The organism is Pasteurella sp. XG20 (assembly GCF_018968665.1).
Taxonomy (GTDB): Bacteria; Pseudomonadota; Gammaproteobacteria; order Enterobacterales; family Pasteurellaceae; genus Pasteurella; species Pasteurella multocida.
The window spans coordinates 230685-346027 of the sequence record NZ_CP076656.1; the positions used below are offsets into that span (position 1 = coordinate 230685).

Genomic DNA, 115343 nt, shown 5'->3' on the forward strand with positions numbered 1-115343 from the left:
AGCCGGCTCTGTAACATTATCGCCGTTTGCTATTGCGGCTGCATTACGAATTAGCTTAGATCAATAAAAGGAAGGCATTATGTGGAAATGGTTACATCCTTATGCAAAATCAGAAACACAGTATCACTTGTGCGGTAAATTTTTACCCTTAACGGCGTTACTGAGCGCACTTTTATTAGGCGTGGGCGTCGTGTGGGGACTGGCATTTGCCCCAGCAGATTATCAACAAGGCAATAGTTTTCGGATCATGTATGTGCATGTACCCACCGCAATTTGGTCGATGGGTGTGTATGGTTCGATGGCGATTGCGGCTTTTATTGCGTTAGTGTGGCAAATCAAACAGGCGCACTTAGCCATGATAGCGATGGCACCGATTGGTGCATTGTTTACTTTTTTAGCTTTGGTTACTGGTGCTGTGTGGGGTAAACCAATGTGGGGCACTTGGTGGGTATGGGATGCCCGTTTGACCTCAGAATTGATTTTATTTTTCTTGTATTTAGGGGTGATGGCACTTTATTCAGCCTTTCAAGATCGTGCTATTGGCGCAAAAGCAGCAGGTGTCCTGTGTTTAGTGGGGGTGATTAATTTACCGATCATTCATTTTTCAGTAGAGTGGTGGAATACCCTACATCAAGGGGCGAGCATTACGAAATTTGAGAAGCCTTCAATTGCGACCCCCATGTTAATTCCACTGATTCTCTGTATTTTTGGTTTTATGATGTTATACGTTTGGTTGACGCTAATCCGCTATCGTAGTGCGCTGCTGAAAGAAGACCATAAGCGTCCTTGGGTACAAGAATTAGCCACAAAACTCAAATAGGCTGGGGGAGAGTTAATATGTTTTTTGCAACTTGGCAGGATTTTTTCAATATGGGTGGCTACGGTTTTTATGTGTGGCTAGCCTATGGCATCAGCTTGTTAGCGATTGTTGTATTAATTGTACAAAGTGTGAAGGAGAGAAAAGCGATTTTGCGTGATGTACTGCGTGAACAGCAACGCCAAGCACGTTTACAAAAGAATAAAACAAGAGGTGCGCTATGACTCCAAGACGTAAGTCAAGAATGACTGTGATTTTATTTATATTACTTGGGATTTCCATTGCTTCTGCCTTAGTGCTCTATGCATTACGCCAAAATATTGATTTATTTTATACCCCAACAGAAGTGGTGTATGGTAAGAATGAAGACGCAACTCAGAAACCTAGCGTAGGACAACGTATTCGTGTGGGGGGCATGGTTGTGGCTGGTACAGTAGAACGTGATCCAAAGAGCTTGAAAGTCAAATTTGATCTCAATGATATTGGACCTTCCATCAGTGTGGAATATGAAGGCATTCTGCCTGATTTATTCCGAGAAGGACAAGGGATCGTGGCACAAGGCGTATTAAAAACACCAACTTTACTGGAAGCTACAGAAGTATTAGCTAAACATGATGAAAATTATGTGCCACCAGAATTAGATGCACAAATGCAAAAAGTACATAAACCTATGGGGGTCGCTGATTTGAAAGGGGAAAGCGAGCGAGATCGTCAAGAAAAAGCTTACCAGAAAACATCGATGCAAGAAGGTCAAAAATGATCGCTGAATTAGGAAATTATGCTTTAGCGTTAAGTCTTGCCATCGCGATGCTAGTGGCAATTTTTGCCTTGTGGGGCGCAGAAAAAAATCATATACAACTGATGTCGTTAGCGCGCCCCATGACTTATGGGCTCTTTATCAGTTTAACGGTGGCTTTTGTTGCGTTGTTTTACTTGTTTGCGGTGAATGATTTTTCCGTGCAATACATCGTCAATAACTCAAACACGAATTTGCCTTTACATTACCGTTTATCCGCGGTTTGGGGCTCTCACGAAGGGTCTTTATTATTGTGGATTTGGTTGCTGACGTTATGGGGGGCTGCGGTGGCTTGGTTTAGCAAACAACTCCCTCAAGAAGCCGTCGCTCGTGTATTGGGGATCATGGGGATCATTAGTATTGGTTTCCTGATTTTTGTATTATTCACTTCAAATCCATTTGACCGCACGTTTCCTGATTTTCCGGTTGATGGGAAAGAACTCAATCCCTTATTACAAGATGTAGGGTTGATTTTTCATCCTCCGTTACTTTATATGGGTTATGTTGGTTTTTCGGTCGCCTTTGCCTTTGCAATTGCCTCGTTAATGACCGGAAAACTGGATACCGCTTGGGCAAGATGGTCACGTCCTTGGACAATGGCAGCTTGGGTTTTCTTAACCTTAGGGATCGTGTTAGGTTCTTGGTGGGCGTATTATGAACTCGGTTGGGGCGGTTGGTGGTTCTGGGACCCAGTAGAAAATGCCTCACTCATGCCTTGGATTGCCGGCACTGCATTGTTGCATTCATTAGCAGTCACAGAAAAACGTGGCTCTTTTAAAGCTTGGACAGTGTTATTAGCGATTTTGGCTTTCTCCCTTTGCTTGCTTGGCACATTCTTAGTGCGTTCGGGTATTTTGGTTTCCGTGCATGCGTTTGCCTCCGATCCTACTCGTGGACTGTATATTCTAGCGTATCTCGTTGTGGTCATTGGCGGATCCTTAGTCCTGTATGCGTATAAAGGCAGCCAAATTCGCTCACGTGAAAATGCCGAACGCTATTCGCGTGAAACTGCATTGTTACTCAATAATATTCTTTTAATGAGTGCACTTTCTGTTGTGTTGCTTGGTACGCTCTTACCACTGGTGCATAAACAATTGGGGTTGGGTACTATTTCAGTCGGCGCGCCGTTTTTTGATCAAATGTTTTTAATCATCATGGTGCCTTTCTCACTTTTATTGGGTGTCGGACCGTTAATAAAATGGCGTCGTGATGAATTTTCAGCGATTCGTAAACCGGTTATCCTGAGCTTAATTGTTATGTTAGTCGCCGGTTTCGCCTTGCCTTATCTCTTACAGGATCAATTGACGGTGAGTGCAGTATTGGGCACGATGATGGCGGTATTTATCGTGTTGTTAAGTGTGTATGAGTTGCAACAACGCGCCACACATCGTTCAGCTTTTTGGTCTGGATTAACGAAACTTTCTCGTTCTCATTGGGGCATGGTGTTGGCACACTTAGGTGTGGCAATGTCTGTGTGGGGGATTGCTTTTAGTCAGAACTACAGTATTGAGCGTGATGTACGTATGAATGTGGGAGATAGCGTACAAATTGCGGATTATCAATTTACTTTCCAAGGCATTACAGAGGCAAATGGACCGAATTATTTGGGGGGCAAAGCACAAGTCGATATTCGTCGTAATGGACAAGTAGAAGCCATCTTATTTGCCGAAAAACGTTTCTATACGGTGAGTAAAATGACCATGACTGAAGCTGCGATTGACTGGGGATTTACGCGTGATATTTACGTCGCATTGGGGGAAAACTTAGGACAAGATGCTTGGGCATTACGTTTATATTATAAGCCGTTTATCCGCTGGATTTGGTTCGGTGGTGTCTTTATGGCATTAGGTGGATTACTCTGTATGTTTGATCGTCGTTATCGTTTTGGGAAGTTATTTACTAAGGGGCAGGCATGAACAAAAAATTGTATTTTCCCTTAATTTTATTCTTAATTTTAGTTTTTGCGTTTGCTGTTCAGCTCCTGCGTAACGCGCAAGGTGATGATCCTAAAGCATTAGAATCAGCCTTAATTGGTAAACCTGTTCCGCTGAGAACATTACAGGATTTGTTTGAAGAGAAGCAATATGGCATTGAAATTTTTCAGCAAGGTAAACCGATTTTATTAAATGTTTGGGCAACGTGGTGCCCAACCTGCTATGCCGAGCATCAATATTTAAATAAGTTGGCACAACAAGGTGTGACAATTATTGGTATTGATTATAAGGATAAGTCAGCACAGGCGATAAAATGGCTAAAAGATCTGGGTAATCCTTATCAGATTGTTTTAAAAGATGAAAAAGGCTCAAATGGTTTAGATTTAGGGGTCTATGGCGCACCAGAAACCTTTGTCATTGACGGACAAGGTATCATTCATTATCGTCATGCGGGGGATTTAAATCAGAAAGTGTGGGATGAGAAAATCCAGCCGATTTATCAAAAGTTGGTGGAGAGAAAATAATGAAAAAATTGACCGCACTTTTTTTGTTATGTTTGAGTTTCTCGAGCCTTGCTGCGATTGAAGGAGTGCAGTTTTCTTCCACGCAACAAGAAAAAGATTATCATGCGTTGACACAAGAATTACGTTGCCCACAATGTCAAAACAATAATATTGCCGATTCGAATGCGACGATTGCAGTCGATATGCGGCATAAAGTCTTGGAATTGTTACAAGAAGGCAAATCGAAACAAGATGTTGTCAATTTTATGGTTGAACGCTATGGGCATTTTGTGACTTATGATCCCCCGTTAACCGTTGCCACGGTCTCACTTTGGGTCATTCCCGCGTTATTCGTTATCTTGGGTTTTCGGCTTTTATTTCGTCGCCATACTAAGCAAGTCGTGACCGCGCAGGCGAGTGAACCTCGTTTGAGTGATGAACAAAAACAGCGTTTACAACGTTTATTACAAGAGAAGAAAGAATGAGTTTTTGGTTAAGTGTGATGTTATTCACGTTATTTATCGCCTTCATTTGTTTTTATCCGTTACTTAAATCCAGTACGAACTCGTCTTTAACAAGACAGACCGTGAAACGTGATGAATTAAACAAGGCGTTATATTTTCAACGTTTAGCCGAGATTGAGCGTGATGAAGCACAGGGCTTATTAGAAAATGCCACGCAAGTCAAAACGGAATTGCAACAAACGCTATTAGAAGATATTCCAGAATCGGTACAACAACATGAGAATGAACAGAAAACCTATGGCAAAATCTGGTTTGTGTCGGGTTTGTTGGCATTAAGTATTTTATCGCTGAGTGCTTATTTAAGTGTTGGCGCATGGCAAGCTGAAGCTATGTTGGAAAAAACCTACCAAAAATTACCGCACTTTCACGAACGCTTGAAAGAGGAACAACATCATCCTTTGAATGAGTCAGAATTACAGCAATTTTCTACCGCACTTCGTTTGCATTTACAAAAGCAGCCAAGTGATGCGAAAAGTTGGTGGTTACTGGGGCAAATTGCGATGAATACGAATAAAGGGCAATTAGCACTCGATAGCTATGCTAGAGCGCATCAACTTGAACCTGACAACATTGAATATAAATTATCTTATGCACGAATTCTGATGTTTTCAGAAGATACATCGGATAAAACTAAAGGGGATATGCTGTTAAAAGAAGTCATTCGGAAAGATCATAGTAATCTTGAAGCATTAGGCTTATTGGCGTTTCGTTATTTTGAAACAGAAGACTATAAAATGGCGGCTGTCACTTGGTCGATGATGCTACGTCTTTTACCTGAAGATGATCCACGAGTGACATTAATTGAACGGAGTATTCATTCTGCTCTGGCATCGCAAGAAGCACAAGAAGAGGCAAAGCGTAAGCCAGAGTGAGTAAGCGGTCACGAAAATGTCGCGTTATGTGCTGATAAAGTCGATAGTGAGTACTTTCTTTGTTGAAACGGGAGAGGGTGCTATTTATTTTACATTGATTTTAAAATGTGTATAATTAGTCCTCAATTTTAGATGGGGAGTGAAATTACGTTGTCAATCGTAGGCTTTCATCATGTTGCTATCATTGCGTCTGATTATTTAAAATCGAAAGATTTTTATACGACCATTTTAGGTACAGAAATTATTCACGAAACTTATCGATCTGAACGAAATAGCTATAAATTGGATTTACGTTGTCGCGATGGTAGTCAGATTGAATTGTTTTCTTTTCCAGATTCTCCTACGCGTTTAACTTATCCTGAAGCTTGTGGTTTACGTCACTTAGCTTTCCGAGTAGAACAACTTGATCGTTTTATTGATTTTCTACGTGATAAACATATCGAATGTGAACCCGTTAGGGTTGATCCGATAACAGGTAAGCGTTTTACGTTTCTACGGGATCCTGATGATTTGCCTTTAGAACTCTATGAAATGTAAGAGATGAAAATATGCGTTTTAATGTATCGTTCTTATTAAGTCTGTTATTACCAACGTTGGCTTTTGCTGAGTCTTGGTCTATTCGTATTTCTGAGGACGAGGTGAGTCGGACTTATGGTTATCATGACACAGTAGAGAGCGAACACACAATGCCTCTATTGGAAAGCTCTCCTAAGAGCGAGAAAAATACAAAAGTAACTTATGTGAATCGTGATTTTACTCGTCAATTAAATCCTTCTGCAGATGAGCAAGATGCGAAAGCATTAGGAAGCAGTATTGAGTTTGAAGTATTTCAAATTAATGAAACGAAATCTTCGCATACTATTTTTGAGTCTGGTGCAGGCATTTGCCAAGGTTTCCACTCAAGACTAGGTGTGGAAGTGACTGATGCAACAACATATTATGTGATCCCTGTGAATAAAGAGGAATATTACACCAATATTGCAACAGCCACCGTGTTGTCTAATGAAGATTCAAAAAATATGCAGTATGTACCTGTTTTTTATATTCAAAATCCTGAATTAGCGAAAAAAGTGCAGGATGAAGAAAATAAGAAAGGGAAAAATTTAGCAAGTAAAAATATTGAAAATAGAAAAACGATTTTATCCCATGTGATATGTCGTAAAGTCATTTAGGCATAGTTTATTAAGGAAAATCTATGAAAAAATTAATCTTATTATTACCAGCTTTATTTCTTGTGGGTTGTGTCGCACAAAAAAATGTGGAAAGTGCACAAATGGATTTAAAAACATTAGAAGAATATAACCAACGCGTGAAAAGCGGAAATACAGTTGACCCATCGCAAAAGCAGGCGTATTCAAAAGAAGTTGAGCATCAAGCTAACTTAAGTGATACTCAGCCAAAAGTCGTAGAACGTCGTTCTAGATTACACCCAGTGCCGTTGCTTTTCTTACCAACAGTAAGTTATCAATATAGCCGTCATTATATTAAAACAAACTAAACAAAATACGTTTAGTTGACAAGAAAAGATCACCTGATAAAGAGGTGGTCTTTTTTTATAGCTTTAAAATTTCTTTCACAAAGGGAATCGTTAATTTACGTTGGGCTTGTAATGATGCTTTATCTAATTTACTTAGTGCTTCAAATAACGTTTTCATATCGCGCTCTAAGCGTTTCAAAAGAAAATTAGCTACTTCATCGGGGAGTTCGATACCACGTTGATGTGCATTTTTTTGCAAGACATGGATTTTTTGTTGATCATTTAAGGGGACCAGCTGATAGCTTTCTCCCCAGCGTAAACGTGAAGCTAAGTCAGGTAAGCTTACAGGTAATGCAGTTGGGGATTGATTTGCACTGATCACAAGCAGGGTATTTTCAACAGATTTTATGCGATTAAATAAATCAAAAATCGCTAATTCCCATTCAGTATTGCCTATAATCGCCTGCAAATTATCTAAACAAACCAATTGTTGTTGTTCTAAGTTTTCGAGTACCGCCGGTGAGAAATATTGGGATTTTTCTAAGGGCACATAGATAGCGGGGCGCTGTAAAAGGAAAAAATGATGAGTAATGCCTTTTAAGAGGTGACTTTTACCACTGCTTTGCTCGCCCCAAATATAAAAAAATTGTTGTGTTAGACAAGTAAAATTTTTGCGTAGCGAATTGAGCAACAATAAGTTATTGTCGGGATAGAAATTATCCAGCGTTTCATCATCGAGTTGATGAATAGGCAAAGGTAATTGGAAATTTTCTAACAAAAAGCAACCTACAAAATCGAAAAAAGGAGAATAAGGATAAACGAAAAATGAAGGGTTAAGCAAGACTTAACCCTTAATTTTCTCTTATCGATTTTCTTCTATTGGGGTGTTTTTGGCTTTGGGTAAGATTAAGTTGAGTAAAATCGCGACAACGGCGCATAAACTAATCCCTTTTAAGGAGACTTCTCCAAAGTTCACAAACATACCACCGATGCCAAATGTCATCACAACGGAAATAATACACAGATTACGCGCTTCTGTTACATCCACTTTACCACGGATCAGTGTACTCATACCGACTACGGCGATAGAGCCAAACACTAACATCATAATGCCACCCATGACAATAGTTGGAATGGTAGAGAGGAAAGCCCCGACTTTACCACAGAAGGAAATCGCAATTGCCCAAACGGCTGCCCATGTCATGATTTTAGGGTTAAAGTTGCGCGTAAGCATGACAGCACCAGTGACTTCAGCATAAGTTGTATTAGGTGGTCCTCCTAAGAATGAGGCGGCACTCGTTGCAATACCATCCCCTAATAAAGTGCGATGTAATCCTGGTTTTTGTAGGAAGTCTTTCCCTGTCACCGAACTGATTGCCATGATCCCACCGACATGCTCAACTGCTGGGGCGATAGCAATCGGCAATAAATAAAGAATAGCTTCTAATTTAAATTCAGGGGTAGTAATTTCTGGCACACTAAACCAAGGTGCATCAATGACAGGTTGGAAATTAATTAAGCCTAAGAATAAGCAGAGGATATAGCCGACGACAATACCAAACATGATAGGAATTAATTTCATCATGCCTTTAGCAAACACCGCAACACCTAACGTTGTCAGTAATGTTGCCATCGAAACGAATACGGCATCGTTATATTGATAAGTGCTGTTTTTACCTAATGCCATGTCCACGGCAACAGGGGCAAGTCCCATACCGATGATGATAATAACGGGACCAACAACTACTGGCGGAAAGACTTTTTGTAAAGCACCAGCACCTTTAATTTTGACTAACGTACTGAGGGCAAAATAAACCAGCCCAGTAAACACCAGACCCCCCATAGTGGTAGCAATGCCCCATGTTGCCACGCCATATTGAATTGGTGCAATAAAAGCAAAGGAAGAGGCTAAGAAAATTGGGACTTGGCGTCCAGTACAAAGCTGGAATAAGAGTGTCCCAATCCCTGCGGTCAATAAGGCAGTATTGGCATTTAAACCTGTAATCAGGGGAACAAGGACTAAAGCACCGAAGGCAACAAAAAGCATTTGTAGCCCAACGAAGGCTTGTTTTGCGTGATTTTGTTCTAGAAGAACAGGGGGATTTTGATTTGTCATGTTAAGTTTCAACTCTCTGTCTGAATTAACTTTTCATTTTATAGTGTTCAAGCTGTTAAGATTGTAAGCGCTATAAATTGAACGGAAAAAGCGGCATAAGATGCCGCTTGTGTTGGGATTATTTAGTGCCAAAAATTTTATCACCGGCATCACCAAGACCTGGAATAATATAGCCTTGTTCATTTAAGTGACTATCCACTGATGCGGTATATAATTCGATATCAGGGTGCGCAGCTTCTAATGCTTTAATGCCTTCAGGCGCGGCGACTAACACGAGCACTTTAATGTGTTTACAGCCTTTCGCTTTTAGAAGATCGATTGTCGCAATCATAGAGCCGCCGGTGGCAAGCATTGGGTCAACCACAATAGCTAAGCGTTCTTCTAAATCACTGGCGAGTTTTTGGAAATAGGGAACAGGTTCAAGGGTTTCTTCATCACGATACATCCCCACGACGCTAATACGGGCGCTTGGCACATGTTCTAAAACCCCGTCCATCATCCCTAATCCTGCTCGTAAAATAGGAACAACAGTGACTTTTTTCCCTTTAATTTGATCAATTTCGACGGGACCGCACCAACCATCAATGATCACTTTTTCTGTTTCTAAGTCAGCGGTAGCCTCGTATGTTAATAAACTGCCTACTTCTGTTGCTAATTCGCGGAATTTTTTCGTATTAATCTCAGCTGAACGCATTAGACCTAATTTATGTTTGACCAGCGGATGCTGTACTTGGACTAATTTCATGGTAGGCTCCTTTTGGGTGGGTGAAAAATAAAATCATTAAATTTTAAAACATAATCTAAAAAATTGATAGTTAGAGACTTGGCTAATTTTATATTTTTTAAGCATAAAAAAACGGTCTGAAAACAGACCGCACTTTTTTTAAACAATTTATTCTTCCATCGCATACCCTTGTGGGGGCAATTGTTTGCCATCAAGGAAGGCATGTTCACCGATCAACGTTAAACGCTCCTCTACAAACCATTTGACGACTAAAGGATAAATGCGTAACTCTTGCGCTTTGACACGTTGCTCTATGTCTTCAATACGGTCTTCAGCAAAGATAGGCACTTTCGCTTGTAAAATGACGGCACCTGCATCCACCTCTTCATTCACAAAATGGACTGAGGTACCATGTTCGCGCTCACCTGCATCGAGGGCTTGCTGATAAGTATTGAGACCCGGGTATTTAGGGAGAAGCGAAGGATGAATATTGAGAATTTTGCCAGCAAAACGTTGAGTAAACGCAGGACTTAAAATTTTCATATAGCCTGCGAGTACGATCAAATCGGCTTGGACAGATTCAATATAATGACCAATTTGTTCATCCATAGCACGGTTATTAGCAAAATCTTTGCGTAAAAACACTTTACTTGGAATGGACGCGCTTTGAGCTCGCTCTAAGGCATAAGCCTCCGCTTGATTACTGATGACAGCAACGATTTTACCTGCAATCTGTCCGCTATGACAGGCATCGATTAATGCCTGTAAATTACTGCCATGTCCTGACACTAAAACAACAATTTTTTTCATTAGCGAATAATCACTTGTTCTTCGCCATCAGTGGCGTGTTCAATTTGACCAATGACCCAAGCTTTTTCACCTGTTTGTTTTAATAAGCCAAGTGCCGTATCCACATCTTCTTGTGGTAATGCAATAATCATGCCCACGCCACAGTTGAAGGTACGATACATTTCATGGGTGTCAATATTGCCTTTTTCTTGTAACCATTTGAAGACAGGTTGCCATTCCCAGCTGCTTTCATCGATGACAGCTTTAACATTTTTTGGAAGGACGCGTGGAATATTTTCCCAGAAACCACCGCCAGTTAAATGACAAATTGCATGGACATCGGCGTGTTTAATTAATTGTAGAATAGATTTGACATAAATTTTAGTTGGTGCAAGCACTTGATCCGCAAGTGGTTTACCTGCGAGTTGTTCTTCTGCTGGATTGATGCCTGCTACCTCAATGACCTTACGAATTAAAGAATAACCATTTGAATGTGGACCACTTGATCCTAAGGCGATTAATACGTCACCTACGCGGACTTTACTGCCATCAATGATCTCTGACTTTTCGACGACACCGACACAAAATCCTGCTAAGTCATAATCACCAGCATGATACATTCCCGGCATTTCAGCGGTTTCTCCCCCTACCAATGCACAGCTAGATTGTTCACAACCGTTAGCAATGCCTTTAATCACACTGGCAGCAACATCTACATCTAATTTACCGGTAGCATAATAATCTAAAAAGAATAACGGTTCTGCGCCTTGCACTACAAGGTCATTAACACACATCGCGACCAAATCAATACCAATACTATCATGACGATTTAAATCAATCGCTAAACGCAGTTTGGTTCCCACACCATCTGTGCCAGAAACTAAAATCGGTTCTTTGTATTTTGTTGGTATCGCACATAAAGCACCAAAACCGCCTAAGCCACCGATGACTTCAGGGCGGGTTGTGCGTTTGACATCGGCTTTGATTTTTTCGACTAAAGCATTACCGGCATTGATATCAACGCCAGCATCTTTGTAACTTAATGATTGTTTGCTCACAATGATTTCCTATAAGTTAGAGAAAATAAATTTAAATCTGCTAAATTGTAGCATGCCTAAGCAAACGTTTGCGATAGTTGTTTAAGAATTTTTACGCGTCAGGTTGTTTTGTCTTTTGCACAATAAAAAGCGATAAAAAGGCTTTTGCTCCTTTGTTTCTCTCGTTAGAATAGTGGGCATCGTATCAATGTGTACTTTTTTATCTCGCAAAGCACTCGCAGGTAGTGTCAAAGGAGTCAGTAATGAAGAAATGGGGATTTATGATGATCAGCATGTTTGGCTTAGTTGCTTGTAACGCGCCTGTGCCTGTCGAGAAACCACAACCACCAGAAATTGTATTGACTTTGCCTACACTCATTGAGTCTGGTTTTGTCAGACTAGAACAAAATCCTAATCAATTTATTGATGCGCAGCGTGTGAAAAAAGATCCTTTAAATCCAAACCAAGTGCATTTTGATGTTGTAGAGAATTTTGAAAAAGCCGTTTATGCTTATCCTGAGCAGCCCGAACGTTATGCGAAATCATTGCGACAAGTGTATTTTGTCAATTGTGAAAGTCATGGTTTAGCCTTAGTCAGCGCGACCTATCATGCAGATTTTTGGGGAAAAGGCGAGGCGTCACCGACCCAAATACAGCATCTTTCTTTAGCAAAACATTATATGCACTCGCCACACAAGATTCTCGGACAAGTCATTTGTAAAGGGATTTATCGAAATTAATAGGCATTCACGGAGAATTAATGAAACAGTGTCCCCTTGATGAGGGGACATTTTTTATTGCTTTTAGTTATATTATTTTATCCCCTCTCTTTTCTTTTTTATGTAGCATTGTTATCAAATAACTCTAAATAGGTATCTTTTTCGTTTCTCACCAAAATTGTTACCTAAACGCCTTTTTTTATTTGGGTTTTAAGGCTTTTTTCTACTTATTTAGAGGTATTTTATATGCTACACATTTCCATTTTTGATTGCTTTCTGAATGAAATTTTGATCAAGCGCAAAAAAGTGCGAAATACCTCAGCAAAAAGTATGGTTATTTGCTATTTTTCGACATTAAGGAACTCTCTTTTTATCAGCTAGCTAGTTGTTTTTAATGATAAAAATTATCATTTAGGATGATGAGCAGGTCTGGTCGTTTTTTTATTCATTTTATATAGGCAAAGTGATTTAAAGTTTAAATCTATGAATGGAGTGATTATCGTGAACACATTGAAAAAACGCTTATTCGTTGCAACGACAATGATCTGGGGACTCTCAGTGACATTGCCCGTTCTAGCGGAATATAAACCGATTGAACAACCGGTTGAGCCAGCAAATCCAAGTTTAAAAATTGAATCGCGTAACGATTTGTTCAAAGAAAAATATCCAAAGCAATATCAAACTTGGGCGGATACCTCAAAATCGACGGATCTTGATTCGGTTAACTATGAAGATCCTCGCGTGATTGTACTATGGGCAGGCTATGCGTTTGCCAAAGATTATAAAAAGCCACGTGGACATTTCTACGCGGTAACCGATGTGAGAGAAATTTTACGTACGGCAGCGCCTATGACGCCTGATGCCGGTCCAATGCCAATGGCATGTTGGTCTTGTAAAAGTCCCGATGTGCCTCGCTTAATTGCTGAGCGCGGTGAAGCGGGTTATTTTGGGGCAACATGGGCAAGTGGTGGTTCAGAAGTCGTGAACCCGATTGGCTGTGCAGATTGTCATGACACTACCTCAAAAGACTTTGCGGAAGGCAAACCTGCCTTGCGTATTGCGCGTCCTTACGTGTTACGTGCCTTAGAAAAAATTGATCATAAATTTGATACCTCAGACCGGACAGATCAGCGTGCTGCATTGTGTGCAAACTGTCATGTGGAATACTATTTCGCGGGTGATTTAAAACAAGTGACGTTCCCATGGGATAACGGTATCACCGTGGACGCCATGGAGAAATATTACGATAACATCGGTTTTGTGGATTGGACACATGCTGTTTCGAAAGCACCAATGTTAAAAGCACAACACCCTGATTATGAAACCTGGATGCTCGGTGTGCATGGTAAAAATGGAGTGACTTGTATTGACTGCCATATGCCAAAAGTACAGGGCGCAGACGGTAAAGTCTATACTGACCATCAAATCGGTAACCCTTTCAATGCCTTTGAACACACTTGTGCAAACTGCCATGACCAAAGCAAAGAAAAATTACAAGCAATGGTCAAATCACGTAAAACCGAAATTAAAGATGTGATGTTACGTCTTGAAGATCAATTGGTTGCCGCACACTTTGAAGCGAAAGCAGCTTGGGAAGCCGGCGCGACCAAAGAAGAAATGAAAGAGGCATTGCAAGATATCCGTCATGCGCAATGGCGTTGGGATTATGCAGCAGCAGGACATGGCGGACATATTCATGCACCAGATGTGTTGTTGAAAGTGATTGGGACAGGCTTGGATAAATCCTCTGATGCCAGAACTAAATTAGTGCGTGTCTTAGCCAAACATGGCATTACCGATCCTGTGCAATTACCAGATATTTCAACGGCAGAAAATGCGTGGAAAGCGACAGGCGTAGATATTGAAAAAGAACGTAAGGCAAAAGCCGAATTCCTCAAAACTGTTGTTCCTCAATGGGATAAAGAAGCCCGTGAAAAAGGCTTACTTCCTGCGGAGAAATAAACAGAAACTTTGTCAAAAATGACCGCACTTTGAGGTTATGACGATCAGTGCGGTGCGTTTAACACTACATTTTGAGGTAATAAACATGCGCTTACATTCCCTAATCAAACAAGGAATCGCTATCACGGCAGGATTGATTGCGTTTAGTGTGGCGACTTTCGCGCAGGCAGAGAAAGCCAACAGTAACGAAGTCAGTCAATTAATGTATGAGCCACAATTGGAACATCAACGTGATCCGAACCAATATTGTGCGAAATGCCATAAATTAGAAGCTAATGATAGCCAATCTGGTGGGGTGTTCCATTTTGGAAAATTCCACGGAACTCATTTATCGGAAAAAAATCCGAATACCGGTAAACCGATTACCTGCGTGAACTGTCATGGCAATCTTTCTGAAGATCACCGCCGTGGTGTGAAAGATGTGATGCGTTTCCATGGCAATATTTTCAGCGATGAAAAACCAATGTTCACCGTAGAGGAACAAAATCAGGTTTGCTTTGCGTGTCACCAACCGAAAAAATTACGCGAAACACTTTGGGCGCATGATGTACATGCCATGAAGTTACCTTGTGCAAGTTGCCATACTTTGCATCCCGCACAAGATAAAATGTCAGGTATTGCGAAGAAAGACCAAGTGAAACTTTGCGTGGATTGTCACGGTGAACAACAAAAACGTAAGGCAAATTTACAACCACCGCATATTTATGCTCCGCAACAAAAGGATAAACAATGACAGCTTGCTCACGCCGAAACTTTGTTTCCGGCATGGGAGCGTTAATCCTCATGACGGGAACATCAATAAAATCAGTGGGACAGAACGCAAGCGAGGCGAAAAAAACAATTCGTTATGCGATGTTACACGATGAAACCGCTTGTATCGGTTGTACTGCTTGTATGGATGCGTGTCGTGAAACCAACCAGGTCCCAGAAGGGGTTTCTCGTTTGGAGATTATCCGTAGTGAGCCTTATGGTGAGTTTCCAAACGCAGAATATGAATTTTTCCGCCATTCTTGTCAGCATTGTCACAATGCACCTTGTGTGCATGTTTGTCCAACAGGGGCGTCTTTTGTTGACAAGGAAACAGGTATTGTCGATGTGCACAAAGATCTTTGTGTCGGTTGCCAATATTGTATTGCTGTCTGTCCATATCGTGTTCGATTTATTCACCCCGTGTATAAATCAGCCGATAAATGTAACTTCTGTCGCGATACCAATTTAGCTAACGGCAAATTACCGGCTTGTGTGGAATCTTGCCCAACCAATGCGTTGACCTTTGGGGATCTGAATGATCCTGACAGTGCCATTTCACAAAAAGTCAAATCGCAGCAAGTGTATCGGACGAAGGTGGAATTAGGCACCGATCCACAGCTGTATCATGTACCAGCTAAAAGAGGGGAGCTAAGACGATGAACAGTCCATTTCATTTCCCGTCTTTAGTATGGGATCATACCATCGCCGTTTATTTGTTCTTATTGGGGATCTCTGCCGGTGCAACCATGTTAGCCGTTTTGTTAAAACGCGCAGGGCTAGCTGGCGCAGAACCGTCAAACAATCATGTGATACGTTGTACGGCATTTTTGGCGCCATTAAGTCTGATTATTGGCTTGGTGATTTTGATTTTCCATTTAACTAAGCCATGGACCTTTTGGTACTTGATGTTTAATTACAGTACCACCTCTATTATGTCGATGGGGGTTATGTTATTCCAAGTATATATGGCATTTTTACTGGTCTGGCTAGCGATTATTTTCCATCAGCTTGTGGCAACTTTAATTGAGCAATATGCCAAACCGTTACGATTTGTGAATAAATTGATTGCCTTTGCTGCCAAATTCACCGGGTTAATTGAAATTATTTTGATAATTCTCTCTGTGTTATTGGGCGCCTATACGGGCTTCTTATTATCGGCTTTGATTAGCTACCCAATGTTGAATAACCCAGTGTTACCAATTTTATTCTTGGCATCAGGGACATCGTCAGGTATTGCGGCATTAATTTTCTGTACCTTGCTCTTTACTAAAGAAGACCCCCATTCACCTGCGTTAGGCTTCTTGCATAAGTTTGAATTGCCGGTAGTGTTGATGGAAATCTTTTTACTTGCCGCCTTCTTTATTGGCTTGTATTTAGGGGGCGGTCAAAAAACGGTGGCATTTGAGACCGCACTTTTAGGTGGATTCTGGGCAAATGTCTTCTGGATTGGGGTAGTTGGTATTGGTTTAATCTTGCCATTACTCCTCAATGGCATAGCCACTCCGCAGTTAAAACACCGCAAAGGCTTTATGCTACTGGTGGCTTGCTTAGGCTTAATTGGCGTGTTATGTTTGCGTTTCTTTATCCTCTATGCAGGACAAATGACGCTAGCATAAATGCTTCATTTTATGAGAAGGCGAACCTAAGTTCGCCTTTTTGATACAACTTTTCAGATTTGTTTATATTCACTATGATCCCAGAACTTGGTTTTTTGGCTTTACTGATCGCTTCTTTGTGTGCGTTCTTGCTTGCGCTAGTGCCACAAGTCGGTATTTTTTTGCGTAAGCCGTATATGATTGGTACTGCGTGGAATTTGAGTTATCTCTTTGGGATATTTACCTGTATAGCGTTATTCTGCCTTGCCTATGCCTTTGCGCTCGATGATTTTTCTGTGCAATATGTGGCACATCATTCTAATTCACAACTGCCAATTTTCTTTAAAGTGTCTGCTACTTGGGGTGGACATGAAGGGTCGATGCTATTTTGGTTGTTTGCTTTAGCACTCTGGTTGATGCTCTTTGCGTTTTCCAGTCGTCATAAAGATCCGATTATTTGTGCGCGAGCACTTTCAGTGCTTGGGCTCATTTGTTTTGGTTTTTGTCTCTTTATTTTATTTTTATCAAATCCATTTGAACGCAGTTTTCCACAAGCATTTGAAGGGCGTGATTTAAATCCGATGTTGCAAGATGTGGGGCTGATTTTTCACCCGCCTTTATTGTATTTGGGCTATGTGGGCTTTGCAGTCAATTTTGCTATTACTATTTCTGCTTTAGTGAGTGGGCATTTAGATGCCGCCGTGGCTCGCATGATGCGCCCTTGGGTTTTGCTATCTTGGTTATTTTTAACTTTAGGGATTGTGTTAGGGTCTTGGTGGGCGTATTACGAACTAGGCTGGGGCGGCTGGTGGTTTTGGGATCCGGTCGAAAACGCCTCATTGATGCCTTGGTTATTAGGTTTGGCACTATTACATAGTCTATCTATCACAGAACAGCGTGGCATTTTTAGTTACTGGACGCTGCTATTTTCACTTTTGGTATTCTCTTTCAGTTTACTGGGTACCTTCATCGTGCGCTCGGGCGTCTTAACTTCTGTGCACGCGTTTGCAGTAGATGGTGATCGGGGAATTGCCTTACTGATTTTATTCTTTTTGTTGACTGTGAGTGCATTCACTTTATTTGCATTAAAGGTTAACTTGCCACAAAGTGCGGTACGTTTCCGTTTAATTTCGAAGGAAAATGCCCTGTTGCTTCTCAATATTTTATTGACGATTGCCACGGTCAGTGTCTTTTTAGGCACTTTTTATCCGATTGTCTTTACCGCATTACAATGGGGATCTATTTCAGTCGGCGCGCCGTATTTTAATACAATTTTTCTGCCACTGTTTGTGATGGCAATGCTTGCTATGATTTTGGTGTTGTCTTTACGTTGGAAAACACTGAATAAAAAACCGTTTATTCAACGTACGTTATTGTTATTTCCCGCGCTTATATTGGCTTATGGATTAATCCGTTATTATGTAGATCATAACCAAGGGTTGCCTTTCAATTTCAGCGCTTATGGCTTGTTAAGCCTGTCGATTTGGTTAATTCTGGCGACGTTATGGCTCCCATGGACGCAGCTGAAACTGAAACAGCTTGCCATGGTGATCGCGCATTTAGGTGTAGCGATAACGGCAATTGGGGCGATCATGAGTAGCTATTACAGCAGTGAGATTGGCGTGCGCTTGGCACCGCAACAACGCCAAAAACTCGGTGATTACGAGTTTCACTATCAGGGTTTTCAGCATGTGTTAGGTCCGAATTACACCAGTGAAAAAGCCCATTTTGTGGTGACAAAGCAAAACCAAGCTTATGCTGAGATTTACCCAGAACGCCGTTATTATGATGTGCGTACTATGAACATGAGCGAAGTTGGGATTGATTGGGGGTGGCTTGGTGATGTCTATATTGTAATGGGCGATAAATTGGGACAAGGCGAATTTACTTTCCGCTTGCAATACAAACCTTTTATCCGTTGGTTATGGTTTGGCGGGCTTTTAATGGCACTGGGCGCTTTGCTTGCCATATTTTCCTTGTGCAATAGCAATGAACCAAAACCACGTCGTCAGTCAGATTGAATGAACAGGTGAGAGTATGAGTATGCTACATCAGCAAAAAAGAAAAAATCACTTTGTATTTTTACCGCTTGTGATCCTGTTAGCCGTATGTGCTTTATTATTCATCGGATTACAGCAGGATCCGCAGAAAATCGCTTCTGCCTTAATTGGTAAGCCTGTACCGACGTTTTCGCAAGCCGATCTTTTGCGCACAGAAAGACGTGTGACTCAGCAGGATTTACCTCAACAGACCTTTTTACTCAATGTGTGGGGCAGTTGGTGTGCGTATTGTAAAAAAGAGCATCCTTTTTTAATGCAATTAGCCAAATCGATGCCGATTGTGGGCTTAAATTACCGTGATAACCCTCAAAATGCGTTGGCAATGTTGAATCAACTAGGTAATCCTTTTCAGCTTGTCATCAATGACAGTCGCGGGGAATTAGCACTGAATTTAGGGGTAGATGGCGCCCCTGAAACCTATTTGATCGATCAATACGGTGTGATTCGTTATCGTTATTCAGGTCCATTAACGCCAGAGGTGTGGCAAGAAATGTTTATCCCAGAATGGCAAAAATTGGAGGCTGAAAATGCCAAAGTGCGGTAAGTTTTTACTGAGTTTTGTCTTTGTGATCAGTGTCTTTGCGCGGGCGGATATGGTGGATACTTACTCATTTAACAGCCCTGAAGAACGGGTTCGTGCAGTGGCGTTAGCAAAGGCGCTGCGTTGTCCACAATGCCAAAATCAAAACTTGGTCGAATCCAATTCGCCAATTGCTTATGATTTGCGCATTGAGGTGTACAACATGGTGAACGAAGGAAAAAGCAATCAACAAATTATCGACGCGATGACGGCACGTTTTGGTAATTTTGTGTTATATAAGCCCCCGTTTCAGTGGACAACCCTGTTGTTGTGGCTTTCGCCAATCTTTTTAACTGTGTTAGCGTTTGGTCTCATGTGGCGCTATGCTAAAAAGCGTGAAAAACCGCAGCACACTACCGCGTTAGAGCCGGCACAACAAGCGAAATTAGCGCAATTACTTAAACAAACGGAGCACACAGGAAACAAAAAATGATGGGATGGGGATTAGCACTCTTTGGGTTATTGATTGCGGTGTTCCTGATGTTGCCTTTGGCAAAATGGCAAGCATGGCAGACACACTATCGCCAACAACAAAATGTGGCACTTTATCGTGCACAAGTAGCAAGACAATCTGATCCCGAATTGGCGAAAGAGTTAGGACAGCGCTTACTAGAAGATGAAAAATTTTTCCAAAATAGACCGCACTTTGAGCAACAGTCAGGTGAAAAAAGTGAGCGCTTTTCGTTTAAATTTCATCTGTTTTTAATTGTCTTATTGTTGACTGTTCCAACGCTGTATTATTTTTCTTTACCACGTTATGCAGCTGTTGAGGCTGGTGAACAGGCTTTTTTAGCGCAACAAATGCAGTTAATGGAACAAGCCATCTCACAGCAACATGAAGATAAAATCACGCAACTTCAGCAAAAATTACGTCAAGATCCTAATCATGCAGAAAATTGGTTATTGCTTGGGCAAGCTTATCTGGACAATGCCGAAGTAGAGCACGCCTTAATTGCCTATGGCAATGCCCAACAATTATTAGGCGACAAACCGGCTATTCTTGGTGCGATAGCAACGGCGTATTATTATCAAGCTGGACAAAAAATGACAGCTAAAGTGGATGCACTATTAACGCAAGCCTTAACGGCTGATCCTTTTGAAACCGCGAGCTTGTCTTTGATTGCCACAGATGCTTTTGTACAAGGAAATTATCAGAAAGCCGCACAAACCTGGCAAAAAATGTTAGACTCCGACCGACCGAATGTCGAACGTCGCCTACTGATTCAGCGAATACAAATGGCGCAATTTAGACAGCAATCCAATTAAATAACTTGAAATCAGGTGGGGGAACCATGCCTGATTTTATTTAACCGCAATACGGTGATCAAACAAGCTTATGAACAACTATTCTGATGTAATTATTCTCGGTGCGGGTGCAGCGGGATTATTTTGTGCAAGCCAAGCCGCCAAGTTAGGCAAACAAGTCACCTTACTCGATAACGGCAAAAAAATTGGACGAAAAATTTTGATGTCAGGTGGTGGATTTTGTAATTTCACGAATTTAGAAGTGACGCCACAACATTATCTTTCGCAGAATCCTCATTTTGTTAAATCGGCTTTAGCTCGATATACCCAGTGGGATTTTATTGCCATGGTGGCAAGCTATGGTATTGCCTATCATGAAAAAGAATTAGGTCAACTCTTCACCGATGAAGGCGCCGAAAAAATCGTGGACATGCTGGCGACAGAATGTGCCAACTATCAGGTAAATATTCAGTTACGCCAACAAGTGAGCGACATCCGCCAACTGAACCAAGCAGATGCTGAACAAGGAAGAAAAAGGCGTTTTGCATTACTTGCTAATGGAACAACTTGGTATTGCGATGCTTTAGTGATTGCGACAGGAGGGCTGTCCATGCCGGGCTTAGGGGCAACACCTTTTGGCTATCAAGTGGCAGAGCAATTTGGGATTAAGGTTTTGCCACCAAGAGCCAGCCTAGTGCCTTTTACTTGGCGTGAAGCAGATAAAGCGTATACCACCCTCTCTGGCGTGGCGTTACCGATAGTTGTTACGGCAAACTGTGGCAAATCCTTTAGCAATCAAATGTTGTTTACTCACCGTGGTATTTCTGGTCCTGCTATTTTGCAAATTTCTAACTATTGGCAACCGAACGAATCCGTGGAGATTAATTTATTGCCTCATCAAGATATTGCGGAATTTTTGCAGCAATTACGTACCACTTCACCTAAATTACAGCTTAAAAATGCATTAGCAAGAGTCTTGCCTAAAAAATTAGTCGAAGTTTGGAGCGAACAACAACTCATTCAAGACGAGCCGATTGCACAACTCAGCAAAGTCCGTTTACAGCAATTAAGCGATTTGATCCATCATTGGCAATTTTTACCGAATGGGACGGAAGGTTATCGTACTGCGGAAGTCACTATGGGTGGGGTGGATACCCGTGCTGTTTCGTCGAAAACCATGGAAGCACAAAGCGCAAAAGGCTTGTATTTTATTGGTGAAGTGCTCGATGTCACTGGCTGGTTAGGCGGTTATAATTTTCAATGGGCATGGAGTTCGGCTTATGCTTGTGCTATGGCATTAGTTGACGACAACTGATTTTACCTCTTCATAAACTGAGTAAAGCGCCTTTTACGCAAGAAAATATTTCACGTTGTCATTTTTTTTGTGTTAGGTAAAACCTATCGAAATAGGTATCCTTATAGGTTAATCTTGCTATTTTTCAGCTTATACAATGTGTTGAAATATTATTTTTCAAGCTAAATTCACTCATATAAAAAATAGCGAAACGTGTTATGCAATGACATTGTTACGAGTAATACTGATAAGTACAACGAAATAACACCTGATGTGATGAAATGTGATAGCTGCGGAGAAAATTTGTTTAGAAAAAGAGAGAAATCTGCTTTTTCAGTGATGTCTATTTTTATTTCTTTTCCTTTCCTTGATATTTAATGTTATAGTGCATTCATTGCAATATTTTCTTTCTTTAAAATAACATTATCATGAATAATGATATTTGTTTTCACTTGGTCCTGCAAAATAAGTATTTATTTTTGTAATCTATATTCTCTGTTATATAGCTTGCCCATTTTTATTTCCAAATAGGTTAAATGTATTCTTGATTATTTATATTATAGCAAGCACATTGTTTACTTTATTTTGTATAAACAATGACAGCTAATAGGATAACGGAGTACATTTCCTACTAACCACCATGCAATCCGTATGAAAAGGAGTGATAGGTAAAACCGTCGCTATTGCGCGCAAATGAACGCTATGTGAATAACTGTCTGAGCTTTGATAGGATAGTGCTGTTTTACTTGTTTACACATAATAGGTTTTATTTATTACGTTGTTTGTTATTTCCTTTTTAATTACTTTTCTCTATCAAAATAATAGATTGCGAGTGTTTTTTTTCTAAATATAATGGAGCCCACAAGGTACTCAGCTAGTGATATTTACTCGCTAATGGAGTATCCCGTTCATAAATTCAGAATCTTCGATTTCTATTATTTGAGAGGAATTTTATTATGTCTAAATGCCCATTTGACCATGGTTCAAAAACCTTAACGAATGCAGCTGGTGCACCTATTGTTGAAAACGACAACACCATGTCTGCGGGTCCTAAAGGTCCATTACTTTTACAAGATGTTTGGTTCCAAGAGAAATTAGCACACTTTGCACGTGAGCGTATTCCTGAGCGTGTTGTTCATGCAAAAGGTTCAGCAGCGTACGGTACATTCACTGTGACACACGATATCAGCAAATACACCAAAGCGGATTTATTCAATGGTATCGGTAAACAAACACAAGTCTTATTACGTTTCTCAACAGTAGCGGGTGAGCGCGGTGCGGCAGACGCTGAGCGTGATGTGCGTGGTTTCGCATTAAAATTCTACACTGAACAAGGTAACTGGGACTTAGTGGGTAACAATACACCAGTCTTCTTTATCCGTGATCCATTGAAATTCCCAGATTTCATTCATACTCAAAAACGTAATCCACAAACTAACTTGCGTGATGCAAACGCGGCATGGGATTTCTGGTCACGTCACCCTGAATCATTACACCAAATCATGATTCTTTTCAGTGATCGTGGTATTCCAACTGACTTACGTCATATGAACGGTTACGGTAGCCATACATATAGCTTTATTAACGCACAAAATGAGCGTTTCTGGGTGAAATTCCACTTCAAAACACAACAAGGTCACAAATTCTATACTAATGAAGAAGCGGCTAAAGTGGTGGGTGAAAACCGTGAGTCAAGCCAACAAGATTTATACGAAGCGATTGAGCGTGGCGAATTCCCACGTTGGAATGTTCAAGTGCAAATCATGCCAGAAGCAGATGCACACAAACATAACTATGCGTTTGACTTAACTAAAGTATGGCCACACAAAGATTATCCGATGATCGAAGTGGGTGTATTAGAGTTAAACCAAAACCCAATTAACTACTTCGCAGAAGTGGAACAAGCTGCGTTTGCACCTTCTAACATCGTACCGGGAATTGGTTTCTCACCAGACCGTATGTTACAAGGTCGTCTTTTCTCATATCAAGACGCACAACGTTACCGTTTAGGGGTTAACCATCACCAGATCCCAGTGAACGCACCAAAATGCCCATACCACACGACACACCGTGATGGCGCAATGCGTGTGGATAACAATGGTGGTACACACCCTAACTATGCACCGAACCGTTTTGATACTTATGTGCCGACTCACCAACAAGAGCCTGCATTAGAATTAGAGCGTTCAGCTGCACACTTTAACTTCCGTGAGTATGATGAAGATTACTACACACAACCAGCGGCACTTTACAACTTATTCGATGCGGATCAAAAAGCACGTGTGGCAGCCAACTTCGCAGCCGGTTTATCTGGTGTGACAGACTGTGCAATCGTTGAAAGACAATTAGCCTTGTTTGATAAAGTGAGCAAAGAATTAGCAGATGCAATTCGTGCAAACTTAGCAAAATAATACCTTCTGAACTTTATGAATATTAGGCTTGGGGTAACCCAAGCCTTTTTCGTTTTATACATTGTCTCCACATAGTTGACTCAATTTGTTGAATTTGTGCTACTGTCAAAATCTCGCTAAAATAGACCGCACTTTCTGCCTGAATTTATGCTTTTCAAGGATACTTTTTATGTCTCAACCCCGTTTTGTTCACCTTCGCGTTCACAGCGATTTTTCCATGATTAATGGGATTGCCAAAGTCAAGCCGTTAATTAAAGCCTGTGTCGATAATCATATGGTGGCAATGGGCTTAACAGACTTTACTAACTTTTGTGGTTTAGTGCGCTTTTATGGCGAGGCATTATCTGCTGGTGTGAAACCCATTATTGGAGCAGATGTGCTGGTGAGAAGTGAACTTTGTGGTGATGAACCTTTTGAGCTGACATTACTGGCTAAGAACAATATAGGCTATCACAATATTACTTTGCTGCTCTCTAAAGCCTATGAGCGAGGTTATCAAGATCTCCCTTATCTAGACCAAGCCTGGCTCGCTGAACACCGTGAAGGGATTATTGTACTGTCAGGGGGACACAATGGTGATGTTGGTAAAAAATTACTAAAAGGTCATGCGGCTGAGATTGAAAGTGCGGTCGCTTTTTATCAAGATTTTTTCCCCGATCACTTTTATTTGAGTTTGAGCCGCACAGGACGTTATGAAGAAGAACGCTATGTGAGTTTGGCTTTGACATTGGCAGAAGAAAAAGGCTTGCCCGTTGTTGCCACTAATGATGTGTTATTTTTGCATGAAGACGATTTTGAAGCCCATGAAATTCGCGTCGCCATTCATGACAGTTACACCCTTGATGATCCTAAACGTCCTAAACTTTATACCAATCAGCAATATTTTCGCTCTGAGCAAGAAATGTGTGATCTTTTTGCAGATGTGCCTTCTGCATTAGAAAATACCTTACTGATCGCGCAACGTTGTAATGTGACGATTCGTCTTGGAGAGTATTTTTTACCACAATTTCCAACGGGCGATCTGTCCACAGAAGATTTTTTGGTAAAAAAATCGAAAGAAGGTTTGGAAGAGCGCCTTAAATTTCTTTTTCCCGATGAAAAAGTGCGTCAAGCACGTCGCCCCGAATACGATGAACGTTTACAAGTAGAATTAGACGTGATTAACCAAATGGGTTTTCCTGGCTATTTCTTGATCGTGATGGAGTTTATTCAGTGGTCGAAAGATAACGATATTCCTGTCGGTCCAGGACGTGGTTCCGGGGCAGGATCGTTAGTGGCGTATGCATTAAAAATTACCGATCTTGATCCGCTAGAATTTGATTTGCTTTTTGAGCGTTTCTTGAACCCAGAACGGGTCTCCATGCCTGACTTTGACGTGGATTTTTGTATGGATGGTCGCGATCGCGTGATTGATCATGTGGCAGAAACCTATGGTCGTGGTGCAGTATCTCAGATTATCACTTTCGGTACCATGGCAGCAAAAGCGGTGATCCGAGATGTGGGGCGTGTACTTGGTCATCCTTATGGTTTTGTGGATCGCATCTCAAAATTAATTCCGCCTGATCCCGGCATGACCTTGGCAAAAGCATTTGCCGCGGAGCCACAATTACAAGCAGTATACGACTCCGATGAGGAAGTCAAAGCCTTGATTGATATGGCGCGCAAGCTTGAAGGAGTCACCCGTAATGCAGGTAAGCACGCAGGAGGCGTGGTAATTTCCCCAGGGTTAATCACTGATTTCTCGCCGCTTTATTGTGACTCTGAAGGTAAACATCCAGTCACCCATTTTGATAAAAATGATGTGGAGTATGCCGGTCTGGTGAAGTTTGACTTTTTAGGTTTACGCACACTGACCATTATCAAATGGGCATTAGACATGATTAATACGCGTCTTGCCAAAGAAGGCAAACCGCCTGTAGATATTGCCACAATCCCGTTAGATGATCCTGCTTCTTTTGAATTATTAAAACGTTCAGAAACCACCGCCGTATTCCAGCTCGAATCGCGTGGTATGAAGGATTTGATCAAACGTCTTCAGCCTGACTGTTTTGAGGACATTATCGCGTTAGTAGCATTGTTCCGTCCTGGTCCGTTAGAGTCAGGCATGGTACAAAACTTTATTGATCGTAAGCATGGCAATGAAGTGGTAGCGTATCCCGATCCAGAATATCAACACGACAGTTTAAAACCGATTTTAGAACCGACTTATGGCGTAATTGTATATCAAGAACAGGTCATGCAGATTGCCCAAGAATTGGCTGGATATACTCTCGGTGGGGCGGACTTATTACGTCGTGCGATGGGGAAGAAAAAGCCAGAAGAAATGGCAGCACAACGTGAAATTTTTGAGAAAGGCGCGATTCAAAAAGGGGTGGATGGCGAGTTAGCCATGAAAATCTTTGACTTGGTGGAGAAATTCGCGGGTTATGGCTTTAATAAATCCCACTCTGCGGCTTATGCTTTAGTGTCTTATCAAACCCTGTGGTTGAAAACCCATTATCCTGCCGAGTTTATGGCGGCGGTAATGACATCAGAGATGGATAACACCGATAAAATTGTCGGCTTATACGATGAATGTTTACGTATGGGGTTAAAAGTCGCTCCGCCAGATATTAACACCGGTAAGCATCATTTCAGCGTGAATGAACATGGTGAAATTGTGTATGGTATTGGTGCGATTAAAGGGGTGGGAGAAGGACCCATTGAAGCGTTAATTTCAGCTCGTGAGCAAGGCGGCATTTTCAAAGATTTATTTGATTTATGTGCCCGAGTCGATTTGAAAAAGATCAATCGTCGTACTTTTGAAAGTCTGATTTTATCTGGTGCGTTTGATAAATTAGGTCCACACCGTGCCGCGTTATCGAAAAATCTTGAAGATGCGTTAAAAGCCTCCGATCAGCACGCGAAAGATGCGGCAATGGGGCAAGCGGATATGTTTGGTGTGCTGACTGAAAGTCATGAAGACGTGGAAAAAGCGTATGCCAGTACGCCTCGTTGGAGCGAGAAAGTGATTTTGGAAGGGGAACGTGAAACCCTTGGGTTATATTTAAGTAGCCATCCTATTAGTCCGTATTTGAAAGAGTTAGCGCATTACAGTGCTACGCGGTTAAAAGATTTAGTACCGAATTCTCGTGGACAAATGAGTACGGTCAGTGGTTTACTTGTCTCATCTCGTTTTGCTGTAACCAAGAAAGGCAATCGGCTTGGCATCGCTACACTAGATGATCGTTCAGGGCGATTAGATATCACATTATTTGGTGAAGCCTTGGATAAATATGCAGACAAATTACAAAAAGATACGGTGATTATTGTATCAGGGCAAGTCAGTTTTGATGAGTTTTCGGGTGGATTAAAAATGTCAGTTCGCGAACTGATGAGCTTAGATGAAGCGCGTAGTCGCTATGCGAAAAGTTTGGCGATATGTTTATCTGAGGAAAACATGAAACCGACATTTATTCGTGAATTGAAAGCGTTATTAACACCTTATAGTGGCGGAACCTTACCTATCTATGTTTATTATGCGAGTACAGCGGGGCAATGTCGTGTCAAAATGGGAGTACAGTGGTCTGTGAATCCGACCGATCAATTATTTACGGAACTGGCTGAAAAATTAGGTGAAAATGCAGTGGAGTTAGAGTTTCAATCATGAAAAAGTGGATCGTTAGTGTTATTTTTCTGGTTTTTTCGTTAGGGACGTTCGCAGCGACTAATGCAATGCAGTTAGTGAATGATGCCAAAAAGCAAATTAATGTGACAGTTGGTTATGATCCGGCTTATCGGAAAATGGCTTTCCCCATGGGGGATGTGCCGTTACACACTGGGGTGTGTACGGATGTCGTGATTCGGGCGTATCGTCATCAGCAGATTGATTTGCAAAAATTGGTCAATCAAGACATGAAAAAAGCGTGGTCAAATTATCCAAAACTTTGGGGATTAAAAAGCACGGATACCAATATTGACCATCGTCGTGTTCCAAATTTAGAAACTTTTTTTCAACGCCATGCGAAATCATTATCCCTTACGGATATCACAAGTTTTAAGGCAGGAGACATTGTGACTTGGCGTTTACCGCGTAATTTACCGCATATTGGCATTATTTCGGATAAGAAAACTTCGGCAGGGATTCCTCTGGTTATTCATAATATTGGTGCGGGTACGCAGGAAGAAGATATTTTATTTAAATATAAAATGATTGGGCATTATCGTTATTAGATAAAAAAGGGCTTGTAATAAGCCCTTTTAAATGAGTTATGAACAGACTACTTTAATAGCCAATCCACCCTGCGAGGTTTCACGGTATTTAGCATTCATATCTTTGCCTGTTTCATACATAGTTTCAATGACCTTGTCTAAAGTGACTCGTGGACTGGTTGTTCGACGCAATGCCATTCGACTGGCATTAATGGCTTTAACCGCGGCGATAGCGTTACGTTCAATACAAGGGACCTGTACCTGTCCTCCCACTGGATCGCAAGTCAGACCAAGATTATGTTCCATGGCAATTTCTGCCGCAATACATACTTGTTCAGGACTACCACCCAGAATTTCAGTCAAGCCAGCCGCCGCCATAGAACAAGCTACACCAACTTCGCCTTGGCAGCCTACTTCAGCACCTGAAATTGACGCATTCATTTTGTACAGTGAACCAATAAAGCTACAAGTTAATAAATAACGTTCGATGATGTCAGGTATGCTATCTGCGATGAAGTGTTCGTAATAAGCAAATACAGCAGGCACAATACCACAAGCCCCGTTGGTTGGCGCAGTTACCACACGTCCGCCTGCAGCATTTTCTTCATTGACAGCAAGCGCATACATATTCACCCAATCCACAATGCTCATTGGATCATTGGATAAGCTACTATTCGCTTGTAACATTCGATATAAGCTTGCCGCGCGACGAGGTACTTTTAATGGACCCTGTAATAAACCTTCTGTATTGATACCGTGTTGGATACAGGCTTTCATGGTTTGCCAGACCTGTTGTAAATGTTGGCTTAATGCGGTTTTTCCATGTAATGCGATTTCATTTTTCATCACAACACTAGACAACGGGAGACCATTGTCATCGCAGTGTTTTAGCATATCTGCTGCATTCTGGTAAGGAAATGGCACACTGATTTCAGTATGCATAGCATGTTCAAAATGTTCTTCATCCACAATAAACCCGCCTCCGATAGAGTAGTAGGTTTGCTGATAAAGTTCCGTATTATCTTGTGTTAGTGCGGTAATGGTCATCCCATTTTCATGTCGTGGGAGGAAGGTTTGATGAAAGATTAAGTCATCATTAAAATTAAAGGTGACCTCTTTCGTATTTTGCGCGATGGGCAAACGGGCAGTCTGTTTTAGGGTAGAAATAAATTGAGGGATCAACTCGATATCCACATCATGGGGTAAATAGCCGGCTAATCCCATAATAATGGCAATGTCGGTATTATGTCCACGTCCTGTCATGGAAAGTGAACCGTACACCTCCACACGCAGTTTACTCACTTGTGCTAGCTGATGACGACTCACAAGATCATCAATAAATTGTTTGCCCGCTTTCATGGGACCGACAGTATGGGAACTCGAGGGACCGATACCAATTTTAAACATATCAAAAACACTAATCATACATTTCTACTTTTCTTTAGCGTAAAAGGGAGGCTATTCTACACGGATTTTGCCGAATTAAAATAAGCCATAAACAACCGCTGAGATGGCGAACATACCCATGATGGTAACGAAGAGATTCGAAAAGCGTCCTTGGTAACGTTGCATCGCGGGAATTTTACGGATCGCATACATCGGCATGATAAATAAAATTGCAGCAATAATCGGTCCGCCGAAGGATTCTATTAAGCCAAGAATACTTGGATTAATAATGGCGACAATCCACAGGGTTAGCAAGAAGAAAAGTGCGGTGAAATAATTTAATTTTTGACACTTAATCTCTTTTTTGCCAGACATTTTGATAATTAACCCTTCTAGTCCTTCTTTTGCACCGAGATAGTGACCAAAGAAAGAGCTAGTAATTGCCAAGAAGGCAACGAAAGGTCCAAGGTAAGAAATATAAGGATTATCAAATTTGTTGGCGAGGAAGGATAAGATACTGATATTTTGTGTTTTTGCTTGTGCTAATTCAGCAGGAGTTAAACTTAATACACAGCTAAAAACGAAGAACATCACAAACACCAGCAAAATACTTGAGGTCATTTTTAAAGTGCGGTTAGTATGCGTTTCTGTGTTTGTGAGATCACCATATTCACGTTGTTGAGATTGGGCAAAAGATGAAATAGCCGGTGAGTGGTTAAACGAAAAAACCAATACAGGGATCGTAATCCATAAGGTGCTGAATAGGGCTTGTGTACTCGGAAATTCTGTTAACATTGAGGTATTCCATTCCGGAATAAGATAGAGTGATAAGGCGAGCAGAATACAGACTAATGGATAGACTAAAAACTCGGTAATTTTTAGCATGATCTTCTCGTTCATTAACATAACAGAAATTAAGCCGGCAATGAGGATGAAAGCCAATAAGGCGCGATTAGGTGAGCTCATATGCAGTTGATGTACAATAAATGAATCGACTGTGTTAGTTATTCCGTTACCATAAATCAGCAGAATAGGAAAAATCGCGAAGAAATAAAGTAAAGTAATGAATTTTCCTGCAGTTTGCCCAAAATGTTCTTCCACGACTTCAGTAATATCACTGCCGCTTTTGGCAGAAGATAGGACAAAACGGTGAGTCCGCGGTGTGCTAAGTAAGTCATGGGACCTACTAGGAGTGTCATGCATACTAAGGGCCAAAACCCACCTTTTCCTGCATTAATGGGTAAAAATAAGACACCCGCACCCACAGCGGTACCGAATAAATTTAATGCCCAGACAAGATCAAACTTGCTCCAACTGACACAAGATTTTGTTGTCATAAAACGCTCCATGTTATTGAAAAAACAAATAGCGCCAAAGCGCTAGAATAAGAGGAGATTTATAGTAGAGAGATTGTGGGGAAAACTCAATGTGAAATTAAATTAAATGTTGAGTTTGTGACTTAGATTGTTATTTTATGCTATTTTTGTCGAAAAAATAGCATAAAGTTAACTATTGATTAACATTTTGTAGCATAAAATTTAGGCAAAAGAAAAGCGTGAGGAGATGAGCTCACGCTTGTATGACCGCTGTCAGTGGACAGATTTTATGCACATTTTTGATAGCCCAGTGTACCGTCGTCAATTGCTTGAGTGGGTACACCTATAATTTCTGCGATTTTTTCGCCTTCTTTGAAAAAGACAAAGCCCCCACATTCCATTTTGGTCCAAATTTCATCTTTTGTGAGTGGGAAGGTCGTAATAATGGTGACACGATCTCCTTCTTTCGCATAATCATTAAAATCAATGACACCGTCATCATCAATGCGCTGCGCTTTACCAAAAGGTGCTTTTCGGGTGAGGTAATGGAGGTGAGTTGTGCAATGTGCAATCATCCATTCGCCGTTGGATAAAATAAAGTTAAATGTGCCTGTTTGACAAAGGGAATGCGTAATATCTTGCATCGCAGTGAATAATTCATCTTCACTGGGTTTTTGTGCAAAGCGTGTTTTGAGTTCACTCATCATATAACAAAATGCCGCTTCAGAATCAGTGCTACCAATCGGCTGATAAAGCGAATGGGTCAGATCAGGATAAACGGTTAAGTTGCCGTTGTGGGCAAAGACCCAGTTTTGCCCCCATAACTCACGGATAAACGGGTGAGTATTTTCAATATTCACTTCACCTTGTGTGGCTTTACGAATATGGGCGATGACATTGAGTGATTTAATATGATACTGCTTAACACAATCAGCAATGGGAGAAGAATGGGCGGCTTGGTTATCGCGGAAGACTCGAATCCCTTTCCCTTCAAAAAATGCGATACCAAATCCATCACAATGACAATCCGTTAAACCCGCGCGACGACGAAATCCTTCAAAAGAAAAAACAATATCCGTTGGCGTATTACAATTCATTCCTAGTAATTGACACATAAAAACACGACGTTAAATAACCTTATAAAATATGCCGATTTAACACTATAATGTAGAAATTTTCAACATAAAAAACAAAATCTTATTAGATAAAAAAGTTATAAGTCATGCCATATTAATCACTGATTTTATTGTCACATTGACCTTTTCTTATCCCTGTTGCAACAGCGTACACATCACAGTCATTAGCAAACGCAATTTTTCCGTCAAATCGTGCTTGGATGATGTTTTTGGTTTGTGCTTTGACGTGTTCAGTACGGCGCATGAGATGGCTTAATAATAAGCTTTTTATGTTGCCTTGTTGGGCAATTCGAGCAATTTCGGAAGGGCGCATATGGAGTTTATTTGCAACATTATCTTGGCTCGTTTCGGGCACCGCATTATGTGCAATAAAGAGATCTGCCTCTTGCACCAAGCGATCTAAGCTGTTGCTTTGATTACTGGTATCGCCAGAAAACACAATACGACATCCGCCTTTTTCGATACGCCAAGCCAGAGCGGGAAGTAAGCCATGTTCTGTCGCGATAGCAGACAGTTGAAAACCGTCGATCTCGGTGTGAAAGTGCATAGGGGCGGTTTTATCAGCAGGCACAGAGGTTGGCTGAATTTGATAGGATTCATCGCCCGTTAAAAAACCAGAGAGATAACTATAAGCCCCTTTTTCACCGAGTAAGCGAGTGATAAATTGCTCGGTATCTGGAATGAATTCATTGCCCGTTGGTCCATAAATAGCTAAGTCATGATGACGTGAAGAAAAGAAAGAGGCTTTCACAAGTGCAGGCAGATCGTTTATATGATCCACATGGAAATGAGTAATTAAAATCCCTTTTACATCTTCAATTTTGGCGCCTGAACGTGCAAAATTTTGCAAGGCACCAGTACCGAAATCCACTAAAAATGCGGCTTTTCCATTTTCTCGCACTAAATAACTTGCTGAAGCTCTCGGTGGAGGGGAAGGATTGTTACGGAATAATTGAATCTCAGGTCCACCAGAACCGAGTACAACCACATCTAAATCTTGGTGAGTGCATTGCTGTGCAATAGTGGTGAGAGAAAAGAGAGATAAACTCAGAAATAAAATAATGTTACTCTTTTTCATAAAGTGATCTTGTCTCCATGGAAGCATAAAGCAGGTATAACACGTCATTTTGTGTGCGAAAAATGACAAAAAAAGACCGCACTTTCCGTTTGTCGTCAAAGTGCGGTCATTATTACAAGATTTTAGATGAGGGCAGGTTAAAAGTGGTAACGAATATTGGCACCAAAATGACGACCTGCTTCAGTGTGCTTGTCATAGTTACCATGTTTAATGTCGCCTCTTGCCATTGCCCAGCGAGCATATTTTTTATCTAGCACATTATAGATGCCGATGCCAAGATAAAGCTGTTTCGTCACATTATAATAGGCGGTAAGATCAACTACAGCATAGCCCGGTAAGCCTTCAAAACCTTGATTGGCGGGTAAGTCTTTAGTTTTTTTCTTCGCGGCAAATTTCAGTTTACCTTCAATGCCCCAAACATCCATTGGCTGTTGGTAGCCAAGACCGACAAAGCCTGTTAGGGGATCAAGACGTCCTTGTGGTTGCTTGTTCGCGGTCTTCCCTTTGCTGTAAGCGAAGCCTGCATTTAAATATGTTCCTTGAGCGAAGCCGATCGTATCAAGATTGAGTTTACCGTCGAATTCTATTCCATAGCTATAACTACGTCCTTTTTCATTTGCTAAATCACAAGGCACTTGACCTGTTCGGTCAGCATAACATGCCGTGGTATCGAGATAAATTAAGTCATTGTAACGGTTATAGAACAAGGTCGTGGTTTGTTGACCAATCGCCCCCGCACTACGCCAACTTAATTCAATACCATCTGAGGTTTCTGGCTGTAGATGAGGGTTCGGTTTTGCTGGCCAGTGTCCATAGCTTTGCGCATTGTTTTCCCCATAGCCGGGTAAGCGGGTGGCGTGCTGATAGTTCAGACTCAGTAAATTCGCTTCATTGAGTGCATAATCAACACGCAGACCGTAACCAATGGCGGTATCCTTGTAAGTAAATAATTGTTCACGGTTTTTCTTCGATACATTTTCTGTTTTCGGTTTGATTCTAATCTGTGTGAGATGTATGGATGGTGTCAAGCTTAAACCAGATTTACCAAAACTGATCCGATCGGAAAGATGGAGTTTACTTTGCCATTGTTGCTGTGTCGGGAAAAAGGCGCTGGTTCGAGTGTTACTTCCCTGTTCGTTAAGGGATTGTGTTTGGCGTAAAGCTTGCATTTGGCTATATTGCAATTTTAGTCCATAGTGAAGCTCATGTACGACATGTTGCCCAAGGCTTTTATTGAATTCCGTTTTTAAGCTGATGGTTTTGGTTTTAAAGCCATCAAGTGAACGCTCTTGGCTAAATTTTGGCGTACTTGGGGGAGGAGATATTGATGTACTCGTGACCGCTCCTGTATTACGGCTCGTGCTTTTCGTTTGTTGTAACGCAATTTGCCAGTGCAGGTGATCAAAAAATGCTGTGGTTTGTTGCATGTCATGACTGAAAGCAATTGCATGACGCCGATTTTTCTGAATGTTGGTATTATGATGAACTGTTTTTGTGCCACGTCGTGTTGTCGTTGTTCCTAAGCTATCTTCTAAATAGGCGGTGCGTTTTAAATCATAATGCTGCAAATTCAGCGTAAATTTATGGCGATCATTTGGTGAATAGCGTAATTTACTGTTCACTGCATTACTATAACCACTGGAAGGATTGCTTTTAGTACGTTGACTACCTGTGACATCCAAGCCTCCCTTATTATTAAATTCATTAAACCAGCGTCGTGTATAGCTCACTAAAGCACTACTGTGTTCATCCAATAAAGTGGCACCAGTTATCCCAACATAATAAGCATCACTGTCGCCTAAATAGCCAGCACGAAGTTGTGCACCTGTACGTTGGTTAGGCAAGAGATAATCACGAGGATCTTTCGTTTGGAAACGAACATGCCCTGCCACGCCTTGACTGTTTGGACCTTTATGAATCTCAACACGTTTTAGATCACTGGGATCAAAATATTGCCGACCATGGCGTGAGCTGTGTCCAAAATAAAAACTCGGGCTAATGTCCATACCGTCTAATTCCATTGTGACGCGGTTTGCGCCGGTAGCAAAGATTTCTCGGCTGCTTCCCATACCGCGAATTTCAATATCGCCTAATTGTGCATGTCCCGTATGGATAACATTAATATTTGGCGTTGTGGCAAAAATAGCTTTTAAATCTTTTGGACTTTCTTTTTCAAGCTTATTTTGATCAAGGTTCAGCGTGGTATGACTGAGATCGGAAACCACGATGGGTTCTAACGTGGTAGCCGCGTTTTCTGCTAAGGCAGAAGTGCAGCAAGCATGTGCGACAAAAAGCGCCAGTGTTTTATGTTTGAATGACATGACATTTCCTTTTGTTAAATTAATGTTAAATCTAAATAAAAACGATTCTCGTTATCTTTAATAAAAAGGGGATGTCAAGTGTATTTTTTTAATCAATTTTTAACTTGTTGAAATCATATAAAAAAGCATTAAAAGGGAATTTAGTTCTGTTCTGGTAAATAACTATTTAAATCCACTTCTCGATCAGCCAATTGACTTATTTTGGTTTGATGTGAAGTAAAAATCACAGTAGTATTTGGTAATTGCTCACGAATTAATTGCATTAATAAGAGGGCAGAGGTTTCATCTAAATTTGAAGTTGCCTCATCTAAACATAAGAGTTGGGGTTTAGTGAGAAGAATACGTGCAAAGGCTAAGTGTTGTTGCTCACCATGTGATAAAACAATATGCCAAGGTAATACTTCCTCTAAGCGATTCTGCCATTTCTCTAAGCCCACAAGGTTAAGCACTTGATTAAGTTCTTGTGGTGAATAGTGATGTTGATTTGGATAACGTAATAATTCGGCGAGATTACCTTCATTTAAATAAGTTTTTTGTGGAATAAATAAATGATTTTTCAGGCATATTTGATATTGTCCCGAATAATATTGCCAAATACCACATAACGTGCGTAATAAACTGGATTTTCCTAAACCACTTTGTCCTTTTAAATGTAGCCATTCTTTTTCTTGTACAGAAAACTGGATATTTTTTAAGAGTAGCTGATGATCAGAAGTAAACAGTGAAAGGTTTTCAACTGAGATCATCGCTTTTTTTGGTGACTGTGGTGTGCAGTAGGATTTTTCGAATTGTTCAATTTCTCGGTTAAATTGCGCTAAACGTGAAATGGTAGCAGACCACTCGGGTAAAATGGTATAAGCATAAATAAACCAACTTAATGAACTTAATACAGTACCAAAAGCACTGCGGATCTGCATTAAGCCACCAAAAGTAATAATTTTAAGCAACAGTAAGGGAATTGCACAAAGGACAGGTAACATTGAGCTAAAGCGAGAGTAGCCTACTGTAAAGAAACCAAGATTACGTTCTTTATCCATAATCGCTCGCCAATTTTTGACAATATGCGCAAACTCATCAGCCAATTTACGTTTTTCTGTTTGCTCTCCACCATATAACGCAATTTGCTCGGCATGTTCATGACGACGTACTAAATTTCCACGGAAAGTGGCTTCGTAAACTTGTTGACTATAATTGAGTGGATGAAGCTTACGACCAATTAAATGGGTAACAACACTCCCTAAAAACGCATAAATAATGGCAATCCATACTAAGTAACCTTTGATAACAATATCATATCCAAACAAGTTGAATGTTGGGGAGCCGGAGAGATTCCACAGGATCATTAAAAAAGAACCTAATTGGACGAAATTGAGGACAAAGGATACGGTGAGCTCTAGACTGTATTTAGCAAATAAGTGAATATCTTCTGCGATACGTTGATCGGGATTATCCATTTTATTTTCTTGTGCCAATTTATAAAAAATCTTTTTACTAAACCAGCGTTCGACAAAGTGTTCTGTCATGGCTTGGCGCCAGCGAATAATCAACAGCTTACGTAACCAGCTCCGATAAACGCTGACTAAAATATAGAGTGCGACATAAATTAAATATTCTTGAATAAGAGGCAAAATAAGCTGGACGTTTAATTCTGCTAAGGTGTCATAAAAATGTTTGCTCCAATCATTGATCATGACATTTAAGGAAACAATAAAGACACCAATCGCAATGACAGTCGCTAAAATAATCCAAGATGACCAGTTCTTTTTATCACCCCAAAAAATGCGTGCTAAGTGAAATAATTGTGTGAAAAATCCTTGTAATTGGCTACTCATCATTGTTTAACAAGCTTCCTTTAAACCAAAATAAGAGAAAAATAACAAAGTCGTTGTTGTGTATTTTTTAATGACACTCACTTTTATGTAACAAATAATTTACATTGACAATCTTGTCATTTTTTACATAATTATGCAAATAAAAATTATTATCATTAACCTTATTGATTAAGGAGGAACTATGTCGGAAGAACGACAACAGATTTTACAAGCCAAAATTAGTACTGAAATTGTTGATTTCAGGAATGCTTGCCAAACGATCCAACTTGCTACAGTAAATGAAAAGGGTGAGCCTAATGCCAGTTATGCGCCTTTTGCTTATCATAATGATTGCTATGTCGTTTTGATTTCAGAAATGGCAAGACATGCTCGAAATTTGCAGCAAGTCCCTAAAGTATCTTTAATGCTGATTGAAGATGAGAAAACGGCGAGAGAATTATTTGCGCGTAAGCGTTTGACCACGAATGCAGAGGCGCGCTTGATTGAAAAGGAGAGTGAAGAAGGTAAACAACTTTTAGCGGCATTACGTCAACGTTATGGTGAGCGAATTGATGGTTTAGCCCGCTTATCTGATTTTAAACTTTTCAGTTTATCTCCGAAGCAAAGTTTATATGTGAAAGGATTTGGTCAGGCGTTTCATGTTGATAAAGATGGAAAAATCCTTCACTTGCGTGGCGGACACGGACACGGACACGGACACGGACACGGACAGACATCCTCACATCAATAAAAAACACCGCACTTGGCGCCTTTCTTGACGAACAAAGTGCGGTGTTTTTTTGCTATATTTTTTATTTTAGTTTAGTAAACACCTTGCGCTAACATCGCATCGGCGACTTTGACAAATCCCGCAACGTTTGCACCAACGACATAATTAATATTGGCTTGACCTTCAATCGTGCCGTATTTTTTACAGTTCGCGTGAATATCTAACATGATACTGTGGAGTTTTTTATCGACTTCTTCCGCAGACCAGTATAAACGTTGTGAACTTTGCGTCATTTCTAGTCCTGAGGTTGCTACACCGCCAGCATTCGCCGCTTTACTCGGACCAAAGAGCACGCCAGCGTCTAAAAAGGCATCTGTTGCTTCAATAGTAGTTGGCATGTTAGCCCCTTCAGCCACTAATTGTACGCCATTGGCAATTAAGGTATTAGCAGACGCTAAGTTTAATTCGTTTTGTGTCGCACAAGGTAGCGCAATATCAACTTTGACTTCCCAAGGCGTTTTGCCTGCTACGTATTTTAAACCGAATTGTTTCGCGTATTCTTCCACACGACCGCGTTTTTCGTTTTTCAATTCCATTAATGCAGCCAATTTTTCTGTTGTGAAACCGGCTTCATCATAAACATAACCAGATGAGTCAGAACAAGTTACGACTTTTGCCCCCAATTGCAGCGCTTTTTCAATGGCATATTGCGCCACGTTACCCGAACCTGAAACAGACACCGTTTTACCGGCAAAGCTTTGCCCTTTTTCAGCGAGCATCGCTTGGGCGAAATAGACTAGACCATAACCGGTTGCTTCTGGGCGAATTAAACTGCCACCGAATGACAAGCCACGACCGGTAAACACGCAAGCGGCTTGGTTAGATAATTTTTTCATATAACCTGCTAGATAGCCGACTTCACGTCCTCCTACACCAATATCACCCGCAGGCACATCGGTATCGGCGCCAACATGACGGTATAATTCTGCCATTAAAGCTTGGCAGAAACGCATGACTTCACCGTCAGATTTTCCTTTAGGATCGAAATCGGAACCGCCTTTACCGCCCCCCATTGGTAATGTGGTTAACGCGTTTTTGAAGATTTGTTCAAAACCTAAGAATTTTAAAATGGAAAGATTAACAGAAGGATGGAAGCGCATTCCTCCTTTGAAAGGACCGATTGCACTGTTGTATTGCACGCGGAATGCACGGTTAACCTGGGTTTGACCTTGATCATCTGTCCATGCTACGCGGAACTGAATAACACGTTCAGGTTCAACTAAGCGTTCAAGTAGGGCTTGTGAACGATATTTTGGGTTAGCTTCTAAAAAAGGCCAGATAGAGGTAAATACTTCACGTACTGCCTGTAAAAATTCAGGTTGCGTACCGTCGCGTTGTGCGACTCTTTCTAAAAACGCATCTAATGTTGCAACTTGAGACATAATGATTTCCTTCTAGATATGATGTTTTAATTGGTTTGCGATTTATTATAATAATTTGCCACTTAGGCACAGGAAAGAGTATTCAACAGAAGTGAAGGCGGATGCAAACGTTTTTTTTTGTCTATTTAAAAAAATAAGTTGTTATTAGATTAAATTTAGTATTTTTCTGTTTTTATTGATTTTTATCTAAATTTATTGTGTTAAGTTAAGTGAAAGTTCATTTTTAAAGCAAAAGGGTTGAAATATCATAAATCATTTTCTAGACAACGGTGAAGTCAAAGGCAGGGCACTGAACTTCACCGTATATGGGGGGAGTTAAAGGGAGTGATGTCTTTTAAACAATGCCTAAGTTTCTTAAGCCACCAATGATGATCTCAATACCAAGCGACATTAAGAGTAATCCCATAATACGAGTGATCACATTAGAACCCGTTTTACCCAAGCGTTTAATCACGGGTTTTGAGTAACGTAATAAAATGTAACAGCCTACACCAAACAGGATGATCGTAATTGAGGAATAGAAATAGTTAATAAGGCTATTTTGTGTCGAGCTAAAAACAATGGTCGCACTAATCGACCCGGGGCCTGCCATAATTGGCGTGGCAAGGGGGACGACCGCAATATTATTGTAGTCATCGAAGTTTTCACTTTTTTCCTCTTTATTCATCTTATGCTCACCGATTTTTCCGTTAATCATGGTTAACGCAATTAAAATCACTACGATCCCACCAGCAATTCGGAAAGAATCAATTGAGATATGAAATGCATTTAAAATAAAGCTACCAAAGAAAAAACTGACTAATAAGATCACACTAATAGAAATACAGGTGATGAAGCTGGTTCTATTTTGTTGCTCTTTTGACAAGGTTGATGTCATGGAGTAGAAAATTGGCACAACCCCTATTGGGTTAACTAAAGCGATGAGTCCAATAAAGAATTGAAGATAGATCGCAAAATCCATCTTATCCTCCTAACGAGAGAGTAAAAATAGGCACATATTATATTGATGAGGCGAGTAATAGGCAAGTTAAGCTCTGAATGGCGACATCGTGATATTTGAATTGTTTAAAAAAGAAACGCTTTTTTGATTTGTCTAATCTGGATTTAATGGTTAAAATGCGTCAATTTTCAGTTATCGAGTCAATAGAGGTCATTTGAAAGGTTTATTTCTACGTATTATTGCGATTGTAGCCTTATTGCTATGGGCAATAGATATGGTGTTTCCTTGGCAACAAATCATGCGTTCTGAAGAGAACCGCTATACTGCGATTCAAAGTCGCGGTAAGTTGGTGGTGGGAACAATTAATAATCCGATTTCTTATTTTATTGATCATGCAGGACAAGCGGCGGGACTTGAGTATGAGTTGAGTAAGGCGTTTGCTGACTATCTTAATGTGGATCTCGAAATTCTCGCGATGTCAAATGGTGATGAACTTTTTAGCGCGCTGAAAAATAATAAAATTGATATTGCGGCGGCGAATTTGTTGTATCAACCGAATAAATTAGATATGTTCCAAGTAGGTCCCACTTATAATTCGGCTTCGTGGCAGTTAGTGTACCGTAAGGGAACAGAACGTCCACGTAGTCTAGGGGAATTGAAAGGCAGTTTAAGTATTGCCTCTGGATCAGAGCTCACGGAATTATTAAAAGTAGAAAAAGAAAAATACCCTGACTTAATCTGGCGTGTAAATGAAAAACTTACTCCGGAAGAACTGCTGATTCAAATGGCAGATGGCAAAATTGACTATGTGATCGCGAATTCTATTGATGTGTCTGCGGTGCAACAAATTAAGCCAAATGTAGCGGTCGCGTTTGATGTGACGGATGAATCGACGGTGCATTGGTATTTACCAAGTAATTCGTATAGTGAATTGCAAGCCTCATTATTAGATTTTATGAATAGCGCTATTGAAACAGGCTTGATTGCGCGTATTGAAGAAAAATATTTTAATCATTTAGCGCAATTTGACTATGTTGATACCCGTAGCTATCTACGTGCAATAGAAACGGTTTTACCGAAATTTGCCCCGCTCTTTGAAAAATATAAAGGCGATCTTGATTGGCGTTTATTGGCGGCAATTGCTTATCAAGAGTCCCATTGGAATCCTGATGCAACCTCACCGACCGGGGTACGAGGTATGATGATGTTAACGAAAGCCACAGCAGAGCGGATGCGAATTCAAGACAGAACGGATCCGGAACAAAGTATTAAAGCTGGTTCAGAATATTTACATTGGCTTATTACGCAAATGCCTGATACGATTAAAGAAGATGAGCGTATTTGGTTTGCCTTAGCTGCGTATAATATGGGATTAGGGCATTTGTTAGATGCGCGCCGTTTAACCAAGAGCCTAGGTGGTGATCCCGATAATTGGTTAGATGTGAAGAAGAATTTGCCACTATTAGCAGAAAAACGCTATTACACGGGGTTAAAATACGGGTATGCGCGAGGCTATGAAGCATATCACTATGTGGAAAATATCCGTCGTTATATGAACAGCATTGTGCATTATTATCGGGTACAGCAAGCACAAATTGAAGAAACATTAGATACACAAGCCGCCGAAATAGAAAACATCAACGAAATCAAGAAAGAAACGGATACGTTAGCGACAACCGTAACGACACAATAAGAGGAAGAGTATGGCGAGACGTAAAAGCTTTTTGAAGCCGACAAAAAAATTATATCGTTTATCACAAGGACGCGCATTACGTTTAAAACGCTTAAAGCAGCGTAAAGCAAGATTATTAGCAAGACATTCCCTGCAGTTTGTCGTGCAAGAAATTTAATCTATATCGAATGAGAAATGAAAAATGGTGCTTTATCGCACCATTTTTTTATGACTTAATGAAAGAGTCTGCGCTGCTTGGGTTTTAGACGTTTGACTTGGCTGATGAAAATGAGAGCAAGTAATAAGGTATAGAGTGCAAAAATGACGACGATCCATTGCACCATAGAAAAGCCAAGAAATTGCCATGTTACTTCACTGCATGAGCCTGAAGGGAGGAAGAGCGCAGGAAACCACTGATCTAAGGGTAAAGTCTCGGGAAATTCTGCAACCGCTGAACATTGTTTCCAAGGTGCAGGGTAAAGTTGTAGATCTAAATGGGTGATGCTAATCATTAAGCCTTTGATTGCACTGCTTAAACCAATTAATAACGCAACAAGGCGCAAAAGCATCGAACTCGGGTAGAGTAACCCCAATAAACCGGAGAAAGCAATGCCAAGAATAGCTACCCTCTCGTAAATACACATGACACAAGGGGCGAGCCCCATGCCATGTTGAAAATAAAGAGCGATAGCCTCTAATAGTAAAGCTGAGCTAAACAATAGAAACCATGCACTTCGTTTTGTTGAGAGTGTCTTAAAAAAGCTTAGCATGTTTCCTCCTTTTACTTGTCATTACATTGGCTTTAATAAACCAATTTGAATGAGCACATTGGTTGCGCCAGGCAAAATATATTCCACAGCCAATAAACCAATACAGGATAATACGATGGTATAAGGCAATGCCATATAAACCATTCTACCATAAGAAAGACGAATTAATGGTGCAAGTGATGAGGTCAATAAAAATAAGAATGCGGCTTGACCATTTGGGGTTGCAACAGAAGGAAGATTGGTACCAGTATTAATTGCTACTGCCAGTAATTCATATTGTGGTTGAGCAATTAAGCCAGCCTCTAATGCTGCTTTGGTTTCATTGATATAAACTGTGGCCACAAACACATTATCTGAAATAGCGGATAACAAACCGTTAAAAATATAGAAAAGGGCAAGCTGAGTATGTTCACTGGCCGCCAGCACAAACTGAATAATTGGCGCAAACAGATGTTGGTCAATGATGACGGCAACAACCGAGAAGAACACCACTAACAATGCTGTGAAGGGTAAGGATTCCTGAAAGGCTTTACCAATAGCATGCTCGCTAGTGACACCACAAAATGAAGTAGCCAAAATAATCACCGTTAAACCAATGATACCGACGGCGGCGAGATGGAATGCGAGTCCAACAACCAACCAAATACCAATTAAAGCTTGCACAAAAAGTTTCAAACGATCTTGTTGCGACATTTTTTGTTGATTATTGCGATCAAACTTTGCCAAGATGCCCCATACTTTACGTGGCAATTTGGCGCCATAGCCAAATACACTAAATTTTTCCACTAAGAAGCAGGTCACTAAACCACAAATGAGAACTGGCAACGTGACTGGGAGCATACGTAAGAAGAATTCCCCAAATGCCCATTTGGCTTGTTCTGCAATGATTAAGTTTTGGGGTTCACCGACCATAGTCATGACGCCACCTAATGCGGTTCCCACACAAGAATGCATCATTAAGCTGCGTAAGAAAGCGCGGAATTGTTCTAACGTGTCTTTATTTTCACCAATTTTATCGTCTTTGGTAATATCAGTGGCGTCGTTGAAATTATTGCCTGAAGCAACTTTATGATATACCCCATAGAACCCCATACCTACACTGATGATCACGGCTACCACAGTTAAAGCATCGAGAAAAGCCGATAAAAAGGCCGCACTTAAACAGAAAGCAAGGGATAACACCATTTTTGAACGAATACTTAAAAGTAATTTTGTGAAAACAAACAGCAATAACCGTTTCATAAAATAAATCCCTGCAACCATAAAGATCAATAGTAGGATGACTTCGAAGTTTGCTATGATTTCCGCTTTCACGTGTTCTGGATGGGTCATACCAATCGCCACGGCTTCTAATGCCAGTAAACCACCGGGTTGAAGAGGGTAACATTTCAGTGCCATGGCGAGAGTCAGAATGAATTCAGCAACTAAGAGCCAACCGGCAATAAAGGGACTGATAAAGAAGAAGATTATAGGGTTTATGATAAGGAAAAGGACAATTGTGATTTTGTACCAATTAGGACTTGTTCCTAAGAAATTTCTTAGGAATGCTTGAGTATAACTCATTTTTACTACCACCTTAGTTAATATTTAATATTTTTAGAAATTTTGAATATAATATTGGAATCATTGTAATATATACTGCATTACACGATAATACTTAAAATAACTATTTGTTATCTGTATCACATTTTAAATTTAATCGACTAGAAGAAACGTATGAATAATGATCAACCTCTTTTAAAAGCACAGAGTCCGGCTGGTTTAGCGGAAGAATATATTGTCAGAAGTATCTGGAATAATCATTTCCCACCAGGCTCCGATTTGCCGGCTGAACGTGAGTTGGCAGAGAAAATTGGGGTGACGCGTACCACGTTACGTGAAGTGCTACAACGCTTGGCGCGTGACGGTTGGTTGAATATTCAACATGGGAAACCAACTAAAGTGAATAATATTTGGGAAACCTCGGGCTTGAATATTTTAGAGGTATTAGTACGTTTAGATAGCACCAAGTTACCTAGTTTCATTTCTAACATCCTGTCCGCGCGAACCAATATTTCGGCAATCTATATTCAAAAAGCCTTCAAAGTAGAACCACAGAAATCACTCGAAGCGTTTAAGGATCTTGATACTCTAGCAGATACAGCAGAAGCTTATACTAATTTTGATTATGATCTTTTCCGTAAATTAGCATTTGCATCTGATAATCCTGTGTATGGTTTGATTTTAAATAGTTTGAAAGGGTTATATACACGTGTAGGGTTGTTTTATTTTGCCAATCCATCAGCGCGTGAGTTAGCGAAACGCTTTTATCTTTCGCTAAAGACGTTGTGTCAAACACAGCAAGTGAACGATGTCAAAGAGTGTATCCGTCAATATGGTAAAGACAGTGGGGTGATTTGGGCAAATATGCAGGCATATTTACCAGCTAATTTTAATGAATAGTCCTTTTTAAACCAGATAACACATCTTGCGAAATCTGCACTCGTATTCAGTACGGTGCAGATTTTTTATTACGTTACAATAAAAGAGCGGGCTAGATGTCAAAAAGAACAGGCGCGGTACATTTATAATTTAAACGAACCTGCGCATCAAGCGGGAAGTTTTTCGGACTTTGTACCATAAAGCACTCGTCGCCAATATTAACATCATATTGAAAGTAAGGCCCTAAAAAACGCTTTTTACTAATGATTCCACTGCCTTGCTCATCAAGATGAATTTGGAAACTTTGTGGACGTACTAACCAATGTACGTTCTGTCCGACACTTATTGGCTTCCCGTTGGAAAAGGTGAGCAGTTGAGTAAAGGTGTATTCACCAATCACCGAATTGAAGCTGCGGTCTGACGTAATACGGCAAGTTAAATAATTGACATTACCTAAAAACTCTGCCACAAACTTATTGATAGGCATTTGATAGAGTAGGTCGGCATCACCGACTTGCACAATTTTGCCTTTATCCATAATGGCAAGTTTATCAGCGAAGGCAAAGGCTTCTTCTTTGCTATGAGTGACAAAAATCGCGGGAATTTGTTGGCTTTTTAAAATGTCCTTGATCTCATCAATCATCTGATAACGCACTTGACTATCAATATTGGAAAAAGGTTCATCTAATAACAATAAACGCGGTTTGCAAGCTAAAGCACGTGCAATGGCAACTCGCTGCTGTTGACCTCCAGATAATTCATGAGGATAACGCTCGAGTAAGCCTGTGAGGCGCACAAGTGCGGTCATTTTTTCAATAATTTCTGTTTTTTCTGCCGCTTTTTTCTTCTGTAAACCAAAGGCGATATTTTCTTTCACCGTTAAATGTGGAAACAACGCGTAATCTTGAAAAATAACTCCAATTTGCCGTTGTTCCACGGGCAGTCCAGCTAAATTTTGCTCATTAAACAAAATCTTGCCTTGACTGATGTCTTGTAAGCCGGCAATCGATTTCAAGAGCGTTGTTTTGCCACAACCACTGGCTCCGAGTAAACAGAGAATTTCATTCTGAGCCATCGCCAGATCTAAGTTTTGTAAGACGTTTTCGGTACTGTAACCACAAGTTAATTGGGATATTTGTAATATATTCATAATTAGCGATCTTTTTCGGAATGAAGCACCAGTGAGCGTGTCAACCAAATCACTGGTAATAAGCCGACTAACACTAACGCAATGGCAGGTAGGGCGGCTTGTTCGAGCTGCTCATCGGAAGTAAAAGTGAAAACATGGGTTGCCAAAGTATCAAAATTAAAAGGACGTAATAATAACGAAGCATTTAATTCTTTCATGGTTTCGATAAACACCATCATCAATGCGGTGAGAATACCTTTAGACAATAATGGCAGATGAACACGATGTAACATTTTGATGCCGTTTTGACCTAATGTACGGCTTGCCATATCTAAGGAAGGTGATATTTTTTGAAACGAGGCATCGATACCACCAATTGCCATGGCAGAAAAACGTACGGTATAAGCACAAATGAGAGCAAACATCGATCCTGAGAAAATTAAACCAACAGGGGAAAAGCCAAAGGATTTTAGCAGATCATTGAGTAAATGATCTGCGCGAGTATAAGGGATCAGAATCCCAATAGCTAAGACGGTACCGGGTATGGCGTAGCCGAGGGAGGAAAGTTGTAAGCCATAATGTGCAACACGCTGCTGTATCGGACTTTTTTGCAACGCGAGGCGATTAAAAAAGTGTAAAAAGAGGGCTAACAGTACACATACAACAGAAGCGATCACCGAACTGGATAAGCTATGATAAGCATAATGGAAAAAGTTATCCGCTTGGCGGATATCAAAATAAGACAGTGCCCAATAAATCAGCTTCGCAAAAGGAATAATGAAGGCGATACTGACCAAGCCCCAACAATACAATTGAGCAAGGACAAGTTTGAAACCAGAAAGAGGCGTTAAACGGCGCTTTTTCTCATAACCTCGTTGATAGGTTTTTTGTTTACGACGACTATAACGTTCTAACCATAATAAGCTGAAGATCATAAACAGCATTAACAAAGAAATTTGGCTAGCAGAACCTAAATCACCATATCCAAGCCAAGTATCATAGACTGCGGTAGTTAATGTCGGCACCGCAAAATAATACACGGTACCAAAATCGCCAAGGGTTTCCATTGCGACTAATGAGGCACCCACGGCAATGGCTGGACGAATCAAAGGTAACGTGACTTTTTTAAATAAGTAAAAACGGCTAGCGCCTAAGGTTTTGGCACTATGAATTAAATTTTCTGATTGTTCCAATAAAGCAACACGAACAAGTAAAAATACATAAGGATACAAGACCAGTGCTAATACGAAACAGGCGCCGCCAAGCGAACGAATTGGCGGGAACCAGTAATCTTGTGGACTATGCCAAGCAAAGTATTCCCGTAAAAGTGATTGTACCGGACCGGGATAATCTAATAAATCAGTGTATAGATAGCCGACTAAATAAGCTGGGATCGCTAAAGGCAAACAAAGCACCCATTGCAATGTTTTTTGTCCGACAAATTGGTAAGTTGAGATAATCCACGCGGCGGGAATGGCGAACACTAAACTTAAAAACACCGTGCCTAAAACCAAAATGAGCGAATTGATACTGTAGTCGGTGAGAACGGTTTGCCAAAGATGTTGAATATTGTCCCAATCGGCTTGCCAAGATTGATAAAGAATAGAAATTAAAGGCAAGAGAAAGAACAACACAATAAAAAGTGCGGTGAAATTCCAGCTGATTTTTTTGAGTGAATACATCTTAGCGTCGTCTATAATAATATTTAAAGGGCGACATTAACGTCGCCCTTGCCAGTTGAGATAAATCAGGTCACTAAATTAAAGATCGAATTTCACTTCGTCAATTAATTTTAATGCTTTATCATAATTTTCTGCGATTTTCTCTAAAGCGATATCATCAGCTTTGAATTCACCCCAAGATGCAACCAGTTTAGAGCGCTCAACTCCTGGTTTTACTGGATACTCATGGTTCAACTCAGCGTATAAATGTTGAGCTTTATCACCGCTTAAATATTCCACTAATTTCACCGCATTGGCTTTGTTTGGCGCGTGTTTTGCAATGGCTACACCACTGATATTAACGTGTGTACCTTGCGCTTTTTGGTTCGGGAAGTTGATGTAAACCGCTTCTGCCCAGCTACGTTGTTTTTCATCGTCTAACATTTTACCGAAGTAATAGCTGTTACCTAACGCGTAATCACAGATACCTTCTTTAATCGCTTTCACTTGATCACGGTCACCACCTTGTGGTTTTTGTGCGAGGTTCGCTTTTAAGCCTTCTAAGAACGCTTTTGCTTTCGCTTCGCCATCGTGTGCGATCATAGAGGCAACTAAAGATACGTTATAGGCATTTTTACCCGAACGCACACAGACTTTGCCTTTGTATTCAGGTTTTGCTAAATCGTAGTAAGTGAAGTCAGCTGGTAATTTACCCACACGATCTTTTGCAGTGTAAATGGCACGTGCACGCGTTGTTAAAGCAAACCATTCATCTTTGGAATCACGGAATTGCGCTGGAATATTTTTCTCAAGGGTTTCACTGTGGATTGGTTGCGCTAAACCTTCTTTTACAATTTCCATCACACGACTGATATCAACTGTTAATAATACGTCTGCTGGACTTAACTCGCCTTCACGTTTTACACGATCCACTAAGCCTTTATCCGCAAAAATCACGTTGACTTTTACGCCAGTGTCTTTTTCGAAGTCTTTTAACATAGGTTCGATTAAGTAAGGTTGGCGGTAAGAATAAACGTTAACTTCATTTGCCGCCATAGCGGATGTTGAAATCACTGCAGATAAAGCCAATGCAAGTGTTGAGATTTTTTTCATAATCACATTCCTCAGATGAGTGTTTACGGTTAAAAGTGCGGTCAATTTAACCAATAAATTGATTTAAGTCAATGATAATTATTCTTACTTGTAATAATGCGAGGAAAGCGAAATGGTCGAGAAGGCAGAAAATAAAAAGGCAAACCGAAACATCAAGGAAACGGTTTGCCGTAAGTAGCAAGAATTATTGATGATAGTGGGCTAAGAAACGAGCAAGTTTCGTGAGCGCCTCTTCAATTTGATGAACATGAGGTAAAGTGACAATCCGGAAATGATCAGGGGAATGCCAGTTGAAACCACGTCCATGTACTAATAACACTTTTTCTTGTGCCAACAAATCAAACACCATCTTTTCATCATCATAGATATTAAATTTTTTGATGTCGATTTTCGGGAACATATACATCGCACCTTGCGGTTTGACGCAACTTACCCCAGGGATTTGATTAATTAACTCATAGGCTTTATTGCGCTGCTCAAGCAAACGCCCACCGGGAAGGATAAATTCATTAATACTTTGATAGCCACCTAGCGCAGTTTGAATCGCATGTTGCATTGGCACATTGGCGCAAAGTCGCATAGACGCCAACATATCGAGCCCTTCAATATAACCCGCAGCGGCTTTTTTCGGTCCGTTTAAGATCATCCAGCCTTGGCGGAAACCCGCGACACGGTAAGCTTTCGACAACCCATTAAAAGTGACGGTTAAAATATCTGGCGCGAGGGCGGCAATATGGTGGTGCACTGCATCATCATATAAAATTTTATCGTAGATCTCGTCGGCAAAAATAATCAATTTATGTTGGCGCGCCACTTCAATGATCTCTAACAGCAAATCTTTACTGTATACCGCACCCGTTGGGTTATTAGGATTAATTACCACAATTGCTTTAGTACGCTTTGTGATTTTGCTTTTGATATCATTCACATCAGGAAACCAATTCGCTTCTTCATCACATAAATAGTGCACTGGTTTGCCACCGGCTAAAGTCGCCGCGGCAGTCCAAAGCGGATAGTCTGGCATCGGAATCAGCACTTCATCGCCGTCATTGAGCAACGCTTGTAATGACATGGTGATTAATTCAGACACCCCGTTACCAATGTACACATCATTCACCGTCGCCCCGTGAATACCTTTTGATTGGTAATATTGCACAATAGCTTTACGTGCAGAATACAAGCCTTTCGAGTCACAATAGCCTTGTGCGGTGGGTAAGTTGCGAATGACATCAACTAAGATTTCATCTGGAGCTTCAAAACCAAAAGGGGCGGGATTACCAATATTAAGCTTGAGAATTTTATGTCCTTCTTCTTCTAAACGAAGTGCTTCTTTATGAACAGGTCCGCGAATATCGTAACAAACGTGTTCTAATTTATCTGATTTAGGAAAATGCGCCATAGATAGACCTTATGCTTGTAAACGGAAACGATTGATATTGGATAAAATAACGACACTTTACGCTTATTTAAGGCGGGAGAAAAGATTTTGTAAAAATTTCTATTAAAGTGCGGTAGAATTAACGCTTATTTTTAACTTATTTTTTTATCGAAAACAATGCTTTTTCAATATGGATAATTTGCAGTCAATCAAAGCACAATTTATTGCACAAATCAATGCTTATCAACCGGAGAAAGATCGCGATATTGTGGTATTTCAGTGCAATACTGAAACAACCTTTTCTTTGCTAGCTTGGCTGAAAGCACAGCAATATTATCCTCAGTTTTATTTGCATGGGCGAGATGGTGCGACAAAATGGGCGTCGATTGGTCAGGTTCGTCAGTTCTCTGATGTCAGTGCAGCGGCACACTTTATCCAAGAACAGCAGTTGGCTTTGCTCGGTGGATTACAGTTTTATGGTGACGCGTTGTTTGTGCTACCGCGTCTTTTATTACAGCAATGTCAAGATGGCATGACGATAACGTTATTCATTGATGGAAAGCAATTCGAGCAAGATAAGCTTGTGGCGCTCGCTTGTTTAAGCACATTTGAAAAACAAACCGCACTTCAAACGGTGAAGCAAGAGATAAGCCTCATTTCGCAAAAAGCCGATCAGGCAGAATGGTGCCGTTGGGTTGAACAAGGCTTGCAAAAAATTAAACAAGGCGAGTTAAGTAAAATTGTTTTAGCGAATGAGCGTTGCTTTAAAACAGCGGCGCTGTTAGCCGCAACGGATTTGTTAGCGGAAAGTGAGAAATATAATCTAGGTTGTTATCACTTTATGTTAGCAGAAAGTGAACAGCGTGCCTTTATTGGTTCTAGCCCAGAATTATTGTATCGTCGTCACGGTTTACAATTAAAAACGGAAGCCTTAGCGGGCACCGCGTTTATGGGGGAAGATGAACAACAAAATCAACAACAAAGTGATTGGTTGTTGCACGACAAGAAAAACGAATATGAAAATCAATTGGTTGTGGATGGCATTTGCCAAAATTTACAGCCCTTTGTGCAACAAATTACGATAGAAAAGGTCGAACTTAAAAAACTCCGTAAAGTACAACATTTACGACGCCGAATTTCGGCACAACTAAAAGCAAGTTGTGGGGATAAAGACATCTTACTTGCGATGCACCCGACTGCAGCGGTGGCGGGTTTACCTCAATTGGAAGCTAAACAGGCGTTACGAAAATTAGAAAATTTCGACCGCACTTGGTATGCGGGGACATTGGGCGTTATGGGCCCCGCGTATGCGGATTTTTGTGTCACGATACGCTCTGCTTTTATTGAACAGGCAGAAAATGACAGTCAATTATGTGTTTTTGCTGGGGCTGGGATTGTTGAAGGCTCTATTCCATTGTTAGAATGGCGAGAGATTGAGCGTAAAGCTATGGGCTTAGTATCGTTATTGCAACAGAATCAATTATAAAAGGGAACAGATATGTCAATAAGCGTATTTAATCGTTGTTGGTCAAAAGTGATTTTGGAAACCCTGGTTCGCCAAGGTGTTGCGCATTTTTGTATTGCACCAGGATCTCGTTCTACTCCTCTGACTTTGGAAGCGATACGTTTGCAAGATAGTCATCGTGTGACTTGCCACACTCACTTTGATGAACGTGGACTTGGTTTTTTTGCGTTAGGATTGGCAAAAGTCAGCAAAAAGCCTGTTGCCGTGATCGTCACCTCTGGCACGGCAGCGGCGAATCTATATCCTGCTATTATTGAAGCGCGTCAAACGGGAGTAAATCTGATTGTTCTTACTGCTGATCGTCCTCCAGAATTGATCGAATGCGGGGCAAATCAAGCGATTGTACAACCGCATATGTATGCGGATTATCCTGTTGCAAGTGTTAATTTACCGCGCCCAAGTCAAGATTACAGCGCCGATTGGTTAATTTCTCGTTTAGAGCAAGCCTGTTATCAACAAGCCCGTCAACCCGGTGTTGTTCATGTTAATGTGCCTTTTGCTGAACCCCTTTATGAAGCCAGTGAAACAGATATCGAGGCGCATAGTTGGCTAGTGCCTATTCAACGTTGGTTAAACCAACATAAACCTTGGATACAACAACAAACAGATCAGAAAGAAGTTTTGATGCACGCCAATTGGGATCATTGGCGGACGATGCGAGGAGTCATTGTTGTTGGGCGATTACCCGTGGAACAAACTATGGGCATTATGGCTTGGGCAAATACCATGGGCTGGATTGCTTTAACAGATGTTCAATCGAGTGTTGAAGCCAGTTTACCTTATGCAGATATTTGGTTAGCGAATCAAACAGTTAAGCAAAAATTATTACAAGCGGATATTGTTATTCAATTTGGCTCTGGGTTTATTAGTAAACGTGTGAATCAATTTTTAGCAGCCTTTAAACAAGAATATTGGATTGTTGAACAAAGTACGGGCTTAATCGACCCAAATCATCATGCACATACACGCTTTAATGCGAAAGTGCATCATTGGTTACGTGCACATCCGCCATTGCGCCAAAAACCGTGGTTACTTGAACCCCTTGCGCTGTCTAAATTCTGTGCCAGTTTTATTGAGAAACAAGTCGGTGGTAATTTAAATGAGGCATCATTAGCTCACCATTTAGACCGTATTTTATCCAACAACGGCATTTTATTTTTAGGCAACAGTTTATTTGTTCGTTTAGTCGATGCGTTAGCGAAATTACCAGAAGGTTATCCTGTTTATACGAACCGTGGAGCAAGTGGTATTGATGGTCTTTTAGCCACCGCCGCAGGCATTGGGATTGGTGCAAATCAACCTTTAGTCGCGATGATCGGGGACGTGTCTGCCCTTTACGACATTAATTCCCTTGCGTTGTTTAAAAAAGTCACTCAACCGACTATCATTTTTGTGATCAATAATAATGGTGGTGCGATTTTTGATATGTTGCCTGTTGAAGCGGATGTGAAAGAAAAGTATTACCGCATGCCACATCATTTAGAGTTTTCACAGCTCGCGCAAACCTTTGATTTAAAATATGCACGTCCTTATACTTGGGCAGATTTAGGCGCGGTATTAAAAGTTGCCTATTCACGCCGTGAAACCACATTAATTGAGATTAAAGTAGGGGCGAGTGATGCCAGTACGATTTATAAGCGCCTGATTGAGCAAATTAGCTATGCGGTAATCGGTGAATAAAAATAAATGCTCGCTTGGCGGGCATTTTTTAAGGAGTCAGAATGCCTGTTTTTGTTTTTTTACATGGCTTATTAGGGAGCAAGCACGATTGGCAAAAAGTGATTGAAAATTTACCGCACTTTTCCTGTCTTGCTTTAGATTTACCTTTTCACGATGACGCGAAAACCGTATGTGTAACAGATTTTGAACAAACTTGTGCTTATGTAGAGCAACAACTACAACAGCTAGGTGAGCAACCTTATTATTTGGTCGGCTATTCTTTAGGAGGGCGTATTGCGTTGTATTACGCTTTTGCTTATTTGTCTAAGACGAATGCAAAACACCACTTACATGGATTGATCTTAGAAGGGGCGAATTTAGGTTTACAGCACGATGAAGAGAGAAAAATACGTTGGCAACAAGATCTTGCTTGGGCAACACGTTTTAGAACAGAACCGATGGCGTCCGTTCTTGACGATTGGTATCAACAACCAGTTTTCTCACATCTCACGCCACAAGCCCGCCAAGATTTGATTCAAAAACGTGCTATACATTGTGGTGAACATATCGCGAATATGTTGCTCGCCACCAGTTTAGCCAAACAACCTGATTTTCGACCTTACCTGATTGCATCCACGTTTCCGATTTACTATTTTTGTGGCGAAAAAGACCATAAATTTAAACAAATGGCAGAGCAGACAAAATTGCCGTTGGTTATTATTCCGGAGGCAGGACATAATGCTCATGTGGAGCAGCCAATCGTCTTCGCAAATAACATCAAAACACATTTTCCATTTGATGTTTAATATCTTTTGTTGTTTGTGCTTTGTTTATTCCTTGTCCGCTTTCTTCCTTTGATTATATTTTATTCACTTCAATGTTTTCCTAAGCATTTCATTCCATTGACTTATTCAGTGTATTAAAAATAGCCTAACTTATTGATAATATGATTTTTATCAATATTTATACAAATGAGTTAAATTTTAATCTTTATTGGGTTGATATTTGCGCATTATTATTTTATTTTGTACTCCCTTCGTAATATAAATACTGGTACAACCAGATTGATTAATAATTTTGATTTTTTTGTAGTAGAATTTTTGCCCTCAAAAATACGGAGATTTTATGGGAAAATATCAATCTAACAGGTTAAATTATTTATTTTTAGGTTGCTCAGCAACCTTTCTTTTATGCCAATCAACTCTTGCTTATAGTCAGGAAACAAATCCGCTCACACAGGAATTATTGCATTTAAAAAACAAACAACAATTTGAAAATGTGAATGAAAATTTCAAAAAAGCGCAGCAGTTTTTAGAAGATAAACAAGCCGTTGAAGAAGAGGCAAAGTCAACCCTTGCGACAGATAGCGTAGATGAAACATCGAAAAAAATCACGCGTATAACCATTGATTTAGGTGGAAAGGGCGGCGCTTTAAATTTCGATGAAGTGAGTCAGCGCTATCTCAATAAACCCCTGTCAACCAAAGTCGTTTTTCAACTTGTCAAAGATCTTACTGATTTGCTGTATCGTTCCGGCTATGTGACCAGTGCTATAGGTTTAAAAAATCCGAAGATCAAGAATGGTGATCTCGAATTTGTGGTTTTGTGGGGAACAGTTAACGATATTCTCGTGGCGGGTGAGAAAGCGACGCATTTTAGAGATAAAGCCATGTTAGCTGTGTTGCCAAATCTGAAAAACAAATTACTCAATGTTTATGATATTGATCAGATGGTAGAAATTTTGAACACGACTAACAAAAGTGCCAAAGTCAGTGTCGTAGCAAGTCAGGAAAAAGGCGCATCTAATCTTAATATTGAACGAGTCCGAAACGATTGGCCTGAGGTAACCTTGAGTATCAATAATTCAGGGACAGAAAATAATGCCAATGGACGTAATCAAGCCAGTCTCAATGTTGCGTGGAGTGACTTACTCGGCACCAATGATCGATGGTCTTTTTCGACAGGTTACCGTTTTTATAAGCACAGTAAAGCAAACCAACAACGTAATTATGCGTTGTCTTATGTTCAACCTCTGTCTTTCTCGACTTTAGAACTGAAGTTAGCTGAATCGGAATATAAGAAAAGCCTTCAAGGGGAGAATGACGTTTACACCTCTTCGGGAAAAACACAGACAGCAACACTGAAGTTATCCCACGTTTTATTGCGTAATAAAGAGACAATTTTGTCTGTGTACGGTGAATTAGAATTTAAAAAACGCTTGAGTTATTTCTCAGATATTGAGATAGGTGACTATCACAATAATAAGCTGAATATTGGCTTGTCTTATGTGACGAATTTAGGCTATGGCAAGCTCTACAGTGATATTGCTTATGCGAATGGGTTGAGATGGTTTGGTGCGGATTATTCAGCCTATGACACAAAACGTGAAAAAACTTTAAAATTATTGTCAGGAAGTGTTAACTGGCTCCGTCCAATAGTCATGTTTGATCGATCGCTGACTTACCAAGCGCGTATTGGTGCTCAATATGGCTTTGATAGTTTGTATTCGGAAAATCAATTTTCTATTGGTGATGAATATACTATCAGAGGATTTAAAGGTGGAGCTGCTTCAGGCGACAGTGGTGCGTATTTTTCACAAACCCTTAGCATCCCTTTTTATCCACAAAAAGCTTACCTTTCTCAAATATCACCTTTCGTCGGGGTAGATATTGGTAAGGTACATGTCAAACAATCTCATCAAACAGATACCCTTGCAGGTTTTGCGCTAGGGGTGAAGGGACAAGTGAGATTATTCAATTTCTCATTCACTTATGCTCAACCACTCAATACGGTAAGAAAAGTGAAACCGCAGGATAAAAAACCGGTTTATTACGTCAGTGGTTCTGTTTCTTTTTAATGTTTTTTTAAGTTGAAGGATTAACTTAGTATGAATAAAAATCGCTATAAACTCATTTTTAGTAAAACTAAAGGCTGTCTTGTACCTGTTGCTGAAACGATTAATTCTGCAGTAGGAAATGCCTCATCAAAAGACGTTTCTGACACCGAGATAAGTGCTTCTCAACCAGCGCTTAACTCGCCGCTTTCGACCCTTTCTGTGTTAGTCAAAACCGCATTTAATCCGGTTTCAACATTGATGTCGTTGACTTGGAAAGAATACGCCGTTTTATTATTAAGTGTGGTGTCTTTTCCACTTATGGCACAAGCCTCTGATACAGATTCGGTGGTACAAAGAAAACCTGACTTAACTGATGTGACGAATAGCACAAGCTATCATGTGGAATTAGATAGAGAGCATTATAAAGGGGATCATCAAACAAAAATCAAACATACTGAGAACCATGTCATCATAGTTGATATTGCAAAACCAAACCAAAATGGCATTTCAGATAACCGTTTTAAAAAGTTTAACATCCCAAATGGGGCGGTATTTAACAATAGCGCCAAGGAAAAACGCTCACAGTTAGTGGGGTATTTGCCAGGTAACCAGAATTTAACGGAAGGTAGTGAAGCAAAAGCGATCTTAAATCAGGTGACTGGACCGGATGCCAGTAAAATTGAAGGCGCCCTTGAAATTTTAGGGCAAAAAGCCGATTTGGTGATTGCGAACCAAAATGGCATTGTGCTTAATGGGGTAAAAACCATTAATGCCAATCGTTTTGTGGCAACAACCAGTAGTACCATTGATCCTGAGCAAATGCAGTTAAATGTCACGCAAGGTACAGTGACAATTGGGGTGGATGGATTTGCCACAGATGGCTTACCTTATTTGGATATCATTGCCAAAAAGATTGAACAAAAACAAGCGATTACAAAAGAAAGAACAGGAAATTCCGAAACCGATATCACTTTTGTCGCAGGTAACAGTAAATATGATTTAAAGACACATCAAGTGACAGAAAAGCATACCGCTGAGGCACAAGGTGAAATTGCGATTAGCGGTGCGAGTACCGGTGCAATGTACGGTAAAAATATCAAATTAATCGTAACGGATAAAGGCGCTGGGGTAAAACATGATGGCATTATTTTATCTGAGGCGGATATTCAAATTGAAACCCATGAAGGCGATGTTGAATTAGGCAATACAAAAAATAATCAGAATGAGAATTATGCCAAAGTTCATGCGGAAGGGAATTTTACAGTTAAAGGCGGTAAGCACGTTATTATTGGTAAGGAAGTTAAAGCCAACAAAGCGGTCGATATTCAAGCGCAAGAAACAACAGTAAGACAAAATGCGAAATTAACTGCCAAAACGAGTGCCAAAATTACAGCAAGTAAGAGTGTGAATCTTGAAGATAACGCGAAACTTATTGCTAATGAGCTGAGCACAACAACCAATAAATTAACCAATAAAGGTAGCATTTACGGCAAGAAAGTGACGCTAGATGCTGATAATTTAGTCAATAGTAAAGAAATCTATGCGTCTAGCGAACTTGATATTCAAACCAAAGGTCGTGATCTTTTACTTGAGGATGGGGTTAATCAACCACTGAGTTTCTTAAAAGGCGCTTCATTGTTAGCGCCAGGGTTTGTCAACACTGGGCTAATTCACAGTAACGGTAATGCCAAGCTCACTTTTAAAGATGACACCAGTTTTGTGACTGAAGGAAATAACTTTATCACAGCAAAAGACAACTTAGAAATCACGGCAAAAAATGTTCAAATTGATCAAGCAAAAAATATTCAATTAAACGCGAATATCACGATCAATACCAAGTCTGGTTTTGTGAATTACGGTACCTTAGCAAGTGCTCAAAATTTAACGATTAATACCAAACAAGGCAGCATTTATAACATAGGCGGTATCTTGGGGGCGGGTAAAAGTTTGAATTTGAGCGCGAAAAGAGGAGAAAACCAAGGAGGATATCTTATTAATCAAGGTAAGAGTTTACTCCATTCTGAAGGCGCCATGAACCTCACAGCGGATCGCACGGTGTACAATTTAGGGAATATTTTTGCTAAAGGTGACGCGACGATCAATGCAAACGCGTTAATTAATGATGTTACTCTCACAGGTCGTCTTGAGTATCAAGATCTGAAAAAAGATTATACGCGTTATTATCGTATCAATGAAACGGCAAAACATGGTTGGCATAATAACTTCTATGAATTAAACGTCAACGTAAAAGAAATCGATAAGCCTGTTGTTGAGGTGCAACAACTTGGTTCGCTTCGTACAGACGGTAATTTGATCTTTAACTCGAAAAGAGATAGTGAAAGAGGTTTCTCCAGTATTACGAATCATGGTGTGATTAATGTGAAAGGCACTTTCCGTTCTGATGCAGATGAAATTGTCAATGAAATGAAACTGCTTAAATTTGACGCATTATCACATTTCTTCCAGCAAGAAGCGGATGTGACTATTCACTACAAACCTTATACTCGTCATATTTTCTTTCGATTAGGGAATACGGAAAGAAATTTTAAAACCTTTGGTGATTTTCTCGATGCGTTATTATCGCCATCGCCAATTATTAAAGCGAATCTCTATTCAGCAGAGAACTTCAGTGCGTATAAGTTATTACAACAAGTAAGACACTCTCCAATGTTACAGAAAGGGATGGTGGCTGCCTTTGGGGAAAACTGGCATCAACTTTCTCATGAACAAATGACACAACGTTGGAAAGCCTTTAAACAAAATCCGACCAGTTTTGTGTATTACCCTGAGCAAAAAGCCAAAATTTTGGCGGGCAGTTTAGCACTCAAAACAAACAGCTTACAAAATGGTGAGCGTTCTATTCAAGGCGGATTTGATGGTCAATTGCAGATCGGTAAGCATACTTTAACTCTGCCACAAAGTGAGTTTATCCCTGAAGTCGCAGATAAAGAAATTAATGATACAGGCGTTGATTTATCGGCTTTATCAGAGCTTCTTGATATACCTAATTTATTTATTGATAACAGCGTACAGTTAGACAAGAAAACAAGAGAAATTGATGAAGATGAATTAAAGATCATTGAGGGGGAGCAACCTAACTATCTTGATCCTGATGAAATCGCGAAAAATGGACGTTTGCTGAACAGTTATTTGAAAGAACTGAATGAGGAGCAATACATTGATGAAGAAGCATTTTATGAGGAAAGACGTTTAAATAATCAACGTTTTGAGAGTTTACCAAGAGCGTTGCAAGAGCGATTACACCACTTGTTTGAAGAAAAGCGTTTAGCCGAAGATCGCAAGCGTCAAGAATTATTAGAAAAAGCACGTTTAAATAAAGAGAAGGCACAAAAAGAACGTACTGAAAAATTCAAAGAAGAGGAAAAACGTCAAGAAGAAGACGGTGTTGCGAAAGCGCAAGAAACGTTGGAGCGTGCTCAGCAAGAAGCATTAGCCCGTGAAATGGAAGAGGCACGTCAAGCGGAAATTGCTAGACAGGCACAACAGGCTGAAGAGGCAAAACGTGCTGCAGAGGAAAAAGCACAACGTGAAAAAGCAGAAAAGCAGAAAGCCGAGGAAATAGCGGAGCAACAACTCAAAGAAGAACTGAAAGTTTTAGAGGAAGAAGCAAAAAAAGCGACAGAAATCGCGAAACAAAGCTTGTTTAAAGCGGTAGATGAAGCGCGCCCTAAAGTACAAACTGATCCGCTTTATCGTACGCAATTGAAATACATTAACCAAGATGATTATAAAGGTGCTGACTACTTCTTTAACCAAGTGGCATCTGATAGTCAAACAGAGCAGAAAGTTAATGTCTTAGGGGATAACTATTTTGATCACCAATTGATTACGCGCAGTATTGAGAAAAAAGTCGATAATCAGCTGGCGAAAAAATATAACCTAAGCAATGTCGATTTAGTCAAAAGATTGATCGACAACTCTTCTGTTGAAGCGAAAGATCTTGGTTTGAAAATAGGGGAAAGCTTAACCCAAGAACAACAAGCAAAATTAAAACAAGATATTGTATGGTATGTCAAAACGCAGGTAAAAGGCAAAGACGTCTTTGTGCCACAAGTCTACCTTGCACAATCAACCTTAGCTGAAGCGCAAAAATCACAAGGACGCGGTCATGCCGTGATTCATGCTCGTGATGTTGAAATTAAGGCGGGTCATGTGAGTAACAGTGGTACGTTAGCAGGTGACCGCGTGAAGATTGAAGCAGAAGGCAAAATCCAAAATAAAGGCAGTATCTTAAGCCGTACAGAAACACGTTTAGTTGGACAGCAAGGGATTGAAAATCTTGCGCGCTCCCATGCAAGCAAAACTGGTGGTAGTGATGTACAAGGTGCTGAGATTAGAAGCGAGGGGCATTTGCATTTAGAAACAGATAAGAATGCGAGTATTACGCTACAAGCCTCAGATGTGAAAGGAAAAACTGGCTTTATCAAAACGGGTGATCTGAATTTAAAAGATGCGCATAAGACGGAACAATCTTATGATGTTTATGAGGCGGGTCCGTTGACCTTTTCACCTGCTGAAAGTTATACAGAGCGACGTTCAAAAGCGACGTCAGTGGGGTCAAACCTAGAGGTCGATCGTTTACATTTGGCGGTTGAAAAGGATGTGAATCAAGTAGGAAGTACGCTAAAAACTCAGCAATTAAGCGGGATTGTGAAAGGTGACTATAAAACGCAAGCGGGTAAAAATGTCACTAATCTTGAAACGGAAGAATATACTTCACATCTGTATGGTTCAGCCCATGCAAGTGGAGGAGGACGTTCTGCGCGTTATGACTACAACAGTAAAGAAGGTGGCAAAGCTTCTAGCAATGTACCAACCACTAACACGGGTGTGGGAGCTGAGTTAGGTTTGGCGATTCGTCATACGAAAACACAGGAAACGTTGTTAACCCATACTAATAGTGAGTTACAAGCTGAAAGTGGCACATTACATGTGTTAGGGAATGCGGACATTGGTGGTGTTAACATTAATAGCAACTTGCCAACGCAGAGTAACACAAAAGGTCAGACTGACACGCCAGCAACGAATGCTAATGTTACAGCGAAAACAGCAAAAACAGATAAAACCGTTTCGCCAGTTTTATCTGCATCTGATATCAATGCGTTAATGTCAGAAAAGAGTGCCGAGTTTTTTGCGCAAGAAAAACCAACACAGAAGCAAGGGTTTGAGCTATCTGCTCGCGACATTACCTCGACGAAACAAAAAGATGAATACGACCGTCACATTGAAAGTACCACATTAAAAATTGGTCCAGAGGCAGAAGCTCATTCTGCGATTGCCGATGCGGTAAGTCATTTAGCTAAACAGTTTATTGATGCGCAAAATGGGATTAAACAAGACGGTACGGTCGTGTTACAGCAGGCAAGTGATGTCTTGAATGTGATCACGGGGGATTTAGTTGGTGGCTCAGTGAAAGGCGCATTTGAACGCACGAAAGAAATAAAACACCTAACAGAATCTAGCGATATTCGTACGAAGTTAGGAGGGAATTTGGTGCTTTCTGTGCGTGAAGGCAGTATTCATCTGAAAAATGTAGAGAGTGCAGAAAAAACCAATTTAACCCTAAAAGCGAAACAAGATGTGAATATCCAAGCCGGTGAGAAAGACAGCCAATCAGACGAAAGATTGTCTAGAGTGAAAATTTATGGTGGAGCAAATGCGGGCTGTAGTGCCATTAATGCGGGATGTACGGCAGGTGTATCCGTTGGCATTGAAGGTAATGAAAGTATTAGTCATGAACGTAAAAAATCATTTAATAACAGTTTATTACAAGCCCAACATTTGAAAATTGAAGCTGGTGGCGATCTTAACTTAGAAAGTTCGAATATTCATGCGGACAAGCTTGACTTGCATGTCAAAGGGAAAACGAACATCATTTCGAAGCAAGATACGTTACACAGAACGCAGCATAGTGTTGACTATAGTGCTTCAGTGGGGGCCTCCCTTTCAACCTCAACCATTGTTAAACCGACGGGTAATGTAGGATTAGGTTATAGCCATGAAACGGAAACGCGAGGTACTGTAAATAAACAAGCGGGTATTCGTGCTAACCAGATCTCAGGTGAAATTCAGGATCTGAATTTACAAGCAGGTTATATTGTTAATAAAGGTGAACCTCGTGATTTTAATGTGAAAGGGCAAGTCAACAGTACCGTTCTACATGACCGCCATGATAAAGATGGTGGGTCAGCAGGTGTTTCAATCGGTGCAAATGAAAATGGCGTTTCTGCCTTGAATCTGCGTGGTGGACGTGCAGAACAAAAACATTATGCAGCGACACAGAAATCCACGTTAGCAGGTGTGAATCCAGATCAAAGTAAGATTGTTGGACAAGTAGAAAAAGATCTTAGCCTCGCAAAAGAAGTTACACGTGATGATAATTATGCGAGCACACATTTTAGCTTTGAAACGCTTGATATTGTGGAACTGGGTAAGAAGGCGAAAGAGAAATTGTCTCCAGCTAAAGAAGATAACGCGACAACCGATGCCGCTGACGACAGCAGTACTCATGTATATGAAGAAATCCCAGACCTTTATAGTAAGTTAGGCGACAGCAATTCTGATATCGCTCGTCATAAAGCCGAAGCCGAAAACCATGTGTATGAGGAAATTGCGAATAATCCATACAATCGCGTTGGTGACAGTAATGCAGACTTTAAACGTAATAAGGTTGAAATCGGGTCTGAATACGCCGAAGTGACCTTGCCTCGAGGGAGACAAGCGACAGATCCTTTACCAGAATTACCAAATCAAGGTAAAGCAAAAGCAGTGGAGATAGCTGGTGATCCGATTTATGCAGAAATTGGGGAAAGTACATCTCATGCGAAACGCCCTTTACCACCAATTCCAGCAACGCAACCAGAGGGAGGGAATGATGTTAATGCGGATTCGTCAAGCCAACAGGCACCAGCAAGCGGATCCACATCTGAAGGGGCGACTCTTCAGCCAAGAGTAAAAGCTTCCCCTACTGAATCTGAGTATGAAACGATTCCTTTTGAATCTCCTACATCAATTGTAAAACAGGGAGAAAAGGAAGCAGAACAGCGCGAAAGTGCGGTCAATACTGAGACAGAAATTGTGAGTAAACCAGTGACAGAGCGTGTCCAACAACGTGCGTTAGTGGAGCAACCAAGAAGCTTTTTACAGAAACTCTCTGATCAACTTCAGCCATTGAAAGTGAAACATAAAATTGATGCAGTGCGTTCTTCAGTGGAAGAATTTGGTGGTGAAGTCAGCTTTAAATATGCACAATCTAAAGGTGAAGTTTACAACGAAATTGTGAAACACGTTGATACGCAACATGGTGTGTGTGAATCCACGTGTGCCCACTGGATTGCGAACAAAGTCAGTAGCCAAGGTGAAGACTTCTGGCATACGATGTACGAAGGCGGTAAGAAAGGTCACTTGAAGCAAGAGGCGATTGACTCGATTAAGAAACTGCAAACAGAGTTTATGCAAAGTGGCAGTGCGACGCAGCAATTCAAATTGACTGATAATTGGTTACAAGAGCAAGGCGTAGTACCGAAAGAGAAAAAAGTCGGCGATTTGAGCCGTCGTGATGAAGTGGCAGGCACGGTATCGAAAAGCGATATTTCCGCATTGACCAAAGCGATTTTAGATACGGGTAGCGATACTGCTGGCGCGAAGAAAATCTCGATTAATCTTGAAGGCGGTTCACATACTGTGTCGGCGCTTGTTCAAGGCGAAAAAGTCGTATTTTTCGATCCAAACTTCGGCGAAATGACGTTCCCAAGCCATCAAAAATTTGAAAGCTGGCTCAAAGAAGCATTTTGGGAGAAGAGTGGTTATGCGGGTAAAAAAGAAGGCAAACGCTTCTTTAATGTAGTGAATTATCACGCAGAAACCAAGTAAGTGCGTTAAAGTGCGGTTAAATCAGAAAAAATTTTGATTTTGACCGCACTTATCACTTCAATTTGTAATATATACCGCGAGTGCGAAGGCATTCGCGGTTTTTTTATCGTGTAGAAACAATAAAAAAGAGTGGCTTTACCACTCTTTTACACAAGGTCGGAAACTTAGTTATTCGTCCATATAACCTAAGCTACGTAAGGCGCGTTCATCATCCGCCCAACCTGATTTGACTTTTACCCACAGCTCAAGGTGGACTTTATTATCAAACAAGCGTTCCATAAAGTAATAGACTCTTCATCATTAGTGGATTGAATACGATCATCTTTTTCTATGGATTTATACCGAGGAGATAACTCGTTAGCCTCTTTTGCTACACAATCAGCTTGATAGGAGATTCCACCTTTTTTGATTCGGCGTCCATAAAAACGCATAGGTTACATTCTCGAACAAAGTATATCCCGTTCATAATAATATTTAATGCTAATTTTAATGATTGTTTTACTATATTATTATGGGGAATGGATTATTTATATTCTATTGCTAATAAATTATCGTTTTCTTATCTTATGTATAATGCTATCTATCATTTTTGGTTAATTGTTTAAATAATGACTATTATTTATTGCAATAAATATTGTGACAATGAAAAATAGTGTTTTAAATATCTGTTTTTTATGATGGTTATTTTTTTTGTGCAACTTGAAAAGTTAGATATGACGCTATAATCGTTGTTTGAGTGAGATTGTTCTATGTTCTATTGTTAAGTGGTTTGTCTATTTTGATTTATGTTAGAACATTGTGTTTTTATTTATTAATATATTGAAGTGTTGTCTTTTTATGTGTATTTTGTTTGCTATTAATATAATCTAAATTGGTTTATTATTTATTCAGATTGAAAATATTTTTTCTTTTTGTTTATTATTAAATCGCTAGTATAGCTAGATTTGTTAATAATTTTTATTTTTTGTAGTAGAATTTCCATCCCTCAATAAGTATGGAGATTTTATGGAAAAATATCAAATTAAAAGATTAGGGAAATTATTATTATGTTCTTCTGCTACTTTTCTTTTATGCCAATCAACGCTTGCCTATAGTCAGGAAGCAAATCCGCTCACTCAAGAATTACTGCATTTAAAAAATAAGCAACAGTTTGAAAATGTAAATGAAAACCTCAAAAAAGCGCAGCAATTTTTAGAAGATCAACAATCGAGTACAGAAAAAACATTCTCTTTTCCTGATTCCGAATCCACGAGTAAACATAAAATCACCAGCATATCGGTCGACCTTGCGGGTGAAAAGGTATCTCTAAATTTTGGCGATATCATTCATGCTTACCAAAACCAGCCCCTATCAACAAAAGTTGTTTTTCAATTAGTGAAAGATTTGACGGAAGTTTTATACCGTTCTGGCTACGTGACAAGTGCAATTGGTTTAAAAAATTCAAAAATCAGCAATGGCGATCTTGAATTTATTGTACTGTGGGGAAGAACTCGCGATCTGCTTGTGAATGGGGAGAAACCAACCCGTTTTAGAGATAAAACAATGTTATCAGTCCTACCCAATTTAATCGGAAATCGCTTAAGTATTCACGACATTGACCAGTTGATCGAAATCTTAAATACTACGAATAAAAAAGCCACAGTGAATGTGGTTGCAAGTGAAGAAAAAGGCAGCTCAAATCTAAATATTGAAAGACAATATGATGTTTTTCCCCAAGTAAGTCTAGGGTTCAATAATTCAGGTGTAGAAAATAATGCAAATGGGCGTAATCAAGTCACATTAAATGTTGCTTGGAGTGACTTATTAGGGACGAATGATCGTTGGAATTTTTCGAGTAGCTACCGCTTATATAAAGATCGTCATGCTAACCAGCAGCGCAATTACGCCTTGTCTTATAGTCAGCCGATAGGCTTTTCCACAGTAGAAGTTAAAGCATCGGAATCTTCTTATGAAAAAGAACTCCGTGGCATAACCGTCAATTCCTCTAATGGTAAAACACGAAACTTAGCAGTAAAGCTCATGCATGTTTTAGTGCGTAATAAGGAGAGTATTTTATCTACATATACCGAGTTCGAGTTTAAAAAACGGATTAGTTATTTTTCTGATATTTTGATTGGGAAATATCACAATAATAAAGTGAGCGTAGGGTTATCTTACATGACTAATTTTGCTTACGGGAAGCTTTACAGCGACATTGCTTACGCGAATGGGTTGAGATGGTTTGGGGCGAATTATTCAGCATATGATGCAAATCGTGAAAAAACCTTAAAATTATTGTCAGGAAGTATTAATTGGCAGCGTCCAATATCCCTGTTTGAACGTGCGATGAATTATCAATTACGTATTGGTGCCCAATATGGTTTTGATAGTTTGTATTCTGAAAATCAATTTTCAATTGGTGATGAATATACAGTAAGAGGATTTAAAGGTGGTGCGGTTTCTGGTGATAGTGGTGCGTATTTATCACAAACACTGACGGTTCCTTTTTATCCACAAAAAGCATATTTATCTCAGGTATCCCCTTTTATTGGATTTGATATGGGTAAAGTACATATTAAATCAAAGCATAAAACAACCACTTTAGTCGGTTTTGCCCTAGGCTTGAAAACGCAAATAAAGTTATTTTCATTATCATTAACCTATGCACAACCAATGAATGGTGTGAGTGGTGTTACGCAACATCGTCAAAAACCGATTTATTATTTCTCAGGATCACTTTCTTTTTAATCTCTTTTAAGTTTAAGGATTAACTTAATATGAACAAAAATCGTTACAAACTCATTTTTAGTCAAGTCAAAGGTTGTCTCGTTCCTGTGGCAGAATGTATTAACTCAGCTATTAGCAATGGTTCATCTGATTCAACATCCACATCAGAACAAGTTGAAGAGGAACCTTTCCTTCTAGAACAATATTCACTTTCCTCCGTGTCTTTATTAGTAAAAAGCACGTTCAATCCTGTTTCGTATGCAATGCAATTGACTTGGAAACAGCTTTCTATTTTATTTTTAAGTGTGATTTCTGTTCCTGTTTTGGCTGAGGGAAAAGGGGATGAAAGAAATCAATTAACAGTGATTGATAATAGCGATCATATTAAATTAGATGCATCTAATCTTGCTGGTAATGATAAAACAAAAATCTATCAAGCAGAAAATAAAGTTCTGGTTATTGATATTGCTAAACCAAATGGGAAAGGGATTTCAGATAACCGTTTTGAAAAATTTAATATTCCAAATAGCGCGGTGTTTAATAATAATGGGACTGAAGCACAGGCAAGATCAACATTAATTGGTTACATTCCGCAAAATCAAAATTTAAGGGGAGGGAAAGAAGCTGATGTTATATTAAATCAAGTGACAGGTCCTCAAGAAAGTAAAATTGTTGGCGCGCTTGAAGTATTAGGTAAAAAAGCTGATATCGTCATTGCAAACCAAAATGGTATTACCTTAAATGGTGTAAGAACAATAAATTCAGATCGTTTTGTTGCCACTACGAGTGAGCTTATAGATCCGAATCAGATGATGTTAAAGGTTACAAAAGGAAATGTGATCATTGATATTGATGGTTTTTCGACAGATGGATTAAAGTATTTAGATATTATTGCTAAAAAAATTGAACAAAAGCAATCAATTACATCAGGGGATAATTCAGAAGCAAAAACAGATGTCACTCTTATTGCGGGTTCCAGTGAATATGATTTAAGCAAACATGAGCTGAAAAAAACGAGCGGTGAAAATGTATCTAATGATGTTATTGCTATCACGGGATCTAGTACAGGCGCAATGCATGGTAAAAATATTAAGTTGATTGTGACAGATAAAGGTGCAGGCGTAAAACATGATGGAATTATTTTGTCTGAAAATGATATTCAGATTGAAATGAATGAAGGTGACTTAGAACTTGGCAATACGATTCAGCAAACAGTGGTAAAAAAAGACCGAAATATTCGAGCCAAGAAAAAAATTGAAGTGAAAAACGCTAATCGTGTTTTTGTTGGTAGTCAAACGAAATCAGATGAAATTTCGTTAGAGGCGAAACAAGTTAAAATCAGAAAAAACGCAGAGATTAGGAGTACGACACAAGCCAAAATCGTAGCAAAGGGTGCCCTGTCTATTGAGCAAAATGCGAAGCTCGTCGCTAAAAAGATAGATGTGGCAACAGAAACTCTAACTAATGCTGGGCGTATTTATGGTCGAGAGGTTAAGCTTGACACTAATAATTTGATTAATGATAAAGAAATTTATGCTGAACGGAAATTGAGTATTTTGACGAAAGGAAAAGATCTTGAAATTATTCAAGATAGATATTTGTCTCCACTGATGCGCGTAAAAAGTAGTGTCCGCTTTTTAGGCTCTCCGTTTTTCTCAATATCTCCGTCGATGCTCGCAAGCCTTAGTGCACAGTTTAAGCCTGGTTTTGTGAATAAGGGACTCATTGAAAGTGCGGGGAGTGCAGAATTAACTTTTAAAGAAAAAACCAGTTTTTTAACAGAGGGCAATAATTTTATTAGAGCTAAAGATGCGTTAACTATTAACGCCCAAAATATTGAAATTGATAAAAATCAAGATATTCAATTGGGTGCTAATATAACGTTGAATGTGGAAGAAAACTTTGTTAATCGTGCAGGAACACTGGCAACTGGTAAAACACTGACAATTAATACCGAAAGTGGCAGTATTTACAATCTTGGTGGGACATTAGGTGCTGGAAAATCATTAAAACTGACTGCTAAATCAACGGAAGAAGGTATGGGAAATATTGTTAACCAAGAAAACGGTTTATTCCATACACTCGGTAATATGATGTTAGAAGCAGAGCGTTCTGTTTATAATATTGGCGATATTTATGCGAGTAAAAAATTAACAGTTCATACTCATAATTTGATTAATGATGTGCGTTTATCTGGCAATGTGAGTTATAAGCCTATCGGTTCAAGTCGTGATTATGATATCAGTCGTGTTGCGGTACATGGTTGGCACAATAATGTTTATAAGCTCAACTTAAATCTGCAAGAACAAGATAAAACCGATATTAAAGTTGTGAAAATGGGGGCTATCCGTTCTGATGGTGATTTTGACTTTAAGGGAATAAAGGCGACATCATCAGAATCAAAACCGCAGTTAATTAATCATGGATTAATTAATGTCAAAGGAACATTTAATGCGGAAGCTGATCAAGTGGTGAACCAAATGAAAGCGTTTAACCAAAATGCATTAGCAAGCGTGTTTAAGAATCCAGCGAAAATCACGATGTACTATCAACCACTTACTCGTTATATTTGGACACCATTATCGGGTAATGCATCGCGTGAATTTAACAATTTAGAGTCTTTCCTCGATGCCTTGTTTGGCTCAACAACAATCTTAAAATCAAGTTTCTATAGTACGGAAAATTTTAGTGCTTATCAGCTTCTATCTCATATTCAGCATTCACCAATGTACCAAAAAGCGATGGCACAAGTGTTTGGTGCAGAGTGGCATAGTAAATCCTATGATGAGATGCGAAACAAATGGAAAAGCTTTAAAGAAAATCCAACAGATTTCATTTATTACCCATCAGAAAAAGCAAAAATCCTAGCGGGAAAACTAGAAGGTAAGCTTACAACGCTACAAAATGGTGAATATGCCGAACGTGGTAAGTTTGATGAGAGTATCCAAATTGGTAAACACCAATTATCGCTACCATCAGTAGAGCTTAAAGCGGAGTTTAGTGATAAAGAACGTTTGGAAGAGGACGGGGTAGATTTATCCTCGATCGCCGAACTCTTAGAAATGCCAAACTTATTTATTGATAATAGTATCCAATTAGAAAAGAAAAAGTTGTCTCCTATTGAGGATCTAGATGAAGAACCACGTAAAAATCTGGATATAGAAGAAAGCCATTCTAATTCATCGGATGACGTGCTTAGCATGAATGATGATGAGTCTGATACAGACGATAGCAAGTGGAGTATGGGCAATGATGAGAAAGAGATGCCCGATGATAAGCTGGGTATAAGTCGTGATGATCGTGGAAATAAACCACCTCGTACTGATCCTACAGTTGATTATCTTAACCCTGATGAATTCTTTGAAAATGGTTATCTCTTGAATGAGCTACTACAGGAGCTTGGAGAAGAGCCGTTACTAAAAGAAGGGGAAGATCATTTTAAACGTTCTACCAATCTAGTCCGTCTAGGCGAGAGAGATAGGCAAAATAGAGAAAAGAGAGAAAAAGAGGGGTATTTTGATCTGCCTGGTACATTAGATATGAAACTGCAGGAGTTATTCGAAAAAAGAAAACAAAAACACGAAGCAGAACAGAAAGCAAGAATAGAAAAAGCACTTCTACAAAAATCAGAACAACAAGAAAAACGTGTTGAAGAACGTAAGCAAGAGGAAAAACGTCAAGCGCAAGATAAAATTGCTAAGCAAGTAGAAATTGCAAAAGAAATGCAACGGGTAGAAGAAATTCGCCAGAGAGAAAAACAACTTGCGATCCAACTGCAAGAAGAAGAGAAGAAACAACAAGAAGAAAAACATTTATCCGAGGAGAAAAAACAAGCTGAACAGAAACAAAAAGCTGAGGAGAAAGTTGCACAAGAAAGATTAGACATTGAACAACAGAAAGCGTATGAAGAAATGGCGAAGCGAGAGGCAGAGGCATCAAAAAATGTTTTATTGAAAGCGATTGATGAAGAACGTCCAAAAGTGGAAACTGATCCACTTTTCCGTACAAAATTGAAATATATCAATCAAGATGACTATGCTGGTGCAAATTATTTCTTCAATAAAGTTGGTTTAAATACAAAAGGTCATCAAAAAGTAAATGTGTTAGGGGATAACTATTTTGATCATCAAGTGATTACTCGCTCGATTGAGAAAAAAGTAGATAACCACCTTAACCAAAAATACAATCTCAGCGATGTGGAATTAGTTAAACAGCTGATGGACAATTCCACAACACAAGCGCAGGAGTTGGATTTGAAACTAGGTGCGACATTCACTAAAGAACAACAAGCTAACTTGACCCAAGATATCGTTTGGTATGTCAAAACGAAGGTAAAGGGCAAAGATGTGTTTGTTCCAAAGGTTTATTTCGCTTCTGAAACGCTCGTAGAAGCCCAAAAATTACAAGGTTTAGGCACTGGGACTATCAGAGTTGGTGAAGCTAAGATTAAAGCCAAAGATGTGGTGAATACCGGGACATTAGCTGGGAGAAAACTCAATGTTGAAGCGAGTAATAAAATCAAAAATCAAGGGAGTATCTTAAGTACTCAAGAAACACGTTTAGTCGGGCGTAAAGGTATTGAAAACGTATCTCGTTCATTTGCAAATGATGAATTAGGAGTCACTGCACAACGCTCAGAAATCAAAACGGAAGGTCATTTACATCTTGAAACAGATAAGGATTCAACTATTGATGTACAAGCATCGGATATTAAAGCAAAAACAAGCTTTGTGAAGACTGGTGATGTGAATCTCAAAAATACATACAATACTAAACATGCCTACCGTGAGAAATTCTCGCCGAGTGCACTACAAGTTGCAGAACTTGATGTGGCAGGGCTTAAAGTCCCACTTTTAGGCGTGTCGTCTCCATCCAGTTATTCAGAGCATACTAGTGAGGCAACTTCAGAGGGATCAATCTTCGAAGTAGGGCACTTACATCTTGCGGTAGACAGAGATGTGAACCAAGCGGGGAGTAAAATTAAGGCTAAGTATACCACTGGTGTTGTGAAAGGGAACTTTAATACTGAAGCGGGCAAGAATATTAAACATGTCGAAAAAGAAGAATATAGTTCACAGCTATTTGCTTCAGCACACGCGAGTGGTGGTGGCACCTCAGTTCGTTATGACTATAACAGCCAAGATGGTGGCAATGCCTCTGTTGGTGTTCCGACAAACCATACTGGAGTTGGGGCAGAGGCAGGAATGTCATTCACCCATACCAAAGACAAAGAAACACTGCTCACTCACACCAATAGTGAATTACAAGTCAAACATGGGAAATTACATGTGCTTGGTTATGCCGATATTGGTGGAGTAGATATTAATACTAAACTACCAGAAGATGCACAAAGCAAAGCACAGAAAGAGATAGCGGCTAGCAAGCCAGAGAAGACCGAGCAATCTGCACAGGATGTGGCTCAAGCTCAATCAAATGCCAATAAGGATAAGGAAAATAAAGCCCCAGAAATAAAAGAATTATCAGAGGCTGAAATCGCGGATCTCATGTCAGAAAAATCAAAAGCGTATTTTGATGATTTTGCAGAGCAAGCGAAAAAAGCACCTGAAAACAATCGATTTGAATTGTCTGCGAAAGAAATTAAGTCGAGCAAACAAAAAGACCAATATGATCATGAGTCTGAACGGACGACTTTTAAAGTTGGACCTGAAGCGGAGGCTCATTCTGCGGTTGCCGATATGGTGAGCCATTTAGTGAAAGAATATAGAGATGCACAAAATGGGACTAAACAAGACGGTACAGTAGCATTACAACATGCTAGTGATGTCTTAAATATTGTGACGGGGGATTTAGCGGGGAGTTCAGCTAAATTGTCTGTTGAAAGAACACATGAGACAAAACGAACGACAGAAACGGGGGATATTGTTACTAAGATTGGTGGCAATGTCACACTGTCAGCACGCAGTGGTAGTGTGAACCTTAAAAATGTACAAAGTGATGAACAAGCTAATTTGACCTTAAGAGCAAAAGAAGATGTGAATGTGCTGTCTGGTGAAAAAACACGAGAAACCACAGAAACAGTATCAAGACAGAAACTTTCTCATGGTGTGAACGCAGGTTGCAGTATGATGAGTGGCGCCTGTACTGCCGGTGTTAGCACATCACTTGAAGGAAATGAAAGCTATACGTCAGAACGTGAAACGGCTCAAAATAACAGTTTCTTAAAAGCACGCAACATGAAAGTTGAAGCAGGTCGCGATTTTAATGTTGTCAGTTCGAATATTGATGCAGATAAGCTCGATCTCCACGTTAAAGGAAAAACGAATGTGGTATCCAAACAAGATACGTTACAAAAAGTGACGCATGGAATTGACTATAATCTTTCCGCTGGCGTTGCACTTTCTAGTGCAACAATTGCTACCCCAACCGGTAATGTTGGTTTCGGTTATACCAATGAGACCGAAAGCAAGCGGACGGTTAATCAACAAGCAGGGATTAAAGCGAATAAAATTACAGGGCAAACGCATGACTTAAATCTTGAGGGGGGATATCTTGTCAGCAACGATAAGGATAATCAGCTGAAAGTTACCGGCGATGTCACAACTAAAGCCCTTCACGATCAACATGATAAAGATGGTGGAACATTTGGTTTATCTGTGGGTATCAGTGAACGTGGTACTACCGCCTTTAATGTACGAGGTGGGCGAGCTGAACAGAAACACTATAATGCAACGCAGAAATCCACTCTTTCTGGCGTGGATACCTCTCAAGCGAATGTATCAGGTCAAGTGAATACGGATTTAGCCAAGGCAAAAGCTGTCACACGTGATGATACTTACGCAAGTACGCAATTTAGTTTTGAAGTGGCAGATATTGTGGAATTAGGACAAAGAGCGAAAAATAAACTGTCAGCACCAAACAATGACACCGATATGGCGGCAGGTTCTACATTACGGTCGCGTTCTACTACGGAAGAGGCAGATGTCCCAACAAGCAGAGCTCGCGTAGTGGATGAGACAGATTCGATATCCGTGAAAAATCCGATTTATGAAAGTGCAGAGGCGGTGGTGGCAACACCACGGAGTAAAAATGTGGATAGCGCAAGTGTAGAGCTAGTGGATAATCCACTCTATGGTAGTGCAACACCAAGATCGAAAGTGTCTGACACAGAGGTGAGTACAGCCAAAGTACATGATTACGAAGAAATCCCTGCTGCTACATATAATACAGTCGGTGATAATGCAGGAAATGTTACTCGTCAGCGCTCCGCACAAACCGATGAGCATATTTATGCAGAAATTGCAGATACGAATGATGTGAAACGTTCCTTCTCTACCAAGCAAGACACGCCAGCGGCAGGACAACCTGTTGATAGTATTTATTCAACTGCAGACGTGCCAAAAACAAAAGGTGTTGAAAGTATCTATACAACGGCAGGGGAGTCTCAAACAAAAGTGGCTGAAACGACATATACGACAATAGATGCTCGTAGGGCTACTGTCACCGAGGGCGAATATGCGAGTGTGGATAAACCAAAAAGCCGGAAAAAAAGAAATGTAGTGGATGAATCACTCGACCAAGTTAAGACAACCCCAGACGCTGCATCAGCGCATCTTTATGCTGAAATCGGTGACGTTAATCACAAAGCAACACGACCTTTACCTGAAACGCCGGAAAGCAACGTTAAAGGAAAATCAATAGAAAGCACATATGCAACAGTAGATACACCAAAAATCAATGTTGCAGAGAGTGATTATGCGACGATTGCAGACACTAAAGTGAGACCGGTGGAAAGCACTTATGCCACAGTAGACACGCCAAAAGCGAAAGCAGTGGATAGTGATTATGCAACAATTGCCGAATTGAAAGGCAGAAGTGCAACTGATGCATTACCTGAATTGCCAGATCAAGCTCGCTCAAAAGTGTCGGTTGATGCATCAGAAAATAGCTATGCTGAAATCAGTGACGTTAAGCACAAAGCAACCCGTTCTTTACCTGAAACGCCGGAAAGCAACGTCAAAGGACAACCGGTAGAAAGCACATATGCAACAGTAGGTACATCAAAAATCAATGTTGCAGAGGGTGATTATGCGACGATTGCAGAGGCTAAAGTGAAACCGGTGGAAAGCACTTATGCCACAGTAAAAACGCCAAAAGCGAAAGCAGTGGATAGTGATTATGCAACAATTGCTGAGTTGAAAGGCAGAAGTGCAACTGATGCATTACCTGAATTGCCAAGTCAAGCTCGCTCAAAAGTGTCGGTTGATGCATCAGAAAATAGCTATGCTGAAATCAGTGAAGTTAACCACAAAGCAACACGACCTTTACCTGAAGCACCAGAAAGTAAGGTGAAACTACAAGTTGATGGGGATAGTGATTATGCGACAGTCGGTGAACTGGCTGTAAAAGGTGCGGATATCAACTATGCAACTGTGACTGAGCCAAAAGTAAGAAAAGCACGGAGTGTCAACGATCCGTTACCTGAGTTGCCAGGTCAAACGAAAGTGAAATCGATCACTGAGTTAGAGGCTGTAGAGCATATTTATGCGGAAATTCAGGATAACCACAAAGCGAAGCGTGCTTTACCTGACGTGCCAAATGCTCAAGTAAAAGGGAAGTCACAAGTCAGTGACAGTGAAGGGGATTATGCAACCATTAATCCTTCTCCGAAAGCACAACATGCACAAGAGGTAGAAAGTGTAGAGACCATTCAGCCTCGTGCGAAAGCGAAAGATGTGGAATCCGATTATGAAGCGATTCCATTTGATAGTGCTGCTGAGGCAAATACAGGTAGCACAGCCTTTAGACGTGCAGACAATACGGACACAACTGTTGAACCGAAAGTGGGGACTGTCTCCGAAGAAAATGTAGCCACTACCCAAACAGCGGCAAAAATGGATAACAGCAAACTTCGGGCGAAGACAGACGAGTCTGTTGACAATACACAACTTGTTGCGAAAAGCGAAAAAACAGAAAAATCTTTATTTAGCAAAGTGAAAGACTTCTTCACTGGAGGCGATTCAAATAAAGAGAAAAAAGCGAAAGCGACAAAACCGGCTCAAGAAAACGCTGAAGCACAAGTGAACACGAAACCAAATTACGAGAGTTTAGAAGATAACTTGAATCTGAAAAACTTGTTAGATTTGGAAGGTAAGCGTAATGAAGCGTTTGAGTCGACGGTATTGAAAAATCCTGAATTTTTAGCGGAAGCAAGAGAAGCAGCGAAGAAATATCTCCCAGAGGCGACCATCAAGCAAATGGCGAATTCCCCTGAGTTTGATGATATTCTGACTGAAGGGGCAAGAAAAGTCGAAAAACGTATTAATGATGCAGTGAGCTTTAAACCATCTGTGGACGAATTCGCGGATATTCAAGGACTCGTGAAGCAACTACCGAAAGGTGATGTGATTGAGGACGTGAATGCGAAAACCTTAAGCATTACCGAAGCGTTAGCAGAAACTTCAAAAACGATCCAACGTAATCCAAAATTGAAAGAGGAAGTACAAGGTGCAATTGAAGAATTCTTGAAGAGCAGTCAGGGTAAAGACTTAACCGTTGAAATGGTGGAGAAACTGAATCATGGTTTACGTCCAGATGAAGGTGCAGATCGTGTGCTGTATAAGAAAGAAACCTTAACCAAAGAAAATGCGGTGTTCTCAAGCCCTGAAGCAGCAAAAATCCAGCTAAGTGAAACGGTTGATTTTATTAATCAAGCCAGAACTCAGGGTGTAGAGCCAAGTGTGTTAGCCGGTTTAGTATACCAACGTTTAATTGCTTACCATCCATTTGCGGAAGGTAATGGTCGTATGGCACGTGTGATTGTGAATAAACTTTTATTAGATGCGGGTTATCCAGCATTTACGAAGTTTAATGCCGACTTTGAAACACAGATCATTCCACAAACTGACACGAGTGGGAAATCAGCAACGAGCACAAAAGTTGTAAAAGAGTTCTTAACCGAATTAGGTAAAAAACCGTTACCTGAAGTGAACACAAATGTGACAAGCAAAGTGAGTGTAGCAACTGAAGAACCTGTTTATGCAAGCATAGATAAACGTCCTGAAGCGTTAGCAAAAGCGAAGGCAAAAGGTGATGAAGCAGCACAAAATCAGCCAGTGAAAACACCAGTCGCAGACGAGGTAGCACCTGAATTACCGAAACGCTCAGCAGTGTTAGATTCAGAGGCGGAAGTGAGTCACAAAGCACAAACTAATGTGGATTCAGACGTTGAGGTGAAAGCGAAAGCGCAAGCTGACGAGGATATTTATGCGACGATCGATAAACGTCCTGAAGCAAGAGCAAAAGCTAACGCCAAAGCCGATGAAGCGCTAGCGAACAATCTAATTGTTAAAGCTCAAGTGGAAGACGATGTGGCACCAGAATTACCAATTCGCCCAGAATTGAAAGATGCGGCAGGCGGACGTAAAAAGGCGAAAACGTCAATAGAGGAAGGTGCAACGGGTGCTTCAGAAAGTCAATCTGTGTTCAAGAAGATCAAAAACTTCTTCTCTCACAATGATGCTTCGAAAAAAACGGCAGCGAAAAAACAAGGTGCAGAAGACAAACCAAACTATGATGGACTAGATGATGCTATTAACTTAAAAGGTTTGGTGACGTTAGAAGAACAACGTAATCAAAGCTTTGAGAATAACGTATTGAAAAATCCGAAATTCTTAGATGAAGCGAGAGAAGTAGCGAAGAAATCTATCCCTGAAGCAACGATTAAGCAAATGGGTAACTTGCCAGAATTCGATGATATTCTGACGGAAGGGGCGAGAGATATTGAAAATCGCATTAATAATGCGGTGACCTTCAAACCATCAACACAAGAGTTTTCAGAGATTCAAGCCTTGGTGAAAAAATTACCGAGGGGGCAAGCTGTCGACGATGTTGATCTCAAAACCAGCAAAATTACTGATGCATTAGCGGAAACATCAAAAACGATCCAACGTAACCCTGAATTAAAACAGCAGTTACAAGGTGCAGTTGAAGAGTTCCTGCAAAGCAGTAAAGGTAAGAACCTGAGCGTAGAAATGATTGAGAAACTCAACCATGGCTTACGTCCAGATGAAGGTGCAGATCGTGTGCTTTACAAGAAAGAAACCTTAACCAAAGAAAATGCGGTGTTCTCAAGTCCAGAGGCATCACGCATTCAGTTGGCAGAAACGGTTGATTTCATTAACAATGCAAAAACACAAGGTGTAGAGCCAAGTGTATTGGCCGGTTTAGTGTACCAGCGTTTAATCGCTTACCACCCATTTGCGGAAGGTAACGGTCGTATGGCACGTGTGATTGTGAATAAAATCTTGTTAGATGCGGGTTATCCGCCATTTACCAAATTCAACGCTGAATTTGAAACAACAATTATTCCACAAACAGAGAAAACGGTGAAATCTGCAACCAGTAGTGAAGTGGTTAAGGAATTCTTAACAGAGTTGGGTAAAAAAGGCGATGCGGTGGTGATTCCAGCTACCACAGAAAGTCCTAAAAATTCAGCAGAAACAGACCGCACTTCGGTACCTGCAGGTTCTCCTAACTTTATAAAAGGTTATGTGGAAAGCGTGTCAGATGTTACACCAGAAGTGAGCAAACCGAAACCAGTCAGTGAACGCGTTCAGCAAAAAGAATTGGTTGAGCAATCTCGTAGTGTATTGCAACAAGTTAAAGATCAATTCCAACCGTTGAAAGTGAAACACAAAATTGATGCGGTTCGTGATTCGGTGAAAGACTACGGTGGGGAAGTGAGCTTCAAGTATGCCCAATCGAAAGGGGAGGTATATAAAGAGATTGTGAAACACGTTGAAACACAACACGGCGTTTGTGAATCCACTTGTGCCCACTGGATTGCGAACAAAGTAAGCAATCAAGGCGAGGATTTCTGGCAATCGATGTATGAAGATGGCAAAAAAGGTCATTTGAAGCAAGAAGCCATTGATTCGATTAAGAAACTGCAAACAGAGTTTATGCAAAGTGGCAGTGCGACACAGCAGTTCAAATTGACTGATAATTGGTTACAAGAGCAAGGCGTAGTACCGAAAGAGAAAAAAGTCGGCGATTTGAGCCGTCGTGATGAAGTGGCAGGCACGGTATCGAAAAGTGATATTTCCGCATTGTCTAAAGCGATTTTAGATACGGGTAGCGATACTGCTGGCGCGAAGAAGATCTCGATTAATCTTGAAGGCGGTTCACATACTGTGTCGGCGCTTGTTCAAGGCGAAAAAGTCGTATTTTTCGATCCAAACTTCGGCGAAATGACGTTCCCAAGCCATCAAAAATTTGAAAGTTGGCTCAAAGAAGCATTTTGGGAGAAGAGTGGTTATGCGGGTAAAAAAGAAGGTAAACGCTTCTTTAATGTAGTGAATTATCACGCAGAAACCAAGTAAGTGCGCTAAAATGCGGTTAAATCAGAAAAAATTTTGATTTTGACCGCACTTATCACTTCAAGTTGTAATATATACCGCGAGTGCAAAGGCATTCGCGGTTTTTTTATCGTGTAGAAACAATAAAAAAGAGTGGCTTTACCACTCTTTTACACAAGGTCGGAAACTTAGTTATTCGTCCATATAACCTAAGCTACGTAAGGCGCGTTCATCATCCGCCCAACCTGATTTGACTTTTACCCACAGCTCAAGGTGGACTTTATTATCAAACAAGCGTTCCATATCAGCACGCGCTTCAATACCAATTTGTTTGATTTTTTGCCCTTTATTGCCGATCACCATTTTTTTCTGACCTTCACGTTCAACTAGAATTAATCCATTGATTTCGTAAGTACCGCGTTCGTTCAATTTAAATTGTTCAATTTCTACGGTAACAGAATAAGGTAATTCATCACCGGTAAAACGCATGAGTTTTTCACGGATGATTTCGGAGGCCATAAAGCGTTGTGAACGATCAGTCACATATTCTTCAGGGAAATGATGCGTACCTTCATGTAAAGATTCACGCACAATTTTTTCTAATTCTGCGACATTTTTGCCCCCTTGTGCCGAAATTGGGACCACGTGGGCAAAGTCAAATTTACTGGTCAGCTCGGTAATAAATGGCAACATGTCTTCTTTGTTTTTGATGTTGTCAATTTTATTAATTGCGAGCACCACGGGGGCTTTCGCCGCACGCAATTTATTGAGCACCATTTCATCATCTTCATTCCAATGCGTACCATCTACCACAAAGATAATCAGATCCACATCACCAATTGCACTGCTTGCTGCACGGTTCATTAAACGATTAATCGCGCGTTTTTCTTCAATATGTAAGCCCGGTGTATCAACATACACTGCTTGATAAGGACCGTCAGTGTGAATACCTACAATGCGATGACGGGTTGTCTGCGCTTTGCGTGAGGTAATTGAAATTTTTTGCCCCAAGATTTTATTCAAAAGGGTAGATTTCCCTACATTAGGACGACCTACAATAGCAATAAAGCCACAGTAAGTTTTGGCGTTATCCGCCGTCTTTATTTCGTTCATTTCATTTCCAATAATTGTAAAATTTTTTCTGCTGCCGCTTGTTCAGCTTTACGGCGACTTGCACCGCTTCCCATAAAAGTGCGGTCAATATTTTTCACGTAACATTCGACAGTAAACGTTTGGCAATGGGCTTCACCTTTGATTTCAACCACATTGTAAGTTGGGAGAGGAAGACGTTTACCCTGTAAATATTCCTGTAAGCATGTTTTGGGGTCTTTTTGATTGTCACCCGGTTGGATTTGTTTGAGCTGTGCTTGGTACCAATGTTGTACGATTTTCGTGGTAGTGGCTAAGTCACTATCTAAAGAGATAGCGCCAATAATGGCTTCCACACAGTCAGCTAGAATCGACTCGCGACGAAAACCGCCGCTTTTTAATTCGCCCGGTCCGAGCGATAAATAATCCCCCAATTCAAATTGGCGAGCTAATGACGCGAGCGTTGGCTCACGTACTAGCGTGGCTCGCATACGACTTAATTCCCCTTCATTACATTTGGGAAACTGGTGATAGAGTGCTTCAGCAATGATGAAATTTAAAATGGCATCGCCGAGAAACTCAAGACGCTCGTTGTGCTTAACCGCGGCACTGCGGTGTGTTAATGCTTGTTTAAGCAACGCCGGTTGGTTAAATTGATAACCAATCTGGCGTTGTAAACGTTCTAAATTTTGAGTCATTACTTATTACTTAATTTCTGTAAAAAAGCGTTCAAAACGGACGCCTGTTGGCCATTGATCTTGTTTTTTATCTAAACTCAACCAAATATATGTGGCTTTCCCCACAATGTTTTTCTCTGGGACAAAGCCCCAAAAACGGCTGTCTTCACTGTTATTACGATTGTCGCCCATCACAAAATAATGCCTTTCTGGTACGACCCATTCTGTCACATAATTGCTTTGTGAACGGTAGGCTTTATAACGAAAACCTTCTGAAATTGGTTCAGGATACCAGTGAATTTGGTGAGACACATCGCCTGTTTCGGTGGTTTCTAACGGCGAAGGACCATACAGATATTCACCTTTATGATCACGTCCAATCAGAAACTGAAAGTCTGGATTTTCTTTAGGCTCAGTATAGCTAAAGATTTTTGTTTCACAGTCACTGTGACATTCTTGACCGTCTTTCGCATAGGTTAAAGTTAATTGACGCGTGTATTCGTTGTATTGCACTTTATCGCCCGGTGCGCCGACAACACGTTTAATATAATCTACGCTAGGTTGTAACGGGGCTTTAAACACAATAATATCGCCACGTTCAGGTTTGCCAGTTTCAATTATCGTGTTTTGGAACACAGGATCTTTAATCCCGTATGCGTATTTTTTTACTACCAAAAAGTCACCAATACGCAATGTTGGTTCCATTGATGAAGATGGAATTTGAAAGGGTTCAAACAAAAAGGAACGTAAAATTAACACAAAGGCGAGAACCGGAAACAGTGAAGATAAAAACTCTCCGCCTTCTGAGATGGGTTCAATTTTAGCCTTTTCTTCATCGCTGAGTGCTTTGCCAGAACGTTGTTCTGCACGCGCAATTTGTCTTGCGCGCCGTGGTTGGACCGTAAAACGGTAATAGCACCACAAGGCGCCAGAAATGACGGTCAAGAGAATAAGCAAGATGGAAAACGTGTTAGGTAAGGCAAAATAATCTAATACTTTCCAGACACCGAACCCTGCTACTAACAATAGAATGAGGAAGAAGTTAGACATAGTATTTCCTGATGTTCCTTATTTGTCTTTTCCGACATGTAAAATCGCTAAGAAGGCTTCTTGTGGTACTTCGACGTTACCCAAAGACTTCATGCGTTTTTTACCTTCTTTTTGTTTCTGTAAGAGTTTTTTCTTACGGCTAACGTCACCACCATAACATTTTGCTAATACGTTTTTACGTAATTGTTTGACAGTAGAACGGGCAATAATGTGGTTACCAATCGCCGCTTGAATCGCAATATCAAATTGTTGACGTGGAATGAGCTCACGCATTTTCTCCACTAATTCACGACCACGATAAGGTGCATTATCTTTATGCACGATTAACGCTAACGCATCGACACGCTCACCATTGATCATAATGTCGACACGTACCATATCGGCGGCTTGGAAACGTTTGAAACCATAATCTAAGGAAGCATAACCACGAGAAGTTGATTTTAAGCGGTCGAAGAAATCCAGTACCACTTCGCCCATTGGGATTTCATAGGTCAATGCCACTTGGTTACCATGGTAAACCATATTGGTTTGTACACCGCGTTTTTCTACACAGAGTGTAATGACGTTACCTAAGTAGGTTTGTGGTAACAGCATGTTACATTCTGCAATCGGTTCACGAATCTCCGTAATGTTGTTGAGTGGCGGTAATTTTGATGGGCTATCCACATAAATCACTTCACCGTCGGTTTTTTCCACTTCATACACTACTGTCGGTGCTGTGGTAATCAGATCAAGATCGTATTCGCGCTCTAAACGCTCTTGAATAATCTCCATGTGGAGAAGTCCTAAGAAACCACAACGGAAACCGAAACCAAGTGCGGTGGAGTTTTCAGGTTCATAGAATAATGACGCATCGTTTAGACTAAGTTTACCGAGTGCATCGCGGAACGCTTCATAATCATCAGAGCTAATTGGGAATAAACCGGCATACACCTGTGGCTTAACTTTCTTAAAACCCGGCAGGACAGAAGAAGCTGGATTGTTGTGCGAAGTAAGCGTATCACCCACGGGTGCCCCTAAAATATCTTTAATGGCGCACACCACCCAACCCACTTCACCACAATTTAAAATGGTGGTATCGACTTGTTTTGGGGTGAAAATACCAAGACGATCCACATTGTAAGATTGCCCTGTAGACATCACTTTGATTTTATCGCCTTTGCGTAATGTGCCGTTTTTAATGCGCACTAAAGATACTACGCCTAAGTAGTTATCAAACCACGAGTCGATAATCAAGGCTTGTAATGGTGCATTCGGATCCCCTTCTGGTGCAGGGATTTTATGCACAATTTCTTCCAACACATCTTCAATACCCACACCGGTTTTTGCTGAACAGCGCACCGCTTCCATCGCGTCAATACCGACAATGTCTTCAATTTCTTCTGCAACGCGTTCAGGATCTGCCGCGGGCAAGTCGATTTTGTTTAAAATCGGCACCACTTCTAAATTCATTTCAATTGCGGTATAGCAGTTAGCCAAAGTTTGTGCCTCGACACCTTGTCCCGCATCCACCACTAATAATGCGCCTTCACAAGCGGCTAAAGAACGCGATACTTCATAAGAGAAGTCAACGTGACCTGGTGTATCGATGAAATTTAATTGATAGGTTTCGCCATCTTTCGCTTTGTAGTTTAAGGTCACACTTTGTGCTTTGATCGTAATCCCACGTTCACGTTCAAGATCCATGGAATCCAACACTTGGGCTTCCATTTCACGATCAGATAAGCCTCCGCAAGTTTGAATAAGGCGGTCAGAGAGTGTCGATTTACCGTGGTCAATGTGTGCAATAATAGAAAAGTTACGTATATTCTTCATATGAAAATCAATTTATGTATAAAAATTGGATAAAGTTAAACTGCCAGATTTTACCTGAATATTGATGAATTCGCTAGCAATAGCGTAAACGTGCACTGAAATTGGTGTAAATTTTTTATCTCAAGCACTGCTCTTTATGAAGTCAAGTGAGGGCACAGAAATAGCTGTGCAAAAACAAAAACACCTCGTTTTTATCTCGAGGTGTTTTTTTAAGAGGTAAATGGATGCCAATTATAGACTTTGTGTGAATGTACGAGTAATCACATCACGTTGTTGTTCAGGTGTTAATGAGTTGAAACGTACAGCGTAACCTGAAACACGGATTGTTAATTGTGGGTATTTTTCTGGGTTATTGACCGCATCTTCTAAGGTTTCGCGGCGTAATACGTTAACGTTTAAGTGTTGACCACCTTCTACTTTGACTGTTGGGGCGATATCAACTGGTAATTCGCGATATTCGATTTGACCTAATTCACTTACTGCAACGATTTGATCTTCAACGAAGTCACCTTTAGCACATAAACAACGCGCTTCACCTTTTTCGCTATCTAATAACCAAAATGAGTTTAATAAATTGTCATTAGCCGCTTGGGTAATTTGAATACCTTTAATCATTGTCTGCCTCCTAAGTTGGCGATTTGTTAATCAGTGTAAATTGGTCAGAATTTTATCAAAATTTTTGATGATTTCAAATCGTTTTGACCTAGAACAAAGGGTTTTTATAGGTTAATTTTTAAATTTTGATTTAGATCAATAAATATTGTAACGCTATGATTTTAAACATCTTTTATTTAACAATAAATAAACATTTATTTAACAATCTGCATGCAATAACTGTCAATTTTATAGGAAGTTCTTTATAATCGGAAACTCAACAATTGGAGGAAAAAATGAAGACGTGGAAAGATGTGATTGGTACTGAGAAAACACAACCTTATTTTAAACATATTTTAGATCAGGTTCATCAGGCTAGAGCATCAGGTAAAATTGTCTATCCTCCCCCGCAAGAGGTGTTTAGTGCTTTTCAGTTGACTGAATTTGAAGCTGTAAAAGTGGTGATTATTGGTCAAGATCCTTATCATGGTCCCAATCAAGCACATGGGTTGGCGTTTTCTGTTAAACCGGGTGTGGTACCACCGCCTTCCTTGATGAATATGTATAAAGAGTTAACACAAGATATTGAAGGCTTTCAGATCCCCAATCATGGCTACTTAGTGCCTTGGGCGGAACAAGGGGTTTTGCTGTTAAATACTGTGTTAACGGTAGAACAAGGTAAGGCGCATTCGCATGCTAGTTTTGGTTGGGAAACTTTTACTGATCGTGTGATAGCAGCTTTAAATGCACAACGTGAGAAGTTGGTGTTTTTGCTTTGGGGGAGTCATGCACAGAAAAAAGGGCAATTTATTGATCGGCAAAAACATTGCGTCTTCACTGCGCCACATCCTTCGCCACTCTCTGCCCATCGTGGTTTTTTAGGTTGTCGTCATTTTTCCAAAACCAATGCCTATCTAATGGCGCAAGGGCTATCGCCAATTCAATGGCAATTAGCTTCGCTTTAATCTCAACGTTATTCAGGAAAGAACATTATGTTAGCCATTATTTCTCCAGCCAAAACCTTAGATTTTGAAAGTGCGGTACCAAAATTTGAATTTTCTCAACCGCAGTTAACAGAGTATAGCGCCCAATTAATTGATGTCTGCCGTCAGCTTTCGCCTGCGGAGATCGGCTCGTTGATGTCGATTAGCGACAAGTTAGCTGGCTTAAATTTTGCCCGCTTTGCAGAGTGGCAAAAAGCGCATACGGAACAAAACTCTCGCGCGGCAATTTATGCGTTTAAAGGCGATGTATATACCGGATTAGACGTTGAAAGTTTATCGCAGCAGGATGTGTTATTTGCCCAACAACATTTACGTATGTTGTCCGGCTTGTATGGTTTATTAAAGCCACTTGATCTCATGCAACCTTACCGTTTGGAAATGGGGACAAAACTGGTGAATAGCAAAGGGAAAGATCTTTATGCTTTTTGGGGAAATGTGATTACCGATGCTTTACAGCAAGCGATCGAGGCACAAGGCGATAATGTCTTAGTGAATTTAGCCTCGGATGAATATTATAAATCAGTAAAAGAAAGCCAATTGAATGCAAGGATCATTAAGCCTGTGTTTTTAGATAATAAAAATGGCAAATACAAAGTCATCAGTTTCTATGCCAAAAAAGCACGCGGTTTAATGTGTCGCTATATTATTCAAAATCGTTTAAGCGAGGTAGAACAATTAAAAGGGTTTGATTTAGGCGGGTATTGGTTTGATCCAACGAGTTCAAGTGAAACCGAGTTCGTATTTAAACGTGATGTGGCGGAATAGTATGCAAAAGATTCTCTTCATATTAACTGCACTGATTGGGCTGTTACTTTCAGGCTGTGCCAGCAAACCGCAATTAGTGGCACCGCAGCAGATTACCCATAATCAACACACCTATACTTTAGCCACGCAACAAGATTTGGGGAATCTTGCCCGTTTCTTTTATTTAGAAGAAGGGGAAAGTGTAGAAAATTGGAAAAGTGCGGTGGAATTGTTATTTGATCGTAATCCCATGCAAGTCAGCTTAGATGATCGTATCGCATTGCGTCAACGTGTCTATAAAAATACTGGGGTCAAACATTTTAAATTACAGCAACAACAGGAAACCCTGTATTCTTTTGTCATCTATGAACCGACAGTGAAAAATAATGATTGGCAAGTCGATGTAGCAAAAGGAAAAGGCATTGCGGGCTGTGGATTTGTGCAATACCAATATTCATTAAAAATTCCGAAAAGCAAAAAATTGCGCCACATGAAAAATGAAAAAGTGATTCGTTATTTGAAAAAGTATGTAGTAGAGAAAGAAATGAAGCACATTAAACAAGTGGCTTGGCAATGGATGTGTGCATAGATGGAAGAAAAAAGCTATTCTTCACAAGTGAAAAAAGCGGCAAATTGTGCGGTCTATACTGCTTTAATGTTGATTCTGGTGAAGGGATTTGCATGGTGGGAAACAGGCTCTGTGAGCATGTTGGCATCTATTGTTGATTCCACCTTGGATTTAGCGGCTTCCTTTTTAAATATGCTGATTTTACGTTTTGCCTTAATGCCAGCAGATGATAATCACTCATTTGGTCATGGTAAGGCGGAATCTCTTGCTTCATTAATTCAAAGCGCCTTTATCTCTGGCTCCGCGGTTTTTCTCCTCCTGCAAGGGATTCATCGTTTTAATGATCCTCAACCGTTAACCAATCAAACTCTAGGGATTGCCGTCATTTGGTTTTCGATTGTGATCACTTCCGCGTTAGTGTATTACCAAAGTCGCATTATTCATAAAACGGGTAGTCCGGCGATTAAAGCGGATCGTTTACATTACCAAACTGATATCTACATGAATGTAGCGATTTTAATTTCTCTCGTGTTCACTGCGTTTGATTTTATTCTGGCGGATGCAATTGGGGCAATTATCATTGCGGTTTATATTTTGGTCAGTGCACTAAAAATGTTATTTGAAGCGGTACAATTACTGTTGGATCGAGCGTTACCTGAAGCAGAAATTCGTCAAATCGAACAAATCATTTTGTCAGATAAACGTATTCTAGGGTTTCATGATTTGCGTACTCGTCAGTCAGGCGCCATTCGTTTTGTCCAGTTTGATTTAGAGCTCGATGATCATTTGTCTTTTTTAGAAGCACACGATATTACCGAACAACTTGAACAACGGCTTCGTCAGGCGTTTGCACGAGTCGATATCGTGATTCATCATGAGCCAACAAGCGTAGTACAAGCCGAAAAATTAGAAAATGCTAAGCTAGATCAAATGTAGTAGGATTTTTCATAAATTTTGCTAGAGCAGTTTGTATGAATAGTGTAATCTTAGCGACGATTTTGGATTCATTTTTATTTAGAAGGTTTAATATATGATAAAAAAAATAGCAGTATTAACCAGTGGTGGTGACGCACCGGGCATGAATGCCGCCATTCGCGGCGTGGTTCGTTCAGCACTTGCGGCAGGATTAGAAGTATACGGTATTTATGAAGGCTATTATGGGTTATATCATAATAAAGTGAAACAAATGACCCGTTATAGTGTTTCCGACATTATTAACCGCGGCGGTACTTTTCTAGGATCGGCGCGTTTTCCTGAATTTAAAGATCCTGCGGTTCGCGCTAAATGTGCTGAAATTTTACGTTCCCATGGTATTGATGCACTTGTGGTGATTGGTGGGGACGGTTCTTACATGGGGGCAAAATTACTGACGGAAGAACATGGTTTCCCTTGTGTCGGTATCCCGGGTACGATTGATAACGATGTGGCAGGGACAGACTACACCATCGGTTATCAAACCGCATTACAGACAGCCGTCGAAGCCATTGACCGTTTACGCGATACCTCAAGTTCGCACCAACGTATTTCGATTGTTGAAATCATGGGACGTCATTGTAGTGATTTAGCTATTTCAGCGGGTATTGCTGGTGGTTGTGAGTATATTGTGGCATCGGAAGTAGAATTTAACCGTGAAGAGTTAATTCAACAGATTGAGCGCAGTATTATCAAAGGTAAACGTCATGCCATTATTGCAATTACCGAGTTAATTTGTGATGTGAATGAATTAGCCCGTGAAATTGAATCGCGTGTGAAACATGAAACCCGTGCTACCATTTTAGGTCATATTCAACGTGGCGGTACGCCTTGCGCATTTGACCGTATTTTAGGTTCACGTATGGGCGTTTATGCGGTTGATTTATTAATGCAAGGTAAAGGTGGCTATTGCGTTGGTATTCAAAATGAACAATTAGTTCACCACGATATTATTGATGCAATCAACAATATGCGCCGTGAATTTAAAGCGGATTGGTTAGCATTATCAAAACGTTTAGACTAATCTGTTGAATGATATTGAAGGAAAAACGGTGGAAGACTCCACCGTTTTTTTATGTCCTTAAAAAATCGGTCTTGTAAGACAGATAAACACATTTATTTTCGTTCCAGTAAACACAGCACTTCATAATGAGAAGTATGTGGGAACATATCAAATAACTGTACTTTTTTCAGTTGATAATCGCTCAAGTGGAGGATATCTTTTCCCATGGTTTCTGCATTACAACTGGAATACAAAATAAAGTGCGGTGCGAGTTGATTGAGAAATTGTGCCAGTTCTATACCAATGCCGCGACGAGGAGGGTTAACGATCACAAGTTCGGGTGTGTCGTCTTGTGCCGCGGGAAATTGTGCTAAGGCGAAATGTTTAGCATCTAAAGATTGAAACTTTACCTGTTTTAAGCCTAATTTTTGTGCCGAGAGTGTTGCGGCTTCAATGGCTGAGGCGGAAATCTCAATGCCGGTTAATTGAATTATGCGATCAGGGTATTGGGTTTGTAAGGCTTGTGCACAATGTAAGCCAAAACCTCCAACACCACAAAATAAATCCCATAGCCTGTGAACGGGTAGCTCTTGTACCCAATGTTGCGCAGTGCCATATAGCCCTTGTGCTACTTGTGGATTGGTTTGGAAAAAGCCTTGTGGGCGAATGAATAACGGAATCTGATTAAAACACTCTTCTAGCGTGTGTTGTTCCGTGAGAAAAATTTCTTTTTCCCCTTCTAAAATGGCGGCATGTTGCGGTTGAATATTTAAACTGACCACTTTTAGTTGTGGCAATTTGGCTAATAACCCGGGCAGTTCGCGCTGAACTAAAGGTAATTTTTTTTCTGAACGGAGCACGAAGCGTAACATTAAACCACCATCAAGCTGGCTTTCTGTTAGCAAAATATATTTCAGTTCCCCTTTTTGTTTTTGAATGTTATAGGGGACTAAGCCTGCTCGTGCAATGAAATCTCTTAAAATCGTAAAGATGTTTGTAAAATGAGCTGGGTAGAGTGGGCAATCGGTTAAGTCCGCCTCACTTTGTGGGTGACTTAATATCGGTCGTTCTACCATCCCACTGACTGCCATTTTGGCTTTATTACGAAATCCTTGCAGTATTGACGTATAAGGTGCTTGCCATTGAATTTGTGTACAATCCAGTTTTTGGAGTTGCTGTTGTAGATGTTGCTGTTTTTTCGCAAGCTGTGTTGAGTAAGGCGTCGCCAGCCATTGACAAGAACGACAATCGCCACGTTGATAATGCTGACAAGGCAACGCAAAAGAAGTAGAAGGAGATGACATAATTAATTAATGTTTGTTGGCTTTGTTATCAAGCCAGCGTTGTTGAAGTGCGGTCAATATTTTGCGATTTTCCAACCAACGTGAAGTGGCTTCCAATTCAGACCAACGAATAGTTTTACGTTTGAAAAGCTGCTGTAAACGCTGTTGACGTAGGGCAAAGTGCGGCTCTGTTTCAGAAAGTTTTAAATTATCTAACACTTGGATAACGCCTTCTCTTTCATTACACAGTAACAGTAAATCACAACCCGCCTGCAAAGATTGCTCACAACGTTGCACAAAATCCCCCATAAAGCCCGCGCCTTTCATACCGAGATCATCAGAGAAAATAGCACCGTTAAAGCCAAGTTGTTGGCGTAGTACCTGTTTTAACCAATATGCAGAACCACTCGCAGGTTGAGGATCGCATTGGCTATAAATCACATGTGCAGGCATGATGGCATCGAGCATATTTTGTTGAATCAACTGCTGGAATGGCTGAATATCTTGCGCAAAGATCTGTTGTTTTGGACGTTCATCATAAGGCGTTTCTAAATGTGAATCTGCAATCACATGACCATGACCCGGAAAATGCTTACCCGTGGCGGCCATTCCCACTTGATGCATACCGTCAATAAAGGCGCTGGCAAGGTTGAGTGTCATTTCTGCTTGTGAATGAAAACTGCGGTCGCCAATGGCTTGACATTGATGTCCTAAATCTAAAACAGGCGCAAAGCTGAGATCAATACCAAGTGCGGTCATTTCTGCTGCCATTTGCCACCCAGCTTGCTGTGCCATGTTTGTTTGTTGTACAGGATCATCAATTAAACAGGCAAAGGCTTGCATAGCAGGAAGTTGGGTGAAACCTTCACGAAAACGCTGAACTCGCCCACCTTCTTGATCCACCGTAATCAACAACGGCTTCTTGACGCGTTGACGAATCGATTGGATCAGCGCTTGCATTTGGGCGCGATCATGGAAATTCCGTGTAAATAAAATGAGCCCTGCTACTAAAGGATGTGATAACAGCTCGACTTCTTCTTGGCTAAGTTCTTGACCTTGTAAATCGATCAATAGTGTTGACATAAAAGACCTTATTTTAAGCGCAGATATAAACGGTAGTTTTGGCTTTCTGCAGTGGGTTTATTTAACGGAATAATGTATTTTTCATGCCCTTGCAAGCCTAATGGGTTATCTGACAGGGTGGTCGCTTGACTGACGCCCTGTTTGTCATACCAAAATACTTGGTAAGTTAATTGTATGGGCGTAGCATATTTATTTTTAACCCAAGCGAGTGTTGGCGAAACATGTGCTTCAACTAACTGATGCGCATCCGCCTCAATATTCAAGATAGGCTGATGTGTATGTAGCAGATTCACGGGTTGGTGAGAACCACAACCCGCAAGCAGATAGCTTGAGATGAAAAGAGCGGTCAGTTTTTTCATTATTTTGCCAACATTCTACCAAGTGGTTCACCACCCACGAGGTGCATGTGCAAATGAAAGACTTCTTGTCCACCATGTTTATTACAGTTCACAATTAAGCGGTAGCCGTCTTCTGCTATGCCTTCGTCTTTGGCAAGCTTCGCCGCCACAGTAAAAAGGCGACCTAAACTGATTTCATCTTGCGCGGTAACGTCGTTAACCGTAGGAATGAGCTTGTTTGGAATAATCAGAATGTGAGTTTTTGCTTGTGGTGAAATATCACGAAAGGCCGTGACCAATTCATCTTGGTAAACAATATTCGCTGGAATTTCTTGACGAATGATTTTACTGAAAATCGTTTCTTCAGTCATTTTACTTATCCTTTTTCATTATGTGAAAATCTACGCACGTTTTAACAGAAAATGGCTAAAATGGCAATTTTTTCAGGACACTAGAGTGTGGCTTTTTGCTGTTTTAAAAATGAACTATTAGTGATTAAAAAATAGCTGTTAAAATCTTGTTATAAGTTATTTAAATTAATGTTAATTTGTTGAAAATTAAAATATTTTAACAATAAATTGATCTGGCGTAAGAAAAAATGGCTTTGGGTGTTTTTTTGAACAAAAAAGCGCTTTTATTTTGCACGAAAACTCCCTATAATTAACAAAAATTATAAAAAATAAAATTTTTTTAAATTATTGATTTATGTGACTCATCGTCATTAGGCATTATACGATATTCATGTAAGGGGATTTAAGGATGAAATCAGAAGAATCAACGTCAACCTGTATGGTGTCACCCGCAAAGATGGCACAGATTGGCGAAGATGTCGGTGTTTATAAAGCTACAAAAAAACAAATCTACTCTTTCTTTTCTGCTATTCCAGCAGGGGCATTTATTGCCATTGCATTCGTTTTCTACGCAACCACACAAACCGGTAATGGTGATGCACCATGGGGACTCACAAAATTAGTCGGTGGTATTGTTTTCTCCCTTGGGGTGATTATGGTGGTGGTGTGCGGTTCTGAACTTTTTACTTCATCAACGATGACTGCGGTTGCGCGAGTCAGTGGTCGAATCTCTACTTTCCAAATGTTGCGCAACTGGCTCGTGGTGTACGGAGGCAACTTTGTCGGCGCACTTTTCATTGTGTTGCTTACTTGGTTTGCAGGGCAAATTATGGCTGCCAACGGGCAATGGGGATTAACCATTTTAAAAACAGCCCAACATAAAATTCATCACACTTGGACAGAAGCCTTTGCATTGGGTATTTTTTGTAACATTATGGTGTGTATTGCGGTATGGATGACTTATGCCGGCAAAACCTTATTAGATAAAGCGGTGATCATGATTTTGCCGATTTCGATGTTTGTGGCATCAGGCTTTGAGCATAGTGTGGCAAATATGTTTATGATCCCAATGGGGATGATGATCGCGCATTTTGCTTCCCCTGAATTTTGGCAAGCTGTGAGTTTAAATCCCGCGCAATTTGCTGATTTAGATATGTATCATTTTGTAGTAAAAAATTTAATTCCCGTGACCTTAGGGAATATTGTTGGTGGCGCCCTCTGTGTCGCATTAACACAGTGGTACATTAACCGCCCACATTAAGCAGTTTAGGTGTAAAAGTAACAATGTTACTTTTATGTAAGCGATGACAAGATTTATTTTCATTAATTAATAGAAGGTATTGAGTATGAGTCAATTAAATGAAACTCAACAAAAGGCTTGGGAAGGGTTTACCGGTGGCGACTGGCAAACAGAAGTGAATGTACGCGATTTTATTCAAAAAAACTATACACCTTATGAAGGGGATGAGTCTTTCTTAGCCGATGCCACAGAAGCCACAACAAAATTGTGGAATGATGTGATGGAAAAAATCAAAGTGGAAAATAAAACCCACGAGCCGTATGACATTGATTGCGATACGCCGTCAACAATCACTTCACATGCGCCGGGTTATATTGATAAAAGCTTAGAGAAAATTGTTGGTTTGCAAACAGATGCACCTTTAAAACGTGCGATTATGCCGTTTGGTGGTATCAACATGGTGAAAGGTTCTTGTAAAGTTTATCGCCGTGAACTAAAACCAGAAGTCGAGCAAATCTTTACTGAATACCGTAAAACCCACAACCAAGGTGTATTTGATGTTTATACACCCGATATTTTACGTTGCCGTAAATCTGGGGTAATCACAGGGCTTCCGGATGCTTATGGTCGTGGTCGTATCATTGGTGACTATCGTCGTATGGCTCTGTATGGTGCAGACTTCTTAATGAAAGATAAATTTAACCAATTTACGTCATTACAAGACAAACTAGAGCGTGGCGAAGATATCCAAGCAACGATTCAATTACGTGAAGAAATTGCGGAACAACACCGTGCTTTAGGCAAAATGAAAGAAATGGCGGCCTCTTACGGTTACGATATTTCGGGTCCAGCGACTAATGCACATGAAGCGGTACAATGGACTTACTTTGCTTATCTTGCTGCAGTGAAATCGCAAAACGGTGCTGCCATGTCATTTGGTCGTGTATCGACTTTCTTGGATATTTATATTGAGCGTGATTTAAAAGCAGGCAAAATTACAGAACAAGAAGCACAAGAATTAATTGACCACTTAGTCATGAAATTACGTATGGTGCGTTTCTTACGTACCCCAGAGTACGATCAATTATTCTCGGGCGACCCAATGTGGGCAACGGAAACCTTAGCCGGTATGGGCTTAGATGGTCGTACTTTAGTAACCAAAAACAGCTTCCGTATTTTACACACCCTTTATACGATGGGACCGTCACCAGAGCCAAACTTAACGATTCTTTGGTCTGAAAAATTACCAGAAGGTTTCAAACGTTATGCGGCAAAAGTGTCTATCGATACGTCTTCTGTTCAGTATGAAAACGATGACTTAATGCGTCCTGACTTCCAAAACGATGACTATGCGATTGCATGCTGTGTATCGCCAATGATCGTGGGTAAAATGATGCAATTCTTCGGTGCACGTGCCAACTTAGCGAAAACCTTGTTATACGCAATCAATGGCGGTGTGGATGAGAAATCAGGTGACCAAGTAGGACCGAAAACCGATCCAATTACCAGCGAATACTTAGATTATGATGATGTCATGACGCGCTTAGACAGCTTTATGGATTGGTTAGCGAAACAATATGTTACTGCATTGAACATCATTCACTTTATGCACGATAAATACGCGTATGAAGCCGCACTAATGGCGCTTCATGATCGTGATGTATTCCGTACTATGGCTTGTGGTATCGCAGGGCTTTCTGTCGCGGCGGACTCTTTATCTGCCATTAAATATGCGAAAGTGAAACCAGTTCGTGGTGATATCGAAATCAAAAATAAAGCGGGTGAAGTGGTTGGTATTGCAAAAGATGTGGCAATCGACTTTGAAATTGAAGGCGAATATCCACAATTCGGTAACAACGATAACCGTGTTGATGAAATCGCTTGTGATTTAGTTGAACGCTTTATGAAGAAAATCCAAAAATTGGGTACTTATCGTAATGCGACACCGACACAATCTGTACTTACTATTACATCTAACGTGGTTTATGGTAAGAAAACAGGTAACACCCCAGATGGTCGTCGTTCTGGTGCACCATTTGGACCGGGTGCGAACCCAATGCACGGTCGTGACCAAAAAGGTGCAGTGGCATCGTTAACTTCTGTTGCGAAATTGCCATTTGCTTATGCGAAAGATGGTATTTCTTATACCTTCTCAATCGTACCAAATGCCTTAGGTAAAGATTACGAAGCACAAAAACGTAACCTTGCAGGTCTAATGGATGGTTACTTCCATCATGAAGCAACGATTGAAGGCGGACAACACTTAAACGTGAACGTCATGAACCGTGAAATGTTGTTAGATGCAATGGAAAATCCGGAGAAATATCCACAATTAACCATTCGTGTTTCGGGTTATGCAGTACGCTTTAACTCGTTAACCAAAGAACAACAACAAGACGTGATTACGCGTACCTTTACTCAAGCGATGTAATTGAGTAGGTGAATGGACATAAAAGCCTCTGTGTGAAAGCACAGAGGCTTTTTTATGTGATTAAACATTGACTTCTGTTCATACCAGTAGTGGTCTGGCTAGGTATCTTCCAATAATGAACGTATGATGGCGCAAATTTTTGACTGACGATGAATAATTGAAGGACATTATTGTGAAAATTAATACACTTTCATTCGCATTATTTTGTTCACTAAGTTCGGCTGCTCTGGCACAAGATGTTGTCGTGTTTGGTGATAGTTTAAGTGATATGGGGCAAACAGGTTGGAATAAGAAAGCCTCTTATTTAAAGTCTGATGGAAGCTATCATCACCTTTATGATGAATATTTGGCTCAAGCATTTGGGAAAAAATTAATACCTTCTACACAAGGTGGTTTGAACTACGCGTACAGCGGTGGGGTGATTGTTGGTGCACATAATACTAGAACAGCAGAACAACCTCATTTAGCGCTAGAAAAGCAGATCAACGAGTATTTACATGCGCCAGTCAAAAAAGAGGCTTTACATATTCTATGGGCAGGCGGTAATGATTTGGCGACAGTATTAGCAACAGCAGTAACGAAGACAACACCTGAAGAGAAACAAGCCTACGTGTTAGCTAGTATTAATACTATGGCACAAACGATGGCACAGCAATGGGGAGCATTACAACAGGCTGGTGTTAATCAGATCATCGCGCCTACGATCCCAAACGTGACTTATACGCCTGAATTTTTCGATAAATTGGGTGAAGCAGCCGGCGCACAAATCCAAGCAAAATCCTATGGGTTAATCAAACAATCGGATTTTGTTGCCAATTTTAAAGCGGCGGCTGAACAACTTTTAGTCCAACCAACCAAGAATTTGGAAGAATTTGAAAAACACCGTGTACAAACATTAGAAAAAGCAGCAGAAGATTTTTATAACAGCCGATATTGGTTCACTCAAATTGCATTGTCCAGTGCGGGTTATAATGCCAAAGGTATTGCAGAGACATTAATTAAAGAATACAAAACCATTGTTGAACAGGCGGCACAAGCCACCGCATTCTTAAATGCCAGTATTACGTCAGCGTTAAACCAAGTGGGTGGAAATATTGTACGTATTGACACTGATGGATTATTAAAAGATATGATGACCCGTCCAGCAGAATATAGTTTAACGAATACGACAACCGTCGTTTGTAAAGAGAGCACAGCAGACCCAGCTAAACCGGTATGTAAGCCTGAGGATCAAACAGCTGCCAGTCAACGCTTATTTGCAGACAGTTTCCACCCAGGACCAACTGCACATAAAGCGATGTCAGATTATATTCTTAATGTATTACAGACGCCAAAGGACATGGGGATTCTGACTCAGATCGTTCAGCAGCAAACGGAGCTAGCATTGGATTTTATTCGTACTGAAAGTAATCGTCATCGTTTACAGCAACAAAGCGCACAGAGTGTTGATACATTAGCCGCTTATCAGAAACAAAAAGGGGGACATAGTTTACATGTTGGTGCTAAAGTCCAATTTAACCCTCAGTGGCAATTAGCGCTTGTTGCGAGTCAGCAGAAACAAGATGTGCAACAGGGGCTGATTAATATCAATACGCAAAATCGTGTATTAAGCACCGCACTTCGTTATGATGCAGATAATTGGTGGTTGGGAAGTGCACTCCAAGTGAATAATACAACATTGACAACAGATAGAGTGGCGTATATTGGACATTCGACTCACCAACAATCAGCCGAAACCGAAGCTGAAAGTTTCAGCATGGGGTTATTTGCCGGCTATGAATGGAAATTCAAGGCGTTAGGTATCGCCTTGATTGCGGATCTCAATAAAACCAAAACGGATGTGGCAGGATTTGGTGAGCAAAACCGTGGCATCACACAAATGCAATTTGCCGCACGTACTGAAAAAAGTGTAAGAAGTGGTGTTGGCTTTGATTTACGTTATCAGGCGGCAAGCTGGCAACCTTATGTCACGACACGTTGGGTAAAAGAATGGAACAATGATTTACCTACCATCCAAGCGAGTTTGAATGGGAGTTCTTTTATGACTGTCTTGCCATCGCAAGATAACCAGTGGGTAAATATTGTTGCGGGTTTACACTTTAAACCGATAAGCAGTGGGTTCCATGCAAATCTTGCTTTTCGTCGTGATCTAGGACGTAAAAATGCGCTTTCAAACACGACACTCCAAGCGGGCATTGGTTTTACCTTCTAAAAAAAGCCAGCACACTTTTCTGCAGTCCGTATCTCACTCGGCATTTATTTAAGCGAATGCCGAGTATTTTTTTGTTGTGAGGACAATGTAATATAGTCGAATAATTCGCAACAATACGGCTAAATTTCGATTATAATAAGCAAAAAATGTTTAAGGATTGATTATGGCTGTTGTGGGAAGAATTCATTCTTACGAATCCTGTGGCACTGTTGATGGGCCCGGTATTCGTTTTATTTTATTTATGCAAGGTTGCTTAATGCGTTGCCAATACTGTCACAATCGAGATACGTGGGATTTGCACGCCGGCAAGGAAATTACTGTTGAGGAATTAATGAAAGAAGTGGTGACTTATCGCCACTTTATGAATGCATCTGGTGGAGGCGTTACCGCCTCTGGTGGCGAAGCGGTATTGCAAGCAGAGTTTGTACGTGATTGGTTTAGCGCTTGTAAAAAAGAGGGGATTCATACCTGTTTAGATACCAACGGTTTTGTGCGTAATTATGATCACGTGATTGATGAGCTGTTAGATGTGACGGATCTTGTATTACTCGATCTCAAACAACTGAATGATAAAATTCACCAAAACTTAATCGGTGTACCAAATAAGCGCACTTTAGAGTTTGCTCAATATCTAGCCAAACGTAATCAGCCTGTTTGGATTCGTTATGTTGTCGTACCGGGTTATACCGATGCCGATGAAGATATTCATTTATTGGGTCACTTTATTAAAGACATGAAAAACATTGAGAAAGTCGAATTATTGCCTTATCACCGTTTGGGCGCACACAAATGGGAAGCAATGGGTGAAAAATATGAACTGGAAGAGGTCAATCCTCCAACAAAAGAATCCTTAGAACATATTAAATTGATTCTGGAAAGTTATGGGCATATTGTAAAATATTAATTTAGCTTGTTAGTCGATGTAAGAAAGAGGAGCAGAATATTTCTGCTCTTTTTTATTTACACACAATTTCATCTGAAACGAATACACTTTGCCCAATTACAGCGAAGGACTTTATTCTCGGAAAGTGCGGTACATTTTAAAAAAGTTTTGCAAGACAACGAAATAAACCAAAAGGAAGGCATGATATGCTGATGCTTTTCAACACAACTCGCCACCTTATGTTTCAAGGTGGCTTTTTTGTTTAGCAATTTTTTGTTGTTCTCGGCGTTTTTGGAAAAAGGCGCTGATTTTTTGGCTACATTCTTCTTGCAATACGCCAGCGGTAATTTCTATCGCATGATTCATTTTATAGTCATCAAAAAAATGAAAACGTGAACCGACGGCGCCGGTTTTGTAATCGGTAGCACCAAACACCAGACGTTTAATACGGCTGTGTAAAATTGCCCCTGCACACATGGTGCAGGGTTCCAGGGTGACATACAACGTGGTGTTGAGCAGGCGGTAGTTTTGTAAGCGTTGCCCGCCTTGACGTAATGCGACAATTTCAGCATGTGCAGTGGGGTCGGATTCACTGATGGATAAATTCCACCCTTCACCTAATAGATTCCCCTGCTCATCGACTAACACAGCACCCACTGGAATCTCGCCTAATTGCTCTGCTTTATCAGCCAAGCGTAATGCATGACGCATCCATTTTTCATCCATGTCAGATTGCATCTTGACGCGACCTCTTACACAGAGAAAGGATATTTAATGGCATCGTGGCATTGATAGCCCGTGACCTTAAAATCATCCATAGTCACCCAAGTTTCTAAATCTTCGAGAGTTTTAATCTCGGGGTTAATGTGCAATTGTGGCAACGGGAAGGGTTCACGTTTTAATTGCACATTTTTCATGAGATCAAGTTGATCTTCATAAATGTGTGCATTGATGATTTTGTGGTACGCCTTACCCGCTTTTTTGCCCGTAATTTGTGCCATCAAGGCAAGAAAGGTGAACACTTGAATTTGGTTGAAATTCAAGCCAAGCGGCACATCACAAGAACGCTGATAACTGGTGAGATAGAGGGTATCACCGAGTAATGAGAAGGTGTGGGTGTGCATGCAAGGACGTAGGCAACCCAGTTCAAATTCACCGGGGTTGAAGAAGGTCATGATTTCACCACGGTCATCAATGCCGTTGCGCAGATTATTGACGATTTTGCGCAATTGATCGACGGTTTCACCGTTTGGCTTGCGCCATGCACGCCCTTGTACGCCATAAACACGTCCCATATCATCGGTGCCTTTGCGGTGCGGATTATTGAGCCACGCACTGTTTTCATTAGCATTGGCATCCCAGGTTTTGGTACCGAGTTTGCGGAAATCCGCCGCATTGTCATAGCCGCGGATATAACCTAAAAATTCTGCAATTGCCGCTTTCCAATAGCTTTTGCGTGTGGTGATCAGCGGAAATTGGTTATTGGCAACATCGTAGGTGAGATCTGCATCAATCACGGTCAGACAACGTTTTCCCGTCCGTGCATTTTCAACCCAAACACCTTCATCAACGATACGTTGGCAAAGTTCTAAATAGTGTTTCATAATATTTCCCTTTTTTTACCCGCACTTTGATATGCCACTAACATGATGACCGCACCAATGAGAATCATTGGTGTGGAGAGAATTTGTCCCATAGAGATGTGTTGACCAAAATATAAGCCTAATTGGGCATCAGGCTCACGGAAAAACTCAACGATAAAACGGAAAATACCGTAACCGAGTAAGAATAAACCAGCGGTTGCACCGATTGGTCGAGGTTTTTTGATATACCAATTCAGAATAAAGAATAGCACAATGCCTTCTAATACCGCTTCGTATAGCTGTGATGGATGGCGTGGTAAATATCCGCCTGATGGGAATAAGACTGCCCATGGCACATCCGTGACACGCCCCCACAATTCGTCATTGATAAAGTTGCCGATGCGTCCCATACCTAAGCCAAATGGAATCAAAGGTGCCACAAAATCCGCCGTTTGCCAGAAACCCCGTTTTTGTATTTTAGCTGTGATTAACATGGCTAAAATCACACCAATTAAGCCACCATGGAAAGACATACCGCCTTCCCAAACACGGAATAAATACGCAGGATCTTGTAAGAAATAATCGAATTGATAAAACAACACGTAACCAATACGTCCACCTAAAAAAACGCCCATAAAACCGTTAAATAACAGGCTATCCACTTGGTCTGTTGTCCAGCCACTGCCTGTTTGATTAGCACGTTTCACCGCAAGCCAACGGGCAAAGAGAAACCCCAGCAGATACATTAAGCCATACCAACGTAAACCGATAGGACCGATTTCAAAAATGACGGGATCAAATTGTGGAAATGAAAAATAATTCGATTGCATAAAATTCCTTTATTTTAGAATCATGTTGATAGCCAGGATAAGCAGCATAAGCGCAAAAGCTTTCTTAAGAATAGGCACGGGTAATATGGAAGTGACTGTTGCACCAATTTTTGAAGTAAAAATAGAAGTTAACGTAATGCCGACTAACGCAGGTAAATAAACATAGCCCATAGAATATTCTGGCAGCCCTTCTACTTTCCAACCCGCAATCATAAAGCTTAGCATACCCGCAATTGCCAATAAGCTCCCGCACACTGCAGAAGATCCAATTGCTTTTTTCATATCAATGCCTCTTGAATTGAGGAAGGGAACAATAAAACCACCGCCACCAATTCCAGCCGCGCTAGATGCCATACCAATAAGGATACCAGCTATGATGGTTGAGGCTTTGGTTAACGCTTTAGTGACTGGTTTAGGTTTAACGGAAAGAAACATCTTGATAGCAAGATAGATCACTAAACAAGCAAAGAGTCTTGCTGAAATGTCTTTGGGTAAATAGCTGATGAAGAAACCCGAAATAAAAGTTGTGATCATGATAACAGGGGCAAGCACTTTGACCACATCCCACACAACATTACCGAGTTTATGATGGCGTTGAGCAGAAGAAAAACCGGTAATCACAATGGTGGCAAAAGACGTGCCAAGCGCACAAGCCATCACCATCGCTTCCGGCACACCAACGTATTTAGGCATTAAATAAACGAGTACAGGTACAATGACAAGACCGCCACCGATACCAAAAAGACCGGCTAAAAAGCCTGCAAATGCACCAACCGCCAGGCATATAAGAAAAAAGGTGAACATACTCAACCCCTTGATTTATGAAAATGTTTTTTTGAGTGCTTGGTTAAAAATGTGGATTTTTTTGTTGTGTGATGTGTCTTTAAATCACTTTCATTGCTTTTGCTCGATAAAAGATTTTCTTTCGCCCCATCAAAGAGGACTGAAGCAAATTCTTTCATTGCTTTACGATACACTTCTTTTTTAAAAGACACGACTTGGCGGACAGGATACCAGAAGCTGACCCAGCGCCAACCATCAAATTCAGGTGATTTACTGGATTGCATGTTGATATTTTTTTCATCGGAAACCAGCTGCAATAGAAACCAACGTTGTTTTTGACCGATACACACGGGTTTGCTGTCGTAACGTAACAAACGTTTTGGTAATTTATAACGTAACCAATGTTTTGAAATATATAATATTTTGACATCTTTAGGCGATAAGCCAACTTCTTCAAACAATTCCCGATACATGGCTTGCTCGGCGCTTTCATTGTCATTAATGCCGCCTTGAGGAAATTGCCAAGAATTTTGTCCGTATCTTTTAGCCCAAAGTACTTGTCCTTTACTATTGCAAATGACAATACCTACATTCGGACGGTAGCCATCGAAATCGATCACTAGCGCTCCTTTAATCTATCTATTTAATTCATCATAAAATAATCTGTCGATTGTTTCATATAATCATGATTTTCTCAACTGATAATCCAATTAAGCACAAGGTTTCTTATGCTTTTTGGCAAAATCTCTTCTTTTATGTATTTGAGATTATGATGACTTGTCTTCACAAAATGTGGATAACGTTGTTTATAACCCACACATAAACAACAGTTAACTGTTAGTTAATAAGTAAAATGTTTTATTAATCAATTGGTTAGATGTGTTTCAGTTTGGCTTCTCTTTTTTACACAGAGACATACAAGATCGTGCGTTCTTTATGATTTTTTGACATGACTGATGAGTAAAATCGGTATTTTCTTCCACTTTGACAACGTGTAGTCGTGCTGTTGTCAGAAAAATAAGTTATTCACGTTTTCTGTGGATAAAATTGTGGTTGAATAGAGGAATTCATTTTAGTAACTCATTTTGGTTAATTAATGCTCAATGTGATATGTGTTTATTGTCTTATAAATCAAATAGATAATGTTTTATGTTGCTTTTTTGTTAGTTGTGATGAATTAGTCATTTCTTGTGTTTGTTTTTTGGTCACTGGTTTTGTAGCGCTTCTAGATAAGTCTGCCAGTCAAAATATTGACCCGGATCGATTTTGCGACCTGGCGCAACATCGCAATGCCCCACGATCCGTTGTAATGTAATGTCTGGATAACTTGCCATAATCGCTTTTGTGAGAGTGATTAATGATTGATATTGCGCGACAGTGAAAGGCTGAGTATTACTTCCTTCTAATTCAATACCAATAGAAAAATCATTGCATTTTTCTCTTCCTTCGAATTGCGAGACACCAGCATGCCAAGCCCTATCATTAAAATTGACATATTGTGTAATTTCACCTTGTCGGTTGATTAAACAATGTGCAGAAACACGTAATGTTGCAATTTCTTCAAAATAAGGATGTTGTGTAGGATTTAGTTTGCCTTGGAAAAAATCATCAATATAGTGTCCGCCAAATTGCTCTGGTGGGAGGCTAATATAGTGGATAATAAGTAGAGAAATGTCATGTAGATCTGGACGTTGATCATAATGTGGAGAAAGGACTCTTTTGGCCCCCTTTAGCCACCCTTGCTGAATATGTTGCTTTGCTTTTTTTGTCATAAGTGATCCGTTTTGCGATAAAGATCGAAAAAGTAATTTGTGTTTTTTTCTGAGTAAACCTTTTTATTACATACTTCGTTGGCGAGAAAATGCCAGTTCACTCGTTGTGGCATTCAGCATTTTAGTGTGTCTTCGTTTATGTGACAAAAGGAGTTTTATATGAAAAAAGCCATTTTCTTTTCGATTAAAAAAGGGTTTACGCTAATTGAATTAATGATTGTCATTGCCATTATTGCGATTTTAGCCACGATTGCCGTGCCATCTTATCAAAATTATACAAAAAAAGCGGCAATCTCTGAATTATTGCAAGCCGCTGCTCCTTATCGTGCCGAGGTAGAACTTTGTATCTATAATACAAATACGCCCAGTGAATGTAGTGCAGGACAGCATGGTATTAGAGCAAATATAAGTTCTGGTAAAAAATATCTCAGCTCAATCAATGTCAAGTCTGGCGTGATTACTGTCATTGGTCAAAAAAGCTTAGAGGGAGTCAATTACACTTTAAGCGCGACAGGAAATGCCGTTGATGGTGTTTCATGGAGTGTAAAATGTAATGGTGGTAGTGAAGTTTTCCCAGCAGGATTTTGCGCATAATGTTTCATGAGAATCCTTTGTGTACTGTTAGCGCAATGACAGGAGAGGTATTTGAAATCCAACAGGCGCTATGGCAAAAAAATCAGCAACAACAACGTTTTTTATTACGTTATTTTGCCTTGCCTTTACAAGAAGATGAAAAACAGCTGTGGCTTGGTGTGGATTCGTTAGCGAATTTATCAGCATGTGATGCCTTTTCTTTTTTAACGAATAAACACATTGAGCCTGTTTTATTATCAACAAATGAACTTAAACGGGCATTGCAGCAACTTTCCCCACCAAAATTACAAGTGGAAGAAAACATACCCACGGTTTATCAAGTCGCGCAATTAGATTCTGATTCCGCGACGGATGAACCTTTGATTCAATTACTTGATCAGGTTTTTGAACGTGCATTACAGCTACAGGCTTCTGACATTCATTTTGAACCGCAACAGCATAGCTTACAAGTGCGTTTTAGAATCGATGGTGTATTACAAGTCCAGCCTTCCTTTTCAGGGATATTGGCTAATCGCCTGATTTCTCGTCTTAAATTATTAGCAAAATTAGATATTAGTGAAACACGTTTGCCTCAGGACGGTTGTTTCCAATTTAAAACGACATTTTCTGATACATTAGATTTTCGACTTTCTACGTTGCCGACGCATTTAGGCGAAAAAGCGGTATTACGTTTACAGCGAAATAAGCCTATTCATCTCAGTTTTGCTGAGTTGGGGATGACCGCAGACCAACAACACAGGTTCCAACACGCGTTAAGTCAGCCTCAAGGACTGATTTTAGTAACGGGACCAACAGGGAGTGGAAAAAGCATTTCGCTTTATAGTGCGCTAGCTTGGCTCAACAGCATAGAAAAGCATATTTTAACAGCAGAAGATCCGATTGAAATTGTGTTGACTGGGATAATCCAAACGCAAGTAAATACGCAAATAGGACTGGATTTCAAGCGCTTATTACGCACTTTTTTACGTCAAGATCCAGACATTATTATGTTAGGGGAAATTCGTGATGAAGAAAGCGCGTTAATCGCATTACGTGCGGCTCAAACAGGGCATTTAGTCCTCTCTACCTTGCATACAAATGATGCCCCCTCTGCCCTTACTCGCTTACAGCAATTAGGGGTGCCTTTGCATGAAATTGAACAAAGCCTCTTACTTGTTGTGGCGCAGCGTTTATTGCGTCGTTGTTGTGATTGCCGTGTAGAGACACAATCGGCGTGTCGTTGCTATCAGGGGTATAAAGGGAGGATTGGGGTATATCAATTTTTACAAAAAGATAAAACAGGGTGTTTTGTCACGGATTTTAGTAGTTTACGCGAGAGTGCGAAGGAAAAAGTTCGTTTAGGCATGACCGATGACAATGAAGTACAACGTGTATTAGGTGAATGATGAAAAAATTAAAAATGTTTCGTTGGAAAGGAATAAATCGATTACAGCAAATACAAAAAGGAGTTATTGTGGCGGAAAGTAAAGAGATAGCACAGCAATCTTTATTACTTCAGGGCGTTCACCAACTGCATTTACAACGAAATTGGCAGCTTTCTATGCAACCTAAATATACAGAGATTTGTGATCTGTTAATGCAATTAGCGATGCTATTACAAGCATCGGTTCCCTTGAAGGAAAGTTTACAGCTATTACAGCGACATGCTAGCAATATTGAGTTAACGCAATGGTTACGTCAGTTACTCTGTTCACTCGAAAGTGGATTTTCTTTTTCAACCGCGCTAGCTACACAAGATCGTTACTTAACAAAACAGGAATACCAATTAATTTCTGTTGGTGAATCGACTGGGAAACTACCGCTTGTTTGTGCACAATTAGCGAAACAACGTCAACAATCACTGGGGTTACGACGCAAAGTTCAGAAAATGTTGTTTTATCCAATGTTAGTGCTTGTTGTGACATTGATCTTAACGTCGTTGTTACTGCTGTTTATTGTGCCACAGTTTGCTGAGATTTATGCAAATCAACCTTTACCTGCGTTTACTGTGTTGTTATTGAATGTATCGGCAGGGTTACGTGGTTATGCTTTTCAATTGAGTCTCCTATTAATTTTCGGCTTTATTTTTTTGATGTTAAATGCGAGACAGCGAGTTGGACTATATCGATTAAAAAATTGTCTGCTTCATTTCCTTCCAATCTTTAAGAAAATTGCGCAACATCACGAGCTTATTCATTTTTGTCGTCATTTACATCTTATGCTCAGCTCGGGCATGCCTTTGCAACAGGCATTGCAGACTTTTTTACCTACACAGAAAAGTGGTATAGCAAAACACGAGCTTACCGAGATGCGACTGGCTGAAGAAGTACAGTTAATGTTAAAGGGGATTGCTCAAGGTTATAGGTTTTCTGAGGTTATCGGCTCTAACTTATTTCCGGAGATGGCACAACAGATGTTACATGTTGGTGAACAGACAGGGCGATTAAGCGAAATGTTGCAGTATATAGCAGAAAGTTATCAACAAAAGTTAGAGCACCAACTTGATTTACTTTCACAATTATTGGAACCCTGTTTAATGTTAGTGATTGGTTCGATTATTGGTGTCATTTTATTGGGTATGTATTTACCGATGTTTAATATGGGGGCATTGGTGTAATGAGATTATTTCTGATAGTAGCTGGTGGTTTGATGGGAGTATGGTGTCGTTATTATCTTCTGCATTTTCGTGATTGGGTCGCTAAAGATGTTTATGTGGCATATCAGGCATTGTTTGATACTAATTTACCTGATTTTAGTACGGAAAACAGTCATTTGGCACCTTTGCACTGCGCATCTCATTGGCTCTTTTTTATAGCCTTTGCTTGCTTATTTGTGATGATGGACTGGTTATTTGAGATCCCTTATCAAGGTGTATTCATCGCCAGTTATGTGTCTATTGCTATTTGTATTGCTGTCATTGATTGGCGATATCAACTGATTTCAGTGCAGTTATGCTATTGTCTTTTCTGGATCGGCGTTGTGGCTGCTTATGTTGAAGTGAGTCCTCTTCATCTTGAACAAAGTTTACAGAGTGCATTAACAGGTTTTTTCGCTTTTTATTGTCTCTATCATTTGAGTAAAGGGATTTATCGTAAAGAGCTCCTTGGTAAAGGCGATTATTGGCTGATGCTTGGTTTAGGGAGTATGTCACACTTTGCTTGGTTGCCTCTGTGGTTGTTTCTCGCTTGTGTGATGGGGTTGGGTTATGTCTGTGGGTTAAGGATTAAAGGACAGAAAATAAAACAACTTCCTTTTGCACCTTTCCTGATACTCAGTGCGTTATGTGTTATCTTGCCTAATTGGTATAGTCCAAGTATGATGAGCAAGCTTTGGATCTAATAAGAGGGAAATCAATGACATATATTGTGGGACTCACGGGTGGTATAGGCAGTGGCAAAAGTACTATTGCCCATTTATTCATGGCACTTGGTGTACCTGTTATTGATGCAGATGTCGTGGCGAGAGATATCGTTACAAAAGGATCTGAACTGCTTGCCAAAATAGTCGATCATTTTGGTGAGCATATCTTATGCGAAAGTGGCGAGCTTAACCGTGCGAAATTACGTGAGCGTATTTTTCGTCATCCAGAGGATAAAGTCTGGCTTAATCAGTTATTACATCCTGCCATTCGTGAAGAGATGTTGCGCCAATTACAGATACAAACGTATCCTTATGTATTATGGGTGGTGCCTTTATTAATCGAAAATAACTTAACTGCTTTTTGTCAGCGCGTACTCGTGGTTGATGTAGAACCGGAAACGCAGATACAGCGTGCGATGCAACGGGATAATAATTCGATTGAGCTTATTCAACATATTATGGCTTCACAAGTTGATCGACAAACACGATTACAATTTGCTGATGACGTGATCCAGAATGATGCGGATTTAAAGGGAAATTTACCTGTTTTAAAACAAAAAGTGCTAGAATTACACCATCAATATTTACAGTTAGCCAACGCGCAAAATGCGTAATGAGAAATTTATGACAGACGATATTTTCAGTATGCCTTGTCCGATTTGTCAAAAACAGGTGGAGTGGTCAGATAAAAGCCCATTCCGCCCTTTTTGTTGCAAACGTTGCCAGTTAATTGATTTAGGGGAATGGGCAGCCGAGGAAAAAGCGATTCCTTGTGAGAGTGCAGATTTTGCGATGAACGACGAGCAAGAAGACTGGAGAGCACATTGATGCTTATTCAACATCAACAAACAGAACAACAGGGTGTCTTTTTTTGTTTAGACCATGAGGGTAACAAAATAGCAGAGTTAACCTATTATTTTGTGGATGAAAAGACGATTAATGCGAACCATACTTATGTTTCAGAGGTGTTGAGAGGACAAGGTATTGCGGATAAACTTTATCAAGCATTGTCAGATTTCGTCCATGATAAGCAATTAAATTTGATCCCAAGTTGTGGTTATATTGCACTCAAATGGAAACGAGAGCAGCGAAAATAAATCCTCTAAGCAGGATAACACCTGCTTTTTTATCTTAAATCACACCTATCAATTTCTTGTTTTTTACTATTTATCTGCTAAAATTTGCTGTGCTTTTTTGAAAAATTCAACAAAAGTAAGTTCGGATGAAGGTAGCTGGAGAGTAGGGAATTGACCCTACGCCGACGAGGTAAACTCTTTCAGGCGCTGATTATAAGCAGGGACTGTTACTGGACGAACCCTTGGAGAGAGCCGTTATATTAAAAAGAGATAAAACGGCCGCCGAAGGCGCAAAAAGAGCGGTTAATTTTTCCGTTTTTTCAAACGCTCAGGCAAAAGGACAGGGGCAACAAGATATTCGGTTTGATGTTTACATGCATGGGCTACATGCGTGCTTTTCTCTTTTTTAACTCTTCCGCAAAATGCTTTTGCCTCCTTGTAATCTGTGATTTTTTACGAGGATCTTATCATGTCATTAGAATCAACTTTATCATCAATTAATAGTTTTATTTGGGGCCCACCTCTACTGCTTTTGCTTTCTGGTACAGGGCTTTATTTAACATTCCGTTTAGGTTTTATCCAGTTTATCCAGTTGCCTCGTGCATTATCTTATCTTTTTAGAAAAGAAAAGGGCGCCGCTAAAAAAGGTGATGTGTCTTCTTTTGCGGCACTTTGTACAGCATTAGCGGCGACGATTGGTACAGGGAATATTGTTGGGGTGGCAACCGCGGTACAAGCTGGTGGACCGGGTGCGGTTTTTTGGATGTGGATTGTTGCGTTATTAGGGATGGCGACAAAATATGCAGAATGTTTGTTGGCAGTAAAATATCGTGTTCGTGATAAACAAGGTTTTATGGCAGGTGGTCCAATGTACTACATTGAGCGTGGTCTTGGGATCAAATGGTTAGCGAAACTTTTTGCGCTATTTGGTATTTTAGTTGCATTTTTTGGCATTGGAACCTTCCCACAAATTAATGCGATTACTCATGCCATGCAGGATACCTTTAGCGTGCCAATCCCGTTAACTGCCTCCATTATTACGGCATTAGTTGCACTGATCATCCTGGGGGGGGTAAGACGTATCGCGATTGTTTCTTCTTATGTCGTGCCTTTCATGGCTGTTCTTTATGTGTTGACCTCGTTAATTATTTTAGCGATAAACTGGCAAGTGGTACCACAAGCGATTGGACTGATTATTTATAGTGCTTTTAATCCCACTGCTGCGTTAGGCGGTGCGCTAGGTTATACCGTGATGAAAGCCATTCAATCAGGTGTAGCACGTGGTATCTTCTCGAATGAATCGGGGTTAGGAAGTGCACCTATTGCCGCGGCTGCCGCACAAACCAAGGAACCCGTGCGACAAGGGCTGATTTCGATGACGGGGACGTTTTTAGACACAATTGTTGTGTGTTCGATGACTGGTATTGTGTTAGTGATCACAGGCGCATGGCAATCGACAGAGATAGCAGGTGCAGCATTAACCAATCATGCCTTTTCAACGGGATTGGGCTCTAATTTAGGCGGTACGATTGTTACCGTAGGATTGTTGTTCTTTGCATTTACCACAATTTTAGGTTGGTGCTATTACGGTGAACGTTGTTTTGTGTATTTGGTTGGTACGAGTAAACTTAAAGCGTATCGTTTTATATTCATTGTGTTAGTTGGATGTGGCGCATTTATTCATTTAGATGTCATTTGGATTCTTGCTGATATTGTTAATGGTTTGATGGCACTGCCAAATTTAGTGGCGTTAATTGGTTTACGTCATGTCATTGTGAGTGAAACGGAAGCGTATTTTTCGCGTTTGAAATTGCAGCAAACAGATGCAGATGAAACTGCTTAATTTGTTGAAATATAAGTATAAAATGATGAGAGGGGAGACGATGGAATCCCCTCAATCATATCAACTTTGAGTGAATAATCCAGTACTAAATCACAATTTTTCTACTTAGATCATACTTTTTAATTTTTCCGTAAAAAATCGATAAAAAGACTTGAAAACTGCGTGTAAGGCGACTATGTTGTAGATAAGGATTATTCAACACAAGGGACAAAAAAGTCCCCTTTTCAACAGAGAGGTAAATGCTATGACTCTAAACATCACAAGCAAACAAATGGAAATCACTCCTGCAATCCGTGCTCACGTCGAAGATAGACTTGCTAAATTAGGTAAATGGCAAACTCAATTAATTAATCCCCACTTTATTTTAAACAAAATACCAAAAGGTTTTTCGGTTGAGGCATCGATTGGTACCCCGCTTGGCGATTTGTTTGCAAAAGCAGAGTCAGAAGATATGTATAAAGCCGTCAACGAAGTAGAAGAAAAATTAGAGCGTCAGTTAAATAAATTACAACATAAAGGCGAAGCGCGTCGTGCCGATGAACGCTTAAAAGATTCTTTCTAATCCTGTTATCCAACATTAAAACTGCATCCTTGTGATGCAGTTTTTTTATGCTTGATGTTAGCCCCTTGGATGGTAGCGTTCATGTAAATGTTTTAAACGCTCTTTAGCAACGTGAGTATAAATTTGTGTTGTGGATAAATCGCTGTGTCCGAGTAACATTTGTACTACACGCAAATCCGCACCATGATTTACTAAATGTGTAGCAAAAGCGTGACGCAGTACATGGGGCGATAAGCTATTGATATCAATGTCACTCAAAAGCGCATAATGTTTAATACGGTGCCAAAAGGTTTGGCGTGTCATTTGTAGCGCTCTTTTACTTGGGAAGACGACATCTGAGCTTTGTCCATGCAATAAAAAAGGACGCCCATATAGCATAAATTGACGAATCCAATAAGTTGCTTCTTCCCCAATGGGAACAATCCGTTCTTTGTTTCCTTTACCAACAACCCGTACAATCCCCTGATTAATATTTATGTTTTCAATAGTCAATGACACTAATTCAGTGACCCGTAATCCTGTTGCATAAAGCAATTCCATCATGGCTTTATCGCGTAATTCTAAGGGGATATCGACATCAGGGGAGTTCAGTAAATCAGTAACTTGTTGTTCCGTTAGGTATTTAGGCAAACGGCTAGGTAATTTGGGAGAACTTAATACCGCACTGGGATCATCTGTGCGGTATTTTTCGCGGTATAAATATTGAAATAATTTTCGCATCGCACTGAGTAGGCGAGCTGTGCTGGTGGCTTTGTAGCCTTGGTTTAAGCGTTCACCTAGAAATGTTTGTAAGTCGATAGCATCCAGATTGATAAGCGTTAATTGTTGTTTTTCTAGCCATTGAGTGAGTGCAGTCAAATCTAAGCGATAAGAGGCAATCGTATTTTGCGAGAGTTGCTTTTCGATCCAAATTTCATTTAGAAAAAGCTCAATTAACGCGGAATCTTTCATGTTTAGCACCGTTTAAGTAAAAAGGCATCGACTTTACGTGGAATCACGACGAATGCCAAAGCTGCAACACCTGTCATCACAAGGAACGTAATTGTGGGAGAAACAGGGTATAACAAGCCAGATAAGGCTGTTAATAATGCGACTGCGGCACAACCTGAAATCCCATTATACAGCCCTTGTAATTTAGCAATATGCTGAATAGGCTGGGTCGTAAAATAACGAATAATGGCATAGTGACTGACCGCATAAGTCAAACTGTGTAAGGTTTGAATTAAGGTTAAGCTCCAAACGTCTGTCGCGATGCTCAACGCCGCCCAACGAATTACCGTTGCAATCGCAGAGAGGTAAAATAACGCACTGACTTTCCATGTGCGGAAGAGCTTTGTTGAAAAGAAAAAGAGCAACATTTCCGCGATCACACTTAAGCCCCACAGTAAACTGGTTGTTTGCACTGAAATCCCCAAGCTCGTCCAATAGAGGACGCTGTAAGCATAGTAAGTGGCATGAGAACCTTGAATTAAGGAGATCGCGATAATTAAACGTAAAGTTGTTTGATTTTTTAGTAACGCTTTAAATGTAATGTTATTTTCAACCGCACTTTGTTGATCTGTCGGCGCAGGCATAGGTGTTGTCATTTGTAGCACGGCATAGAGGGCTAAAAGTGCGGTTAAAATCCAAACAATATTGTGTTCGCCAATGAAACCAATCACATAACCAAATACGACTACGCCGACGACAAAGGCAAAGGAACCAATTAAACGTGCTTTGCCATAGTCGAGATTGATTTGTTGTTGCCAGATGCTGGCTAACGTATCACTGATTGGCATACCCGCCGCATTGACCATTGCAAACAAGGCAATGGCAATAAACAGTAACCAAAAGTTTTGGGTCATCAAACTCATGCTGAAGACAATCAAACAGCTTATCCAAGCCAGATAACGTAGGGCATAAATTAATTGTGAGGCTTTTTTCACTAAACTGGAAAAGAAGATACCACCGATAAAGCGAAAGACATAAGAACTGGCAATCACTAAACCTATTAACTCTTCCCCATAGGCTTGTGATTTTAGCCAGACAGGAAAGAAAGGCACGAACACGCCATAAGCACAAAAATACCCAAAGAAGCTTAAAGCAAGCCAGTTAAATGCTGAAATTTTCATTAAAACAATTTTTCCATTTGTTGAGAACGTTCGACACAAGCTTGCATCGCCTGCTGGACGATATGTTGTAACTGTTGTTGATTCAATACCTGCAATGCTGCCGCCGTTGTACCACCTTTTGACGTGACATTTTCACGCAATGTCGCAATCGGTAAGTCAGGATTTTCCATCACCATTTTTGCCGCGCCTAAAGCGGATTGTTGCACTAATAAGCGAGCGGTGTCTTCGTCCATATTCATTTGACACAATGCCTGTTGCATTGCCTCCATAAATAAGAAAAAATACGCCGGACTACTGCCTGAGCCTGCGGTAATGGTGTGCATATCTGCTTCTTGAGTTACCCAACAGGTTTTTCCCACCGCATTGAGCAAATCTTGTGTGAATTGTTTGTATTCAGGTTTCAAGCTGTCCTGTGCGAATAGGCCTGACATACCTTCTGCCACTAACGCAGGCGTATTAGGCATCACGCGTACAATTTGCTTTGCGGTGGGCAAACGTGATTGTAATTTTGTTACTGAAACCCCTGCTGCAATTGAAATCACTAATTTTTGGCTAAAATCGACCGCACTTAATCCTTGGCAAACTGCGGCAATCATTTGCGGTTTGACGGCGAGCAGTAAAACCTCTGATTTTTCCACCGCATCTTGCGTATCTGTCTGACTTGCTTCAACAGTATTTACCCCTTTTTCAGCGAGACATTGACGTTTTGCCGCATTTGGATCGCTGACAGTGATTTGATTAGCCGGGTAGCCTTGTTTGAGTAAGCCAAAAATAATGGCTTGTGCCATATTCCCGCCACCGATAAAGCAAATTGATTTCGCTTGCATATTTTTCTCTCGAACTACGTTACAATACTGAATTATTTTGTCGCAAATACGACATAAGTTGCTTATTCTACCTTAAAAAAGAAGGAACAAACTATGGTTTGGTTTAAAAACCTCATGATTTATCGTCTCACAAAAGCATTGGATTGGACGGCAGATAGCCTACAAACTGCATTACAACAATGTGAGTATCATCCTTGTCAACAATCAGACATGAGTAAATTTGGGTGGACAAATCCCCTGCGTGGCACTGAGATGTTACATTTTTCGGTGGGAAAACAGATTTTATTATTGGCACATAAAGAAGAAAAGATCTTGCCTGCCCACGTCGTAAAAGCAGAATTGGAGCAACGTATTGAACTGCTTGAGCAAAAAGAAAATCGCAAGTTAAAGAAAGTCGAAAAGCAAGCATTAAAAGATGATGTAGTATCGATGTTGTTACCTCGTGCTTTTAGCAAAAATCAACAAACAGCATTATGGATTGATACTGAAAATCAGCTTATTTATGTGGATGCTGCCTCATCTAAACGGGCGGAAGATGCTTTGGCGTTATTGCGAAAGTCTTTAGGATCTTTGCCAGTGGTGCCATTAAGTTTTGCTAACGAACCGAGCGTTATCATGACTGATTGGATTAATAAAGATCAGACACCCGCTTGGTTGATGCCATTGGAAGAAGCAGAATTAACCGGCAGTCAAGACAGTGGCATTATTCGTTGCAAGCAACAAAATTTAGAATCGGATGAAATTCAAACCTTACTCAATGCTGGAAAGTTTATTACGAAGCTATCTTTAGCATGGGAAGAACGTTTGTCTTTTATTCTCAATGAAGATTGCACGTTAAAACGTTTGAAATTTGCAGATCAACTGCGTGAAAAAAATGACGATATTTTAAAAGAAGATTATGCGCAACGTTTTGATGCAGATTTTGTGCTAATGACAGGCGTATTAACTCAATTAACAGCAAATTTATTAGAGGAATTTGGTGGAGAAAAAGCGCGTTTATAGCATGATGCTTCTTGCGGCAAACGCCTTGTTTGATGATCAAAATTAGGCTG

General features: G+C 40.3%; 90 protein-coding genes, 2 pseudogenes and 1 riboswitch (1 of these 93 only partly in view). Of the genes and pseudogenes, 54 read left to right on the forward strand and 38 right to left on the reverse strand.

What is annotated here, in order from left to right:
- The 11 genes from ccmB to KPF51_RS01095 form a co-directional block, all read left to right on the forward strand.
- Positions 1-67, forward strand: the end of a protein-coding gene (ccmB, locus tag KPF51_RS01045) for a heme exporter protein CcmB (protein WP_005722240.1). 599 nt of this gene lie to the left of the window's left edge; 67 of the gene's 666 nt are visible here — the last part of the coding sequence; its start codon lies off the left edge, out of view; it ends in the stop codon at positions 65-67.
- A gap of 12 nt (positions 68-79) precedes the next feature.
- On the forward strand, positions 80-820 hold the full coding sequence (locus KPF51_RS01050) for a heme ABC transporter permease (protein WP_005722243.1): 741 nt from the start codon (positions 80-82) through the stop codon (positions 818-820).
- Positions 821-837: 17 nt separating this feature from the next.
- Complete coding sequence (gene ccmD / locus KPF51_RS01055; protein WP_005721265.1) at positions 838-1041, forward strand: heme exporter protein CcmD; 204 nt, start codon at positions 838-840, stop codon at positions 1039-1041.
- Positions 1038-1577, forward strand: coding sequence for a cytochrome c maturation protein CcmE (gene ccmE / locus KPF51_RS01060; RefSeq protein WP_042742604.1), 540 nt, complete (start codon positions 1038-1040; stop codon positions 1575-1577). The genes ccmD and ccmE overlap by 4 nt, the downstream gene beginning before the upstream one ends.
- Positions 1574-3529, forward strand: coding sequence for a heme lyase CcmF/NrfE family subunit (locus KPF51_RS01065; RefSeq protein WP_005753265.1), 1956 nt, complete (start codon positions 1574-1576; stop codon positions 3527-3529). Before ccmE ends, KPF51_RS01065 begins: the two co-directional genes overlap by 4 nt.
- Entirely contained in the window at positions 3526-4071 is a 546-nt protein-coding gene (locus tag KPF51_RS01070) for a DsbE family thiol:disulfide interchange protein (protein WP_005722249.1), read from the forward strand. The genes KPF51_RS01065 and KPF51_RS01070 overlap by 4 nt, the downstream gene beginning before the upstream one ends.
- Positions 4071-4535: a cytochrome c-type biogenesis protein CcmH gene (locus KPF51_RS01075; RefSeq protein ID WP_005722251.1), complete on the forward strand. Its 465-nt coding sequence runs from the start codon at positions 4071-4073 to the stop codon at positions 4533-4535. The genes KPF51_RS01070 and KPF51_RS01075 overlap by 1 nt, the downstream gene beginning before the upstream one ends.
- Positions 4532-5446, forward strand: coding sequence for a c-type cytochrome biogenesis protein CcmI (gene ccmI / locus KPF51_RS01080; RefSeq protein ID WP_005722254.1), 915 nt, complete (start codon positions 4532-4534; stop codon positions 5444-5446). The genes KPF51_RS01075 and ccmI overlap by 4 nt, the downstream gene beginning before the upstream one ends.
- Positions 5447-5578: 132 nt before the next feature.
- A complete protein-coding gene (locus KPF51_RS01085; RefSeq protein ID WP_005753269.1) occupies positions 5579-5983 on the forward strand; it encodes a VOC family protein in 405 nt (134 codons plus the stop codon).
- Between the two features lie 11 nt (positions 5984-5994).
- Positions 5995-6618 carry a hypothetical protein gene (locus tag KPF51_RS01090; protein WP_005722258.1) on the forward strand — a complete coding sequence of 208 codons (624 nt, stop codon included), beginning with the start codon at positions 5995-5997 and terminating at the stop codon, positions 6616-6618.
- A gap of 23 nt (positions 6619-6641) precedes the next feature.
- Positions 6642-6944 (forward strand): hypothetical protein, encoded by a 303-nt coding sequence (locus KPF51_RS01095; RefSeq protein WP_005721346.1) that lies wholly within the window; start codon positions 6642-6644, stop codon positions 6942-6944.
- A gap of 55 nt (positions 6945-6999) precedes the next feature.
- Here KPF51_RS01095 and hda read toward each other — a convergent pair whose 3' ends face one another.
- The 5 genes from hda to purM all read right to left on the reverse strand — a co-directional run bounded on the left by hda (position 7000) and on the right by purM (position 11610).
- Positions 7000-7701, reverse strand: coding sequence for a DnaA inactivator Hda (gene hda / locus KPF51_RS01100; protein ID WP_005755788.1), 702 nt, complete (start codon positions 7699-7701; stop codon positions 7000-7002).
- Positions 7702-7785: 84 nt separating this feature from the next.
- Positions 7786-9039, reverse strand: coding sequence for an NCS2 family protein (locus tag KPF51_RS01105; protein WP_005722262.1), 1254 nt, complete (start codon positions 9037-9039; stop codon positions 7786-7788).
- A gap of 118 nt (positions 9040-9157) precedes the next feature.
- Positions 9158-9784: a uracil phosphoribosyltransferase gene (gene upp, locus KPF51_RS01110; protein WP_005721349.1), complete on the reverse strand. Its 627-nt coding sequence runs from the start codon at positions 9782-9784 to the stop codon at positions 9158-9160.
- A 147-nt stretch (positions 9785-9931) separates the two neighbouring features.
- Positions 9932-10573, reverse strand: coding sequence for a phosphoribosylglycinamide formyltransferase (purN, locus tag KPF51_RS01115; RefSeq protein ID WP_005722268.1), 642 nt, complete (start codon positions 10571-10573; stop codon positions 9932-9934).
- Positions 10573-11610 carry a phosphoribosylformylglycinamidine cyclo-ligase gene (gene purM, locus KPF51_RS01120; RefSeq protein ID WP_061406239.1) on the reverse strand — a complete coding sequence of 346 codons (1038 nt, stop codon included), beginning with the start codon at positions 11608-11610 and terminating at the stop codon, positions 10573-10575. The genes purN and purM overlap by 1 nt, the downstream gene beginning before the upstream one ends.
- Positions 11611-11852: 242 nt before the next feature.
- Between purM and KPF51_RS01125 the strand changes: the two genes are divergently transcribed.
- The 13 genes from KPF51_RS01125 (at position 11853) to KPF51_RS01185 (ending at position 28417) form a co-directional block, all read left to right on the forward strand.
- Complete coding sequence (locus tag KPF51_RS01125) at positions 11853-12329, forward strand: surface-adhesin E family protein (RefSeq protein WP_010906432.1); 477 nt, start codon at positions 11853-11855, stop codon at positions 12327-12329.
- A gap of 462 nt (positions 12330-12791) precedes the next feature.
- Positions 12792-14270 carry an ammonia-forming nitrite reductase cytochrome c552 subunit gene (gene nrfA, locus KPF51_RS01130; RefSeq protein WP_061406238.1) on the forward strand — a complete coding sequence of 493 codons (1479 nt, stop codon included), beginning with the start codon at positions 12792-12794 and terminating at the stop codon, positions 14268-14270.
- An 85-nt stretch (positions 14271-14355) separates the two neighbouring features.
- Positions 14356-15003, forward strand: a complete 648-nt coding sequence (nrfB, locus tag KPF51_RS01135; RefSeq protein WP_005722278.1) for a cytochrome c nitrite reductase pentaheme subunit — start codon at positions 14356-14358, stop codon at positions 15001-15003.
- Positions 15000-15680, forward strand: coding sequence for a cytochrome c nitrite reductase Fe-S protein (gene nrfC / locus KPF51_RS01140; protein WP_005721361.1), 681 nt, complete (start codon positions 15000-15002; stop codon positions 15678-15680). Before nrfB ends, nrfC begins: the two co-directional genes overlap by 4 nt.
- Complete coding sequence (nrfD, locus tag KPF51_RS01145; RefSeq protein ID WP_005722281.1) at positions 15677-16636, forward strand: cytochrome c nitrite reductase subunit NrfD; 960 nt, start codon at positions 15677-15679, stop codon at positions 16634-16636. The genes nrfC and nrfD overlap by 4 nt, the downstream gene beginning before the upstream one ends.
- Before the next feature lie 74 nt (positions 16637-16710).
- Entirely contained in the window at positions 16711-18636 is a 1926-nt protein-coding gene (gene nrfE / locus KPF51_RS01150; protein WP_005722282.1) for a heme lyase NrfEFG subunit NrfE, read from the forward strand.
- A gap of 16 nt (positions 18637-18652) precedes the next feature.
- Entirely contained in the window at positions 18653-19219 is a 567-nt protein-coding gene (locus KPF51_RS01155; RefSeq protein ID WP_005721368.1) for a DsbE family thiol:disulfide interchange protein, read from the forward strand.
- Positions 19203-19688 (forward strand): heme lyase NrfEFG subunit NrfF, encoded by a 486-nt coding sequence (gene nrfF / locus KPF51_RS01160; RefSeq protein ID WP_061406237.1) that lies wholly within the window; start codon positions 19203-19205, stop codon positions 19686-19688. Before KPF51_RS01155 ends, nrfF begins: the two co-directional genes overlap by 17 nt.
- The gene (locus KPF51_RS01165) at positions 19685-20521 is read left to right on the forward strand and encodes a c-type cytochrome biogenesis protein (protein WP_064661134.1); all 837 of its coding nucleotides are present in this window, start codon (positions 19685-19687) and stop codon (positions 20519-20521) included. Before nrfF ends, KPF51_RS01165 begins: the two co-directional genes overlap by 4 nt.
- Positions 20522-20591: 70 nt before the next feature.
- The gene (locus KPF51_RS01170) at positions 20592-21815 is read left to right on the forward strand and encodes an NAD(P)/FAD-dependent oxidoreductase (RefSeq protein ID WP_064661135.1); all 1224 of its coding nucleotides are present in this window, start codon (positions 20592-20594) and stop codon (positions 21813-21815) included.
- Between the two features lie 935 nt (positions 21816-22750).
- Positions 22751-24205 (forward strand): catalase, encoded by a 1455-nt coding sequence (locus KPF51_RS01175; RefSeq protein WP_061406234.1) that lies wholly within the window; start codon positions 22751-22753, stop codon positions 24203-24205.
- Positions 24206-24374: 169 nt separating this feature from the next.
- The gene (gene dnaE, locus KPF51_RS01180; protein WP_005721560.1) at positions 24375-27854 is read left to right on the forward strand and encodes a DNA polymerase III subunit alpha; all 3480 of its coding nucleotides are present in this window, start codon (positions 24375-24377) and stop codon (positions 27852-27854) included.
- A complete protein-coding gene (locus tag KPF51_RS01185) occupies positions 27851-28417 on the forward strand; it encodes a DUF1287 domain-containing protein (RefSeq protein WP_005722295.1) in 567 nt (188 codons plus the stop codon). The genes dnaE and KPF51_RS01185 overlap by 4 nt, the downstream gene beginning before the upstream one ends.
- 36 nt (positions 28418-28453) lie before the next feature.
- Here the strand turns inward: KPF51_RS01185 and KPF51_RS01190 are convergent, their stop codons facing one another.
- The 6 genes and pseudogenes from KPF51_RS01190 to KPF51_RS01215 form a co-directional block, all read right to left on the reverse strand.
- Entirely contained in the window at positions 28454-29821 is a 1368-nt protein-coding gene (locus KPF51_RS01190) for an L-serine ammonia-lyase (protein ID WP_061406233.1), read from the reverse strand.
- Positions 29822-29878: 57 nt separating this feature from the next.
- Positions 29879-31119: pseudogene (locus KPF51_RS01195) on the reverse strand (HAAAP family serine/threonine permease).
- A 266-nt stretch (positions 31120-31385) separates the two neighbouring features.
- Positions 31386-32213, reverse strand: a complete 828-nt coding sequence (locus KPF51_RS01200) for a class II glutamine amidotransferase (protein ID WP_005722299.1) — start codon at positions 32211-32213, stop codon at positions 31386-31388.
- Between the two features lie 115 nt (positions 32214-32328).
- Positions 32329-33312 (reverse strand): MBL fold metallo-hydrolase, encoded by a 984-nt coding sequence (locus KPF51_RS01205; RefSeq protein ID WP_061406232.1) that lies wholly within the window; start codon positions 33310-33312, stop codon positions 32329-32331.
- Between the two features lie 137 nt (positions 33313-33449).
- Complete coding sequence (locus KPF51_RS01210) at positions 33450-35633, reverse strand: TonB-dependent receptor domain-containing protein (RefSeq protein ID WP_061406231.1); 2184 nt, start codon at positions 35631-35633, stop codon at positions 33450-33452.
- A gap of 140 nt (positions 35634-35773) precedes the next feature.
- Positions 35774-37468 (reverse strand): ABC transporter ATP-binding protein/permease, encoded by a 1695-nt coding sequence (locus KPF51_RS01215; protein WP_061406230.1) that lies wholly within the window; start codon positions 37466-37468, stop codon positions 35774-35776.
- A 178-nt stretch (positions 37469-37646) separates the two neighbouring features.
- On the opposite strand from KPF51_RS01215, the gene KPF51_RS01220 reads away from it, so the two are divergent.
- Positions 37647-38195, forward strand: coding sequence for a pyridoxamine 5'-phosphate oxidase family protein (locus KPF51_RS01220; protein ID WP_014668281.1), 549 nt, complete (start codon positions 37647-37649; stop codon positions 38193-38195).
- 71 nt (positions 38196-38266) lie between these two features.
- On the opposite strand, the gene gdhA is transcribed toward KPF51_RS01220, so the two are convergent.
- On the reverse strand, positions 38267-39616 hold the full coding sequence (gdhA, locus tag KPF51_RS01225; protein ID WP_211599546.1) for an NADP-specific glutamate dehydrogenase: 1350 nt from the start codon (positions 39614-39616) through the stop codon (positions 38267-38269).
- A gap of 334 nt (positions 39617-39950) precedes the next feature.
- Positions 39951-40577, reverse strand: a complete 627-nt coding sequence (locus tag KPF51_RS01230) for a YchE family NAAT transporter (protein ID WP_005715956.1) — start codon at positions 40575-40577, stop codon at positions 39951-39953.
- A gap of 193 nt (positions 40578-40770) precedes the next feature.
- On the opposite strand from KPF51_RS01230, the gene mltF reads away from it, so the two are divergent.
- Together mltF and KPF51_RS01240 are read left to right on the forward strand one after the other, a co-directional pair.
- A complete protein-coding gene (gene mltF, locus KPF51_RS01235) occupies positions 40771-42249 on the forward strand; it encodes a membrane-bound lytic murein transglycosylase MltF (RefSeq protein ID WP_005715959.1) in 1479 nt (492 codons plus the stop codon).
- A gap of 10 nt (positions 42250-42259) precedes the next feature.
- Positions 42260-42406, forward strand: a complete 147-nt coding sequence (locus KPF51_RS01240) for a hypothetical protein (protein ID WP_005724449.1) — start codon at positions 42260-42262, stop codon at positions 42404-42406.
- Between the two features lie 55 nt (positions 42407-42461).
- Here the strand turns inward: KPF51_RS01240 and dsbB are convergent, their stop codons facing one another.
- A complete protein-coding gene (gene dsbB / locus KPF51_RS01245; protein ID WP_005724450.1) occupies positions 42462-42998 on the reverse strand; it encodes a disulfide bond formation protein DsbB in 537 nt (178 codons plus the stop codon).
- Positions 42999-43019: 21 nt separating this feature from the next.
- On the reverse strand, positions 43020-44561 hold the full coding sequence (gene nhaB, locus KPF51_RS01250) for a Na(+)/H(+) antiporter NhaB (RefSeq protein ID WP_064661137.1): 1542 nt from the start codon (positions 44559-44561) through the stop codon (positions 43020-43022).
- A gap of 153 nt (positions 44562-44714) precedes the next feature.
- On the opposite strand from nhaB, the gene fadR reads away from it, so the two are divergent.
- Positions 44715-45440 carry a fatty acid metabolism transcriptional regulator FadR gene (fadR, locus tag KPF51_RS01255; protein ID WP_005724453.1) on the forward strand — a complete coding sequence of 242 codons (726 nt, stop codon included), beginning with the start codon at positions 44715-44717 and terminating at the stop codon, positions 45438-45440.
- 91 nt (positions 45441-45531) lie between these two features.
- Here fadR and KPF51_RS01260 read toward each other — a convergent pair whose 3' ends face one another.
- The 4 genes from KPF51_RS01260 to KPF51_RS01275 form a co-directional block, all read right to left on the reverse strand.
- A complete protein-coding gene (locus tag KPF51_RS01260; RefSeq protein ID WP_005724454.1) occupies positions 45532-46569 on the reverse strand; it encodes an ABC transporter ATP-binding protein in 1038 nt (345 codons plus the stop codon).
- Between the two features lie 2 nt (positions 46570-46571).
- Positions 46572-48230, reverse strand: coding sequence for an iron ABC transporter permease (locus tag KPF51_RS01265; RefSeq protein ID WP_061406226.1), 1659 nt, complete (start codon positions 48228-48230; stop codon positions 46572-46574).
- Positions 48231-48308: 78 nt separating this feature from the next.
- Positions 48309-49322, reverse strand: coding sequence for a Fe(3+) ABC transporter substrate-binding protein (locus KPF51_RS01270; RefSeq protein WP_005715971.1), 1014 nt, complete (start codon positions 49320-49322; stop codon positions 48309-48311).
- A 184-nt stretch (positions 49323-49506) separates the two neighbouring features.
- Positions 49507-50721, reverse strand: a complete 1215-nt coding sequence (locus tag KPF51_RS01275) for a pyridoxal phosphate-dependent aminotransferase (protein ID WP_005724457.1) — start codon at positions 50719-50721, stop codon at positions 49507-49509.
- A 169-nt stretch (positions 50722-50890) separates the two neighbouring features.
- On the opposite strand from KPF51_RS01275, the gene KPF51_RS01280 reads away from it, so the two are divergent.
- From KPF51_RS01280 to KPF51_RS01300, 5 genes are all read left to right on the forward strand, one after another.
- Positions 50891-52186, forward strand: a complete 1296-nt coding sequence (locus KPF51_RS01280; protein WP_061406225.1) for an isochorismate synthase MenF — start codon at positions 50891-50893, stop codon at positions 52184-52186.
- Between the two features lie 12 nt (positions 52187-52198).
- A complete protein-coding gene (gene menD, locus KPF51_RS01285) occupies positions 52199-53905 on the forward strand; it encodes a 2-succinyl-5-enolpyruvyl-6-hydroxy-3-cyclohexene-1-carboxylic-acid synthase (protein WP_005724459.1) in 1707 nt (568 codons plus the stop codon).
- Between the two features lie 41 nt (positions 53906-53946).
- The gene (gene menH / locus KPF51_RS01290) at positions 53947-54690 is read left to right on the forward strand and encodes a 2-succinyl-6-hydroxy-2,4-cyclohexadiene-1-carboxylate synthase (RefSeq protein ID WP_061406224.1); all 744 of its coding nucleotides are present in this window, start codon (positions 53947-53949) and stop codon (positions 54688-54690) included.
- A gap of 319 nt (positions 54691-55009) precedes the next feature.
- Positions 55010-56740: a ShlB/FhaC/HecB family hemolysin secretion/activation protein gene (locus KPF51_RS01295; RefSeq protein ID WP_061406223.1), complete on the forward strand. Its 1731-nt coding sequence runs from the start codon at positions 55010-55012 to the stop codon at positions 56738-56740.
- 30 nt (positions 56741-56770) lie between these two features.
- Complete coding sequence (locus tag KPF51_RS01300; RefSeq protein WP_135961478.1) at positions 56771-64612, forward strand: YopT-type cysteine protease domain-containing protein; 7842 nt, start codon at positions 56771-56773, stop codon at positions 64610-64612.
- Between the two features lie 168 nt (positions 64613-64780).
- Here KPF51_RS01300 and KPF51_RS01305 read toward each other — a convergent pair.
- Positions 64781-64891: pseudogene (locus KPF51_RS01305) on the reverse strand (GTPase Era); the annotation flags it as partial.
- 726 nt (positions 64892-65617) lie between these two features.
- On the opposite strand from KPF51_RS01305, the gene KPF51_RS01310 reads away from it, so the two are divergent.
- Positions 65618-67339 (forward strand): ShlB/FhaC/HecB family hemolysin secretion/activation protein, encoded by a 1722-nt coding sequence (locus tag KPF51_RS01310; protein ID WP_061406221.1) that lies wholly within the window; start codon positions 65618-65620, stop codon positions 67337-67339.
- Positions 67340-67368: 29 nt separating this feature from the next.
- Entirely contained in the window at positions 67369-79659 is a 12291-nt protein-coding gene (locus tag KPF51_RS01315) for a YopT-type cysteine protease domain-containing protein (RefSeq protein WP_238383312.1), read from the forward strand.
- Between the two features lie 168 nt (positions 79660-79827).
- Here KPF51_RS01315 and era read toward each other — a convergent pair whose 3' ends face one another.
- The 5 genes from era to grcA form a co-directional block, all read right to left on the reverse strand.
- Positions 79828-80748 carry a GTPase Era gene (era, locus tag KPF51_RS01330; RefSeq protein ID WP_005753323.1) on the reverse strand — a complete coding sequence of 307 codons (921 nt, stop codon included), beginning with the start codon at positions 80746-80748 and terminating at the stop codon, positions 79828-79830.
- Positions 80745-81422, reverse strand: coding sequence for a ribonuclease III (gene rnc, locus KPF51_RS01335; protein WP_211599593.1), 678 nt, complete (start codon positions 81420-81422; stop codon positions 80745-80747). The genes era and rnc overlap by 4 nt, the downstream gene beginning before the upstream one ends.
- Before the next feature lie 6 nt (positions 81423-81428).
- Positions 81429-82451, reverse strand: a complete 1023-nt coding sequence (gene lepB / locus KPF51_RS01340) for a signal peptidase I (protein ID WP_061406219.1) — start codon at positions 82449-82451, stop codon at positions 81429-81431.
- An 18-nt stretch (positions 82452-82469) separates the two neighbouring features.
- Positions 82470-84266 (reverse strand): translation elongation factor 4, encoded by a 1797-nt coding sequence (gene lepA / locus KPF51_RS01345; RefSeq protein WP_005722312.1) that lies wholly within the window; start codon positions 84264-84266, stop codon positions 82470-82472.
- Between the two features lie 231 nt (positions 84267-84497).
- Complete coding sequence (gene grcA / locus KPF51_RS01350) at positions 84498-84881, reverse strand: autonomous glycyl radical cofactor GrcA (RefSeq protein ID WP_005718923.1); 384 nt, start codon at positions 84879-84881, stop codon at positions 84498-84500.
- 263 nt (positions 84882-85144) lie between these two features.
- Between grcA and ung the strand changes: the two genes are divergently transcribed.
- From ung to pfkA, 5 genes are all read left to right on the forward strand, one after another.
- Complete coding sequence (ung, locus tag KPF51_RS01355) at positions 85145-85825, forward strand: uracil-DNA glycosylase (RefSeq protein WP_223848002.1); 681 nt, start codon at positions 85145-85147, stop codon at positions 85823-85825.
- 27 nt (positions 85826-85852) lie between these two features.
- On the forward strand, positions 85853-86629 hold the full coding sequence (gene yaaA, locus KPF51_RS01360) for a peroxide stress protein YaaA (RefSeq protein WP_005722316.1): 777 nt from the start codon (positions 85853-85855) through the stop codon (positions 86627-86629).
- 1 nt (position 86630) lies between these two features.
- A complete protein-coding gene (locus KPF51_RS01365; protein ID WP_005722317.1) occupies positions 86631-87197 on the forward strand; it encodes a 6-phosphofructokinase in 567 nt (188 codons plus the stop codon).
- Positions 87198-88112 (forward strand): cation diffusion facilitator family transporter, encoded by a 915-nt coding sequence (locus tag KPF51_RS01370; protein WP_005753332.1) that lies wholly within the window; start codon positions 87198-87200, stop codon positions 88110-88112.
- Between the two features lie 94 nt (positions 88113-88206).
- Positions 88207-89172: a 6-phosphofructokinase gene (gene pfkA / locus KPF51_RS01375; RefSeq protein WP_005751062.1), complete on the forward strand. Its 966-nt coding sequence runs from the start codon at positions 88207-88209 to the stop codon at positions 89170-89172.
- A 92-nt stretch (positions 89173-89264) separates the two neighbouring features.
- Here the strand turns inward: pfkA and rlmC are convergent, their stop codons facing one another.
- From rlmC to hinT, 4 genes are read right to left on the reverse strand one after another with little or no spacing between them, the layout of a single operon-like run.
- Positions 89265-90455 (reverse strand): 23S rRNA (uracil(747)-C(5))-methyltransferase RlmC, encoded by a 1191-nt coding sequence (rlmC, locus tag KPF51_RS01380; protein ID WP_005722319.1) that lies wholly within the window; start codon positions 90453-90455, stop codon positions 89265-89267.
- Positions 90456-90461: 6 nt separating this feature from the next.
- A complete protein-coding gene (gene nagZ / locus KPF51_RS01385) occupies positions 90462-91517 on the reverse strand; it encodes a beta-N-acetylhexosaminidase (protein WP_005722321.1) in 1056 nt (351 codons plus the stop codon).
- Between the two features lie 8 nt (positions 91518-91525).
- Positions 91526-91876, reverse strand: a complete 351-nt coding sequence (locus tag KPF51_RS01390; protein WP_005722324.1) for a YcfL family protein — start codon at positions 91874-91876, stop codon at positions 91526-91528.
- Positions 91876-92226 carry a purine nucleoside phosphoramidase gene (gene hinT / locus KPF51_RS01395; protein ID WP_005722325.1) on the reverse strand — a complete coding sequence of 117 codons (351 nt, stop codon included), beginning with the start codon at positions 92224-92226 and terminating at the stop codon, positions 91876-91878. The genes KPF51_RS01390 and hinT overlap by 1 nt, the downstream gene beginning before the upstream one ends.
- 388 nt (positions 92227-92614) lie before the next feature.
- On the opposite strand from hinT, the gene focA reads away from it, so the two are divergent.
- The 4 genes from focA (at position 92615) to pflA (ending at position 98992) form a co-directional block, all read left to right on the forward strand.
- A complete protein-coding gene (gene focA / locus KPF51_RS01400; RefSeq protein ID WP_005751067.1) occupies positions 92615-93466 on the forward strand; it encodes a formate transporter FocA in 852 nt (283 codons plus the stop codon).
- An 85-nt stretch (positions 93467-93551) separates the two neighbouring features.
- Positions 93552-95876, forward strand: coding sequence for a formate C-acetyltransferase (gene pflB / locus KPF51_RS01405; protein ID WP_005722327.1), 2325 nt, complete (start codon positions 93552-93554; stop codon positions 95874-95876).
- Positions 95877-96048: 172 nt separating this feature from the next.
- Positions 96049-98088, forward strand: coding sequence for an autotransporter domain-containing protein (locus tag KPF51_RS01410; protein WP_005722329.1), 2040 nt, complete (start codon positions 96049-96051; stop codon positions 98086-98088).
- Between the two features lie 163 nt (positions 98089-98251).
- Complete coding sequence (gene pflA / locus KPF51_RS01415) at positions 98252-98992, forward strand: pyruvate formate lyase 1-activating protein (protein WP_064661093.1); 741 nt, start codon at positions 98252-98254, stop codon at positions 98990-98992.
- A gap of 216 nt (positions 98993-99208) precedes the next feature.
- On the opposite strand, the gene tadA is transcribed toward pflA, so the two are convergent.
- The 6 genes from tadA to ampD all read right to left on the reverse strand — a co-directional run bounded on the left by tadA (position 99209) and on the right by ampD (position 103939).
- Complete coding sequence (gene tadA, locus KPF51_RS01420) at positions 99209-99709, reverse strand: tRNA adenosine(34) deaminase TadA (RefSeq protein ID WP_005722410.1); 501 nt, start codon at positions 99707-99709, stop codon at positions 99209-99211.
- 14 nt (positions 99710-99723) lie between these two features.
- Positions 99724-100575 (reverse strand): thymidylate synthase, encoded by an 852-nt coding sequence (locus tag KPF51_RS01425; RefSeq protein WP_005722413.1) that lies wholly within the window; start codon positions 100573-100575, stop codon positions 99724-99726.
- Positions 100572-101384: a prolipoprotein diacylglyceryl transferase gene (gene lgt / locus KPF51_RS01430; RefSeq protein ID WP_010906471.1), complete on the reverse strand. Its 813-nt coding sequence runs from the start codon at positions 101382-101384 to the stop codon at positions 100572-100574. The genes KPF51_RS01425 and lgt overlap by 4 nt, the downstream gene beginning before the upstream one ends.
- A gap of 9 nt (positions 101385-101393) precedes the next feature.
- Positions 101394-102188: a sulfite exporter TauE/SafE family protein gene (locus tag KPF51_RS01435; RefSeq protein WP_005722415.1), complete on the reverse strand. Its 795-nt coding sequence runs from the start codon at positions 102186-102188 to the stop codon at positions 101394-101396.
- Between the two features lie 2 nt (positions 102189-102190).
- On the reverse strand, positions 102191-102787 hold the full coding sequence (gene rppH / locus KPF51_RS01440; protein ID WP_005722417.1) for an RNA pyrophosphohydrolase: 597 nt from the start codon (positions 102785-102787) through the stop codon (positions 102191-102193).
- A 585-nt stretch (positions 102788-103372) separates the two neighbouring features.
- The gene (gene ampD / locus KPF51_RS01445) at positions 103373-103939 is read right to left on the reverse strand and encodes a 1,6-anhydro-N-acetylmuramyl-L-alanine amidase AmpD (protein ID WP_005719130.1); all 567 of its coding nucleotides are present in this window, start codon (positions 103937-103939) and stop codon (positions 103373-103375) included.
- Between the two features lie 159 nt (positions 103940-104098).
- Here ampD and ppdD point away from each other — a divergent pair, with 159 nt between their 5' ends.
- The 9 genes from ppdD (at position 104099) to raiA (ending at position 111353) form a co-directional block, all read left to right on the forward strand.
- Complete coding sequence (gene ppdD, locus KPF51_RS01450) at positions 104099-104533, forward strand: prepilin peptidase-dependent pilin (RefSeq protein WP_061406215.1); 435 nt, start codon at positions 104099-104101, stop codon at positions 104531-104533.
- Entirely contained in the window at positions 104533-105918 is a 1386-nt protein-coding gene (locus KPF51_RS01455; RefSeq protein ID WP_061406214.1) for a GspE/PulE family protein, read from the forward strand. The genes ppdD and KPF51_RS01455 overlap by 1 nt, the downstream gene beginning before the upstream one ends.
- The gene (locus KPF51_RS01460; protein WP_005722560.1) at positions 105918-107129 is read left to right on the forward strand and encodes a type II secretion system F family protein; all 1212 of its coding nucleotides are present in this window, start codon (positions 105918-105920) and stop codon (positions 107127-107129) included. The genes KPF51_RS01455 and KPF51_RS01460 overlap by 1 nt, the downstream gene beginning before the upstream one ends.
- Entirely contained in the window at positions 107129-107851 is a 723-nt protein-coding gene (locus tag KPF51_RS01465) for an A24 family peptidase (RefSeq protein ID WP_005722562.1), read from the forward strand. The genes KPF51_RS01460 and KPF51_RS01465 overlap by 1 nt, the downstream gene beginning before the upstream one ends.
- Before the next feature lie 14 nt (positions 107852-107865).
- Positions 107866-108486, forward strand: a complete 621-nt coding sequence (gene coaE / locus KPF51_RS01470; RefSeq protein ID WP_005722564.1) for a dephospho-CoA kinase — start codon at positions 107866-107868, stop codon at positions 108484-108486.
- Positions 108487-108496: 10 nt separating this feature from the next.
- Positions 108497-108700 (forward strand): DNA gyrase inhibitor YacG, encoded by a 204-nt coding sequence (gene yacG, locus KPF51_RS01475; protein WP_005722566.1) that lies wholly within the window; start codon positions 108497-108499, stop codon positions 108698-108700.
- Positions 108700-108969 carry a GNAT family N-acetyltransferase gene (locus tag KPF51_RS01480; protein ID WP_005722568.1) on the forward strand — a complete coding sequence of 90 codons (270 nt, stop codon included), beginning with the start codon at positions 108700-108702 and terminating at the stop codon, positions 108967-108969. The genes yacG and KPF51_RS01480 overlap by 1 nt, the downstream gene beginning before the upstream one ends.
- A gap of 211 nt (positions 108970-109180) precedes the next feature.
- A riboswitch (glycine riboswitch) is annotated at positions 109181-109302 on the forward strand.
- A gap of 115 nt (positions 109303-109417) precedes the next feature.
- Complete coding sequence (locus KPF51_RS01485) at positions 109418-110791, forward strand: sodium:alanine symporter family protein (RefSeq protein ID WP_005722571.1); 1374 nt, start codon at positions 109418-109420, stop codon at positions 110789-110791.
- A gap of 244 nt (positions 110792-111035) precedes the next feature.
- Positions 111036-111353, forward strand: coding sequence for a ribosome-associated translation inhibitor RaiA (gene raiA, locus KPF51_RS01490; RefSeq protein ID WP_005722573.1), 318 nt, complete (start codon positions 111036-111038; stop codon positions 111351-111353).
- Between the two features lie 57 nt (positions 111354-111410).
- Here the strand turns inward: raiA and xerD are convergent, their stop codons facing one another.
- Genes xerD through proC form a run of 3 tightly spaced genes read right to left on the reverse strand, consistent with a single transcriptional unit; the run spans position 111411 to position 114291 of the window.
- Positions 111411-112304, reverse strand: a complete 894-nt coding sequence (xerD, locus tag KPF51_RS01495) for a site-specific tyrosine recombinase XerD (protein ID WP_005722575.1) — start codon at positions 112302-112304, stop codon at positions 111411-111413.
- Positions 112305-112306: 2 nt separating this feature from the next.
- Positions 112307-113464 (reverse strand): 3-phenylpropionate MFS transporter, encoded by a 1158-nt coding sequence (locus KPF51_RS01500; protein ID WP_061406212.1) that lies wholly within the window; start codon positions 113462-113464, stop codon positions 112307-112309.
- Positions 113464-114291, reverse strand: coding sequence for a pyrroline-5-carboxylate reductase (gene proC, locus KPF51_RS01505; protein WP_005722579.1), 828 nt, complete (start codon positions 114289-114291; stop codon positions 113464-113466). The genes KPF51_RS01500 and proC overlap by 1 nt, the downstream gene beginning before the upstream one ends.
- Before the next feature lie 93 nt (positions 114292-114384).
- Between proC and rdgC the strand changes: the two genes are divergently transcribed.
- Positions 114385-115293, forward strand: a complete 909-nt coding sequence (gene rdgC, locus KPF51_RS01510) for a recombination-associated protein RdgC (RefSeq protein ID WP_005722581.1) — start codon at positions 114385-114387, stop codon at positions 115291-115293.
- Positions 115294-115343 lie beyond the last annotated feature (50 nt).

Coding starts and splice junctions, on each gene's coding strand:
- KPF51_RS01125 (WP_010906432.1), top strand. CDS start 11,853: ATGAAGAAATGGGGATTTATGATGATCAGCATGTTTGGCTTAGTTGCT.
- KPF51_RS01500 (WP_061406212.1), bottom strand. CDS start 113,464: ATGAAAATTTCAGCATTTAACTGGCTTGCTTTAAGCTTCTTTGGGTAT.
- KPF51_RS01485 (WP_005722571.1), top strand. CDS start 109,418: ATGTCATTAGAATCAACTTTATCATCAATTAATAGTTTTATTTGGGGC.
- pflA (WP_064661093.1), top strand. CDS start 98,252: ATGGCTGTTGTGGGAAGAATTCATTCTTACGAATCCTGTGGCACTGTT.
- KPF51_RS01050 (WP_005722243.1), top strand. CDS start 80: ATGTGGAAATGGTTACATCCTTATGCAAAATCAGAAACACAGTATCAC.
- KPF51_RS01185 (WP_005722295.1), top strand. CDS start 27,851: ATGAAAAAGTGGATCGTTAGTGTTATTTTTCTGGTTTTTTCGTTAGGG.
- rlmC (WP_005722319.1), bottom strand. CDS start 90,455: ATGTCATCTCCTTCTACTTCTTTTGCGTTGCCTTGTCAGCATTATCAA.
- KPF51_RS01370 (WP_005753332.1), top strand. CDS start 87,198: ATGGAAGAAAAAAGCTATTCTTCACAAGTGAAAAAAGCGGCAAATTGT.
- nrfA (WP_061406238.1), top strand. CDS start 12,792: ATGAATGGAGTGATTATCGTGAACACATTGAAAAAACGCTTATTCGTT.
- menD (WP_005724459.1), top strand. CDS start 52,199: ATGTCAATAAGCGTATTTAATCGTTGTTGGTCAAAAGTGATTTTGGAA.
- menH (WP_061406224.1), top strand. CDS start 53,947: ATGCCTGTTTTTGTTTTTTTACATGGCTTATTAGGGAGCAAGCACGAT.
- dsbB (WP_005724450.1), bottom strand. CDS start 42,998: ATGCTAAGCTTTTTTAAGACACTCTCAACAAAACGAAGTGCATGGTTT.
- KPF51_RS01105 (WP_005722262.1), bottom strand. CDS start 9,039: ATGACAAATCAAAATCCCCCTGTTCTTCTAGAACAAAATCACGCAAAA.
- nrfD (WP_005722281.1), top strand. CDS start 15,677: ATGAACAGTCCATTTCATTTCCCGTCTTTAGTATGGGATCATACCATC.
- focA (WP_005751067.1), top strand. CDS start 92,615: ATGAAATCAGAAGAATCAACGTCAACCTGTATGGTGTCACCCGCAAAG.
- grcA (WP_005718923.1), bottom strand. CDS start 84,881: ATGATTAAAGGTATTCAAATTACCCAAGCGGCTAATGACAATTTATTA.
- rnc (WP_211599593.1), bottom strand. CDS start 81,422: ATGACTCAAAATTTAGAACGTTTACAACGCCAGATTGGTTATCAATTT.
- KPF51_RS01460 (WP_005722560.1), top strand. CDS start 105,918: ATGAAAAAATTAAAAATGTTTCGTTGGAAAGGAATAAATCGATTACAG.
- KPF51_RS01200 (WP_005722299.1), bottom strand. CDS start 32,213: ATGTGTCAATTACTAGGAATGAATTGTAATACGCCAACGGATATTGTT.
- KPF51_RS01270 (WP_005715971.1), bottom strand. CDS start 49,322: ATGAAAAAAATCTCAACACTTGCATTGGCTTTATCTGCAGTGATTTCA.
- KPF51_RS01230 (WP_005715956.1), bottom strand. CDS start 40,577: ATGGATTTTGCGATCTATCTTCAATTCTTTATTGGACTCATCGCTTTA.
- ampD (WP_005719130.1), bottom strand. CDS start 103,939: ATGACAAAAAAAGCAAAGCAACATATTCAGCAAGGGTGGCTAAAGGGG.
- KPF51_RS01480 (WP_005722568.1), top strand. CDS start 108,700: ATGCTTATTCAACATCAACAAACAGAACAACAGGGTGTCTTTTTTTGT.
- lepB (WP_061406219.1), bottom strand. CDS start 82,451: ATGTCTAACTTCTTCCTCATTCTATTGTTAGTAGCAGGGTTCGGTGTC.
- yacG (WP_005722566.1), top strand. CDS start 108,497: ATGACAGACGATATTTTCAGTATGCCTTGTCCGATTTGTCAAAAACAG.
- yaaA (WP_005722316.1), top strand. CDS start 85,853: ATGTTAGCCATTATTTCTCCAGCCAAAACCTTAGATTTTGAAAGTGCG.
- KPF51_RS01275 (WP_005724457.1), bottom strand. CDS start 50,721: ATGGCGCATTTTCCTAAATCAGATAAATTAGAACACGTTTGTTACGAT.
- fadR (WP_005724453.1), top strand. CDS start 44,715: ATGAATAATGATCAACCTCTTTTAAAAGCACAGAGTCCGGCTGGTTTA.
- nrfF (WP_061406237.1), top strand. CDS start 19,203: ATGCCAAAGTGCGGTAAGTTTTTACTGAGTTTTGTCTTTGTGATCAGT.
- KPF51_RS01310 (WP_061406221.1), top strand. CDS start 65,618: ATGGAAAAATATCAAATTAAAAGATTAGGGAAATTATTATTATGTTCT.
- KPF51_RS01190 (WP_061406233.1), bottom strand. CDS start 29,821: ATGATTAGTGTTTTTGATATGTTTAAAATTGGTATCGGTCCCTCGAGT.
- KPF51_RS01315 (WP_238383312.1), top strand. CDS start 67,369: ATGAACAAAAATCGTTACAAACTCATTTTTAGTCAAGTCAAAGGTTGT.
- KPF51_RS01300 (WP_135961478.1), top strand. CDS start 56,771: ATGAATAAAAATCGCTATAAACTCATTTTTAGTAAAACTAAAGGCTGT.
- KPF51_RS01265 (WP_061406226.1), bottom strand. CDS start 48,230: ATGTATTCACTCAAAAAAATCAGCTGGAATTTCACCGCACTTTTTATT.
- upp (WP_005721349.1), bottom strand. CDS start 9,784: ATGAAATTAGTCCAAGTACAGCATCCGCTGGTCAAACATAAATTAGGT.
- nrfB (WP_005722278.1), top strand. CDS start 14,356: ATGCGCTTACATTCCCTAATCAAACAAGGAATCGCTATCACGGCAGGA.
- KPF51_RS01295 (WP_061406223.1), top strand. CDS start 55,010: ATGGGAAAATATCAATCTAACAGGTTAAATTATTTATTTTTAGGTTGC.
- KPF51_RS01165 (WP_064661134.1), top strand. CDS start 19,685: ATGATGGGATGGGGATTAGCACTCTTTGGGTTATTGATTGCGGTGTTC.
- nhaB (WP_064661137.1), bottom strand. CDS start 44,561: ATGAGTTATACTCAAGCATTCCTAAGAAATTTCTTAGGAACAAGTCCT.
- KPF51_RS01095 (WP_005721346.1), top strand. CDS start 6,642: ATGAAAAAATTAATCTTATTATTACCAGCTTTATTTCTTGTGGGTTGT.
- era (WP_005753323.1), bottom strand. CDS start 80,748: ATGAACGAAATAAAGACGGCGGATAACGCCAAAACTTACTGTGGCTTT.
- KPF51_RS01175 (WP_061406234.1), top strand. CDS start 22,751: ATGTCTAAATGCCCATTTGACCATGGTTCAAAAACCTTAACGAATGCA.
- raiA (WP_005722573.1), top strand. CDS start 111,036: ATGACTCTAAACATCACAAGCAAACAAATGGAAATCACTCCTGCAATC.
- KPF51_RS01465 (WP_005722562.1), top strand. CDS start 107,129: ATGAGATTATTTCTGATAGTAGCTGGTGGTTTGATGGGAGTATGGTGT.
- KPF51_RS01155 (WP_005721368.1), top strand. CDS start 18,653: ATGAGTATGCTACATCAGCAAAAAAGAAAAAATCACTTTGTATTTTTA.
- KPF51_RS01425 (WP_005722413.1), bottom strand. CDS start 100,575: ATGAAACACTATTTAGAACTTTGCCAACGTATCGTTGATGAAGGTGTT.
- KPF51_RS01455 (WP_061406214.1), top strand. CDS start 104,533: ATGTTTCATGAGAATCCTTTGTGTACTGTTAGCGCAATGACAGGAGAG.
- KPF51_RS01065 (WP_005753265.1), top strand. CDS start 1,574: ATGATCGCTGAATTAGGAAATTATGCTTTAGCGTTAAGTCTTGCCATC.
- rdgC (WP_005722581.1), top strand. CDS start 114,385: ATGGTTTGGTTTAAAAACCTCATGATTTATCGTCTCACAAAAGCATTG.
- KPF51_RS01260 (WP_005724454.1), bottom strand. CDS start 46,569: ATGAATATATTACAAATATCCCAATTAACTTGTGGTTACAGTACCGAA.
- pfkA (WP_005751062.1), top strand. CDS start 88,207: ATGATAAAAAAAATAGCAGTATTAACCAGTGGTGGTGACGCACCGGGC.
- gdhA (WP_211599546.1), bottom strand. CDS start 39,616: ATGTCTCAAGTTGCAACATTAGATGCGTTTTTAGAAAGAGTCGCACAA.
- nrfC (WP_005721361.1), top strand. CDS start 15,000: ATGACAGCTTGCTCACGCCGAAACTTTGTTTCCGGCATGGGAGCGTTA.
- KPF51_RS01215 (WP_061406230.1), bottom strand. CDS start 37,468: ATGATGAGTAGCCAATTACAAGGATTTTTCACACAATTATTTCACTTA.
- ppdD (WP_061406215.1), top strand. CDS start 104,099: ATGAAAAAAGCCATTTTCTTTTCGATTAAAAAAGGGTTTACGCTAATT.
- pflB (WP_005722327.1), top strand. CDS start 93,552: ATGAGTCAATTAAATGAAACTCAACAAAAGGCTTGGGAAGGGTTTACC.
- KPF51_RS01090 (WP_005722258.1), top strand. CDS start 5,995: ATGCGTTTTAATGTATCGTTCTTATTAAGTCTGTTATTACCAACGTTG.
- ccmI (WP_005722254.1), top strand. CDS start 4,532: ATGAGTTTTTGGTTAAGTGTGATGTTATTCACGTTATTTATCGCCTTC.
- lepA (WP_005722312.1), bottom strand. CDS start 84,266: ATGAAGAATATACGTAACTTTTCTATTATTGCACACATTGACCACGGT.
- ccmD (WP_005721265.1), top strand. CDS start 838: ATGTTTTTTGCAACTTGGCAGGATTTTTTCAATATGGGTGGCTACGGT.
- KPF51_RS01220 (WP_014668281.1), top strand. CDS start 37,647: ATGTCGGAAGAACGACAACAGATTTTACAAGCCAAAATTAGTACTGAA.
- KPF51_RS01280 (WP_061406225.1), top strand. CDS start 50,891: ATGGATAATTTGCAGTCAATCAAAGCACAATTTATTGCACAAATCAAT.
- nagZ (WP_005722321.1), bottom strand. CDS start 91,517: ATGTCAACACTATTGATCGATTTACAAGGTCAAGAACTTAGCCAAGAA.
- ccmE (WP_042742604.1), top strand. CDS start 1,038: ATGACTCCAAGACGTAAGTCAAGAATGACTGTGATTTTATTTATATTA.
- purN (WP_005722268.1), bottom strand. CDS start 10,573: ATGAAAAAAATTGTTGTTTTAGTGTCAGGACATGGCAGTAATTTACAG.
- tadA (WP_005722410.1), bottom strand. CDS start 99,709: ATGCAATCTGACATGGATGAAAAATGGATGCGTCATGCATTACGCTTG.
- lgt (WP_010906471.1), bottom strand. CDS start 101,384: ATGCAATCGAATTATTTTTCATTTCCACAATTTGATCCCGTCATTTTT.
- hinT (WP_005722325.1), bottom strand. CDS start 92,226: ATGACTGAAGAAACGATTTTCAGTAAAATCATTCGTCAAGAAATTCCA.
- xerD (WP_005722575.1), bottom strand. CDS start 112,304: ATGAAAGATTCCGCGTTAATTGAGCTTTTTCTAAATGAAATTTGGATC.
- KPF51_RS01085 (WP_005753269.1), top strand. CDS start 5,579: ATGGGGAGTGAAATTACGTTGTCAATCGTAGGCTTTCATCATGTTGCT.
- KPF51_RS01365 (WP_005722317.1), top strand. CDS start 86,631: ATGCAAAAGATTCTCTTCATATTAACTGCACTGATTGGGCTGTTACTT.
- KPF51_RS01205 (WP_061406232.1), bottom strand. CDS start 33,312: ATGAAAAAGAGTAACATTATTTTATTTCTGAGTTTATCTCTCTTTTCT.
- KPF51_RS01070 (WP_005722249.1), top strand. CDS start 3,526: ATGAACAAAAAATTGTATTTTCCCTTAATTTTATTCTTAATTTTAGTT.
- nrfE (WP_005722282.1), top strand. CDS start 16,711: ATGATCCCAGAACTTGGTTTTTTGGCTTTACTGATCGCTTCTTTGTGT.
- dnaE (WP_005721560.1), top strand. CDS start 24,375: ATGTCTCAACCCCGTTTTGTTCACCTTCGCGTTCACAGCGATTTTTCC.
- KPF51_RS01240 (WP_005724449.1), top strand. CDS start 42,260: ATGGCGAGACGTAAAAGCTTTTTGAAGCCGACAAAAAAATTATATCGT.
- KPF51_RS01210 (WP_061406231.1), bottom strand. CDS start 35,633: ATGTCATTCAAACATAAAACACTGGCGCTTTTTGTCGCACATGCTTGC.
- KPF51_RS01435 (WP_005722415.1), bottom strand. CDS start 102,188: ATGTTCACCTTTTTTCTTATATGCCTGGCGGTTGGTGCATTTGCAGGC.
- KPF51_RS01390 (WP_005722324.1), bottom strand. CDS start 91,876: ATGAAAAAACTGACCGCTCTTTTCATCTCAAGCTATCTGCTTGCGGGT.
- coaE (WP_005722564.1), top strand. CDS start 107,866: ATGACATATATTGTGGGACTCACGGGTGGTATAGGCAGTGGCAAAAGT.
- proC (WP_005722579.1), bottom strand. CDS start 114,291: ATGCAAGCGAAATCAATTTGCTTTATCGGTGGCGGGAATATGGCACAA.
- KPF51_RS01170 (WP_064661135.1), top strand. CDS start 20,592: ATGAACAACTATTCTGATGTAATTATTCTCGGTGCGGGTGCAGCGGGA.
- KPF51_RS01075 (WP_005722251.1), top strand. CDS start 4,071: ATGAAAAAATTGACCGCACTTTTTTTGTTATGTTTGAGTTTCTCGAGC.